Here is a 92150-nt window from a genome sequence, read left to right as displayed (position 1 = left end):
GTGGCTTGCGGTTGTTTTCTTCTGTTCTCTCAACTTAACCCGCAACTTGGATTAAAAGCTGTATATAACCAGGTTGAGATTCGTATTGAAAAGTACTTTTTGGAGGCTGCGTACCTCCCTGAATATCGAATACATTCATGAACTTGGATAGTATCCAATTCTGAGGAAGTTCGCTCACGCTTCTACCTCCCAATCCTCAATCTGCAACCCATCTACACGATCGAATTCTCGCGTATTGTGCGTCACCAATATTAGATTGTTTGCTAGAGCGATCGCCGCAATTTGCAAATCGTAAGCACCGATTGGAGTTCCAGCACTGGCAAGACGCGCCCGAATTTCACCACATATGATCGCCGCCTCATCTCCGAACGGAAGCGAGACAAACCGCCCTAAAAATTCTTGCTGCCGTTCCAGAGTTCGAGATGGGTTATTGCTTCGCATTGCACCGTAGAAAAGCTCGGTTTTGACAACCGAACACACAGCTATCTCTTGAGTGAGGGTAGAAAATAGGCGATCGCGCACCAGAATCGAACGACCATTTAAATACACCACACAAACATTTGTATCTAACAGGTAACGCATTCTCAATCAAACGCCCCAGCCAACTCATCGTCAAGGCTGTCTGAGATTCCTCGATCGTCAAGAATAATGGGATCGTCAGCACAGATACCATAAAACTGTTCTAGCGATCGCCCAGTTGCGGTTGACGATGGAACAGGCTGATAAACCACCATGACTTCCACATCCTGTTCGGTTATCCCAACGGGAATATTGAGATGGAGAATGCCATCTCGTCCAACACGCTGAGACATCTTAACACTCTCCATCGTCGCTGGCTCCGTGCTTACAAACTGATTTCCTCACCCAATTCTTGCAGAATTCCCCGTAATTCTGCCAGTGCTGCTTCTAGTTCACTCATCGCCTCCTGTGCGAGAATTGCAGGCTCAGGTAAGTCACCATTACCATCTTTGCGTTCGTCCTTGAGCCAAGCAATGTCTAGATTATCGCCACGCTCAGCAATCCACTTACGGGAAAATCTTCTGAATCGCCCTTCCTCGCCAGTATCAGTGCGCTGTGCAAGGCCTGCGGAACCGCCCAATGGATCATCTCCAAAGGCAGCTTCAAACTCAGCAAAATGGTCACGCATCAATGATGTGCGCTTACCAAACTGAGGTGTGTTGGCGCGTAAGTCATAAATCCAAACTTCTTTAGTATTGTCCTTGTCTCTCTTGCCACGGGCAAAAAACAGCACGTTTGTCTTAACACCTTGAGCATAGAAAATACCTGTCGGTAAACGCAAAATGGTGTGAAGATTGCATTTATCCATTAAGTCAACACGGATTTGCCTTCCTACATTGCTTTCAAACAGGACATTGTCTGGAAACACTGCGGCAGCGCGACCGCCAACCTCAAGCCCAAGATAGATATGCTGTAAAAAGCAGAATTGTTTATTGCTAGTGGGGAACTTGAAATCTGAGCGGCTAGGTAAGCCTCCACCTTTTTTACTTCCGAAGGGTGGATTTGTGAGAATTAGCGTTGCTTTCGGTAATGCTTCTCCGTCTGGTGAAAGCGTATCGCCATAAAAAATTCCCGCACCTTGGGGATCAAACTCTAATCCATGCAGCATTAAATTCATTAACGCTAAACGGTGTGTATCTTGTACATGCTCCATGCCGTAGAAGGTATTACCGCAGTACTTTCGTTTTTGTTTCTCAGTCCAACTCTCTGGAGCGCTGTGTTCGCGTATGTATCGATTAGCAGAAACCAAAAAACCGCCCGTGCCTGCCGCAGGATCTTGAATGATATCATCCAGTGTAGGATGCATAACATGCACCATGCTATCAATCAGCGATCGTGGTGTAAAGTACTGACCCGCACCCGCTTTCTTTTCATTTGCGTTCTTTTCTAGCAGCCCTTCATACACGTCGCCTAAACCTTCTTTCCGGGCGTTATACCAATCGAGTTTGTCAATTTCCGTCACCAACACAGAAAGCGTGGAGGGCTTTTTGATTAGGGAAACGGCATCGGCGAAAATTTCTTTAACTAATGTGGAGCCGTGGCTACCCAAATAGCTCAGAAGACTTTTGTAGGAATTCAGTCGATCGAGTACCGCGTGCTTCTCCAAATCATCCCAACGATAGCCCACCGGAAGCTGGCTCTCTGTTTGAGTTTCCTTAGCCATCTTTAGGAATAGCAGGTACGTGAGTTCGATGACGTACTGGTGATACGTCACCCCGTCATCCTTGAGAACGTTACAAAGATTCCAAAGTTTAGCAACAGTGTCTTGGGTAGTACTCATAAGCAAAGATTTTACCCTTTGCTCAGCTCAAGCTCTAGTGAAATTGCCCGTTAAAGTGGATAGAGGCAAAAGCAGTACGATCTAACTTCATTCAATCCGTGAGTTTCGTTGGCATTTGCTTCAAGTTATATCAGAAGCTTTAATTTTCAAGGGCATTGGCTGGAGCAAACTTGTTTTCGTGGGTTGTGACGGGGTTCACTAAACCATCTTTGACATGAATAATGCGCTGAGTTTGTTCAGCAACATCTGGTTCGTGCGTCACAATCACGATCGTGATGCCTTGTCGGTTTAGCTCGCTCAGCAAATTCATCACTTCTTGAGAGGTTTGAGTATCGAGCGCTCCTGTCGGTTCGTCTGCCAAAACGAGTGCAGGACGGTTGACCAGCGCCCGAGCGATCGCGACTCGCTGCTGCTGTCCACCCGAAAGCTGATTGGGGCGATTAAGCATCCGGTCTGCCAAGCCAACGCGAGTTAAGGCTTCTTCTGCTCGTTGGCGTCGTTGGGATTTGGAAACACCTGCATAGACCATTGGCAGCATCACATTTTCTAACGCCGTGGAGCGAGCCAGCAAATTAAACTGCTGAAACACAAAGCCAAGGCGCTGATTGCGAATGAATGCCAATTCGTCATCGCTCAGCGTCGTCAAGTTTCTGCCCTCTAGAACATAATGTCCAGAGGTGGGGCGATCGAGACAACCAATGATGTTCATCAACGTCGATTTTCCCGAACCGGACATGCCCATAATGGCGACATATTCGCCTTCTTCAATCGACAAGTCAATGCCTTTGAGGACGGGAACTTCGACTTCACCAAGCCGATATGTTTTCTGAATGTCTTCCATCCAGATCATGGTTGCCATGTTTGTTTCTCCTAATCACTTCTTAAGGCTGCGATCGGGTCGAGGTGAGCCGCATTGCGAGCCGGAATGACCCCTGCTACTAAGCCAATCACAAACGTCAATCCAAAGCCAAGTCCAATTGACCAGAGTGAAATTACAACGGGAAAGGCGAATAGATTTGCAGCGGCAAACGCGATCGCAACTCCCAGTCCAATCCCAATCATGCCTCCCAATGCCGCAATCACAACTGCTTCGGCTAAAAATTGGCTCAGGATTGCCGTGCTAGTCGCGCCGATCGCTTTGCGAATACCAATTTCGCGGGTGCGCTCGACCACTGAAACCAGCATGATATTGGCAATGCCGATGCCACCAACAATTAGGGAAATTGCCGCGATCGCAACAACCATCACGGTCAGCAACTTCGAGGTACTGGTCAACGTTTCGATGATGTCAGCAGAATTCGACAGCCTAAAATCATCCACATCTCCTTTTTCGGGAAAAATGCCGTGACGTACCCGCAAAAGATTTGTGATTTGATACTCGGCAGCGTCTAGCTGATCCTGGCTTTTGGCTTTGACATAAATTCCTCTTACAGCCAGCCCTTTGACGGCATTGTTGCCGACCAGTCGGGCAGACATGTTGGTAAGTGGAATGTAGATTTGTTCATCCGGGTTCTGCGGGCCTTGCGTTCCTTTGGTCTCCATGACGCCAACTACGTCGTAGGTTTGTCCCTGAATTCGGATTTGAGCCCCCTCTGCGCGGTTTTCTGCACCGAGCAGCTCATTCCGCGCCGTTGGACCCAAGACTGCTACAGATGCTGCGGCATCCAATTCGTCTTGGCTGAAAAATCTGCCAGTTTGGGGGTGCGTGTTGCGGACATCGGGGTAATTAATATCGGTTCCAATAATGGTCAGGGAGTCGTTATTCTGGCCATAGACGACTTGGGCCGTTTGCTGCAAGACAGCGGATACTCGGGCAACACCTAAAACCTGTTGCCTGATCGCTTGGGCATCTTCTAACGTCAAGGTGGTCGCCGTTCCACTCCCTTGCCGCACGCCTCCACTTCTAGCTGCACCCGACTGCACTTGCAGAATATCAGTTCCCAGCGATTGTAGCCGTTGCTCGGTTGACTTTTGCGTTCCTTGACCAATGGCAGTGACCGCAATCACAGCGGTGATGCCAATGACAATACCAAGCATCGTGAGCATCGTGCGGAGTTTATTGCTCCACAGTGCCTCGATCGCCATGGTCAGAATTTCAACGACGGATACTGGGGAACGTCCGATTGGATTAGGAACTTGTTTTATGGGCGGTGTGCGATCTCGTCGGGCCGGTTTTGCGCCCCTGAGTGATTTCATCATGACTAAATTTCGCTGGAAACACTAAATCTGAAGACAAACCTAGAACCCACCGCGAGTACCACTCCCACGAGGAAAACCACCACCGGGAGCACCCGCTGCGCCGCCGAGGGGATTGCCCCTGTTGCCAGAATTTTGAGCGCGATTCGTCGGTCTAGATGGCGCACTCACTAGCACTTTTTCATTGCCCTGAAGCCCAGAACGCACCTCGGTTTTGTCATTCACAGTCAGTCCAGTTTGGATCGGAACAAATCGGGGGCGACCATCTGTCCCAAGTACCTGTACTCCAGTACCGTTCTGCTGACGTGCGATCGCGACAGTCGGTACGACCAGCACGTTGCTCAATTCGCCCGCATCAAACCTGGCATCAACATTCATGCTCGGCAACAAGAGCCTTTGGGGATCGTCAAGGCTCACTTTTACCTTGACGCTGGTGACATTAGAAGTCACGGTTGCTGCTGCCCCAACTTGAGCGACCTTTCCTTTAAAGGTTCTGTCGGGATAAGCATCAGCGGTGATTGTGACCGATTGCCCGACCTTAATTTTGCTAATGTCAGTTTCAGCAACGTTTGCCACAACCTGATAAGTGGATGCTAATGACAGAATTGACGAAGACGTTGCAGAGGAAACATCGCTCCCAGATGTGGTGGGTGTGACGAAATCTCCCGGATCGGCGTACTTCGCTGTCACAATGCCACTAAACGGAGCGCGAATCACGGTGTCTTCGATCTGCGACTGAACCGTTTTCAGGTTGCCCTCTTGCTGAATTACCTGAGCGCGGGCAGCCTCAACATCTTCCGGGCGGCTACCCACTTGAAGCAACTTCAGCGCCTGCCGCGCTTTGTCTACCTCTGCCTGATTCGTGTTGCGGGTGGTGCGATATTGGCTGACGGCTTGGGCAGAAATGGCTCCCGACTTGTACAGTTGGTCATAGCGGTTGAGATCTGATTCTGACTGCCGCAAGTTGGCTTCAGCGCTCGCTACCGTTGCCTGGGCTTGAGCAACCTCTTCTGGGCGATTCCCAGTTTCAACTTTCTTCAAGTTTGCTTGGGCCGCCTCCAGCGATCCCTGCGCCCCAAGCAATTGACCTCGCAGGCTTGAGTCGTCCATGTACGCCACAACTTGCCCCGCCTGCACAGCGTCCCCTTCATCCACCAATAGGCTCTTCAGCCGTCCAGAGCTTTTGGGGCTAACGTTGGTCGATTGTTTGGCTTCAATGATGCCATTGGCTGCGATCGTAATCGGAATGGTCTGCCGCCCGACCGGAACCGTCTGGATTCTGCTTCTGGCGGCCTGGTTAGAGGAAGCCACCGTCTGGCGGTACACAAGATATCCACCTCCTGACAGTGAACTCAGAATAAATATTCCAATCAGCCAGTTTCTCAGCTTGGGTTTGAGCCAACCTTTTTCTGTCGGCTTGAATGGAATCGGTTGGGGAGAGTTGAGGGTCATAGGCTCCTTTGCACCTTGACTGTACATAGAATAACGATAGATTTTGCGATCGCTCTTGCTGGTTGAATTACAGTTTTGTAATTTGCACAGTTTTGTAGTTTGCTGTGTAAGGTTGATTTGAACGCTGTTTTCAAGGTTTACAGATAAAATTTATCTTTGTTAGACATCCTGAATTAGTGTGATGGTTCAATCCAATACTGGATCTACCTCTTTAGATAGAGAACAAGTCGCTCTACTGGATTGCTCATGAAGCAGACAAGCCGCAAGCGTTTAGCTTCTACGAGATTGAACGATTGAAGGGCTACTGATACCATCAAAGCGCCAAACTCAAAGCATCAGACAACCGTTGCCGTCCTGAGACCAGATTATGAACAGAAGATATTTTATTGCAGTCGCGATCGCGATCGCAGCTTGCATCATAGCCTTGCGTTTCGTACTATTCCCTACAACAGCGCAATCTAACAAGCTGATCATCTCTGCGGCGGCTAGTTTAAAGGATGCTTTAGAAGACATTAAGCCCCTCTATCAACGCAGTAAAACAACCGCCGATCTAATCTACAACTTTGGAGCGTCAGGCACATTGTTACAACAAATTGAACAGGGTGCGCCCGCCGATGTCTTTCTCTCAGCGGCAAAACGTCAAATGGATACGCTCGATCAAGCTAGCAAACTGGTGGCTGGAACTCGAAAAGACATTGCCCGAAATCGGCTCGTCTTGATCGTGCCCAAGTCCTCTAGGGGAGTGCAAAGCTTCGATCGGTTGACGCAACCTGACATTAAGCGCATTGCGATCGGAGAGCCGCGCAGCGTTCCCGCTGGACAATACGCGGAACAAGTTTTGAGAAAGCTGAAGCTCTACGACACTCTCAAACCTAAATTTGTATTTGGCAACAATGTGCGTCAAGTGTTAGCCGCCGTTCAATCTGGGAATGCAGAGGCAGGGTTTGTCTACTTTACAGATGCCAAGATCTCAGATCAGGTGAAGATTGCTGTCACCGCAGACGAGACAGATCATTCCCCAATTGTGTATCCGGTAGCGGTGCTGAGGAGTAGTAAAAACGTTGAAGCAGCAAAAGAGTTTGTGCAGTACTTGTCGAGTACCGACGCTAAAACCGTGTTAAGCAAGTACGGATTTGTTGTGCCAGCCTCGTGAGTACCAACCTCGTGACGTGATGCCCCCTGATCTTTCTCCTCTATGGATCTCGCTTAAAACTGCCCTGCTTGCCACCGTGATTACCTTCTTCCTGGGTGTTGCAGCGGCATATTGGATGCTGAACTACCGAGGCAAGGGAAAGGCACTAATTGAGAGCATCTTTGTCGCTCCCTTGATTTTGCCGCCCACGGTAGTAGGCTTTATTTTGTTGGTCTTATTTGGCAAAAATGGAGCAATCGGACAGTTTCTAAATTCGATTGACTTTAGCGTTGTATTTACTTGGTATGGTTCTGTTGTAGCGGCGATTGTTGTTTCGTTTCCGTTGATGTATCGTACTGCATTAGGCACATTTGAGCAGATCGATCACAATCTATTAGCCGTTGCTAAAACATTAGGCGCGTCTGATTGGACTATTTTTAGATCTATTCTATTGCCACTCTCAACCTCAGGAATTTTGGCAGGCATCACGCTTGCGTTTGCTCGTGCGTTGGGAGAGTTCGGTGCAACCCTGATGCTGGCAGGGAATATTCCCAAAGAAACGCAAACGATTCCGATGGCGATTTATTTTGCAGTCGAAGCGGGAGCTACGAATGAAGCGTGGTTTTGGGCGATCGCAATCATGGGAATATCACTCTCTAGCATTGCAGCAGTCAATCTTTGGCAAGATAAACGTAAGCTGCCATCTGTCAAACGCGAGCCGTTCTCTCCAGTTCTCAGACCTGTTCTGTCTCCGCTTCTTGATCTTGCAGATTCTCCAAATCGCGGGCTAAGCGTAGAGATTGGTAAACAGCTTAGCGGATTTCGAGTCGAGATTGCGTTTCATGCCGACGCACCGTTAGGCGTATTGGGTGCATCTGGGGCTGGAAAAAGTCTGATGTTGCGCTGCATTGCCGGAATTGAAACGCCAACCTCTGGGCGGATTGTACTCAACGGGCGCGTGCTGTTTGATGCTGATCGCGGCATTAATCTAGCGAGCCGCGATCGCCGTATTGGATTTTTGGTGCAAAACTACGCGCTCTTTCCCCACATGACGGTGGCGCAAAACATTGCATTTGGTTTACCGAAAGGGCTGTCTCGCGCTGATGTGCGGCAGCAGGTTGAGTCGCAGTTAATGGCAGTGCAGCTAGAGGAGATGCGCGATCGCTACCCGGCTCAACTCTCTGGCGGACAGCAGCAACGTGTCGCCCTCGCAAGAGCATTGGCAAGTCAACCGGAAGCGCTGCTGCTTGATGAACCGTTTTCAGCCCTCGATACGCATCTCCGCAGCCAACTGGAACAGCAGTTGATTGCGCGTCTCGCCAGTTATCCCGGTGCGGTGCTGTTTGTCACGCACAATTTAGAAGAAGCGTATCGCGTTTGTCCAAACTTGCTGGTGATGCATGCAGGACGCGCGATCGCGTCCGGGTCTAAGCGGTCGATTTTTGAGCATCCGGCGACAGTAACAGTGGCTCAACTAACGGGATGTAAAAACTTCTCGACGGCAGTTGCAACGGCAGATGATCAAATTCATGCGATCGAGTGGGGCATTGGCTTACAGATTGCCGAACCTCTACCCGAACAGTTTGCTTATGTTGGCATTCGCGCTCATCAAATCCTCTTTCCTCAAGACGCTCAGCAGCCTAATACGTTTCCCTGCTGGGTCGCGGCGACGAGTGAAACGCCGCATCGCATGACGGTTTTTCTAAAGTTCAATGCTCCTCCGACGAGTCCGCAAGACTATCACCTTCAAGCGGAGGTTTTTAAGGAGAAATGGTTCGCGCTGAAAGCGCAACCGTTGCCTTGGCGGGTCTGTCTCGATTCGCTGCGGCTAATGCTGCTGTCAGCAGCATGACTTTAGAACTGTTATCTAAGCACTCTCGATGCATCAAACTGTTTTCTTTACCACTTGAATGATACTCACGATCGCTGGGTGTGTTCTATGTAAAGCAGGAGTCGGAGTCAGGAACATGCGATCGTAACTCAATAACAAGGAGTGGGAACTAAGGAACGAAGGCGGGAACTAAGAAACGAAGGTGAGAACTAAGGAAGATGCGATCGTAACTCAATAACAAAGGGTGGGAACTAAGGAACGTGCGATCGCAACTCAATAACAAGGAGTGGGAACTAAGAAACGTGCGATCGTAACTAAGCGTACAAGCAGGTGTTAAGGCTCTACTAGCCGTGAATTTCTCTGCATCAAAAGATGGATTTGTCCCTGCGCCATGTCTTTGTGTAGCAATCTCTACCGATTTCACAGAGCAGATTGAATAGTCTGTCGAGGAAGAACGCTGTCTTAATCTGATATCGCGATTAGCGCAGTGCGCAACTCCGAAGGAAACGCGGCTCTTAGTTAAAGCAATTTTAAAAACAGCAGTTAACACTATGACAGAGACATCAGAAGTACAAACTGCCAGTGCAGTCGGCTCTCAGATTGATGCGGAAGCCGTTAGCATCAACACCTCTCCATCTGAGAATGCGCCTGCTAAAACGCTAAATAAGTTTGAAAGAATCAAAGCTGAGAAAGATGGTCTAGTCCTAAAGCAAGAGCTAGATTACTTTGCAGAAATTGGTTGGGAAGCGCTAGATGAAGCCGATCGCGACTTTCGCCTGCGCGTTTTAGGCTTGTTCTATCGCAGCGTTACGCCGGGTCGGTTTATGCTGCGAATGCGAACTGCGAATGGTATTCTTCCCAGCAGTCATCTGCGCGTGTTAGCCGAGATCGTGCAGCGCTACGGCGACGATGGCAATGCCGACATTACCACTCGTCAGAACATCCAACTGCGAGGAGTCCGCATTGAAGACGCGGCTGATATCTTCCGCCGATTTGAGCAGGCGGGGATGACCAGTGTGCAAACGGGAGTTGATAACGTACGGAACGTCACAGGATCACCCGTGGCAGGGCTAGAAGCTGATGAGTTGATTGATACTCGTGGGTTAACTCGTGCGGTGCAGGACATGATCACCAACATGGGAGCAGGCAACCCAGCGTTTACAAATCTGCCGCGTAAATTTAACATTGCGATCGCGGGCTGTCGCGATAATTCTGTCCACGCAGAAACCAATGACCTCGCCTTCATTCCCGCCTACAAGGAGGGTGCGATCGGGTTTAATGTCATCGTTGGTGGCATGTTCTCGCCCAAGCGTTACGTAGAAGCCATTCCGCTCGATGCTTGGGTATTGCCAGAATCGGTCGTCCCCGTGTGTGAAGCGGTGCTGTTGCTCTATCGCAATCATGGGTTGAGAGCCAATCGCCAGAAGTCGAGATTGATGTATTTGGTTGATGCCTGGGGTATTGAAAAGTTTCGCTCAGAACTCGAAACTCAGCTAGGTCAAAGCCTACAACCTGCGGCTGAAACAGACGAAATCACCTTTGACAAACGCGATCACATCGGCGTCTATCCGCAAAAGCAACCAGGACTTCACTATGTTGGTCTCCTAATTCCGATCGGTCGCCTCTACGCCCACGAGATGTTTGACCTCGCCCGCATTGCCGACACTTATGGCAGTGGCGAGATTCGCCTGACTGTAGAACAAAACCTGATCATTCCCAACGTTCCCAGCAGTCGATTGCAGGCAATGCTCAACGAACCGCTGCTGCAAGAGCGCTTTTTGACCAATCCCGATAATATGTCGCGCTGGTTAGTGTCTTGCACAGGCAATCAGTTTTGCGGCTTTGCGTTGATCGAGACCAAAAATCGGGCTTTGGCGATGATTAAAGCATTGGAAGCTGAACTGACCGTATCGCGACCAATCCGCATTCACTGGACGGGCTGCCCTAACTCGTGCGGGCAACCGCAAGTCGCAGATATCGGCATGATGGGGACAAAAGGACGCAAGAATGGTCAGGTCGTAGAAGCCGTTGATATTTGGATGGGTGGCAAAGTCGGTAAAGAGGCACATCTCGGTGAGCGAGTCATGCAAGGCATTCCATGCGATGATCTCAAGCCCGTGCTGCACACTTTGCTGGTCGAACAGTTTGGTGCACGGCCCAGACAAACCAGCTACTTTGTGCCGCCTGAACTTGCGGCTCCTTAACTGGCTATACTTCAGTTTTTGATTTTACCTGCTCAGATAGAACAAAAACGAAGGTAGTCATTGCACTCATGACTATCATTTCACCCCCATCTTCTAAAAGTCCCAATTTACCCGAGAATTCGACAGGAGCCATGATATGGATCAAGTCGAGCAAAACTCCGAAGGCTGCGAGTGCGAAAAGCATTGCGATTAGATATTTAGATGCCTTTCTAAATAAGTGATCGCCCAAACGATAAGCAATAGCGATATAACCCAGCAAAAATAGACTAACTGAGGCTGTTACAAGCACCTCTCCAAAATCTTGTCCTCGTAGCCCGAACAGGGGAATAAATCCAAGAGAATTGCTGATGTACAACCCCACTTCTTCATGAAAACTAGTGGAATCATCAATCAGTAAATAAAGAAATAAAAGCATCCAGCTTAGGTAAAGAGGTGAACGTTTCTTCACTACAATCAAACCCAACAAAAGGACGCACCAATACTCCTTCATATACTGAAAAAATTCAGCAAATCCTCTGTCTGTTTCGATCGAGTAGGGATTTGAAGAGGGATCTGGATACAGGTCGCTCCAAACATCCAATAAGAAGAAAATGTGCAAAACAATAAAACAAATATCCGTCAACAGAAGTAGACAAAGTAGTTTACTTACCCAACTGCTTACCCTGATCTTCACTACAATATCTCCTTCGATCTAGCTACTCATATTGTGTAAAGCCTCTAATGACTAGAGAAGGTGGAAACTGCTCTCTACCTAAGTACTTGCCTTAGCCGTCTTTAGATGCACTCTGCTGTTCTTTTAGCTGAAACTTGAAAACATATTCACTGCACCTACCACTCCAAATAAACTTGTAGTTTTTCTATTTGCTGCATTGCAGAGCAATCTCGTTTAACGAACTAAGATTGATGGTAAAGCTCATGTTCAGAACCACAGCATAACCTAGATTTAACCAAAATACTACCTGTACTTAATCAACCTGATCGTTCTTTCAAAACAACTAATAGATTGAATCAGGTGATAGGTTGAACGAGGTAATAGATTGAATCAGGGATCTCAAAGAGATGAGTTTTCTGACGTCAACGGATCGTTGGTTGAAGTGACAACAACTTCTGAGGTTGGAGAACGGCGTCGAAGCAGCCAACTGCCAATGATCAGAACTGCGATCGGCAGTCCAATCGAGACAAAACTCTTGATGCTGCTATTACTCGCGAGTACATACTGTGCGCTGCTTGATAGACCAAACGCTAAACTGGTTAGCCCAAACAATCGCGCTCTCGGAAGTAAAGCGGCAAAGGTGATCAAAATTGAGCTATACCAAGGCATTAGCCAAGGTGTTGCTATTAGCAACAACACTAGCGTGACCCATCCCATTTCCTCTAGTAGCTTCTGGGGTGTGTTATCCCAGTAGCGATCGCTACGCCATAATCGCCACGCATAAAAGCCAATGAAGCCAAGAATGGTGAGCCGAACCAGGCCCAATAAAATAGCTTGCCCCGTTTCGAATGACAGCCATTCTGGAGCTATAAAAATACGAGTTATATCCAACAGAAACCGCGCGATCGCAAGCAGAGACGACTGAAACTGTCCTTCTACTCCTGGATTCAGCAAGCTACGCCACGCGGAAACATTAGGCAGGATCGTAAGGGTTAGCACACCCACGATCGCGATGGAGGCTGAGATCATTCTAAACAACTGTTTCCCCTGTCCGCGACGCAGCACCGCGATCGCCATTAACGGAACCCAAATCAGAGGCAGAGTTTTAGCTAACAGACCCATCCATAGCGCCGTAAATGCTGTCCAATAGCGCCATTTTGCATAACTAATCGCAAAGGCAATGAGGCTGGTTGATACTAACAGATCGACATGCCCTGAACTAACTTGCTCCATTAGTAGTAGAGGATGCAAAAGATATGCGATCGCAACTCGATGTCGCTCCGTATGCGGCAACCATTTCCAAATCAGAAATCCATTCAGAGTGTGCAATGCTAAACAAATGGCTTTATACACATAAACGGCAACAAGCGGATGCACAGCTACAAACGCTGCCGACACGGTAAATATGGCTTGTGAAACGAGTCCATAGGTTGAAGTCTGCCCCCAATCCACGTAAGGAGATAACTCTGTTGAAAACGCAGCGGCTCTCACAACAAATGGGTTGACCCGGTTCAGATTCATCAACCCAGAATGTAGGTAAATATAGATGTCGTTGCCCAAAGGATAGGCAATAAACGCTAGAACTAGAAACGGCGAAGCAGATTTCAATACATCCCTAAAGCGACTTGTAACCGCTGGCGGCGTATCTTGAAAGTGCTTGCCGATCCAAATTAAATAGAGAATAGAGATGAAAACGTAGCTCAGACCAATTCCCAGTTGAATGCGGAGGTCTGGAAACGTAGCAAACTTTTTTCCGCCTACTAGAATATAATAGAACTTATCAATTCCCAAATGCAGAAGCGTTACGCTCAGATAGGTTGATACCAGCAACGCCAGCACAAATAGTAGTCTATTCTTATTCACATATTCGGTTCAGATGAACTTTCTTTAAGATACCATTTGGATCAGTTTCTGCGATCCCGACCACAGAACTTTTGACTAGCTCCAATGGCGTAAAGAATTTTGGTGTAAAGGATCTGTGAAGCACAAACGACTAATGGTGACGGCGAGTATTGGGAGCGTCCTGACGATCGCGCTAATCGTAGGTCTCCACATCCTGCTGCGCAATGCGATCGCGGCTCGATTACCGAGCCAGGTCTGCCTGCCAATGTACGCAGCTGAGATCGTGTGTTATGCCCAACCCGAAACTCTACTGAGTCGTAAACAAAGCGCGATCGCGGTTGATCCGGCGGGCGTACTATTAGCCACCGGAGACGGCAACATTATTCAACGGTGGGATCTCAAAACTCGTCAATTGCTGCCGCCGCTAGTGGGTCACTCTAATTCAATTACAGCGTTAGCCATCAGTCCCGATGGACGAATACTCGCCAGTAGTAGTCTCGATCGCACGATCAAGCTCTGGGATATGCAAACAAGCCGCTTACTCGGAACAATGCCATCAGGTCGGGCGTCGGTGCTAGTCTTTAGTCCCGACGGACGGACGTTAGCCAGTGGAAGCCGGGTTCAGCGTTGGGCAGATGGAGTAGAAGCTTTGCCCGGAGTGCAGTTTTGGGATGTATCGACTCAGCAGTTCCGGTACAGATTAGGAGAACGACCTGCCCGCGCGATCGCTTTTAGTCAAGACGGACAGCTCTTAGCCACCGGAGACACCAAAACAGAGGTATGGCTTGCTAAAGCAGGAGAACTTCTGCACACACTCAATTCAGGAGATGTGACAGGATTATCCTTTGGGCAAGCGGGGCAGACGTTGATTACAGGCAGCAGCAAAATCAAAATTTGGAATCTTGCTACTGGAGAACCCGTGCGGGTAATGGAGACGGGAACATCAGATTTGGTGGTTAGCCCCGATGGTCAGATTCTAGCCACAACGGTTGGCGGTACGGTGCGGTTCTGGCAACTACAAAGCGATCGCTATTTAGGTCTGCTGCGAACCTCGTGGTACAGCAGTTTATTTGTACAATTTGCGCTTGAAGGACACGCGATCGTTGTAGCGAATAGCGAAGGAGTAAAAATCTGGCAAAGCCCTGAAAACTAGGAGGTTACGGAGCAAAATCCGAAGGAGCGCTTCTGAAAAACGATTTAAGTGCCGTTCACATGGCTGATGACATTAGAGATATTCGTTTTAGCGACACCTGATGCCTAATTCTCTAGATAGAGGAGAATTTGTTAATTTCTGCTTTAGAGTGTGAGCGTCTTTTAATCTATCTTCCCCTTTAAGGATAGTTTCGTGATGCGTTATCCAGTCAGTTCCCGTTTGCGATCGTTGGCTTTTCTATCAGCATTTCTGATGGCGTTGACAGGGGTTTCGGTTTCTGCCCAAAGTCCTACACCTACGCCTTCAACCACTCCGACTCCTTTGGACAGCCCCACTCCTTCAACTACCCCCACTCCTTCAGACAGCCCGACTCCTTCTCCGATTCCTTCTGAAAGCCCAGTTCCTTTGCCGTCACCAACGGCGCAGCCTAGCCCTTCTACGCCTGCTGATACTAGCGACAGTTCAGCGTCTGAGCTGCTGAGACAGGCTTCCAGTGCGGGTTCCTTTACCACATTAGCGAGAATTGTCCAAACTGCCGGACTCACGAATGCCTTGCAAAGCCGAGGTGGACGCTACACAATTTTTGCGCCGACCGATGCTGCATTTGCGGCGCTTCCGGCAGGTACACTCGAAAAGCTGCTGCAACCCAGAAATCGACAATTGCTAACTCGCATCCTGGCTTACCATGTTGCTCCTGGCGAATACAGATCTAGTGCGCTCAAGACAGGCGGAGTTAAGACACTTGGCGGCGGCCTTGCGATCGAGGTGACGCCTCAGCGGGTGATTGTTAATAATGGCAGTGTTGTGCAGGCGGACATTCAAGCTTCCAATGGCGTGATTCATGCTGTCAATCGGGTTATGATTTCTCGCGAACTTCGTCAGCAACTTGGTGCGCTGTAGTCGCGGTTAAATGGCAGCGGATTTAGTAGCGATGTAAGCGGCTGATCCGCTGCTGCAATTGTTGATGCGATCGCTTTGCCGAACTCCAAACCATATCTACAGAGTTGCGCTTTGTACTCATTGCGCAGTAGGTTTCGGGCGGTTGTTCTGCTTCAAGATTAGCAAGATTAGATTGATGTCTTAGGATTTTTGATCTAGCCGGATGGCTTGCTCTAACGCCGCTTTTTCTCTCGCTCGTTGGGCGTAGGGTTCGAGTTGGTTGGGTCTCCAACCCGTGAGAATTTGCATCTGGTCTAACGTCATGCCCCGTAGAAATAGTTCTACACACCACGTTTGCTGAGCTTGCGCGATCATTGGGGCCTGTCCGTCTGGGGTAATCACGCCCAAAGTCAACTCTTGCCACCATTGTTGAAGCTCGGCTTCTGTAAAAGGCTGATACTCTGCGTTTAAGAATAGAGCAGATGCATTATCTTTGCGGCTTTTGAGCCATTGAACTAAGGGATTTTTTAGGTATGCCCCATACCGCTTGCCCATGATCCATTGATTGATGGGCACTTGGCGAGGAACACCAGTTGTAATTTGGAGGAATTGCTGAGAGCGATCGCTAAAATAGTGCGATCGCTCTAGCGCTACAAGCTCTGCTAGATTCAAACCAGCACCAAACAGCACATACATTAGGGCATAGTCCTGTAATCCTTGCTTCTTCGTCCGCTGCAACAGAGTGTGAACCACGCTTGCGGGTAAATCAGTTACTAGCGATCGCGATGCGGCGCTCTGGTTAACCTGAATCGGCTTATTGGAGACTGCCCCTTGCAGAAATAGAGTAACGAGACTGTCCAGAAAATCCTCTCGATTTTGCCACAAATCGTGAAATTCGCTCGTGAATTCGATCACGGCGTAGCCGAGCAACATACCATTGAGTAAACTTGCAAGTTTACTTGCCGATAAATGAGTGTCGAGTTGACCGCGATCGATTACCGTCTCAAAATATTCCGCTACATAGCGATTGGCTTGCGAAAACCCCCGTCCTAGCGCCTCACGGTTCTCCGCTGGGTACTGTCCCGCTTCTCCCACGACCGAGCGCACCATTTCAGGAACGCGCTCCAATGCTTGTAAACTAGCGTTGGCGTATTCTTTCAGGGCTTCATCCAGGCTACTGGTTTGGTTCCCCTGTTGGACTAAGGTTTGCCCAATGTGGGTAAACACAGCGGCTTCTTCAATCACTGCCAGCAACAGCCCGTGCTTGTTGCCAAACTGCCGAAACAGAGTGACTTCGTTGACTTCGGCTAATTCTGCAATTTGTCTAGTCGTGGTGTCAGTTACGCCCTGATGAGCGAAAAGTTCTAATGCCGCGTCAATTAGACGGTGTCGAGTCGGGTTTCGCGGAGTTGACATAGAAACGATGCAAGTGCCACTTGCACGAATAAACAAAGGTTGTTAAGCTAGAATTGCAAGCGACACTTGCATCTTCTCATCTACTGTATCTGGATTCTGTAGTGGCGTCCAACAAGAGGTGTGAAGGAGGAGAACTATCAGCACAGTGGATTGATCCTTTGTTTTACGATTGGTTTTATGATCGATTGCGGTGCTGATGAAAGTTGATCCACTCAGTAGATCCATTCAGTAAAGGATGTTCATGACTTCTATTTCTCATCAAACAGTTCCTTCGTGTGAGCCAGCGTTATCGATACGTTGGTTAAATGTGGCGTTCTTTGGCGCATTTCACGCGCTGGCATTGTTAGCTCCGTGGTTTTTTTCCTGGTCGGCGTTGGGCGTCGCGATCGCACTACATTGGCTAACGGGCAGTATTGGAATTTGTTTGGGCTATCACCGCCTGCTTACGCATCGTAGCTTACAAGTTCCAAAATGGCTGGAATACATCATTGTATTTATTGGCGCAATCGCCATGCAGGGCGGACCGATTTTTTGGGTCGCTGGACACCGGATGCACCACTTGCACACAGAAGACATAGACAACGACCCGTACTCGTCAAAGCGCGGATTTTGGTGGAGTCATATGCTTTGGGTACTCTACCCGCGACCGAAGTTTTTTGACTACGATTCTTACAAAAAATTTGCACCCGATTTGGAGCGAGATGGCTTCTATCGGTGGCTCGATCGTTACTTCTTGCTGCTACAGATTCCGTTGGGCGTAGTTCTCTACTTGCTGGGTGGCTGGTCGTTTGTTGTCTACGGTTTAGTCCTACGCGCCGTGTTTCTGTGGCACAGCACCTGGCTGATCAACTCGGCAACCCATATGACGGGCTACCGCACGTTTGACTCAGACGATAATTCTCGAAACCTTTGGTGGGCGGCGCTTTTGACCTACGGTGAAGGCTGGCACAATAATCATCATGCCCATCCCAATGTGGCGAAAGCGGGCTGGAAATGGTGGGAAATCGACGTGACGTGGTGGGCAATTCAGGTTCTGCGATCGTTAGGTTTAGCGAAGCGAGTCGTGTTGCCACCGGATTCGGTTTAGGTTGGATGCGATCGTTGGTAAAGACATCATGTGTATGTTTTCACCAACGATCGCAGGTTTATTCATTATGAATAGTTCATTGGTGCTAATAGCGCATATTTCCTATCACAAACATGATTAGCAAGGAAACGGCTGAGCATTACGTTTGGGGTAATCAATGCGATGGCTGGCATTTAGTGAGCTGCGATCAGTTAAGCGTTATTCACGAGCGAATGCCTCCTGGAACGTCTGAAGTCCGGCATTTTCACCATCACGCTCATCAGTTCTTCTTCGTCCTACGCGGAACTGCAACTCTTGACATTGACGGAAAACGTGAAATTCTACAAGCACAGCAAGGGGCAGAAGTTCCGAGCAATTGTCTGCATCAATTGCTGAATGAGTCTGACCAGGAGTTAGAATTTCTCGTGATTTCCCAACCGCCAAGTCATGGCGATCGCGTCGAGCTTCGCTAAGCGAATCGTTTTGAGCCACGCTAGGCGAATCGTATCACACGGTGAATTCTGCAAATTCGCTATCGGTTTCAACCTGCGGGCCTTTGGTCGCAGGTTTTGTAGTTTGAAAGCTTTGGCTGTTGAGCAATTCGTTCAAGGTGAGATTAGGATTTTGGTGCAGAACGTTTAGCACTGCCATGAAGTCTCGAACTACTTCACCAGGAGTCAGGTAAGTTTCTGCTCCAGCGCGATCTCGTAATACCTTAACAAACGTCTGCAAGTCTGGCGTCGTTACTGTCCAAGTGTACTCATGGTGGTCTCGGTGGAGCGCAGCAAGACGTCTCAGCAGTTCGATCACATCCTCATCTTGCAATGGTTCTAAACGAATCACAGGCGCAATAGCATCCGCTACGCCAGCTTGGGTTGTAAATCGGCTTTGTGCGGTGCGGCGTTGCCATGCCGGATCGCTGTAAAGTCCTCGCCGGGGATCTTCCAGAAACTGAGGCGTCCCTCCGATCAAGGTTCCTAAATACTTTACTTTGCCTTGCATCGCGTCATTAAACATCGCGAGCAATTTATCGTAATTATTCTGGCGAGAAACGGTCGTCGAAATTTTAAACAGGTGAATCACTTCATCCAGAATAATCAGCAGCCCTTTGTAGTCGAGATCGGCGACAAATCTTGCGAATAATTTAATGTAGTCGTACCAAGTGTCATCATCGATAATTGCTCGTACGCCTAACGCCGCTTTCGCTTCTGTCTTTGTCGAAAACTCGCCTCGCAGCCAGCGCAACGCCGCTTCTTTCTTGTCGTCGTTACCCGTCCGATACCCTGACCAATAGGCAATGATTACCGTCGCAAAGTCAAAGCCATTGACGAGATCTGAAACATCTTGAGTGACTTCACGAATGCGATCCTCAACGTGCTGATCAAAGCCCTCATCGTTGGGCTTTTTGCCTGTGTCCTGCGCGACTTGGGTTTGAATGGCAGCAATCCAGCGCTCCAGAATTGTGGCTAACGCGCCGCCATCGGGTCGGCTTTTAGTTGCAAGATGATGCATGAGTTCACGGTAAGTGGCTACTCCTGCACCATTGCTCCCAGAAAGGCGACGCTCTGACGTAATATCGGCATCGGCGACGACAAAGCCTTGCTCCATCGCTGCACTCCGAATCAGTTGTAGAGTAAAGCTTTTTCCTGCGCCGTAGCGTCCTACCACAAATCGAAACGAGGCTCCGCCTGCTGCTACATGCTCCAAATCTTGCAGGATCGTGGCGAGTTCCTGCTCTCGACCCACGGCAAGATGTTCTAGTCCCGATCGCGGAACAACGCCTGCACCGAGGGCGTTGATTAAAGCTGTAGAGATGCGTTTGGGAAGTTTAGGCATAGTGCAATGAGGCGTCAATAATAGGAGCGATTTTGGTTCCGATCTGGTTCCAAATAGACGTTAGGGTAGCACTGTTCGATGAGGTTTGATCAACGAGGGTGAGGAATTCTCAATTTGCCCTCTAAATCGTCTATTCAATAAATAGTTTATTTTTTATGGCTTTTATTCCTTCTCATGAAGCATTGCCAAAAGCATGATTCACTCGATTAACATGATTCACCTGACTACATTGAATTGCATATTGAATTGCATTAAGCATCACTATCAATTCATATAATTAAAAGTAAGATCAGCAGGACCGTATGAGTATATAAGTAAAGAATGCTTCAATGATTCTCAACGCTTACTTAGGTGTTACTTCTCTACGGTCCTAAATATCAGGATTCTTTGAAAAATAGCTTGATTTTGCTACGTAACACTTATTACTTCGGTAGAATGACCTAGAGCATTTAAAAAGCTTTATGAAGCCTCGGTGAAATTGCTTGTATAAACTTACAATTCCTCCGGAAATTTCGCCAGTATGTTCGTAATACTGAATGCCTTCTTGAAAACTAGGTCACTGTGCTTGGGAGAATGTAGCTTCATGATTCAGCGATTTGCCAGTACGTTAGCGCCCTTAAGCCGCTTTGCTCATCTGAGAACGGTTCTTTTTGAGCCTGTGCTAGGGGTGATGACTACCGCGATCGTACTGACTGCATCTGGCGCTCAGGCTTCAGTGCTATATCAACTTGACGATGGACAAAGCGAATCAGGTGTGGGCATCTCAGACACGAACTGTACGTTAAACAATGGTGCTCCAATTTCAGATTTCATCTGGCTGAATCAATTCGATGTGATTGATAGCGCTAACCTAATTGATTCGGTGTCGATCGCTTGGGGAACGCCTGCCGCAACCGATCCCTGCACAAAGCAAAAGTTGCCCCAAAGCGGCTTAACTGAAGGATTGATGGCTAAGGTGCTGATCTATGAAGAAAATGGGGATGGCAAGCTCAACCTTCTGACACAGCAAGACGCTCAGATTAGCGCTCCAGGAACGGATTCTTTTTTCGATATTAAATTCGACACTCCAGCCCAAATTCAGGGCAAGAAGTTTTATGTCGGAGCGCTGTTGCCAGGGCAACTCCAAGGACAGTTTCCGGCAGCGCTAGATAAACTCGATCGCGATAACCAACCCAATTCCAAAAATCAGTCTTACATTGCGTTTAATCCGTTCTTTCCGCAACGTACTGACTACAACTACAGTGTGCTCACACCCACGCTCTACAGCGATGGAAACTTTTTGATCCGGGCATCGGGACAAGTCGTAGAGCGAGAGCAGGTTCCAGAGCCGTCTGCCGCGATCGCGCTTCTAACGGTCGGGGCAGGAGCGCTGCTATTGAAGAAGCGCTTGTAACTTCCGTGTAACTGACGTTAGGACTTTCGTAGACTTTCTAGCAAATAGTGAATCGTCTCTACATATTCTGGAGCAACGATCGGAGTGTTAGCACTGGGATCGATGACCAAATCTCCAACCGTATCCATTGCTCGCTCGTTGATCGAGTCGATCAGTAGCTCTGGCATCGTCAGGTGATCTTCCGAAATTTGCTTGAGGGCAGGGCTAGGGTTGGAGTGCTCTGCGATCGCAATCAAGGCTTTAAATTCAGGATCGGGGAGTTGATTGAAAAAATTCATCCAATCCATTGTTGGCAAACCGGCTTCAGGAATTTGGCTAGTTTGAGGTTCGGGTGAATCGGCGGCTATCACTTTTTCTGAAGTACTTAGTTCTCCTTTGAGCGCGGCTAACTCTTGATCGAGCATGTCTTTCTGGTCGCGCCGTTCTAAAATCTGGGTTTCGAGTTGACCCAATTCGCCGTGCAGCGACGAAATTTGCACTTGCAGTTGCTCAATCGCGCCTTGAAGCGATCGCGAACTATTTTCAACCTGTTGCCGCTTTGGTTCGGCAGAGGCTAAAAACTGGTTCAGCTCGGTGCGGTAGCGCTCTAGATCGATCACTCTCGGTTGCAGGGAGACGAGTTCTACTTCTAGCTGCTGCTTTTGAGCGGTCAAGGCCGCGATTTCTTTGGCAAGGCTGTCTTTGCGGTTGGCATGTTCGAGCAGTTGGGCTTGGAGTTGGTTTAGTTCTGCTTGGTTTGTTTTGAGGGCAAGCTCGGCGCGTTGTTTGGCAGAAAGCGTGGCAGAGAGAGAATGATTCAACTCTGCTTCTTTTTGTTCAAGTTCTTTGATTCTGACTTGCAGCCCATACATTTGATTCGCCGTGGGCGACGGTTCGGATGTGCCAAGATTCCAACTGAGTTCTTCTTTTTGCTTCCACAGGTTAGAGCTTTGGATCTGCAAATTGCGTAGCTGCGTTTGCATCGAGTTGAGGCTATTAGCAATTTGATCGCGTTCTGATGTCATGATCACCAGCGCTTCGTAAGCCTCTGCGCGTCTGCGTTGGAGTGCCCGAATGTGAGATTTTAATTCCTCGCCGCGTTGACTTAAAGCATTGCGGTAACGTCCTTCTGTGGCGGCAGCACCGATTAAACTAGCAACAACGGTGATGCCTCCCGTGAGCAAGGCTTTGTTAAAGTCTCTCGCCGTGAGCAGACCGATGAAGAAGCTAATGATGAAGGCAGTTAGGCTGAGAAGCAAGCGGCTTTTGAACATTTTTTGAACATGGCGCGTTAGAAGATTAAATAGGCTCTGCTAAATCTCAAGAGGATTGCAAAGCTTTGAATTCATCCTAATTAATTTGTACTGGAATTTTCGCTGTTGCGAATCATCATTGTATCCAACGATCGCAAAATTCCGACCGCGATCGCAACGCTGCCCATCAACACTAACCAGTATCCATTGGCAATAGTGCGGGTTTGATCGAGTGCCCAACCGCCGAGGGGAGGCCCGATCAGATAACCTGCTGCCCAGCACTGAGAGTTGATGCCGAGGTAAACGCCGCGTAAGGATTCGGGAGCTAACTCAACGACGAGAGACGATGCAGAGGGCGTGTAAGTAACGATCGCACAGGCTAATACACTAAGCGAGATCGCGGCCCACACTAAATTTCCTTGGGTTGAAACTCCGGTGAGCCAAATCAGCAGAAATCCAGCACTCCAAAAGGTGGCGGATATGATAAGCACTTGCGATCGTCGCCAGCGGTTGAGGATACGAGCAATGGGAAGCTGCACTAAAACCGACAGCGCTAGATGCCACGTAAACAAAGCGCTAATGGTTGAGGGTTCAAATCCTCGATCAGTGCCGTTAACCCGAACGAAGTTACTAAAGTAGAGCGGCAACGCGCTATCGATCTGCACAATGTATGTCGTAAACATCGTATTGGCAATCGCATAAATCAACAGCCTGCGATCGCTCAGCGCAATTTTCCAACCACTCAGTTGAGATTCTTTGCTAAAGGTGCGATTCGTTTCTGCGATCGCAAAATAGATGACGCCTAGAAACACAATAAATGAAATGCCATCGATCACAAACAGTAATCGATAGAGTCCGGTAGAGCTGATTAGTGCTCCACCGAGGACAACGCCAATGCCTAACCCCAACGAATCGCATAAACGAGTAATTGAGTAAGCTTCATTGCGCTGATCGGGTGTTGTCAGGTCTGCAACAACCGCTTCGGTCGCGGGCCAATAGATTCCGGTTCCAAGTCCAACTAAAAGATTACCGAGAACAAAAGTGGGAAAATTGTAAGCCGCCGCGAGTGAGAATGATGCGATCGCAGAAATCGCTGCTGACAGTAGTAACGTGCGTCTGCGCCCCCAAAATTTTGAGTCGGCAAAGCTGCCGCCGAGTGCCCGTCCAACCATGCCAGAGATGGAAGCGCTGCCAATGCCGAGACCAACAGCGGTTGCCGAGAGACCGACTTGGTTGACAAAGAAAATTGGCGCATAGAAGAGCGTGAATCCTGTACCGATTTGAGAGAGGAGCCGACCAAACGCAAGCAGCCAAACCTGACGCTGTAGACGCGGGAGAAATGACACAGTGATAAAGAAAGCAAAACGTTACGCCTGAAAGAATACCAGTCTTGCCGCTCGGTAGACTTCTGCACTTGGGCGGTTTGTGGTGGTTGAATTTGCGCGATCGTTTCTCTGTAGCGCTTGCAATCAAATGATGAGGCGCAGGAATTACAGCAAGTCATGGAGGTTTAGTTTGAAGCCTCCTTGTTCGGACGGCAATTCAGAACTGTCCAGGTTCAGAGCTTGACCTTCCGAGTTCAGAACTTGAAACTCCGAGATCAGAGCTTGACCTTTCGAGTTCAAAACCTGGAACTTCGAGATCAGAAGCCGGAACTCCGAGTTCAAAACCTGGAACTCCGAGTTCAAAACCTGGAACTCCGAGTTCAAAACCTGGAACTTCGAGATCAGAACCTGGAACTCCGCGATCAGAACCTGGAACTCCGCGATCAGAACTCGAAACTCCGAGGTCACAACCCCATCCTTAAAGAAAATGCCGAGGCTTAGAGTGTTCTAAGCCTCGGCAATGACTCTATAACAACGTGACTAGCTCAATTAGCGCTGTTGCTGTTGCATGAACTCGCGCACCTCTTTACCCGGCACATAGCCGTAACCGTAAGTAGAGCGATCGCTGTCATCCATAATTCTTGGCGTCAGCATTACAATCACTTCTTGACGCTGCTTGTTGCGATTCGTGCTTCTAAATAGAGAACCTAGAATCGGGATATCACCAAGAATCGGAACCTTGCTGACCGTTGCGCGATCGGTTTCCTGAATGATTCCAGACAGAATCAGTGTCTGACCGTCCCGGACTCGAATCGCCCCAGATTGCACACTTCGACCATTGATTAATGTGATTTGACCTTGAGGAGTTTGGACAGTCGATCCCGGTGAGGAAACCACTGGATTAACACGCATGGTAACGAAGCCGTTATCATCAATTCGATCAATTTGCATATTGAGAATTAATCCTGCTTCCTTGATGATTGGTTCATCGATAGTTGCACTTTGCGTACCGTTGACCTGAGCGCTTCTCTTGAATCCTGCAAAAACTTCACTCGTTAAACGCACACTTGATGATTCGCCATCTTGAACCACAACTGTTGGATCTGATAGCACCTTTGCATTACCGCTAATAACTTGAGCCTGTAAGCGAGACAAGAATTTCGAAGGGAACTGAAACAAAGAAGGTAAGCCGTAAGTAACTGTGCCTGGTGCAGTAACAATTCCTGTTGTGCCATCGATCGTGGGTGGACTAATTGCAGTTGGACCAGGTGCAAAGGGATTGCCATTCGTACCAAAGGGAGCACGTGCCCCAGTTCCAGGATTACCAAAAGGAGAATTGCTGTTCTCTTGAACAAAGGGACTTAAGGTTGTACCAGACGGGAACAAGTTTCCAGTAACGGGGGCAGAAGTCAATCCATTACGAACTTCTGCATTGGTTGGCGGTCTGACAGAGCCAAAATTAAATACTGCTGCTCCTTGGTCTACGCTAAAGAAGTTGTTACCAACGCCAAACGAGAAACTAGTATTAAAGTCCTCCGTTTTCAGTAGATTAATATCTACAATCTTGACGTTAACTGACACCTGACGTTTACGGGCATCAAGCTGAGTCAGAAGGTTTGTAGCAATTTCTACTTTCTTGGGCGCTCCAGTTAGGGTGATTGAATTGAGACGGTCGTTAGTCGAAACCGACAGTCCTCTTAACACCAATGCACCCGTTCCCTCAGTTGGTCTCAGTGCCAAAATCGTTGGCGTCCGCGTCTCAATCGTTCTTGCTGCCGCTCCCTCTCCAACCGTCTGAATCTGAATTTGTTCAAATGGACGTTGAGTTTCAGCGCCTTGAGTCGTCAAAAACGCCGCTGCATCAGTTGTATTTACCTGATTGAGACGAATGGTTCGAGAAACCAAATTCCGCGCTTCATCCGGGAGGCGAGTTCCTACAAAAACAGTTCGTCCGACTCGGTTTGCTTCGAGTGCTGCACACTGTCCGCCTCCGCCTGCGGCTCCGCCCTGTGCACTTACAGGAACGCAAGTAATCCGCAGCACATAGTTAAAGACATCCTGAACGGCTTCATTCTCAATATCAAGTGAAATGGTTGGACCGCCAGATTTTGCTGCTGCTCCGTTCGCTCCTGGTGCGGCTCCACTCGACCCTTCACTGTATGCCAAGTTTAAGCCTGCTGCTTTTGCTAGCAATGCTAACACCTCTCTTACCGGAGCATCGCGCAGGACAAGGCGAGGAATTCTTTCATTCGTTCCAAGGTCGATCGCGGATGGAGACGCATCGATGTTTGCAACCGATTGATCGCCCACGGGAGGCGCGATCGCACGTGGCAACAAGGGAGGAACGGGTGCAGTCGGCACAAACGGTGCGCCACTCGGCTGAACTTGAGCAGTCGGCACAAACGGCGTAACTGGCGTACCTGACGGCGGACGAGGCGTAATTTGCATCATCACTGCGCCCGGAGCTTTAGCCGGAGCGGCTTGAGCCACAGTCGGAGTCACTTGAGCGACGCTGCCGTTTCCAGCCGTTGCCACACCGCCCGTACTCGCCACACTCAGAATCACGCCTTGGGCATTGCGGCTTGCCACCTGACCTGTTGGTGTTCCTGCCTTACCCACCACCACGACTTGAATTCCATTACCCCCGATCGCGTTCACCGAAACCGAAGCAATTCCCGGTGCAGGATTGGCTTGCTGAAACGGTTGAGCAATTTGAGTATTAAAAACGTAAGCCGTCCACGTATTGCCCCGATTGACATTAAACACTTGCGGCGCTTTGTTGCCACCTTGCGTTTCTAGCACAACATCCACCCCTGATCCCGTCGGATTCAGCCGGACATTGCTCACTTGGGTCGGGGCAGCCGATGCGGGCTGACTGGCAAATAGTGCGATCGTAGCGGCGGTCATTACGCCGATAGCTCGAAGCTCTTTCACGGGTTCACTCCTCTAGGGATAGGGATTTGGGGGATAAAAAGGAAGAAAGACATTGCGCTTACTTCCGGTCTGGAATTACTCGCTGTCAGGTTACTTTGCGGCTCCGGGTGAAGGAGTGGGCACTGCTGCGATCGCCTTGCGATCGACATCCGTTAAGGGCAACAACGCCTGCATCTGGAACGAGGTCGTAATCTTTGTATCCGGCTGACAGTTTGTGAGATAGCGAATTCGCCCATCCGGTTCAAATTCCACTAGCTGCGTTCCTGTCTTGGCTCCGTCGCCCACCTTCACATCTAGATTTCTGACCAGCAGCAACGGTTGCAGCCGCTCGATCGTTCTAAAAATTGATTGGGTTTGGTTGAAATTGCCCTGAAACTCCACATTGATCGATTGCCGCTTTAGCTTGTTGTCAACCGCTGCGCCTAACGAGCCGTCATTCACAATTTCGGCTCCCTTTTCGCTGGGCTTAAACTTGTTTAGCTGCGCTTGGGCAACCAACGCCCCAAACTTTTGCGTAAACTGATCTGCGCCATCGCTACTGGCAAACGCCTCCCGCACATAGATTGGACAAGCGTTGAGCTTTGATTGTTTTGCAGCGAGCAATCCAACGTTATTTTTTTCAATTTGTTGGTTTAGATCAAGCAACAGCGTATCCATCGATTTTTCATTAGCAAACAAGGCATAAACCTGTTCGCGCTGTTGTTTCGATTTCTCTAATCTAACTTTCGCCGCTTTGATCTGCTGACGAATTGCATCTTGTTGTTTAACTTGTTCACTCTTCTCTTTCACTTTGGCATCGAGTGCTTGGTAGGTCTCCCACGTTGGGCTAACCAAGTACACCATCATGGCCCCACACGCAATCACTCCGCCTAAACCAAACAAGACGCCCTGTACTACCGGAGTCATTGTTAGCCCAAATACTGTTGGGTAGTTGGGTGTCTCAAACTCTGAGTCTTGAATAAAATCCCCATTCGTCATGGTTTCTTCGCTCCCTTGTCTTGGCTCGTTGCCTTCATATCTGCTGCGCTCTTCGCAGGCTGAGTCGAAGCCGTTTGAATCACGCCCCGATCCTGCAACGCTTCGATCCGAGTGACTAGCCCGACCGCGCCTTTGCGATCGAGTTCTCGAATCAAGTCAGACGCCGGAACTTCGCTCACCGCCGTCACGATCGAAAACTGAACCTGCTTTGGCAGCTTGATTGCCCCTCCACTACGCTTAAACGGGACATTCGGCATGTCAGGCGTTTGCAGTGTCCGATCTTCTCCCAAATGAGCATCCACAATCTTGGTGATCTCAGGTTTCAGAAAGTTAGACTGTTGCAGCGTCAGCAGAAAATCGTTGACATCGTTAAAGGAATTAGCAAAGCCCTCAATTTGTACGGTGTTCGACACTTTGGCACTTCCAGCCGGGGCGCTCGCCTGATCTTTAGCCTCCAGTTGTTTGATCGCGAGAAGTTGTACATTAGCCGGCAAGCGATCGCGGATGTCTTGTGCCATCGCTGACCACGGCTTAATTTGGTTAAACACCGTTGCGAGCGCCTGCGCTTCGTCCGTCGCTTGCTTGGCTTGTGCCTCAATCGTCGCTAAGTTTTTCTTCTCTATTTCTAGGTTGCCTAACTGGCTGTCCAAAGCTGCCTGCTGTTGCTCTAAGTCTCCAGTCCTCCAAGCCAGAACACCATAAATGGCTCCAGCAAACACCGGAAAGGCAATCAGAGCCGCTAACCCGATGTACATCGGGCGCTTGTCAGCGCTAGAAATTACAAGCTTTGGAGACCGACCTAACCGACGGCTATTCGGTTTGAGTTCGGGTCGATCGTTGAGAAAATTGACATCTAAACTATACATTTCACCATGCCTCCCGCAGTCCTAATCCCAACACCACGCCCAATCCAGGCCTAGCGGCCTCAGAAATTTCTGCCGCTTCGAGCGACAGTGCCGCTACTGGATCGATCTGGCTACAGGGCAAACTCAAGCGCTGGGTAAAGAATTCGTCAAGTTGCCCGATCGCGGCTCCTGGTCCTGCCAGTAGAAGCTGTGCGACTTCCAAGTTGTCGCCCTGGTTGAGATAGAAATCAATCGAGCGGCGCAGCTCGTCCGCCAGTTCTCCCAAAACCCTCATCATTGCGGCGGCTCCGGGACTCGTGCCCCCGCCTCCGCCTCCGCCACGGGGTGCACCGACAGTCTCCATCGTATTGAGGGGAACCGTCATGCCTTGCAGCAAATCTGCGTTGCGGGACGGCGGCAAATTCATCGCCCGCGACAGTGCCCCTTGAATTTGAAACGTCCCAATCGGCACTGTCCGCGAAAATTGCGGTACACCATCTACTGCGATCGAGATCTCTGTACTCTCAAATTCGATATCGACTAATGCCACCGCTTCTTGCGGCGCAAACTGTCGCAATTGTTCTCGAATGGTGCGAATTAGCGAGAAACTACTAATTTCTAAAACATCAACTTCCAATCCAGCCTGTTGGAAGGTTGCGAGATAGCTGTCAGTAATTTCTTTACGAGTAGCAACTAACAAGACTTGAACTTTTTCGATGCCGTCTTCATCAATAAACAATCCAAGTTTTTGATAATCGACATCGGCTTCTTCGCGAGGAAACGGTAGATAAAGTCCGGCTTCTTGATTCAGCACCATTTCGCGCAGTTCTCGATCGTCGAGTTCTGCCGGAACTGGAATAATTCGAGTGACAGTATCCCGCCCTCCTGGAATAGCAGTCGCTGCCCGCTTTACCTTAATTTTGTTTTCTGCTAAGGCAGTTTGGATCAGTTCAGCCATTGCAGATGGATCAACGATTTCACCCTCCTTAAATACTCCTTCTGGAACCGGAACCGTAATGTAGTTTGCTAGCTTGAACCCTTGTCCATGCTTGCGTAACTGCACGATATTGATGCGATCGGGGGCGAGTTCTATACCAACCCCCTTGGACTTTCTTGAAACCAGATTCTTTAGACCGTTAACCACAGCTTTGTTAGCCCACTAAAAGATAGTTTGATGACCAGGTTTAGCATCAAAAATAGTGGCAATGGTGCCGATGCTAACGCACAGTACTCAATTTAATTCACGTTCAGATGTTTGATCATTAAAGCTCAAACATTTAAGTGTTAACACAGAGGAAACTATTGATTCTCAATAATTCTTCTGAGGTTCAACGAGTTTAGCCTACCCAAAATTTATGAAAGATACACAAATCAATTTAATAAATGAAGTCTTATTTTTTAGCTCTAAAAATTGAATTTACAACAGAACAAGTCTTCGATTTGAACTGAATTAGTTCGATCGAAGACTGCCTTGAGATTTCTTTATTTAGAGTCTTATTTCTAATTTATTTTTGAGGTTTATGCTGTAGATGGATTGGTACGGGTAAAGCTGCTCCAGTAGAGTTTGGACAACTTATCAAATGCATCGTATACGCAATATTCATAAATGAGCGATCGTTTTTATCTGCGTCCGAATTAATACTTAAACTGTAGGCACGAATTGTAGGCGTAATAGTACTGAGGCGCTTTTTTGATGCAATTTCCAGTGCTATTACGGAAAAGCGTTGCTGAATGATCTGAGTTCTAGCGAATTGCAAATTTGCAAGATTTGTTTCAAAGTGAACAGGCGCGTTTCTTTGGGTCGGCTACTACTTATGCATGATTGGATTGTCATTGGTGCAGGAATTACAGGTGCAGCACTTGCTTATGAACTAGCCAAGCAAAATTCCGTCCTCTTACTTGACCAAGCCGCGCAGCCGCACTCGGCGACTCGCTTTAGCTACGGCGGGATTGCTTACTGGTCAGGCACAACAGAGTTAACGAACCAACTGTGCGCCGAAGGCATCGAAATTCATCGATCGCTCTCTGCTGAACTCGACGCCGATACTCAGTTTCGAGAAGTGGATTTGCTGCTCACGATTTCGGCGCAACATGATCCAGCAGAAATCGCGAAAAACTATACATATTTCGCGATTCCGCCCACGCTTCTGACGGTGCAAGAAGCGTGTCAGCTAGAGCCTTTATTAAATGCCGACGCGATCGCAGGTGTGCTAACAGTCAAACATGGACACATTGAAACCGAGCGCACGACTCAAGCATACATTCAAGCCTTTGAGAGGCTGGGCGGAGAGTTGAAAATTGCTCAAGTGGTACACCTGCAAAAAGACAGCGTAGGAACCATTACAGGAGCGGTCACGCCCACTCAAACGTTCTCCGCAAAAAACGTTGCCCTTTGCACTGGAGGGGTGACTCGGCACTTCCTCAAAGACGCTGGAATTGCTGTCAAGCAATACTTTACCCACGCGGAACTTATCGAAACTCCGCCTGTTGATTTACGTTTAAGTACGCTTGTGATGCCTGCCGCCGCCGAGCGCTTTGCCTTAGAAGCCGATGCGACTCGTTCAGAGGTGGAAGCGCTGTGGGATGCGCCCGACAACGAGCCTGCGCCCGCCATTCTAGATGCTGGAGCCGTTCAATTGTTGGATGGCAGAATTCGCATTGGTCAAATTAGTCGCACCCTTACCAGCGAGAACGCAGTAATTAATGCGGCTCAAAGTGAGGCAGCACTGCGGCACAACATTGGCCATGTTTTACCGAAGCTAGAAGACATTCCAGGGAAATGGCATCACTGTCTGATTGCGTTTAGTCGCGATCGCTTACCGCTGATCGGCACGGTGCCGGGACACGAAGGGCTTCATCTCTTCTCAGGCTTTAGCAATCCCCTAGCGATCGTACCTCCATTAGCGAAGCGATTCGCCGTTCACGTCACGAGTGAACGCGATCCACTCCTCGATTCCCTATCTCCCGCCAGATTTACCTAAAAGTCCTCCACACTCCCCTTGTCCATACTTCTTGCCATTCCGCTTATCTCTCCTGCGTTTGCGGCAACGCAGGCGTGCCTACCTCGCCTTCGCCTCCAAGGTTTCTAACCGACTCTTGAGGTCTTGATTCTCTTTCTTCATCTGATCAAGTTCTTCTCGCAATTGCTTCACAGCTTTATCAGACCCTGCATTTTTCTGAACCGTTTGAATCGACTCTTCGGCAATGCGACGCACGCGACCATCAGGCGTTTGGTCTGCCAGCGATTGCAGCACTCTGACAGCTTTGATTGTTTCCATTTGTCCCAACGCGATCGCGACCGCGACCTGAGTCAAGAAAAACGTTTCTCGCGATAGGACGTTTAGCCGCTCTAAAATGCGCTCAACGTTGACGTTGGTTTGCCCAGTGGAGATTGCGCCCAAGGAGCGAATCGAGGCTAAGCGCAACGGTTGTGGTACTCCGGGCTGTGTGTATTCCAAAATTAGGTTGAGAGCGGCTTCAGAGGTTTTGAGTTGACTGAGGGCCGCGATCGCGCCCGATCGCACCACTTCATTCCAGCCTTGACGCTCTTTCAAAACGCAGTTAATCACCTGCAATACATCCGCTTCTCGTGTATCACTACCCGTTGCCGCCACTCGCCCTAAACTCCGCAACGCCGCCGCTTCTACGTAGTAACTCGCGTCACCTTGCTCTACTAGAGACTTAAGCGCCGTGTAGCTGTCATCGGCAGAAATTTGTCCCAAGCTCTCCACAGTTGCCCGTCGAACTTTAGCATGAGGATCGCGCAATCCAGCCAGTACGCCTTCGACGGCTTGATCGAGTTTGATGGTGGCAAGACTGCGTATCGCATAGGCGCGAATGCCCCAAAATCGTGCAGTCTGGGCGGTATGGGATAACACATTCACCGCTTCTAATCCGCCTTTCTTAGCGATCGCGGCGGCGGCCTGCATCTGAGAGATCGGATCAGGATCAGCCTGCAGTTGTGCTTTTAGTTCTGGAAATGGATACTCTAATTCAACCGTTTTGAGATAATGATTTCCTACATCAAAGCTGACAAAATCAGGTTTCTTTTCTAATGGAAAATAGAAACTTTGCTCTTTCTCATGAATTCTGACATTAAACGTTTTTAATGTTGGCTCAGCATTTTCCTGAATGTAACCTACGGCAATTGGAATTTTGAGATCAAAAAGTTCTGCTTGCGTTTGCGTCACTGTAATTTTTGCAAGACTACTTTCTGCATCCCAAGCATAAGCAATTTTATAATCAGGATGTCCACCGCGATAGACATACTGATCGAACAGAAACATCAAATTACGTCCTGTTGTTTTCTCGATCGCACGTAGCAGATCGACTGTTTCAACAGTGCGGTGAGCATTGTCATTTAAGAAGGTTGCGATCGCTTTATAAAATAGTTCGTCGCCAAGCTGCCGACGAATCATGTGATAAACACACGATCCCTTTTCGTAGATATGGCGATCGTAGAGTTCGATCGCTTCGCGATACACGTGCGTCACTAGTGATCGCCGATAGCGCGACGAGTCTTCATCTAAATATTCCTGCGCTTGACCGAGCAAATAATAAGCCGCATCGTTCGCTCCGTACTCTTTTTCGACCCACATCACTTCGGCGTAAGATGCCATGCCTTCTTTGACCCAAGCATGCGACCAATGTTTGATGACGACCAAATCGCCGAACCATTGATGCGCCAGTTCGTGAGCGACGAGCATTTCGGTATTGAGGTTATCGATCGCCGCGCGTTCGTCTAGCAAACAGCGATCGGTAAGCAGCGTGGTAGACGTATTCTCCATGCCGCCAAAGATAAAGTCATCGACACAGACCTGAGCATATTTTGGAAACGGATAGGGATAACCATATTTCTGGCTAAAAAACTGGATCATCTGTGGCGTTTTGCTCATGCTCAGCCGCGCTTGTTGTTCCCGTCCTCGCTCAACATAATAGGTCACAGGTTTACCGTTCCACTCATCCTGCAATGCGGCAAAGTCACCCACTGCCAGCGTAATTAGATAGGAAGGATGTACTTCATTTTGCCGCCAGTGATAGAGCTTGAAATCGCCGTCTGCCTGCGTTTCAATCAGTTCACCATTCGAGATTGCTAGGTACTGCTTGGGCACACGGACACGAATTTCGGAGGTTGCTAGTTGTCCAGGATAGTCAAAGCACGGAAACCAAAACCGCGAGTCTTCGTCCTCTCCTTGCGTCCAAACTTGAACGGGTTTGTTGGGGTAATGTTCTTCGGGTGCAATGAAGTACATGCCGCGTTGGGGGTGGTCAGCCCGGTATGCGATCGCAAGCTCGAAGCTCACGCCTGCTTGAGTCGGTTGTTGCAGACACACTTGCACCTGTTCGCCATCATAGTCAAACGGTTGATCGGTGTTGCCAATTTTGACGGATTCAATGTTTAGATTGACCGCATCGAGAGTTAAGCGATCGATGCGATCGCGTATCGGCTTCAGTCGGGTTGTACACGTGCCTGCAAAGGACTGATTCGGAATGTCGAGCCTCAAGTCTAGAAAAATATGCTCAACCTGACCCGGACGATCGGGATTGTAGTGAGGACGCGCTCCTGGTAGTTCAAACTGCTTGTGACCATTTTCCGAATCAAACCCGTTAGAGTGCAACATCGCTTTCAACTGACCCTTTGTGACACTAGACTGGAACTACTTAACGCAAACTCATTCCGATTATGAACAATAACAGAGAATTTGCCTACCGAGCTTAATTATTTTATCTAGCCAAAATTAGAGTTTAAAGGCTTTAATCTTGCACGCGTTCAAAGAGTTATGTAGCAGCAAATTAAGGTTAGGAGAAAAGGCGAGCGTGAGGGCGAAGGAACCTTGCTAAAGATAAATTACCTCGCTTAATCAAATCTCATCCTTTAAGCAACATCAGTGCCGTTCCTGGGATAGAGATTCCGTTGAAAGGCAACCGTTACGGTAATTGATGGAAGTAGTTGATGGAGATCGCCTCAATTGTCACTCTATATCTTTACTGCTAAGTAGAGCGAGAGGAGTTTAAGGTGGCGCTAGGACAATCGGATTGCCCTTGTCAAAGACGGGATTAATCGGTTTCTAGGACACGGCATCGAAGCTGTCGGCAGATCCATAACACGATCAAAGCAGCGATCGCTGTCATGATTTGACAATTTCTAGGTAAGTATTGGGCTAGGGTGAAGATGAATAACGTGAAACCAGCAATTATTGTTCATGGTGGAGCAAAAGAAATTTCAGAAGACAAAGTAGTGGCGAATCACGCAGGATGTCGAGCAGCGGCAGAAGCGGGTTGGCACGTGCTTCAGAGTAGCGGTAGTGCGGCAGAAGCGGTTGAGGCAGCCATTCGTGTTCTCGAATCTGACCAAACGTTTAATGCGAGCTTGGGTTCAACTCTCAACAGTGAGGGCGGAGTGGAACTGGATGCCGCGATCATGGAGGGTGCAACCTTAGGCTGGGGAGCGGTGGGAGCCGTGCAGGGAGTCCGCCATCCCATCAGTGCCGCTCACAAAGTTATGGCAGACAAACCCCGATTGCTGGTGGCACGAGGCGCAGAACGCTTTGCCCTCGAACATGGGCTGGAAATGTGTGCCAGAAAAGCCCTAATTAGCGAAGAACAGTATCAAGAGTGGAAAGAGGAAGCTGAAGTTGTAGACCGTCCCAATACGGTTGGCTGTGTGGCACTGGATGCAAATGGCAATCTCGTTGCTGGCACCTCAACGGGCGGGGTAACTGGGCAGTCTCAAGGTCGGATCGGGGACACGGCATTGGTAGGCTGCGGTTTGTATGCAGACAATCGGTTGGGGGCTTGCTCGACCACAGGAGATGGCGAGTCGATTATTCCAGTCGTGCTAGCAAAGACGGCAATTGATGCGTTAGCTGATGGCAGTCATCCCGATAAAGCCGCCCAACATGCGATTGACACCTTAATGAAGCGGGTGGAAGGAGAAGCGGGTTGTATTGTGCTCGATCGGCAAGGACGAATTGGCTGGGCATATAATTCGCAGGATATGGCGGTTGCCTATATGACAGCAGATTTGTCAGAACCCACTGTCTTTACTCGCAAGGATAGAGATCTTGTTCATGCAGGCAAAGCCAAACAATAAGACCAAGCGCAATTCCTCTCTTCAAGAATCAGGGTAGCCAAAAATAATAGTTCAGCACTTTAAAGAACCTGCGTGAAAATCTTGTACTGCTTTACCGCAATTGATAAAACAGTCAAATGACCGGAGGTGGAAAGCAATGTCTCAAAAGACGATTTCTCAATCAATTGATGCAATACGGAAGTTTGCTCATCCGTTAACGGGAGCAGCGAAAGACTACGATCCGTTGATGCAGTTGATAGACAATGCTCAGTTTGTACTGATTGGGGAAGCATCTCACGGGACTCATGAGTTTTATCAGCAACGAGCGGAAATCACAAAACGGTTGATTCAGGAAAAAGGGTTTACGGCAGTCGCGGTAGAAGCTGATTTTCCTGATGCCGATCGCATCGATCGCTTTGTGCGAGGCATTAGCAAAGATGCTACCGCTGCTGATGCGTTAGCAGATTTCCAGGATTTTCCCCTGTGGATGTGGCGGAATACGGATGTGTTGAACTTCATCACTTGGTTGCGCCAGTATAACGATACTCTGCTCAACTATGGCGCAAAAGTAGGATTCTACGGGTTAGATCTCTACAGCATGTATGCCTCAATGCAAGCCGTATTGAAGTACTTAGAACAGGTTGATCCAGAAGCGGCAGCGCAAGCACGTCATCGTTATTCCTGCTTTGAACACGCTGGAGAAGACTCAAAAAGCTATGGGTATGCCACAACCTTTGGACTTAGCAATTCTTGCGAAGATGAAGCGGTTAATCAATTAATGGAACTGCAACGACGCATGGGAGAGTACGCCCAACGGGATAGCAGCGTGGCAGAAGATGATTTTTTTGACGCTGAACAAAATGCTCGTTTGGTGAAGAATGCAGAAGCGTATTATCGAGCTATGTTTCAGGGGCGGGGGTCATCCTGGAATGTACGTGATGCTCACATGGCGGAGACATTAGACCATCTTGTTGCTCACTTTAAACGACAGGGCAAACAACCCAAGATTGTTGTCTGGGCACATAATTCTCACTTGGGCGACGCACGGGCAACCCAAATGGGCAAAGCAGGTGAATGGAATGTAGGACAACTTGTTCGAGAACGCTACGGACAAAAGGCTGTGCTGGTTGGTTTTACCACGTACAGTGGGACGGTAACGGCTGCATCCCATTGGGGTGATCCAGCAGAGATTAAGCAGGTTCGTCCGGCTTTACCAGAAAGCTATGAAGCTGTATTTCATCAGGTTGGGCTGCCGCAATTTTGGTTAAATCTACGTGAGGAAAACTCAGCCACAACAGGACTGCAAAAATCACGATTAGAACGAGCGATCGGGGTTATTTATTCACCCCGAACTGAGCGCAGTAGTCATTACTTTCAGGCTAAAATCCTGGCTCAATTTGATGCGGTGATTCATATTGACAATACCCAGGCAGTAGAGCCGCTCGATCGCCCTGATGAACCCGAAGCAACAGAAATACCAGAAACGTTTCCAACAGGTCTATAGCTGTTCTGTAGCTAGCAATTACCAGCACAATTCGGCTTTCAAAATTGAGCGCTTCAGACGGTAAATCCATCTTCTGATTAGTATTGTCTGCCGTCTCCTAATGTTAGCCTCGAACTAAGAGGAGAGTGCGATGGCTCCGTTTCCACCCACACGACGACAGTTTGTTCAAGCGGTTGGAGGAGCAAGTGTCCTAGCTCTCTTGGGCTGTAACCCACGTGAACAAACACGTGAACAAACACGTGAACAAGCAATGGTGACACTCTACACATTTGGCGACTCGATTTTGGATTGCGGACGATACAACGAGTTTGGTGTTCATCCGGGGCAACTCCTCGTTCAGAACGACGATCGCTTGTTTCCCCAATTTCAGGGTCAGGATCTTGAATCCCGTGGATCTGCTCGCCTCGAACATCGTGCCCGTGATGGGGCGACCGTCGATGGGTTGCCCTCTCAAACACAGGGATTGAGAGTTAAAGAAAGGGCGATTGCATTAATCACAGTTGGTGGCAATGATCTGCTACGTGGACTAATTCAGGACAAAGACGCAGGGATTAAGACCTTTGCCAATGCTCTCAATACATTTGTGCAACAGTTGCCAATCCGCCCCGTTCTGCTGGGGAATGTGTACGATCCGACGTTGGGCGATGACAACCGCAACTTCTTAGGGGTTGACCCAGCGATCGCTCGCAAAAATCTTCAGCGCATGAACACTACGATTCAAGAAGTTGCCGATCGCTATGGTCAACTCGTCGACCTCCATGCTCACTTTCTAACGGGCGATTCATCTTGGTTCACAGCTACGATCGAGCCGAGCTTGAAGGGTGCATCAGAAGTACGACGGGCCTTTCTCCCCCATGTTCTTAACAAAGTCTAATAGACATCTTCAGGAATAAGGGGTAGTGCGGAAGGTTAAAGAAAAACAGACCAAAACGGGAAAGTAAATCTTTCTCCTGATCTTGCCTAATTCCCCTCTATCCTTTTCAAACTAGGATTACCCTTGCCTACTGCCCTGTTGTCGGTTCTTCAACCGGGCGAATGATTGTGGCATCTGGAGTAACTTGGGGTCTGAAAATAGCTTGTAGCGCTTCTTCTAACGTGGGTGCCATTACAATCCGATTCTCATAGGCAACAATGACACGCACTAGCGTTGGCAAGCTATTTTGAGCCGCCTCCAGATAAAGCGGTTCTACATACAGCAGGGACTGTTCGATCGGAATAATCAGCAAATTACCTTGAACTGCTCGTGACCCCTGACGATTCCAGAGAGAAATTTGCTGAGAAATCACTGGATCTTGATTGATTCGGGCCTCAATTTGTTCGGGACCATAGACCAACCGTTCTTTGGGAAACGTGTACAGCAACAACTTGCCATAGTTTTCACCATCCGATCGAGCAGCTAACCAGGCGATCAAATTTGTCCGTTGCCGAGGAGTGTAGGGCAGTAACAGAATAAACTCTTCAAACGGCACAGTGGGCAAACTGGTAATCAGGTAATACGGCTCGACAGGGCGAGACTCATCACCATACACCTCATTCGGAATCTGCCACTGGTCTTCCCGGTTATAAAACACCTGTGGGTCAGTCATGTGATAAGTCATTAACCGCTCTGATTGCAGTTTGAAAAAGTCTACGGGATAGCGGAGGTGGCTTCGTAGACTGGCAGGCATAGTATTGAGCGGTTTGAACAGGCTGGGAAAGATTTTTGACCAAGTAGTAATAATCGGATCACTGGGATCAGCTACATAAAAGTCAACAGAACCGTGATAAGCGTCAATCACAACTTTGACTGAATTGCGGATGTAATTGATGCCTTCACCGCCTAAATCGGAGTAGGGATAGCGATCGCTTGTCGTATAGGCATCGACAATCCAGTAAAGGTAATTCTGCTCCTGCTCCCCTGTTTTTTGCACACCTGTTGTTTGCGCATTGGCTGTTACTAGATAGGGGTCGCTGTCGTAGCGCAGAAACGGCGCGATCGCTTGAATGCGATGTTTGATATTGCGGCGAAACAGCACCTTCGTTTCTGGCAAAAAATCGCGAGTGACAAATAAACGCCAGTCGCGCAGGTAAACGGCAAACATGCTCCGTCGCCACCAGGAGCCGATGTTGATGCCGCCTTGCCCATCGTAAACGTTGTAAGCGTTGTCGCGCCCGCTGGGATAATCCAACTCCTGCGTCCGGGTTTGAGTCATGACATAGGTGTTGGCAATCTCGCCATAGTAGATTCGGGGCTGCCCGATCGGAATGCTGGCACGAATGGCAGGACTAGATGTTGTCAGCGCTCCGGCTTCACCACCCGTAATATCTTTAACAAAATACTCTGGCAGCCCACCTGCACCGATTGTATTGACCGGACTAAGCGTGAAACCGTACCCATGCGTGTAGATCAAATGACGGTTGATCCAGGTCTGAGCTTCTTGGGGAACCGCACTATAATCGAGTTCTCGTGCCGTAATCAAAACTTGTCGTTGTTCAGTGCGAGCAGGCGGGGTTGGTGCGGGACGCTTGGAGGGAGTTACAGGCGGGCGAGCAGGCACATCGGTTTGGAGGGTGTAGCGATCGATGTCCGCATCGGGAAAGCGGTAGTAGGGACGAATTTGCTGCAATTGACGATTCGTTTGCAGCAGAGGGCGCTGATCCCACAGGCGAATGTTGCGGATGGCCAAGTCATTGGCTTTCAAATCGGTTTCTGTAAGTTGTCCCTGGGGATTGAAGTTGGTGGCATCAATGGTTTCCAATCCAAATGCCTGCCGAGTGAATGCGATCGTGCGTTGGATAAAGGGACGCTCCTGCGCCAGCTCATTTGGCTGCACAACGATATACTGAATGGCTTCGGGAACGACGATTCCGGCGACAACTAGGAGGCCAAACAGCCCTAGTCCCAGGTTGACCCAATGCCGATGGGGTGACTTGGACTGCCAAAAGACGGTGCGCCACAAAAGATAGAGTGCGATCGCCAGTGACAGAAGGCTCAAGCCAGTGTAGAAAGGAAGCTGCGCGGTCACATCGGTATAGCTAGCACCAAATGTTACCCCACGCAGCGAATACAGCAATTCGTAGCGGCTCAACCCGTAACTCAACGCAATGGAAGCCATTAGCCCGCTGCCAACTCCACAGAGATGCCGTTTCTGGGCGGGTGAAAAGCCTGGAAAACTGCCTTGACTGAGGCTACTTCCCGACAGCAAATAGGTCAGTGCAATCTCAATAAAAGCGTAGGAAAACAGCCCAAGCAGCCATAAATCCAGCAATTCCCAGAGCGGTAAAGTAAAGATGTAGAAGCTGATATCTCGCCCAAACAAGGGATCAGCATTATTGAACGAGGTGGGATGTAACCATTGCAGGACGACGGCCCATTGTTTGGATAGCAACCAGCCAAACAAGATGCTGAGCGCGATCGCGATTGTCTTGAGCAAAACTCGGGAATAAACCAACAGAGCGATCGCGATGCCCAACACTCCGCCTAACCACGCAATCTGCCCCGTCAACTGGGTTCCAACCTGCCAAAGGTTCTTGAGGTTGAAGCGAGAAACAAATGTTCCAGAAAGGGTCGGCCCTGACTGCCAGTAGCCAAAGGCAAGCTGACCATAATAAATTAGCAAACAACCCGCGAGCAAACTTAGCCCTAGCGTTAGGAAGAGCAGTAACGGTAGCCTCAACGCAGGAGTTGATCGGGGCAGTGAGGCAGAACGCTGAAGCTTGACTTGATATGGTGATCCAAAAACGGACTGTCTATTGTTAATTTCCTTGTCCTGGTTCACCTCGTCAGGAACATGAGAATATTTCAATCGTTGAGCTAACGCCAGATTCCCTAACAAATAACCTGCCGTACACCCTGACACAATTCCCACTAGAATCAGTCGAACCTGAAATTTGAGCAGGAATACAGAGAGGTAATGAACTTCCTGAAACCAAATAATTTCCGCTCCGAGACGCGACGCTACATCAAGGAGTAGCCCCACTCCCAAGAGAACTGTAATGAGTTGAAATAGCCGTTTCTGGATCACAGAAGTCTACCCGTCGATTGAGTGGAATGAGTTTAACGAAGAGAGAGATCAAAGAAGCCCTTGTTTCATATTGTTGATCCTGTAATCATCTACGCTTGCCTAAAGATAAACCAGCATGAGTATTTACAATGATTTAGCAACACTAAAATCATTGTGACGCACTTGTAGTAATGCACGAAATACTAAATTGCTCCAATGTGATTCTCTGAAGAGGCACAAATAGGGCAGGCAGCCAGCTACAGACGGAAATCCCACGGTACACAGGGCATTCAAATCAACGGGTCGAGTACGGTCTTTCCAATCAATGACGCGATCGCGAAAAAATCCAAAGAGCATCATGCTATCCCGTCTCGATTAATCTTCACAACGTTTGAGCGCAGTCGCGATCGCAGAGAAAAAGCTTGGGAACCTGTTGCGTAAGGCAAAATTACCAACTGAAAACAATTTTGAGCCTTGTATCGTGATCGCCTCCTAAAGCTATACGGTGCAGAAGGATTCGCGAAGCAAGCTGTTTTTTGAGGGTTAGCGTTCACGATCGCTCTATTCTCAAGGTGCGATCGTGAATGATCAATAAAACTGAACATCAATTTATTTAGATTTGAGAAGTTCTCAAAATCGCGGTTTTTATCGCTTGACACAAGAAACTAAAGCAATATACTAATTTAAATTGAAATATAAAAACCGTTCACAGGTAAAATCTATGCCCGTCCGAGTTGGCATTAATGTTGGCTTTTGTTACATGGCGAATTCGGGAGGACGGTTAGCGGAAACGGTGATATCTGGATTGGTGTATCGGTTTTATGGCTTGGTGGCTGCTTGTAGCTTTTGACCGTTTTGGTCTTAGCGACGGTAATTACTCGCAAGCGGCCTGATCCTCCACCGAGTAAAGAGATTGCTTGGACAGAAGGCGGTGATTGGAGTTTCTGCCTGATTAACGTTTAACGAACAACTGATATATTTAACGGTCTACCTCATGAGCCTAAAACCTTCCAACTTAAATTCATCATCCGCACCAGCGACCGGAACGCTCAGCTTTTTTGAGCAATACCTTACTCTATGGGTCTTTCTATGTATTGGCGTGGGAATTGTATTAGGACGATCGTTTCCAAGGGTTGCGACGGCTTTAGATGCGATGAGCTTCTATCAAGTGTCGATTCCCATTGCCATTTGTCTGTTTTTCATGATGTATCCCATCATGGTCAAAATTGACTTCTCACAAGCTAAGCAAGCCGTTCGAGCTCCGAAGCCTGTGATTTTGACGCTGGTGGTGAACTGGTTGATCAAGCCGTTTACGATGCTGGTATTTGCTCAAGCATTTCTCGGTAGTGTGTTTCGTCCACTGATTACTGGAACTGAGATCATTCGCGGCAGCGAAGTGGCACTATTCAACTCCTACATTGCGGGAACAATTTTGCTAGGGATTGCCCCTTGTACTGCAATGGTGTTGATGTGGGGTTATCTGTCATATGGCAATCAGGGACATACGTTGGTGATGGTCGCGGTCAACTCCCTCGCCATGTTGTTGCTGTACGCGCCATTAGGACGGTGGTTGCTTGCTGCTAATGATTTGACTGTTCCTTGGGAAACGATCGCGCTATCTGTCGTGATTTATGTGGGCTTTCCGTTGATTGCTGGAATGTATTCGCGATACTGGATTTTGCGACATAAAGGACGAGATTGGTTTGAGCAAAAATTCCTCAAATATCTTAATCCTGTCGCAATTTCTGCATTACTCATTACATTGGTTTTACTGTTTGCGTTTAAGGGAGAATTAATCGTCAATAATCCATTGCACATCTTATTGATTGCAGTGCCATTGTTCATTCAAACCAATTTCATTTTCTTAATCTCATACGTTGCCGCATTGAAGTTGGGGCTATCGTATGAAGATGCTGCTCCTGCTGCTTTGATCGGGGCCAGCAATCATTTTGAAGTCGCGATCGCTACCGCTGTAGTGTTATTTGGCTTAAACTCTGGAGCCGCACTCGCGACGGTCGTAGGCGTACTGATCGAAGTTCCAGTTATGCTAATGCTAGTCGAAGTCTGTAAACGCACGGCAGCTTGGTTTCCGCGTGATCCCGAAAAAGCAACCCTACGCGATCCGCGCTGTTTGAGGGTTCACCGTTAGCCTTGATGACTTCTCCTACGATTAACACTGTGATGGAGGTTTGAGTGAATGGAGCAGCAAATTGTTCAGCCCATTGAGAAGAACTTATGGTGGGTTGTTCCTGCTAAGCTTGCAGGCGTTCGTAAGCCAACTAAGGAAGAACTCACCAATCTACAAACAGCCGGAATTGGTGCGATCGTTTCCGTTCTAGATGACCCATCCAATCTAGCTTTATATGACGAAGCGAATATTCCTCATTTGTGGCTTCCTACTCCAGGAGGCACTGCACCAAGTCGAGAACAGGTTCAGAACTTACAAGGCTTTGTTGACCAGCAAAATCAGCTTGGCAACGCCGTTGCCATTCACTGCACCAATGGACGGCGACGAACAGCAACGATGCTCGCTGCCTATCTGATTAGTTCTGGTTCATCCTACGACGAAGCTATGCAGATGATTCAGAGCGCGAATTCTGATGTTGATCTGCGAGAAGCTCAAACAACATTCTTGCAAGTGTTAGCAGAACAATAAACTATGTCTCATTTAGAGCAAATAATGAGCAACGTTATACCGTTCACTTATAAGCAACCGCTATGAGTTCTGTCGAGCGGTCTAAATCACTAATTCTTAGAACCTATTTCTAGAACGTTGCCCGAAATTAAACTGATCGAGATCGGGATATTCGTTGTGCCAACTTAAAACCGATTATTGGTGAAAGCATCGACTTTCAAAAAAATGGTTTTGTTTGAAAAATGATTTGGCAAGCGATCCAAAGCACAGTGGCTATTAGAATTACTCATTAGATTATTCTTCGCGACATGTCCGAGTCGGTAGAATCGGGCTAAAGCGACGGTACTCTGCAAGATACTGCTCTAACACAACCATCTGAGACAAGTTCAATCGGTAATAGATCCAACGACCTTCTTGGCGAGTTTGCACAAGTTGAGCTTCTTTGAGAGTTTTGAGGTGAAAAGAGAGTTTAGATTGGGTCGCACCGATTGCTTCGCAGAGGTCGCATACGCAAAGCTCGCGATCGCGCAATAGCTCAATGACTTGAATCCGTAATGGATCTGAGAGGGCGTGAAACCCAGAGATAATCAAAGTTGATGGAAGAGAAGTCGTTTCCGGCACAATTTTCTCGTAATAACTTTTATTGAATTAACATTTCATTGTAAAGGTAACTTAGGCGGATGGCATAGGTTGTCGAACTATATGTCGAACTATCTATTGACACAGTGTTGACAAAAATTTCACTGCCGAACGTACACTCAGACGCCCTCTAGTAAACGTTTGGGCAAGCTGTAGCAGTTTCTAGTCTGCCATGTGGTGACGAATCGGATCGCGGCTTCTAGGGCATACTTAAAGAGCACAGTGTTAGTCAGAGTGTTGGTCAGAGTATGTTCGTTTTGATAGAACTTTATTTTGATGGAACTTTAGTTTGTGCAAATGTTCTTGAACTTTGCAACTCTGTTTGAGGCATGAAGGGATCGCTCCTTTAGAGTTCGGCAGAGCCAATCGCAGCTTCGAGAATCACGACTATGAACCAGCCGTCCGCCTCTGACTCAATCGACCCGTCCGCGTCAATTGCATCGACAGAATCGACCATCGAAAATGTGCTTCAAAAGCTTCCTCCTGAAGCAAAGCAGTGGGCGGAGAGTTTGCCTTGGAACGAGCGACGCTATGTTTTATCGCTGTGTCATTTGCTGTGTGCAGCGACGCCCGATGTGCAAGCCGAATTTCTAGATGAATATACGGCGAATGGGTTAATTGCAAGACTCGTCAATAACCGTGAGATCAAACAAAAAGTTAGAGATAATTTGAAGCGGTTTCGGATTTCAACAGAATTAACCGAAGCGTTTGTCAGAGGTTACATCCGACAGTTTTACATTCATTCGGCTCAGGATGCGCGGCGGCAACCCGATCTGTTTCTCGAATCGGCACTGCGAATTGTGGCAAGTACCGAGGAACGCAACAATATTTTTAACTACATTTTGGGATTTGAACTGATCAAAATGATGTTTGGAATGAGTTGGCTACAACACGAACGTCTCTACCGACTTCAACGCAATCAGGAAGACTTCGTTGAGATGTACATCAAGCCGATTCAACATACGCATCGCCTCAATCAGATCATCACACCTAGAGACGAAAAGCTATTCTTTGCGCGGCGCGACTATTTTGTACAAAAGCCAGACATTTCTGACAAAAAATTGGTTGAGCTTGCGATCGCAACCTTTACAACTGCTGCTACAACAAGCTTTGGCTTCTCAGTCATCCGCCATCCCAAAGCGCTCTCGTTTAACTACGACTTCATTTATGAACTCGATCAAGACGCTATTTTCTCTTAATCTTTTCTATTAATCTTTCAAAAAGCAGTTCTAAAAGACTTAGGGCTAACCCACTCAAATGAAATTCGAGCGAGTTAGCCCCAAGAGGATTAAGTTGTCCAACAATTGACTATCCAACAATTGAGTTGTTCAACAATTATCCCAACAGATAGGCTGATCGCATTGCCCAAATAATCAACACGGCAATACTTCCCAAAATCATAACGGCAGAAGCCGTAACAACAACTGGGCTATCTGCTCCATCAAACTTCATGATTCCACGGTTTAGGTCTGACATGATGGTTTGCAACTCCTCAAGCAGTGATAACGGTAGGTGACTGGTTTTAAGGTAGCCAACAATTCGCGTTGACTAACTCATTCTGAAGCATTATTTTAGCTTTTGCCTTCTATTAGCGGCAGTAATTGATCAAAATTTGTCAAAACTTTTTGTACTGAAATGCTCTACACCAGACAAGATAGGAAAGCACAAGTGCAAACGTTGACTGAATGAAATGGTTTTTACTGATTAGCGCGGCGCTGATTGCCGTCTTGATTTTGGTCGAGATGGGGCTGCGATCGCGCTTTGGGTTTGGCAATCCGTTGCTTTATGTACCGGATGCTGAGATCGGATATCTGCTTGCACCTAATCAAACCGTGCGTCGCTTTGGTAACCGAATCTCGATCAATCAATACTCCATGCGGAGTGCCGAACTTCGCGATCGCCCCTCCAACCTCACGCGAGTGCTGATGATTGGGGACTCGATTGTGAATGGCGGCTGGTGGACAGATCAGCCCGACATTTTATCTGAACTGGTGGCAAGACCTTGGAACGGCAAGCTGGAGGTATTGAATGCATCCGCAAATTCTTGGGGTCCGCGTAACGAGTTAGCGTATCTAAGGCGATTTGGGGTGTTTGAGACGCAAGCGATCGTACTGGTGATCAACACCGATGATCTGTTTGCTACGACTCCATCGCCTTTAGGGGTTGGGCGCGATCGCAACTATCCCGATCGCAGGCCGCTCCTCGCCCTGACTGAAGTTTTCACTCGGTACGTTCTGCCCGCTCCACCACTGCCTTTGGAGTTGCAGAAACTTCAGGCGGAGGGAGGCGATCGCGTTAGGGCTAACTTGGAGGCGATCGAGCAAATTTATGCGATCGCAACTCAAGCTAATGCTCAATTTTTGCTGCTGATGACGCCTCTGCTTAGAGAAATTGGTCAACCCGGTTCCCGCGATTATGAAATAACGGCTCGCAAGCGTCTTCTAGAATTTACTCAAGCACATCGCATAGCTTATATCGACGTTCTGCCGATTTTTAACCAAGCGCCTACCCCTAAAGATCTCTATCAAGATCATATCCATCTCAGTGCTCGCGGCAATGCGCTTTTAAGTACTGAGATTAATCAATGGCTGAAAAAGCAGTTGAAAGAATAAACGGTCGCCAAGAGCTCAAGGATCGTTTATCTTTTTCTCTGCGTCTATTTATTGGGAATCCTGAAACTCGTTAGTGAATTATTCATGTACTAGCGTTTCGGAGCTAAAACAGTATGGCTTTAACTGGAATTGATGTCTCGGCTTATCAGGAAAACGTAGATTGGGCAACCGTTGCCAGTCAAGGAATTTATTATGCCTTTGCGAAAGCAACCGAAGGGGCAACAAGTAATGATCCCTTGTTTGCTCGAAACTGGAATAGCATTCGCTCTGTGGGCATCGTTCGAGGCGCGTACCATTTTTTCCGCCCCGGACGCGATCCTGCTGTGCAAGCGGCCAACTTCATGCAAACCGTTGGCAAAATTGAGCCGTTTGATTTACCGCCTGTGTTGGACTTAGAAATTACGGACGGTTTAGATACGAGAACCATCATCGATCGCGCCCTCAAATGGATGTCCATCATTGAGGACAAAACGGGGCGCAAACCTTTGCTCTACACGTTTCCCAGCTTTTGGGAAGATAAGCTTGGCAATCCCGCTAGCTTTGCAGAATATCCTCTATGGGTCGCAAATTTTGGAACCCGAACGCCCTTTGTGCCCAGAACCTGGAAAACCTGGACGTTTCACCAGTATTCTGAAACAGGTGTTCTTCGCGGCATTGTGGGTAACGTTGACCTGAACCAGTTTGCTGGTACTCTAGACAACCTGCAAGCCTTGCTCAAGGGTCGGATTCCGCTCCGTCAAACCTATGCTGGAAATGTAGTGAAAGATTTGCAGCAGCTGCTCAAGGGAAAAGGGTTTGATGTCGGGACGATAGATGGTGATTTTGGCTCTAAAACGAAAACTGCTGTAATCGCCTTTCAAAAGTCTAAAAATTTAGTGGCAGATGGCATTGTTGGAGCGGCCACGTGGGCAGCACTAGAGGGCGCAACTCCCGCTCCAACGCCCACTCCAACGCCGACCCCGACTCCAACGCCCACTCCTGCTCCAGTTCCTGCGCTGTCGCCGCTGACACTAGTTAATGTTTGCAAGTACTATCAATCCCTGCCTAGCCAAGATCAAGCGCTCAACTGGCTACAAGGTCAAATTCCCAAAGAAACCTTGGAGGAATTTACGCGACGGTGGAGACAGTGAATCGACTATTCAGGCTGAGCAGAGACATTTCGTTAGCAACGAATAGGCAGCAGATATAGCGGATGAGCTTTCTGCTGCCTATATATCTGCTGCCTACATAAATTATTAGCTTTCGTTGTCGTGCAAAACTTAGCAGCCGATATCGCACTCCAATTCAACCACTAACCCAGAGTTTGGCAGGGCGATCGGTTGGTTGAAATACACCATTGTTGTGGTTGCATTTTCCTCGAAGCCAATCCGCTTGTAAAACTCTTGCTGATTGGTCGTCATCAGATAGACGCGCTCTACCCGACAGACATGAGGATGGCTCAGCACGGTTTGTACAAGTTTGCGTCCGAGTCCTGCACCCTGATAGTCTGGATGAACCACAACGTCCCAAATTGTGGCGCGATAAATGCCGTCTGACGTAGCTCTAGCAAAGCCGATCAGTTGATCATGATCCCAAGCTGAAATGACGGGATTACTGTTTGCGATCGCGAGTGCTAAATCTTCTCGCTTGCGATCGCGTGCCCAAAACGCCGCAACCTGAAATAATGCTTGAAGTTGATCGATATGAAGTTCTGAGCCGCGATTCGCGTTAGGCTCAATGCAGGCATTCTGCAATCTTGTAGAATCGCGAAACTGAATATGACGACAATCCATGCTCAACGCATCCTGTTCTGACAACTAAACCAAGGCAACTAAGCGATTACCTTTCCTTGGTTTTACCCAACTTTAAGCGAAGAATCGGTATCAAAATTCTCACTTTAGATCTAAATAATTTCTTTATATCGTTGATCGAAGCAAATAGTGGAAAGTTAGCCGATTCCTATGAAGTTGTGCTCTGCGCTAATCGCCCTCCTGCTAGCGAAACTTCCTGCTTATTTTCTTGGTCAAACCTTTTCGGTGCTTTGCTCAAAACCCTCTCATCTGTCTTTTCTCAATCGTCTTTGTAGGTGTCCATGCCCATGTCAAACTCTGCTAACGGTTCGCTACAGTCTCGCCGCCTGAGGCTCCGCAAACGTCCTATGATTTTGATCGGCTTGCTCTTGGCATGGAGTTTGGCATTAGGTCTAGGGTTTGCAACCGTCATTGCTCCGTCACCGTCTGTCGCGGCTGACCCTGTTGCAGCAAGCGCAACGCCCAGCTCAGTTGGAACCGTAGACATCATTCCTCAGCGTTATCAGCTTGGACAACAGCTTTACCTAGAAAACTGTGCGACCTGTCATATCGGAGTTCCGCCTGCGCTTTTGCCAACCCAAACCTGGCGAGAATTGCTGCGCGATCCTCAGCATTACGGAGCCGAGCTTCAGCCCTTGGTTGACCCACCTCGTTACCTGGTTTGGAATTACTTACAGTTCGCCTCTCGGCTAGTGGCGGCAGATGAAAAAGTGCCTTACCGAGTTGCCGACTCAAAATATTTCAAAGTCTTGCACCCAAAAGTAGAGCTACCCCAAAAAGCGACGCTTGCAACCTGTATCACTTGTCATCCAGGCACAAATCAGTTCAATTTTAGAAGCCTAACTCCAAATTGGGAGAACGCGCCATGAACTTTAGAATCGAAACAGAGCAAGAAACAGACGGTAGATGGATTGCTGAAGTCTCTGGCATTCCTGGCGCTCTAGCTTATGGTGAGAGCCGAGAGCGAGCGATTGCAAACGTTCAGGCACTTGCCTTGAGAGTTCTAGCCGATCGCATTGAGCAAAGCGAAGCTTCGCCTGAGCCTGTCATCATCTCTTTTCTTGCCGCATGAATCAATGGTCATCAGCTAAGGGGCGAAAAGTCTTGTCAGCGCTTTTACGAATCGGTTGGAGCATTGATCGACAGACGGGTTCACATATCGTTTTAGTGCGTGAAGGCTATGATAATTTTGTCTTTGCCTTTCGACCTAATGATGAAATTGGTCCCCGTATGCTGGCTCGAATCAGCAAATCAACTGGGCTAACGCCAAACGATTTATAAATCAATTTAACTCCTCTTGCCAAGTCCACATTTTATGCAGCGATCGCGCCGACCAGTTTGTATTCTCGCTGCTCCATTTCGGTAATACGTACCATCTCGTCGCCGCTTCGATCGGATGGGCTTAAGCCAAAATGATAAGATTGGTATACCTTAGATGAGTTCTAAGGGTCGGATATCATTAGCCTGTGGCACGTTACTAATAGCCGCAGCCGAAGATTCGATTCCCTACCCTGATTCAAACCCGCTAACTTCCTCTCATGCTTAAAACTCTGCTGGGCGACCCCAATGCTCGTAAAGTCAAGAAATATCAGCCATTAGTGGCTGAGATTAATCTTTTAGAAGAAGAGATTAAACCGCTCTCGGATGACGAATTGGCGGCAAAAACCGCAGAATTTAAGCAACGGCTGACAAAAGCAAAAAACGAGAACGAAGAGAAGCAAATTCTCGAAGATATCTTGCCAGAAGCTTTTGCGGTAGTGCGAGAGGCAGGGATTCGGGTGTTAGGCATGCGGCACTTTGATGTGCAGCTAATCGGCGGTATGGTGCTGCACGATGGTCAGATTGCAGAGATGAAAACTGGGGAAGGAAAAACGCTGGTTTCGACGCTGCCTGCCTACCTCAATGCGCTCTTGGGTCGCGGGGTTCACGTTGTCACCGTAAACGATTATCTTGCCCGTCGTGACGCCGAATGGATGGGACAGATTCACCGCTTTTTGGGGTTGAGCGTGGGGCTGATTCAGCAAAATATGAGTCCTCCCGAACGCAAGCGTAACTACGCCTGTGACATCACCTACGCCACCAACAGCGAACTGGGATTTGATTATCTGCGCGACAACATGGCAACCTCAATGGAGGAAGTGGTGCAGCGATCGTTCCAATATTGCGTCATCGACGAAGTAGACTCGGTGCTAATCGATGAAGCCCGGACACCGCTTATCATCTCAGGTCAGGTGGAGCGTCCGACCGAGAAATATATGCAGGCCGCCGCGATCGCGCGTGCCCTCAACAAAGAAGACCACTACGAAGTCGATGAGAAACAGCGCAACATTCTTGTCACTGACGAAGGCTTTATCCAAGCTGAGCAACTGCTTGGCGTCACCGATCTCTTCGATCCACAAGATCCGTGGGCGCACTACATTTTCAATGCGATCAAAGCGAAAGAACTCTTTATCAAAGACGTGAACTATATCGTTCGCGGTGACGAAGTCGTGATCGTCGATGAATTTACGGGTCGAGTTATGCCCGGACGCCGTTGGAGCGATGGACTCCATCAGGCGATCGAAGCCAAAGAAAATGTCGATATTCAAAACGAAACCCAAACGCTCGCCACAATTACCTATCAAAATTTCTTCTTGCTCTATCCCAAACTGGCGGGAATGACGGGAACCGCCAAGACTGAAGAAGCGGAATTCGAGAAAATTTACAAGCTGGAAGTGACGATCGTTCCCACTAACCGGAAGACGCAGCGTAAAGACATTTCCGACCAAGTCTACAAAACCGAAGAAGCAAAGTGGAACGCGATCGCGCTAGAGTGCGCCGAGATGCACCAAGTCGGTCGCCCCGTTCTGGTTGGAACCACCAGCGTTGAAAAATCAGAACTCCTGTCAGGACTACTCGCGGCGCAAGACGTCCCTCACAACCTGCTCAATGCGAAGCCAGAAAACGTCGAGCGAGAATCTGAAATCGTCGCTCAAGCCGGGCGGAAAGGTAAAGTGACGATCGCAACCAACATGGCAGGGCGCGGAACGGACATCATCTTGGGCGGTAACTCCGACTACATGGCACGGCTCAAGATTCGGGAATACTTCATGCCCCGCATCGTACAGCCCGAGGATGAAGATGAATTTTCGGCAGGTCAGGGCTTTGCCGATCCGCGTACAGGCGGACAAGGCTTTGCCACCACGAAAAAGGTCAAAACCTGGAAAGTCACTTCGGATATCTATCCAACAGCGCTGTCACGAGAGACGGAACAAGCCCTCAAAGATGCGGTGATGCTGGCGGTGCAGCAGTACGGAGAGCGCAGCCTACCGGAACTCGAAGCCGAAGACAAGATCGCAACGGCGGCAGAAAAAGCGCCGACGATCGATCCGGCCATTCAGCGATTGCGCGAAGTGTATCGGATGATTCGCAAGGAGTACGATGCCTTCACCGATACGGAACACGCAGAAGTCGTCAATTTAGGTGGCTTGCATGTGATTGGAACGGAGCGTCATGAGTCTCGCCGAATCGATAACCAATTGCGCGGACGGGCAGGACGGCAAGGGGATCCGGGTTCGACTCGATTCTTCCTCAGTTTGCAGGATAATTTGCTGCGAATCTTTGGCGGCGATCGCGTGGCAGGCTTGATGAATGCCTTCCGCGTCGAAGAAGATATGCCAATCGAGTCGGGGATGCTGACGCGATCGCTTGAAGGCGCTCAAAAGAAAGTCGAAACCTACTACTACGACATCCGTAAGCAGGTGTTTGAGTATGACGAAGTGATGAACAATCAGCGTCGTGCCATCTATGCTGAGCGTCGTCGTGTGCTTGAAGGCCAAGACCTCAAAGAACAGGTGGTGAAGTATGGCGAACTAACGATGGACGACATCGTGACCGCCTATGTCAATCCTGAGCTGCCGCCCGAAGAGTGGGAACTCGATAAGCTCGTTAGCAAAGTCCAAGAGTTTGTCTACCTGCTAAGCGATTTGGAAGCCGATCAAATGGCAGATATGAGCGTTGGCGAAATTAGAACCTTTTTACACGAACAAGCCCGGATTGCCTATGACCTGAAAGAAGCTGAAGTCGATGCGCTTCAACCTGGCTTGATGCGTCAGGCAGAGCGTTTCTTCATTCTCAACCGCATTGACACGCTCTGGCGCGAACATCTCCAATCCATGGATGGGCTGCGTGAGTCGGTCGGTTTGCGCGGATATGGACAAAAAGATCCGCTGATCGAGTACAAGAGCGAAGGCTATGAACTGTTCCTCGAAATGATGATTAACATTCGTCGAGATGTGGTCTACTCGCTGTTTCAGTTTCAACCGCAACCGCAACCGCAATTAGAGGTCGAGGTGCTTTAAGTCCGTCGGTTTCAAACCCTTCTTCAGAGATTGAAGAAGGGTTTTTTAGAACTCAATGCAAAATCATCCCTACAACCTGTTGATCTGAAAGGCATGGTCTTGCCTCTACGATCGCAGATCCTTTAGTTCTTGGTCTGCCACCGCTCTCAGTTTGCTGTGAAAGTCTGAGGTGTCAGGCGTGGGCGTGAATTGGTGGATTGGTAAGTGACTCTCGTCTACAACCTCTGCCTCATCCAACAAAAATTCTTCTGTACTAGAGGCGCTAACGCCATTTTCTGTAGAACTATCTGGCTCGAAACTGACTTGAGATCTAGAAGGCGCAGTTGGTACATGACGTTCTGAGATCGACGCATCATGCAACTCTGACGAAACCGCACGATGCCGCGCGTCTTCCATCAGCAATTTTGTTCCCGCTTCTGAAGAAGCATTCAGGTGAGAAGTTGCTTGATTGATCAGCGCTTCCATCCCTTCTTGCACTTGAGCTAGCGATCGTAACGGTAATGCTTCAGCGGGAGCTAACGGACGGTCTTGCTCTAGGGCAGGAGCGGGTAACTCCAATTCGACTTCTTCTATTGGATCATCATAAAGCGGCTCATCGTGCTGTTGCTCTGCCAAAGCAGACCAGGCGAGCGGCCTGAATGGCTCAACTTCGGGAGGTAGGCTAGGCGCAGGCAGTGCAGGCAGCGTTGCTTCTTCTGGAAACGGGGCAACGGGAGTCACCGCTTTGCGAGGCGACTGAGCCAAATTGCGGGGAAATTTGTGACAAACGAGCCGTTCAAACTCATAGCTAAAGTGATAGCAAGGCTGCTTGCGCCGTTGCCATAGTTTCAAAATCTGCTCGACCGAAACGGCTTTGTAGCGTCCTTGGTACAACGCTTCGATCACCGCCCATCGAATCCAGCCTGCCGAATAGTCCTTGAGCCATTGATCCAGCAGTTGCGGTGCTGTCCGACTGCCCAAATCAAAACTGTAATAGGTCAGGAGATCGATCGCATGGGCGGTTGCAGTCTTATCTTCAAATGTTCCTTTTGCCGGGTTTGTCATAAGCGTTTTTGAAAAGGCAAAAGGTCGAAGGAGAACAGTAGCGTTCTTCTTTTTCCCTTTACTTAATTTTAATTAAGTCAGTACTCCTAGAATAAGCAATCTTGAAGCGCGCGATCGCAGCGTTTCTTGATTTCCTATCTAAAGTCTGATTGGGGTCTTATTCTGGTAATTGTTGCACACCTCCCTGCACAGGTCTCACGCCGCTTCCTTGAAACGGCTCGGTACCGCCACCTGTCCAGTTAAAGTCGCTAATTTGCAAATTGACCGAACCGAGTTGCAAAACCGGGTTATAGCGCAAACCAACACTGTAAGTGCGGCGACTGTATTCCAAAATGTAGTCGGTGCTAATTTCTCGCCCGCTTTGAACGTTATAACTGGTCTGAAATCCAATCCGAAGCGGGCCGTAGAGTTGTTGAGTGATTCCGGCAGAGAGAATGCGATCGTCGGCAATGCGATCAAATAAGAAAGGCGATGACCCATCACGGAAGGCTTGGGTATAGGAGATGTTAAATGCGGTGTAATCTAAAAAGTTTCGAGAGAAATGGCCAAATTGACCAAGTAAACTAACGGTCGCATTTACGCTATTTTGCACATCACCATTGCTGTATGCGGAGGTCACACCTGTCACGCCCGTTCCCAAAGCAAGGTAGGGCACAATGGGTACAGGCGAGTAGCGCAGCCCTTCGGTTGCGGTGGCGGGTAAGCCTTTTCCTTGCCACAGTAGAAAGCCTCGGCTGAGCGCGGCACTAGCTTGAAACCGGCTCAAGCTGACTCGATTGTTGCGGCGGTCGGCAGAGAGTAACTCCGGGCGATCGGTGTCTGCATTAACAAACTGATAGCCGACTTGGTAACTCGCATTAATGCCTGTGTTGCCAATCGCGATCGTTGGGGAGTAGAACAATGCGCCGATGCTGCTTTGGACATCTTGAAACCCGAGCGAATTGTTGAATAAGCGATTGCGATAACTCGCTTCTAAACTGAGCGTGTGGGTTCCAATCAGTTGCTGTGCCCGCAGACTGCCCCGTAGATTATCTTCAATTTTGCCAAAGTCAAAGCTGGTTAAGACTACATCGCCTCGAATTGCCGTCCGCGACGAGAGCGGAGCGGTCAACCGCGTTCTCAAGCCAAACAAATCGGCGAGTCCATTGCCGCCTTGAATGGCGCGTTGCACAAAAAACTGAGGCGTAACCGTAAATTGAATCGGGCCAGGCGGAAACACCTCGACACTGCGCTCAACGAATACGCCGCCGCGATCGTCGCCATCTATTCCAAGGTTAATTCCGGTGGCTTGACGCTGATTGCGATCTAAGATAACTCGATTTCGCAGCAGCGGTAGGGAGAAGCGTTGATCGAACACGAGGCGGGCGCGTGAGGCTCGCAGTTCATCCCGCAGCGGAGAAAGCCGGGTTAGTGTTGCCAGATCGGTGCGAAGCTCAAGTTCGGGCGGCGAGAAGGGATCGTTAGTAATGCGGACATTTCGCGCTTGCCATCCTTCCGGGTAAAACTCAATTTGCTCGGCTTCAAACCGCAGTCGGCTGACGGTTCCGTTGCTTTCAGGAATGGTTGCGACCCCTCCTGAGGTACGTCTTCTTGACCCTAGCGCAATGCCGACCGATCCTTGGCGACTGACTCCCTGAGGAGGTTGGTTGACCGTCAAGCGATCGCCGACTGACCCCGGCGGAATGGAGCCTGCGGTAATGTCAGTGGGCAGGTTGGGGTTAAAGTCTGTCTGGGTCGAAGGTAAATAGATTTCACCACTGGCTTGCTCGACCGTGCCTTCTTCTTGAATCAAGTTGTAGCGGAAGCGTTGTCCTCGCAGCACTTGGTCGCCGCGCGTTAAGGTGACGTTTCCCTCGGCAACGGTGAGCCGATTGACGAGATTGGCTTGCAGTCGATCAGCAGTCAATAGCGCTCCTCGAAATCTAAGCGAAACCCTTCCTTCGGCAGTAAAGATTTGGCGTCGTTCGTCGTAGTCTTGTCGGTCGGCTCTTAGCTCCAAATATCCCTGGTTGTTAAGTTGCTGCGTTGGGACGTTGGGTGCAGGCGTAGTTGGAGCCGGACTCGGTACAGGAGCAGGCGTAGGCGTGATCGGACTTGGGGTTGTCGGCGCAGGAGTAGACGGGGTTGAAGGAGGTAGGGGTGTTGTCGGTTGAGGAACTTGAGACGGCGGTAAAGGCGTAGAAGGAGACGGCACAGATTGGGCGCTTCTCTGTTCGCTTGGTTCAAGCCCAACGGCATTTAGAGATGTGACTGGCGGGGTTAACGCTTTCGCTCTCCGCAGCACTTTTGCGCTTTTCCACTGAGAGAGCGACAGGGGAGATGATTCTGGCGGTGTCGGTTGAGCAAGCCTTTCCTCTAAAGCTGTGCTTTGCGCCAATCGCACAATGTCTGATGAGTGGGGTAGAGAGGCAATTGGCTTAGAGGGACGCTCAGAAGTTCGGACGATCGCAGGAGGCTCAGGAGGCGGAACCGGGTAGGGCATAGAGTAATTTGTAAGTCGTAAGTCGTAAATGTATTAGCTATGACGGTGCAGTGAGAAACCGAATAAGTTGTAATCCGTAATTGGTAATTTGTCTATAGGAGCGGCGGGGTTAAAAATTTAGAGTTAAAAATTTAGAGACTATCCATGTCAACTGAAGTTCCAACTGTCATTTATCATTCACCAAAGCGTGTGGACTGAAGCTTAGCTTTACTTGCAAACTAAACGTTCAGAGCAAATTAAACGTTCAAGCTCTGAATGATCACTCCATAAAAAGAGGGCAGATAAACTGCCCCCAAAACCTCGCACACGAGGATGAATTACTCTAAGTCTCGGCGGTTAGGATTCCGCGAGGGGTCATTCGATAGGAAGCCGAAAACAAATAGACCCACAAAAAATGCCACAGTGATGTAAACAATGACCTTGAGCGTGATCATAACTGAATAACTCCAGGGGTTATGAAAGGCGTTGATAAATTCCGTCTGAACGGCAAGCGTGTTTCTATCTTACAGGAGTGCTGTACCGTTTTTAAGCGCCTACGACTCTCGCGCTGTTAACCAATTCCAAACGGCAATGAGTTTTGCTTCAACCCAAGAAACGAGATGATCTAGCCAACTCATCACTCTCTGCACGGGGGATTTGACGTAGCCTGCCGCGATCGCGTCTGTCTCGATCCAATCTGGTGTATGAGTAGCCGAATGGGACGTGTAAGTGGCTAAGCTCTCTTCAACCTCAGAGGGAGTCGGATTGATGGATGCGGGCGCAGTGATTTCGACGTGACTAGGCTGACGATCGCGGATGGTGAGATTACCCTTTTCAATCGGGTCATCTACCTTCAACTCGATGGGTTGATGCACGACAACTGACGTTCGAGCGTTGAAGTAGCGCTGCAACCATTGCTTAAACGAGCGACCGAGCAAAATTTTAGAGCGGGGGGCAAGGCGGGGTTGAGTCCGAGAAGTCACTTCTGGGCGTAAACCGTCTTGAGCGATTAGCGCAGAGCGCAACTTCAAAGAAACCGGATCTGCTAAAGTTCCAGCGATCGCAATTTCTGGAGCCGAGGTTGGGTAAGCAGGTGGACGACCAAACAAATCTGACCACGATAACCAGTTAGACTTTGCGGTGAGTTGAGGATCAGAGGCTTCTGTTGTGCCACCAAGATCTTCTGTTGTGCTACCAAGATAGGGATAGGACGGGGCAAAGCGTCGATCTTGTCCGCCGAAGAAGTAGTGAATGGCTGCCCAAACCAAGGCTTCTAGGTCTGTCCATCTCGGAAGTTGACCGAACGCGGTCTTTAAGTCTCCGGCGCTAGGAAGTTTTGGCGGAGTCACGTTCCAACTAATGTCTGACCCGCTGATATTTGGAACAAACCAATCTAGCCCAGTTGGAGATTGAATGACGGTTCCATCGGAGCCGTACGTTGTGGCTAAGGCGGATTCTTGAAATAGGTTAGTGGCGATCGCAATAGGTCCAGTCTGCACCCATGCCATGAGTTGCCGGAAGATGCGGACGGGAGGCAAGATCGTCGGGCGATCGTCGGGAAGCGGTAGCGGTGAGGACGCGCCCAAGGATTGCTGCTTGCACCAATGGCGGTAGAGGGCAAGCTCGAAAATAATGCGCTGCTGAATCTGGTGCTGTTGGTCGGGCGTGAGCGTGTCGAGAATAACGTTGCCGTTTAGGATCAGCACGAGGTTTCGCGTATCGAGCAGGGATGCGATCGCTTGAATCGGCAAGCGCGGCTTAACGATCGCGGTTTCAGAGGCTTGAGCCGCGATCGACGTTGAAGACGCTGAGGTGATCGGGGCGGGGGAAACGTCTGCTAGAGCATCGGAGAGGTTGACCGAAGCTGGTGATAAGAAGCGGCGAACGACGGTGACGGGCAGTAAAAGGAAGTCCAGAATTCTGCGGGGTTGCTCGACCGTAACTTGAGGTTCATGGAGTTCAGGCTGGACGGCTTGCGCAACTGCCGATAACACTCGCTGAATCGATGTGTCACTTTCAAGACGCTCTGGCGGTGCTGAATGAGGAGAGCCTTGATCAACCTTCAGGCTGAAAGTCGCTCGTTGTGCGGTCTGCTTCAGTTGGCGTCCGACTAGTCGTGTCGTTTGGTAAACGGCATACACCGGATAGAGTAAAATCTGAGCGCTCCAGAGCGTGGTGAGTTTTGCTTGTCTCAGCAACACACTCGTTTTGTCCGCAATCTTCTGTCGTTGACGAGACAGAAAACTGAGGAGATGACTTTGATAGCGACCGTTAGAAGCCATAGACTTAGGGAGCGGTGAAGTCGTCACTGTAGCGCTCCCCTATCATATTCGACTTTATGCTGGACTCTGCGAATCAATCTATTATTTCTGGTGTCATCCATCACTTGCGTCAACTGACTCAACGAGACGTGCAGAGCGATTGGCAGATCTGCACTCGCGATTGTGACATTACAGCGTTACCGGCTCAATCCTTCGAGACGGGCGAACTGAATGAGAAGGGCTATCTCGTCTGGGAGAAAGGGCGCAAGGTGCGCTGGTTTTACCAAGAATTTCGGTTGCCGGAAGATGTGCAGGGCTATCCGGTAGATGGGCTAACGCTGCGACTCGCGCTGACGTGGTGGGCAGAGGTTGCCCAAGTTTTTGTCAATGATGAAAAAGTTCAGGAAGGCGATTTGTTTGATCACTCCTGCCGAGTGGTGTTAAGTCAGCAGGTGGTTCCGGGGGAAGTCGTCCGCGTCGGAATTCGGCTTGTGAGTCCGGGGCACGATATCGGCGGACTGATGAAGTCGCGGCTAATGTACGAATCGGACTATGACGATATTGATCCGGGCTTCGTTGCTGATGAACTGGCGGTGTTGCAAAGTTATTTAGAAACGTTTGCGCCAGAGGAGTTGGCAACCGTTGAAGCGCAAGTCGGGCAGTTTGATTGGTTAGACGTAAGCGATCGCTCCAAATTACACGGCGCGTTGCAAAAATTGCGCGATCGCCTCCACTCTTTCAGTCCGCGACTCAAACAGCACACCGTCTTTATGGTGGGTCACGCGCATCTAGATATGGCTTGGCTCTGGGATGTAGAGGAAACCTGGAAAGCCGCCGAACGCACGTTCAATTCGGTGTTGAACTTGCAAAATGACTTTCCAGACCTCACATTCTGTCACTCGACGCCTGCTCTGTACCAATGGATTGAGCAAAACCGTCCAGAGCTATTCGCGCAGATTAAAGAGCGGGTGGAGGATGGACGCTGGGAAGTGATCGGCGGGCTGTGGGTTGAGCCAGAGATGAACCTGATCAGCGGCGAAGCGATCGCGCGTCACATCCTCTATGGTCAGCGCTACTACCAAGAAAAGTTTGGCGACATTAACCGAATCGCGTGGTTGCCTGACACATTTGGATTTAACTGGCAGCTACCCCAACTCCTGAAGCAGGGAGGAATGGATTACTTCGTTACCCAAAAATTCCGCTGGAACGATACCAACAAATACCCCTACGAAATGTTCCAGTGGCAAGCTCCAGATGGAAGCACGGTGTTTAGTCTGATGTCTTCTCCGATTGGTGAGGGCATCGACCCGATCGCACTGTCTACCTATGCCTGGGAATGGTTTACCCGAACTGGCTCAACCGATTGTCTTTGGCTTCCAGGCGTGGGAGATCATGGAGGAGGCCCAACTCGTGACATGCTGACGATCGCAAAACGATGGGAGAAGTCTCCGTTTTTCCCGACGTTGAAATTTATAACCGCGTTGAAGTATTTGGAATCGTTGGAGAACCGAAGTGCTGAATCGCTGAACTCAAAAGGTGGGTTGTCCCACCTCGAACATTCATCAACCCACCTCGAACATTCGGTGATGAATGATCAACATTCAAGCGCGATGCTTTTAGATTCAACGACGAATGATCAACCTTCAACCGCGAAGCTCGAACATTCAACGACGAAGCTCAAACATTCAGCCGCGAAGCTCGAAGGTTCAACGACGAAGCCCGGAGCTTCAACGACGAATGATCAACATTCAGCCGCGAAGCTCGAAGGTTCAACGACGAAGCTCAAACATTCAGCCGCGAAGCTCGAAGGTTCAACGACGAAGCTCGGAGGTTCAACGACGAATGATCAACCTTCAAGCGAGATGGATCAGGAACTGAACCCGATTCCACTTTGGAACGACGAGCTTTATTTAGAATTCCATCGTGGCTGTTACACCACCCACGGCGATCAAAAACGCTTCAATCGGGACTGTGAAGCCTTGCTATATCAGGCAGAACTGTTCGCATCCTTGGCCACCCTCTCAACCCAAGCCCCTTATCCAAAAGACGCTCTAGAAGCCGCTTGGAAAAAGGTTCTCTTTAACCAATTCCATGACATTCTGCCTGGTTCATCTATCACTCAAGTCTTCGTCGATGCCAATCGAGAGTGGGAAGACGCAAAGCGCATCTGCTCAGACATTCGCGAAACCGCACTCGGCGCGATCGCGGCTCAAATTGCCTTTCCTCCACCCCCTCATCCCGACGCACAAGCGATCGTCGTGTTTAATCCGCTCGGCTGGGCACGATCCGAAATCATCGAACTGTTTGTGCCACAGACAGAGACCGTGAAGCATTGGGGAGTCTATGACCTGCATGGACACGAGATTCACGACCAGAATTATTACGCCTATCGTCACAACTCCAAACTCGACGGGCATTCCATCGCCTTCTTAGCAGACCAAATCCCAGCGATCGGCTATCGCTGCTTTTGGCTTTGCCCAACCGAAGCCGAGCCAAAAAAACTCACCGTCCAGCAACCCGAATACATTTTAGAAAATGAGTTTCTGCGCGTCAGCGTCGATCCAAACACAGGCGATCTGGCGAGTATATTTGACAAGCAACATCAGCGCGAAATCCTCAGCCATCCTGGAAACCAACTCCAAGCCTTTCGCGACGAAGGGCAATATTGGGATGCTTGGAATATCGATCCAGACTACGCCCAACATCCTCTCCCTCCTGCAAAACTTCTAGACATTAGCCGCGATCGCGATGATCTGGGGAGCCATCACATTCATCCCGACGGAAAACTATTTGAATCGCGAATTCGAGTCACTCGACAAATCGGACAATCTATTTTTAATCAGGTCTACCGTCTTAAACACAATTCGCCTGCTCTAGAAATCACCACGACTGTAGATTGGCAAGAACGCCATGTCGTTGTGAAAGCCGCGTTTCCGTTAACAGTCAGTGCCGACCAAGCTACTTACGAGATTGCTTGCGGTGCGATTACCCGCAAGGGGAACTGCGAAGCAAATGAGCGCACCACAACACCAAAAACCGCACAAGAAAAAGCCCAATGGGAAGTCTCGGCATTAGGCTGGGCAGATTTAAGCGACAAAAACTACGGCGTGAGTTTGCTGAGCGACTGCAAACACGGCTACGACTGCCAACCCAATCAAATTCGGCTCACCTTACTTCGAGGGTCTGAATTTCCCGATCCAGAAGCAGACCTTGGTTATCACCAATTTACCTACGCGATCTATCCTCACGCTGGCGACTGGCAATCGGCGCAAACGGTGCGAAAAAGCCATGAACTAAAACAACCACTACACGCTGTACGACTCGATCCTAATCCTGAAGGCACGCTTCCGCCCGTTGCCTCGCTCCTCGATCTGCAATCCGAAAATCTAATGCTGACCGCTCTCAAGCAATCCGAAGACAATCCTAATGTCTGGATTCTCCGCTGTTACGAGTGTCACGGCAAACCTACCGATCTCAAGCTCAAAAGCGACCTTGGCCTTACAATTGGCTCTGCCAAGCCCCTGATCACGCACTCCGTCGATCTCCTCGAACGCCCCAATCCACGATCCGCTACATCCGCGACTCAATCCGCAGACACCCAAATCCAGCCTTGGCAAATCCGTACCTTCGCCCTAAACATGTCACCCTAAACCCACACTGACAAAGAACCGACAAAAAAAGGGTGCGCCGAAACACACCCACACTCTTAGTCCTCATGATCCTCAAACGGATCATCTAACGCCTGAGACGGCGGACCAAACGCTGTATAGACCGCATACCCCGTGATACCAATCACCACCGCGCAGATCGAAATGTTAAGAGCTATTGCAGGTTCCATAACGCGATTCAATTTATGAGAAGGATTCCTCTATACTATTACAAAGAATTTACAAATTCTGTCGAGACTATCGTTTTAAGGTGAGCCAATGGCACAACGCACTCGGTTGGGAGATGTTCTAAAACCCCTTAATTCCGAATACGGAAAAGTCGTTCCGGGCTGGGGAACTACGCCTCTAATGGGCGTTTTCATGGCATTGTTTCTCGTCTTTTTGCTGATTATTCTGCAAATCTACAACTCCTCGCTGATCTTGAACGACTTCAGCGTTGACTGGAGAAGCTTAGGCGGCTAAGGTTGTCATCACTGCTTGAATTTGCTAGTGCATGTTGAAATCCCAGCTAGTCTGGGATTTTTTTGTGAGGAATATCAGTTGGTGTCACGCTGCGAAGGGGGTCGAGAAACCCTTAGATCGCTCATTTGATGTTGGACGGAGGATCGCCTTGCGAATCGCCCAAAGATCGCGCGTCGAGTTGACCGGATGAAATGGCGATTATCCTTTCAGGAACAGCGAAGCGATCGCGCGAAGCGCTAAAATCTCGATACTCTCTCCCCTGCTGCTCCATGCCTCAGTACATTCTGAAACGGCTTCTCGGTCTTGTTCCGGTTTTATTTGGCATTACACTGGCCGTTTTTCTACTACTGCGCTTAATTCCTGGCGATCCCGCAATCGTGCTTGCTGGAGAACGAGCGACACCAGACCAAGTTGAAGCGCTACGCAACCAGTTAGGACTGAATCAGCCTCTGGTGTTTCAGTATTTCGCGTTTTTAGGGAATCTGCTGCGGCTGAATCTCGGCAATAGTTTGATCAGCGGAATTCCGATTTTAGAAGAGATTCGATCGCGGTGGACAGCCACCTTTGAGCTGGCGATCGCAGCTATGATTGTTGCTGTTCTGTTAGGCATTCCATTAGGCGTTTTAGCCGCTGTCAACAAAAATCGCTGGCTCGATCAACTCACGATGGGCAGCTCGCTGGTCGGAGTGTCGCTACCCGTGTATTGGTTGGGACTGCTACTGATCTATCTATTCTCGATCACGTTGCAATGGTTGCCTCCAAGCGGACGCATTGGAGTTGAAAGCGGATTAAGCTTTCAGCCAATAACTGGATTCTATGTTTTAGATGCCTTGCTCAGATTCAACCTGCCCGTCTTGGCAGATGTCCTCGCGCATCTGATCTTGCCTGCCTTGACCTTAGGCACTATCCCGCTCGCGATCGTAGCTCGCATTACCCGCAGCACAATGCTAGATGTGCTAGGTCAAGACTACATCCGCACCGCAAAAGCAAAAGGCTTGCCCGATCGATTAGTCGTGTTTCGTCATGCACTCAAGAATGCCTTGCTCCCGATCAACACCACGATTGGACTCCAGTTCGGAACGCTTCTGGGTGGCGCAATTCTGACCGAAACAATTTTTTCTTGGTCAGGCATCGGGTCTTGGATTTACGAAGGAATTTTGGCGCGAGATTATCCCGTTGTGCAGGGCGGAGTTGTGTTTGTCGCGATCGTCTTTGTGTTCATCAATTTGTTGGTCGATCTCTCGTATGCGTTGGTTGATCCACGGGTTCAGTTCCGTTAATCCCTGCTTACATATAATTCTTGCTTGATCGAGCGGATGAAGGGATAACGTGAATCGTTCATCTGCTACATCCGCTATGAATCCGTTGTCAATCAAGAATAGAACACAATAAATGAGACGCAATAAATGAGACGCAATAATTTGAGTGAACGCTAGTCAGCAATGAGACGCAATAATTTGAGTGAACGCTAGTCAGCGTCAATCAGATAACAGCCCCGAAGCAACGCGGCACTCTCAGGAATCAGAACGTCTTGCAACTTATAGACCTCCTGTAAAATCGCTAATTCGCGACCATACTCCTGCTGAACCGTGGAAAGCATAGAGTTCTCATTCGCCGCCGATTTCAGTAGATGCAGCGCCATGTTAATGCTAGAGAGCGGATTGCGTAACTCTTGATAAAAATGATTGAGCAAACCATCGCGCGTGCCAGAAGTTTGTGTCGCTTCCGGCGCTTGACTCAATTCTGAGCGATCGCGCTGATTTGTAACAGCAGGTTTACCCAATTGACTGTAGCGTTGAAGCAAGGCTTGGTGCTTCGCGAGGCGTCCAGAAATTGCTCCCAACAGTTCAACGGCGGTACAAGGTTTCGTCAGGTAGTCATCTGCCCCCAACTCCATGCCTTGGCGAATGTCAACCTTTGTCGTTCTAGCACTGAGAAAAATAAAGGGAATACTGGCGGTATCAGACGATTGCCGAAGATTGGTGAGCACACCATAGCCATCTAACTCAGGCATCTGAATATCACACAAAATCAAATCAGGATGGTACTCATGCGCGAGGTTGACCCCAGCAGTGCCGTTCTCACCTCCAATGCTATGAAAGCCTTCTGCCTCTAACAGATCGAGAATTGACTCCCGGACAGCTTGCTCATCTTCAATGACGAGGATTGTTTTCATGCGCTGTGTCTAACGGTAGCGTTACAGTAAATAGTGTTCCCTGACCTTCGGCGCTTTCAACAGAAATTGTGCCCAAGTGTAGATCAACGCACTGTTTTACAATTGACAACCCCAAACCAGTGCCTGGAATGGTCTTGGCATTGCTCGCTCGGTAGAAGGACTGAAAAAGATTGGCATGGTCAGCTTGAGGAATACCAATGCCCTGATCTTGAATGCGGAACGTGACCGATTTAGGATCGCGGCTGAGCGTAAAGTCGATCGGCTCGCCTGGGGTCGAGTATTTAATCGCATTCGACAGTAAATTGACCAAAATGTGGCGCAAGAGACGCTCGTCTAGACAGGGCAAGTCTGAAGGCGGTTGAGATGGCAAATCATCGAGGTGGCTCAATTGAATCGGGCAAACCTGTTCAGCAGGCTGAATCTCATCTACGATGTCTTGGCAGAATTGGAGGACATCGAGTTCGTGAGGAGAATAGCTCAACTTGCCCGCTTCGGTCTCTGCCAGCGTTAGAACATCGGTGAGAAGTTGGTTCATCCGCTTGACCGACAGTTGAATTCGCTCTAAATAAACATCTCGTTTTTCGGGTGTCAGTTGAGCGCTGTATCGTTGAATTAATTCGGTAGAAAACAGAATGGCGTTGAGCGGATTGCGAAACTCATGGGAAACGACCGAGACAAAGCGGGATTTCAGTTCATTCAGTTCTTTTTCTCGCTTCAGCGCCGCCTGAATCGCGGCTTCTGCTTGATGGCGAGATAGGGCAATTTCGATTGTTGTAATCAGTTCTCGATCTTCAAACGGTTTGAGAATATAGCCAAATGGCTCTGATATTTTGGCGCGGCGAAGCGTGTTCTCGTCGGCGTGGGCAGTGAGATACACGACAGGAACCTGAAATTCGGCGCGAATTTGTTCGGCGGTCTCGACCCCATCGCGATCGCCGCGAATCCGAATATCCATCAGCACGATGTCTGGGTTCAGCGTGGCTACCGCCTCTAGCGCTTCGGTGGCAGATGTTGCGATCGCAGCAACTTGGTAGCCTGCGGTTTGTAAGCTAATTTGAATATCTAGCGCAATAATACTTTCGTCTTCGACGATGAGAACAGTTGAAAATGGCATGATCACCCTTTAGGTTTCGACTCCGCAAACGCGATCGTAAAGCGGGTTCCTTGGCTCTGATCAAGGTAGATAACACCGTGTATCTGCTTGGTTAAGTTGCAAACTAACTGCAAACCAAGAGACTTTGTTTTGCGAAAATCTACATAGTCAGGAAAGCCAACTCCAGTATCTTCAACGACTAAAATGTACTGATTTTCAGGCTCGGCGCGTAAGTGAATTATGATTTTACCAGGTTGTGATTCTGAGAAAGCATACTTCAATGAATTGGAAACCAACTCGTTGATAATCAGCCCGCAGGGAATAGCAGTATCAATGCTAAGACGGACTTCGTCTATTTGAAGATCGAGTTCAACCACCCGCGAATTCATGGAGTAAGACCGGAGCAAGTCAGTGACTAAATTACGAATATACTCGGCAAAGTCGGTCTTGGCTAAATCTTCAGACTGGTATAATTTTTCATGAATCAGCGCCATCGCCCGCACTCGATTTTGACTGACCTTAAAGACCTCCAGCGTTTGCTCATCGTTAATGTAACCCGCTTGCAGTTTTAGCAGACTTGAGATCACCTGCAAATTGTTTTTAACGCGATGATGAATTTCCTTCAGCATCACTTCTTTTTCATCCAGTGAGGCGCGAATTTGATCTTCTGCCCACTTGCGATCGCTGATGTCTACGACTGACCCAATGATCTCCACTGGGTTGTTGTTGCGATCGCGAAACAGTTTCATCCCGTCGCGTAACCAGCGGTAGGAGCCGTCTTGATGCAGAAAGCGGTATTCACAGGTTAATTCACCCGTCTCTAGGAGCCGAGGCAGCGTGTTGACTACCTGGGGCAAATCGTCGGGATGAATGTGATCTACCCAGAAATGTGAATCTTTGAGATATTGCCAAATCTCGTATCCAAGCTGTTGAGTAACATTTTCACTCACAAACGTACAAGGCCGATTGGGAGTAGGCTGACAGGTGTAGATCACCGATGGATTAGATGACAGCAGATATTTCAGCCGTGACTGGGCGGCCATGAGCGTTCGTTCTGACCACTTGCGATCGTTGATATCGCGCTGCAACGCGACAAAGTGAGTTACGTTGTCCTCAGTATCAATAATCGGCACGATCGTTAAATCTACCCAAAACTCTGTTTTATCTTTGCGATAGTTAATCAGTTCGACTTGCACTGATTTTCGTTGCGATAAGAGCGTCCGAATCCGAGCTAACTGGGCGCGGTTGGTTTTGGGTCCTTGTAAAATTCGTGGGGTTTCACCGAGGATTTCTTCCGACTCAAACCCTGTGATATGGGTGAACGCGGCATTCACATACGTGATGATCGGATTGTCCAAGTCCGCCTGAGTAATAACCACCGCATCGCTGCCGTTAACCACGACCGACTCAAACAGCCGCAAGCGATCTTCTGCTCGTTGGCGCTCTTGCTGTGCCTGCGCCTCTTGCAAAACGATCGACAAATAATCTGCCAGCTCAGTCAAGGTTGCAATTTCATGAGTACTCCACTGGCGGGGCTGAGGCGCACTCAAGCTAAGTAGCCCAGTTTGAGTGCCTGAATGCTGGAGCGGAACGGTCAGCAGAGACCGCGTTTTTCGGGCGACCATGCGATCGCAGATCGCCTGCAACAGTGGCTCTTCTTGCACATTTTCAATACTGATTGACTGCCGATGCTCCAGCAGCTTGAGATAGTCAGACACCCCCAAATATTCGTCGATTTGGCCCTTGAGCGAGGGCATTGTTTCAGGTTGAGCCGAGTGAAGCACCTCGACGCGATCGCGCTCAATTACGCTATACAGCACCCGCACATCGCTGAAATGGAGTGCGATTTCTTCCACCGTTGCTTCGATCAATTGCATTACCGAGAGTCCGGCGGTGGCTCCTGTGGAAATGCTGTTCATCAATCGTAGGCAAACTTGGCTTTCTCGTAAGCTTTGCTCGATCTGCTTGCGTTGGGTAATTTCTTGCTGGAGTTGCTGGTTGATTGCCTGCAATTCTGAAGTGCGTTCTTCGACACGGCATTCTAATTCGGCTTTAGCGCGGCGCAAGGCTTCTTCTGCCTGAAGCTGAGCCGTGATATCCGTTGCCACACCGACTAATTCCAGGAGTTCGCCCTGCTCGTTGTAAAGGGGCGTCAGGCGATTGTCGAAGAACATGCCCTTTACTTCTAATGTGGAATTAAAGGCTTCTTCAGTCTCTAGGACTTGTTGGAGGTCAGCCAGAACCTCTGGGTAGTCGCGATAAAGCTCAAAGGCAGTCTGCCCAACTGCCTGACGTGGCTGTAATCCAATCGCTTCTAGTCCTTTCCCCTCAACCAAGGTGAATGTACCGTCTCGATTGAGCGCATACAAAATGGTGGGTGTATTGGTGACAACCGTTCTTAGCAGCGCTTCACTCTCTGCCAGCGCCGCTTCTGCTCGTTTTTGCTCGGTTACATCTCGGCAGCTAATTACTCTGCCAATCACGCTATCTCCCAGCATCAGGGGCTTAGAGTAGCGCTCAATGACGCGATCGTCCTTCAATTCAAGAATAATGTAGCTTTCTAAATCGGGACGTTCGGACTCTGTTTGAAGCTGTTCTAGAAACAGATCGGGCTGTCTGAGTTGCGCGATCGTATAGTCTAGAATCTGCTGATAATTCTTAAAAGAAAGCGCCGTTTCTGGCAACTGCCATTGTTGAATGAATCGGCGATTGAGATTTAAAATATTGTTGAATACATCGAGGCTGAGAATGCCATCTGCTGTCGATTCGAGGGTCGTCTGTAGCAGACAAAGCGAGTACTCTAGCGTGGTTTGAGTGTGTTTGCGCTCGGTGATATCGGTCGTCATGACCAAGATGCCCGTGTACTGTCCTTGAGTATCCAGAATTGGGCTGGCAGACACGATCGCCCACAAGTCTTGTCTAGACGGGTGGAGAAGCTTCAAATCCTGCTGTTCTTGAATGCCATAGCGGACGCGATCGAGACTTTTTTGGGCGAGTGCTTTGCTCCCCACATCCACAAAATCTAGAAACGGTTGCCCAATCAACGCTTCAACCGATTGACCCAACATTTGGGCTAATCGATCATTGGCAAACTGGGTTTTTCCCATCGCATCTAGCACCCAGATTCCTTCTGTTGCCGTTTCCATTAAGCGACGGTAGCGAGCTTCGCTTTCTTGCAGCGCCGCTTCTGCTCTTGCACAAGCTAGAAGGGGAAGCGGGTTGGGGGAGTCAACATCAGCAGACAACTGAGCCAGCCGTTCTTGCTGCACCTGAGCCTGCAGCCTCAGAGAGTTGCATTCTGCGGCAATCGTGGCTTCAAGGTCAATCTCGGCTTCAAGGTTCTCGGTTTGAGAAGGCGGATTGTGAGGGCTAATTGCCTCGGAAGGCCGTTGGTTTTGCGAGTTCTTCCGAGCCTGTTGTGTGGTAGATGAGTCCATTGGTTGCATGGCGGTTCCTTAGGAATGACCCTTGCGCGAATCGCGGGCAGCTTGCAGTTTGAATGGGATTGAGGAAATGTCGAGGTCTTCCCCGATAATGAAAATATCTCTGCGATCGTGCCATAGAAATTCCCAAATTTCTCTAGGTAAAATTATCGTAGAGTGAGCTTTGCGTAAGGCTCAAGGTTCGATAATTTGCGTAATTTTACGAATGGAAGCAGTTGCTCAACAGTTAGAACAGTTGGTCAGTCCCGCAGCATTGCTGGCGTGGAATGACGTAGAGGCGTCTCGGCAGCAGGCAATTCTACGATCGCTCCGTCCGGGGGCTGCGCCAGACTATGTAGTTTCTCCGAACACCGAAGCAGAATTGGCATCGGTAATGAGGTTTGCTCACCAACATCAGTGGCGCGTGTTGCCAATGGGCAGTGGCAGTAAGCTGCATTGGGGTGGATTGGTGTCAGGCATAACCTTGGTGATTAGCACCGAGCGGCTCAATCGGCTCGTTGATCATGCGATCGGAGATCTCACCGTCACCGCAGAGGCAGGGCTGACCTTCGCCAAATTGCAACAAATTCTCGGTGAAGCCGGACAGTTTCTCGCAATCGATCCCACCGTTTCTTCGGCACACGCTACATTAGGCGGCATTGTCGCCACTGGGGATGCCGGCTCGCTGCGTCATCGCTACCACAGTGTACGAGACATGCTGTTGGGCGTTACCTTTGTCCGCCATGATGGGCAGATCGTGAAAGCTGGCGGACGGGTTGTTAAAAACGTCGCAGGCTATGACCTGATGAAATTGCTGACGGGTTCTTACGGAACGTTAGGCATCATTACGCAAGTGACATTTCGGGTCTACCCGATTCCGCCTGCCTCTCAAACGGTTGTCTTGAAAGATACAACGGGTACAAAGCGCCGCCCAGACGCAATTGCGCAAGCCTTGCAAGCCTTACTTGGTTCTGCCCTGAGTCCATCTGTCTTGGATTTGAGGTTAGAGCAAGGACTTCGTTTAGTGGTTCAGTTTCAGAGCATCTCTGAAAGTGTGAAATTGCAGGTGATGCGGCTAGGTGAAATAGCATCTGCGTTAGACTTATCTGTAGAAAGTTATGCTAACGATGCAGAAGCGGATCTGTGGCAGACATCGAGAGGTTTAATGAGTGAAGCATCGCAGAGCCATGCAATTCTATGCAAAATTGGAGTAAAGCCTTCTAACGCTGTGGAAGCGCTTTGTGAGATAGAACGTTTAATGCCAACTGCAATGGCTGTAATTCATGCTGGAAGTGGCTTAGGTCAATTTGTAGTAGAGGGAGTGCGCTCTGTTCAGATTCAAGAGGTACGATCGCGGCTCCAAGCGTTGGGCGGGTATCTGTCCGTTTTGCAAGCGCCAACACAGCTTAAACAAACCATTGATGTCTGGGGTTACACGGGCAATGCTCTAGAGTTGATGACGCAAGTTAAAAATCAATTTGATTCAGAACACCGATTAAGCCCTCACCGTTTTGTAGGCAATATTTAAGATTTAAAATGCAACCCTCCAACGATTCAGCCACTTCTAAACCGCTGACAGCCCTCTTGGCTGAAGGAACAGGTTTTGATGCTCACCATCCTCCCGATCCGTCGGTGATCGATTCTTGCGTTCACTGTGGATTTTGTCTCTCAACCTGTCCGAGCTACCGGGTCATTGGCAAAGAAATGGATTCGCCACGGGGACGGATCTATTTGATGGATAGCATCAACGAAGGAGAAAGCTCGCTCTCCAACGCGACCGTGCCGCATTTTGATTCCTGTTTAGGCTGTTTGGCCTGTGTCACCACTTGTCCGTCTGGTGTGCAATATGATCAGTTAATCGCCGCTACTCGTCCGCAGATCGAGCGGAATTATGAGCGATCGCTGAGCGAAAAAGCATTACGACAGCTCATTTTCTCGGTTTTTCCCTACCCAAATCGAATGAGATCGCTGCTGCGTCCGTTGGGACTGTACCAAAAAACAGGATTGCAGAAGTTAGTGCGATCGCTCGGATTTCTGAAACGAATTTCTGCTCAACTCGCCGCCATGGAAGGAATGCTACCGGAAATTCCACCGCAAGCGTTTAAGGACACAATCCCGGCATTGATTCCGGCTCAGGGAGAGAAACGCTATCGTGTCGGTATGATTCTCGGTTGCGTACAACGGTTGTTCAATCCAGAGGTGAATGATGCAACTGTGAGAGTGTTAACGGCAAATGGCTGTGAAGTGGTTGTGCCACAAACACAAGGCTGTTGTGGGGCGCTGTCTCATCACCAAGGACAAGCAGAACAGGCAAAGATGTTTGCCCGCCAGATGATTGATAGCTTTGCTGACCTGAATGTAGATGCTGTTTTAATCAATGCTTCAGGTTGCGGGCACACGTTGAAAGAGTATGGTCATATTTTGGAGGATGATCGCGAGTACTGCACGCGAGCCAAGGAATTTGTGAGCAAGGTTAAAGATGTGCAGGAATTTCTCGCTGAGGTTGGACTAACAGCGCAGCGATCGCCACTTCAAGATGAGCCGCTAACCGTGGTGTATCAAGATGCCTGCCACATGCTGCACGGGCAGAAAATTAGTGTGCAACCGCGCCAATTGCTGCGACAAATTCCGGGAGTGAAACTGCGAGAGCCAATCGATGCAGCGATTTGTTGTGGGAGCGCTGGGGTCTACAACATTCTTCAACCTGAGGTGGCAGAAGAGTTAGGACGACAAAAGGTTGACAATCTTACGAATACTGGAGCAGACATAATTGCGTCCGCCAATATTGGCTGCTATGTACAGATTTCAAAACATCTGAAGTTACAGAGTAAAACTGTTCCGGTGCTCCATCCGATGCAGTTGCTAGATTATTCAATTCGAGGCGTGAAGCTACCGATGGGGCAAACGCCTGAAAAAAGTGGCGTAGGCTAAGAGCAGTCCCGCGATCACATGAATCTAGTTCGAGCGCAGGTAGAGAACGAACATGACTAGGTGAGAGATTAATTCTATGACCAGCGATTCTTTAGAACGCCAACCCGCTCGGTTGCCAAAATTACCCAAGCAAGCGATCTTAGCTAAAACCTTTCACTGGATTAATGTTGTTAGCGTATTTATTATGCTGACCAGTGGATTACAAATCTACAACGCTAATCCTGTTTTTGGTGGACGACAAGGGATGCATATTTTTCCGTTGTTCACCTTGGGAGGTTGGCTGGCAGGCGGACGCGACTGGCACTTTGCTGCGATGACGCTGTTCGCGCTCAACCTGCTTTGGTATGGAGTTTACATCCTAGTGACTCGGCGTTGGAGACATCGGTTTGTGGGGGGCAATGATGTAAAAGCGTTGCAAGTGGGACGCAGCGAAAAACGCAAAGCTTACGCGTGGCATCGCATTATTTACACCGCGATCGTACCCATCCTTCTCCTTGCAATCTTCACTGGAATTGGCATGTATAAACCCGCGCAGTTTTACTGGATCGTCGATGCGTTCGGCAGCTGGGAAGCCTTGCGAATTGTGCATTTTATCACCGTTCCGGCCGTCATCGGGTTTGCGATCGCGCACTCCCTCCTCGCCCTCAAAGTTGGCGGCACACAGCTTCTAGAATCGATGTTCTGGTAACTCTATGTTCCAATAACACAGTTCTGGCAAAGTAAATCTTCATCCCTCATCCCTCATCCCTCATCCCTCATCCCTCATCCCTCATCCATGCTCCGTCGCCAATTTCTTCACCTCACCGGACTTTCCAGCACAGGGCTTCTTCTGTCGGGCTGCGGCGCAAGCTATCTTGCCGATGTCGCCGGAACGTTAACCGAGCCATTTAATCAGAAGATTGAAGAGCTGCTGCTCAAGCCACAGACGCCTGTTCCAGAACTGCCGATCAGCCAAATTGAGCCAGAACAGCTGCTGATCAATACGTTTGGATTTACGCCCGAAATCGATCCAGCGAAATACCGGCTCACGATTGATGGCGACGTGAATCATCCAATGCAGCTTAGCTTGAATGAAATTTACAAACTACCGTTTCGCTCGATGGTGATTCGGCATGTGTGTGTCGAAGGTTGGGCAGCGATCGTCCAGTGGGGCGGCGTTCCGCTCCGAGAATTAATTCAACTAGCGCAGCCCAAAGATGGCGCAAAGTATGTTTATTTTCAATCTGCCGATCGCTATTACGAAAGTTGGGACATGGCATCGTGTTTGCATCCACAAACGCTCATGGCATACCAAAAAAACGGCGAGCCATTGCCGATTGACAATGGCGCACCTTTAAGACTCGCTGCACCGATTAAATTGGGTTACAAACAAAGCAAATGGGTCACTCGAATCACGGTGAGAAGCCAACTGCTAAGGAATCAGGGATATTGGGAAGATCAAGGCTATGAGTGGTTTGCTGGATTGTAACGGGATGAATAGCGTTAACTAGAACAATCATTCCAGCGTTAATGAATGCTGCTGAGAGCCGATTCAATCCTGCAACACACAATTTAATTCACTCTTTAACCAGGTTTGAAACCGTTGATTCAAAAGTTCTTGTCGCAATTCGGGCGTTAGTTCTGCGGATAAAATCTTTTCTACCCTGATTAAATGGTAGCCTTGCTCGATTTCGACAGGTTCTAAAACCTGCCCGATTTGCTGATCGAAAACGCTGGCTGCAATTTTAGGATTCAGCATCCAACGGTAAACCTGTGTATAGCCGCAGCATAGGTGTTGCTTATCCCGACCATAGCGGGAGGCAGCTTCGTAAAAACTGATTTCAGAATTTTTGATTTGGTAGAACACGTCTTGTGCTAATTGTTCATCAGAAAACATAATTTGGTAGAGCACCACCCGATCGAACTGGAACCGATTCTTGGCAAAATACTGTTCGACTTCTTGATCAAACAAGGTCTTGGTTAACTTTTGAACGAGCAAGCGATCGCAGATACCCGACTCCCAGTCATCGGGCGTCATTTGCTGGTCAGCAAGCCAAGCTAAGGTATCTGCCGACTGCTGTAGCCGATAGCGCTGTCGAAATTGGTCTGCCTCATACTGAATCTCTTGCAAAGAGACGCAGATTCCGCGATCGCGGGCCACTTTTTGGACAATCCGCTGATACACAATCTGTTGACAAACCTCTTTGTACTGAACGTTTTTTCTCAAAAATTTAACGATCTCGTCAGGCGCAGGAGAAGCTGCAATGCGATCATCCATTGGTAAAAGTCTGAACTGCTTAACAACAATGCACCGTCTAATGGGTGGGCTGAGGAAGACCGTAATCCTGATGAATTTCCAAATTTCCGACTCCTTGAAAGAATTGGAGATTTGGCACTCTGCTTAAGTAGATAGATCTAACAGCGCATTCGTTTTGCATCAGGAATTTTTTGGAGTAAACGCCGATAAAAGTTAGCGCATCGCTGCTCTACTAGCGGATTCTACGTGTTCTAATGTTGCAAATCGCACAAGACACAATGGGGTTTTAGCGACTGGGTTTCTAGCGACTCAACCGATCCTTAAAAAAAGTCTGAGTAGCGCTTTACTGAATAAATTGTTGAACCGAGAAGTGGGCAAGCAGCGTTAGAATTTAATCCATTGGCGATTCGAGATCAGAACGCCTGATCTCCTCTAGAATCAACTCATGGAAATTCTCTCGGTCAGCCTCAAAAACTTCAAGTCTCACAGCGATCGCCACTTTCCGTTTCAGCCCGGAACCAACGCTATCTGCGGCGAAAACGGGGCGGGCAAAACGAGCATTCTCGAAGCGATCGCATGGGTCTTATTTGACTACAAAGGCGATTACAAGATTGAAGATCTGATCCGCAATGGGGCCAATAGTGCCCAAGCACGTGTCAGCTTTGTGTCGAGCCGAGATCAGCGAACCTATGAGGTGCAGCGCTGCACGCGATCGGGCTATACATTATTTGATCCGCAATTGGGCGAGAAACTCGGCTACAGTCGCATCAAAGAAGAAGTGTTGCCGTGGCTGAGAGAGAATTTGGGCGTTCCGGCAGGAACGGATTTAGCAAAACTGTTCTCCAATACAGTCGGCGTTCCGCAGGGTACATTTACCGCCGATTTTCTACAAACCGCCGAAAAGCGTAAACCCATTTTCGATGCAATTCTGAAAGTTGAAGAATATCGCCAAGTCAATCAGCAAATGCTATCTCTAGAGAAATATGCAAAAGCTGAGACAGAACGATTAGACCGGGAAATTACACAGTACGATGAATTGCTGCAAGAATGGGAGCCGCTCACCCAGCAACGCACAGAAGTCACCGATGAAATTACACAAATTGAAATCGATCTCACCCACTGGCAACAACGATTAGAAGAACTTCAGAAAGAGCAAGACGATTACAGCAAAGTTGCTGCTCAAGTCCAGACGCTAACCTCACAACTCGAAAACCTTAGCACTCGCATTCAGGCCGATCGCCTCAACTCCGAACGGCTTCAAGCTGATTTTGTAACCGCAGAAAAAGCCGTTGAAATTTGTACGGCTCGTCGAGAGCATTATCAAACTGTTTTGCAAGCAGAAGCAACGCTAAAAGAACTAGAGCAGCATCGCTCTACTCAACAAGACCTCCTGCAAAAACGGCAAGACTTGACCGAAACCCTCGGTGGGTATCGAACTCAACTCGCCACCTTACAGCAACAAATCGAGCGGCGATCACAGGTTGAGGCTGAACTCAAGCGACTGGAGCCACTGATCCAACAACAGACCGAACTTGAAACGCAACAACAAACCGTGAACCAGCAGTTACAGAATTGTCAAAGCTGGCGGCAAACCATAACGCGAGATCAGAAGCGGCTTGTTCAGCTTGAACAACGTCAGAAACAGTTAAGTAACGAAATCGAGCGGCTAGAAGCGCTGGGCGCGATCGTTCATCAAATTCCTCATCTTGAACAGCAGCTTCAACGCTATGGACAACAGCTTAGTCGCATTGAGGCAGCGACTCAATTTGAATCAGATTTACGCCAAATCGTCACGCAAGCCCAAACGCGAGAGACAATTCACAGCAATCAAATTCAAGCCGCTACTGCAACGTTAAAAGAACTCCAGCAAGCCACACCGCTTTGGTCAACTCAGATCGAGGACGTGCTTACGGCGTTGGGTAACGGCTCTAAATCTCAGGGTCAACTCATGCGCGACTTACAAGGCATTTTGGATGATTTGTCTGAACAACTGCTAGCTGACCGATTGAGACAATCGATCGCAGAAACCCAAACCCATTTAGAAACTGCCCGGCATCAGCAGGCGCAATACCTCACACTCGACGCTAAGTTTGATGATGAAGAAAAGCTTGCCGCCGAAGTGGATGAGGTGCGATCGCAGCTGACCCAAGCTCAAGCGCACCTTGCCTCAGAACCCGGACTGAAGCAGCAGTTAGCCCATCTTGTGGGACAGCTTCAAACATTGGATAATCCTCGTGGACGCACCCAGATTTTGCACCGAGACCTGAAGCAGCAGATAACTTTAGAATCTGAGCAGCAACATCTTGAGCGAGCCGTTGCAGAAGTTGGGAGTACGATCGCAGATCTCAATGGTCAATTAGAAGGCTTTGCCGACCTCGCGGCTCAAATTCGTTATCAGCAGGAATTACGCGAACAGTATCGCGAGGATTATCAGGTTTATTTAGAACACCAGCAATCTGCAAATAGCTACAAAGGTCGTAAAAAACAGCTTGAAGAGGCAACCGATCAGTTACAAGTTCTGGATCAACAACTGGTCGAGCTTACTAATCAAAAAGCAACGCTAGCAGAAACTTATGACCCCGAAAAAGTGGCAGAAGTACAGCGAATTTATCAAGAGGCACAAAAACAACAGATTACACTAGGAGCGATGCTGCCTGAAAAGCGAAAACGCCTAGAAGAATACGAAGTCCGACTCTCAAAACTTCAGCTTATTCAAGAAAAACGGACTCAGGCGCAAGCTGAGCAAAAACGCAAACAAAAAACAGAGCGATTCATTAAGTTTGCTCGTAAAGCCTACAAAGAAGCTGGACCTAGAATCACAGAACGCTACGTTCAGAGCATTTCGCGGGAAGCTGATAAACTATTTCGGGAATTAATGAATCGTCCCAATGTTGCCCTAGACTGGACGCGCGATTATGAAATTGTGATTCAAGAAGGCGCTCATCCGCGTCGATTCATTAACCTTTCGGGCGGAGAGCAAATGTGTGCCGCATTAGCGGTTCGACTGGCGTTGCTGAAAGTATTAGCCGATATTAACATCGCCTTTTTTGACGAGCCGACCACTAATATGGACAAGCCCCGCCGCGAAAGTTTGGCAGAAGCGATCGCTAACATCAAAACCTTTCGTCAACTGTTTGTCATTAGCCACGACGACACGTTTGAGAAGGTGACAGAGAATGTCATTCTGGTTCAACGAGAAGCATAGTTGAGGCAGCCCAATCTACTCAATCTACTGCATCGAGAGCAGCGCCACCGGGCACTCAGCGTTATTTAAGATGGTGTCCACTCGATGACCAAAGAACACCCGTCCTGTCATGATCCGAATGTTAGTGCCTAGCACAATCAGATCGACCTCTTCGGCTTGCGCATACTCCAGCACCGTTCGCTCTGGACTCTTGCCTTCAAGGATTTTAAACATCACTTTCGCACCTAACAACTCTCCAATTTGTGCCTGGTTCTTCACGACCTGATAGGCAATATCGCGGGCTGGCTCAAGAGGCTGGTCATACAAAGCATAGTCAGATTGGGAGGGAGTGACCACATGAATTAAGCTCACCAATGCTCCGGTTTGGGCCGCGATCGTACTGGCAAGTTCGATCGCATTCCTGCTGTACTCTGAGCCAGCCGTTGGGACTAAAATATGACGAATCGTCTGCAATTGAATTTGGTAAATCTCGCCCTGCGCGGCTGTCAGATGCGACTTGACCACCAGCGTTGCACAAGGCGCTTCTTGTACCACCTGATCGACCAGCATATTAAAAACGATTCCCCTCCGTTGCTTCTGCTCAGATGCCCCCATCACGATCAAGTCATAGCCTTTGCGAGCCTCATTTAGAATGACCTCTGCCTTAGTGCGCCCTGATTCTACTTTGCTTTGCAAGATGCTGTTCTCTGGCAGATTCATCGCCGACAGAACGGCGTTCAAGGCGATCTCGGACTGATTATCTCTCGCGATCGCAGCTTTTCTCTCTTCTCTGCGTTGAGGCGGCTTCCTATCCAATGCGTAGAGAGCTGTTACTTCAATCTCGTTCTGCTGCCCCAAGTAGCTGACAAGTTGTGCAGCGAGCTGAACATTTGCTCCTCCGCTTGTTGGCATCAAAATGCGGCGAATCTGTTTAATGAAACTTTGGCTCTCATGTTCTTCACGCTGGAGACGCTGCGCTTCTTCTTCGCCAATGACAACATTCGAGAGTGTCCACCGTAATAATGGCGGAGCCATCAACGACGTGACGATCGCGACCATCACAATGATCGAGTACATCGATTGGTTCAGCACCCCTAGCGACAGCCCGATTGTGGCAACAATAATCTCCATGGCCCCACGAGCATTCATCCCGGAGCCTATTGCCAGCCCCTCCCAGTGGGACAACCCGCCTACCCGAGAGCCAATATAGGCTCCAACGAATTTACCGACGCAAGCAACAGCTAATACAACTAGCCCAATGATGAAGGTTTGAGGAACCAAAAGTTGGACTAGATTCACCTTCAAACCAGCAGACGCAAAGAAAATCGGAGCTAGAAATCCGGCAGTAACTACCTCTAAAATATGTCCCGCTTCTCGGCTAAAGCGCCGCGACTGCCCGGCCAGAATGCCCAACACAAATGCCCCTAGCGCGGCTTCGATCCCTAGACTATGAGTCAAGGCCGCCATGCCGAGAGCCAAAATTAGCACAATCGATAAACTGGCAGTGGCTCCTCCAATCGTGTTATCCACCCATCGAAGTAGCCGATCTACGACGGTACGCCCCAGCGTAAAGGCAACTCCCAAAAAGATGACGGCTCCACTGATCGACCCGACTACTGCTCGTAAATCAAATGTGCCACTCGTCGCCAACCCAGACACAACCGAGAGCAAGATCCAGCCCAGAGTGTCATCTGTCATTCCTGCTGCCAGCGTAACTTGTCCGATATCTCGCCGGATTAATTGCAAGTCCATCAATACTTTGGCAATCACGGGGACGGCGGAGATACTCATTGCTGTTGCGATGAATAAGCTAAACACAAATCGCTGGGATGGATTAGCTAAAAAGTCATCTGGCAACACCCAACCTAGGCTTAAGCCCGTTATGAAAGGCACAATAATGCCGCCTAACGAAATGACCAGCGCTGTGCGCCCTTTCCGCACAATCAGATTGAGATCTGTTTCTAACCCCGTGACGATCAGTAGAAATAGAACGCCCAACCAGGAAATGGCACTCAGCAGATCCGACTGTGTTTGACTTTTGGGAAAGACCGCTGCCTGAACCGCAGGCAAAACGAGTCCAAAGATGGACGGGCCGAGTAATACGCCTGCCAACAACTCCCCAACAACGGGCGGTAAGCTGACTCGGCGCATGAGTTCGCCAAGCCCTCGTGACGCGAGCAGCAGCAAGGACAGTTGCAACAGCAGCAACAGAAGTTCGTGATGACCTAACGGTTTAATAATGTTTGAAGCACTCGTTTCTGCTAAAAGAACGGGTGCTAGTAGTTGAAGCGAATTAATCATGCACGCGCCGTGATTGGGTTGAGGATTGAGCTTAAAAGATTATTACCGGAAAAACTGGAAATTTCTAACTCGCTACAGATATTAATGTTACTCTTCAAGTCCTATCTGGCTCATACAACCAAGGGCTTACGCAGTGGCAGCGGATTTGGTAACAGGTGTATTCAGAATGAAATGTTGCTCTCTGAAATGAGAACGTTTTGGTCTTGGAGTGGAGCGATCGCTCTCACAACTGCAATTGATTTGCGCCAATCAGCAACATTGTCTTTGAATGTCCATCGAGTGAAACATAAGAAACTACTCAGCAGACTAGTTTAGCCAATCAATTGTCTGCTTGATAGGACATCCTGCTCTTGCACATCTCTTCCTTCAGTTAATCGACGGACATACCGCCTTATCCGCAGAATGTTGCAAGAACATACGGCAAAGGGGTGAAAGCAGTAGAATGAAATTACACATTTTGGAGAATTGTGATGATAATAGTGGAGTTTCAGGCAAAAGTTGAGAATGGAGAAATCGTAATTCCTGATGAACATAAGCAAGAAATCGTAGGAGCAAACACCGTCAAGATTACTGTAGTGAAGCAATCGACAAAGCAAATTTCACGACCTGACTTTATGGATGAATTAGCAAAAAATCCGATCAAGATCGATCAATTTCTTACAAGAAACGAAAGTCATGATCGAAATATATGAGTAATCAACTATGTTTTTTAGACTCAAACATATGGTTGTATTATCTTCTCGAAAACCAATCATCAACGATTCAAGAAAGCAAAAGAAAGCGCAACATTGCACAAAGTTTGACCAATTCAGAAAATCTTATTGTTAGCACACAGGTTATTAACGAAGTTTGCGTCAACGCTTTAAAGAAAGCAAATTTTACTGAGGCACAAATTAAGCTGCTCATTCAAACCTTTGAGAATCGCTGTACGGTTATTGCTCCAAGGATTGAAATTCTCAACAAAGCTTCTGATTTACGATCGCAGCATTACTTTTCTTTTTGGGATAGCTTGATTGTTGCCAGTGCTTTGTTCGCTAACGCCGAGATTCTGTACTCAGAAGATATGCAAGACAATTTGATCTTGGAACAGCGACTGATGATTGTTAATCCTTTCAAGTGAAACCTCGCAGTCACAAACTGCCGCAGGAACATTTTCTACAGCAGAGTTGTAGAATGAGCGCTAAAGATAGTCATGCTGTTATGAATCGAATTGAGGTTGCGATCGCGATTCTTTACCAAAACGATCAGTTCCTGATGCAGTTGCGGGAAAATATTCCAACGATTGTTTATCCCGGATTTTGGGGTTTATTCGGCGGGCACATTGAACCGGGGGAAACGCCGGAAGTAGCAGTTGAGCGAGAATTGCTCGAAGAAATTGGCTACCAAATTCCTAGCATTGCAAAATTTGGCGTGTATCAAGACGAGAAAGTAGTGCGTCATGTGTTTCAAGCTCCGCTAACCGTCGAGGTGAGCGAACTAGTGCTGATGGAAGGATGGGATCTCGGATTGCTCAGCGTTGATGATATTGTCAGGGGCGATCGCTATTCTAAGAATGCCGATCAGACTCGACCGCTTGGCGCGACGCATCAACAAATTTTGCTAACCTTCATCGAGTCAAGTCACACTAAAATGAAGTAGTGCCTATCCGGTTAACGTATGGATTTGGTGCGGTTGCAGAAAGCGCTCTCAGTTGAGGCAGAACGTGGGTTTAATGACCTGGAGGGGAATCAGTACCGCTTCAGTGAGTTTTTGTGTCTAACGTTGGGACAGCCTTCGGAAACAGTGAAGGGGCGCGATCGCACTAAATGCCAAGAAATTGCCGACCAATTTGCCAGCTATCCTGACCTGACGTTTTCCCAGCGACAGCATTTGGTGGCAGAAACGCGGCGGTTCTTACACCAAATCAAGAAAACGATAGAATCTGAATCCACTCGGTCGGACGAGCCTCCCGCGAAATATAGCGTTGATGGCACTCCATCTGCACCCCTCAGTGCGGTTGCCTCAAAAACGCCAAGTACCACCCCAGTCGTTTCCGCCTCCGCTGCCCCGGTCGCTCTCGATCAGGCAATTACTTATTTATCGGGAATTGGCCCGAAGAGCGCTGAAAGATTGGCAAAACTGGGCCTATTCTGTGTTCGGGATGTGCTGTATTACTATCCGCGAGATTATATCGATTACGCCCGTCAAGTGAAAATTTGCGATCTGGAAGCGGGCGAAACTGTGACGATCGTTGGCACGATTAAAAGCTGCAATTGTTTCACCAGTCCGCGCAACACAAAGCTGACGATTTTGGAACTGACGATTCGTGATTCTAGCGCTCAGATGAAACTGAGCCGCTTCTACATGGGAAGCCGATTCGCCAGTCGGGGTTGGCAAGAGCAACAAAAGCGGCTCTATCCGACCGGAGCCGCGATCGCAGCGTCTGGATTGGTGAAAGAAAGCAAATTCGGGATCACGCTCGACAATCCTGACATTGAGGTATTGGGTGACTCGGCGGATGCGATCGAGTCGTTAACGGTGGGTCGCGTTGTACCAATCTATCCCCTGACCGAAGGCGTTACCGCTGAGCTAGTCCGACGAGCAGTGCTAGCCTCCCTGCCTGCGGTCGTGCATTTGCAGGAAGCCTTGCCGAAAGGATTGCTGAAAGAATACGGCATGATTGGGGTACAAGATGCGATCGCGAGCATTCATTTTCCTCAAAACGGCGATGCCCTCGATGCCGCTCGTCGCCGCCTGGTTTTCGATGAGTTTTTCTATCTCCAGTTGGGGATGCTGAAGCGGCGTCAAACTCAACAGCAGACCCAAGCGAGCGCCGCGCTTGCTCCGACCGGGCGCTTGGTTGACGAATTCTACAATGTCTTACCTTTCAAACTCACGAATGCTCAAGTTAGGGTGACGAATGATATCCTCAATGACATTCAAAAAACCGTTCCGATGAATCGACTGGTGCAAGGCGATGTCGGTTCAGGTAAAACAGTCGTCGCTGTGATCTCGATTTTGGCAGCAATTCAATCGGGCTTTCAGGCCGCCTTCATGGCTCCGACTGAAGTGTTAGCGGAACAGCATTATCGAAAACTGGTCACTTGGTTTAATCAATTGCATTTGCCTGTTGAGTTATTAACCGGATCGACAAAAGCGGCTAAGCGTCGAGAGATTCATGCTCAACTTGAAACGGGAGAATTGCCGCTGCTCGTGGGCACTCATGCGCTGATTCAAGACACGGTGAACTTCGAGCGGTTGGGCTTAGTTGTGATTGATGAACAACATCGATTTGGCGTTCAGCAGCGTGCTAGACTCCAGCAAAAAGGTGAACATCCTCACGTTCTCACCATGACCGCAACTCCGATTCCTCGAACGTTGGCGTTAACGTTGCACGGCGATTTAGATGTGAGTCAAATTGATGAGTTGCCGCCCGGACGAAAACCGATTCAAACGACGGCTTTAACAGGGCGCGATCGCCAGCAGGCGTATGAACTGATGCGCCGTGAAATTGCTCAAGGACGGCAGGTTTACATTGTGTTGCCGTTGGTTGAAGAGTCTGAGAAATTAGATCTCAAGTCTGCGATCGACGAACATCAGAACCTCCAAGAAGTCTTTCCTGACTTTACAATTGGCTTGCTGCATGGTCGTCTCAGTTCTGCTGAAAAAGACGAAGCGATCACCGCGTTTCGAGATGGCAAAACGCAAATTTTAGTCTCAACTACCGTTGTCGAAGTTGGTGTTGACGTACCGAACGCAACGGTGATGATGATTGAGCATGCCGAGCGGTTTGGATTGTCTCAACTCCATCAGCTTCGGGGTCGAGTCGGTCGAGGCGGGTCACAGTCGTTCTGTCTACTCATGAGCAGTTCTAAAAGCGAGACCTCGCGCCAACGATTGAAAGTGTTAGAACAATCGCAAGACGGCTTCTTTATTTCGGAGATGGATATGCGCTTCCGAGGTCCTGGTGAAGTGTTGGGTACTCGCCAGTCGGGGTTGCCGGATTTTGCGTTAGCCAGTTTAGTTGAAGATCAAGACGTGCTGGAACTGGCGCGAGGGGCAGCAGAAAAAGCGATGGAGAAAGATCCCACCCTCGATCGCTGGGCAGCGATGAAAGCCGAATTGGAGTATCGCTATCAGCGGCTCATGGGTGGCGCAATTTTGACCTAGCGATTAGGACAAGGAGGAACGCTCGTTGTTCGAGAATGCTCTAAGGCTTGCCAATCAAAGCGCACCGTTTCTAGAAAAATTGACCGCGATTATTTTAACAGACAATAATTTTCAGAGAAGAAATATGGAAGCTGTCTGTTCAAAATTCTTGTGAGAGATATTTGCAGAAATAGTGTCAGGCTAAGTGCCCCAAACGGGGATCTTAGGCAGAAAGTTTCAGGCTATTAAGTAATAGTTAGGCAGACGAGGCAAAAGTACTAACGGCATATTCTGTCAAAATTCTAGATTGAGGCATAAAAATCGTGTTTACACCTTAGTAAAATACACAGTCCACAAATTTATACGCTATATATAGAATTATTAGCGTCTCAAGACTATATATAGTAGTATGCCAGTTGAAGCCAAGTTATACCGTGTTCTGATCGCCAGCCCAGGCGATGTAGCTGAGGAGCGAGCCATAGTCAGAGAGGAAGTTGCTCGTTGGAATTCGATGCATAGCGAGTCTATGAAAATAGTCTTGCTCCCCATTGGATGGGAAACAGATGCTACACCGGATCTGAGAGAACGTGGACAAGCTGTTATTAATCGGCAACTTGTAGATAATTGTGATCTCTTGATTGGTGTTTTCTGGACTCGTATTGGTACTCCAACTCCTGAAGCTGAATCAGGGACTGTAGAAGAAATTGAGAGAGCTGCGGCTGAAGGGAAGAGATGTATTGTTTACTTTTCTGATCAACCTGTTTCGTTATCGAGTGTTGATCAAAAGCAGTATGAACAGCTTAAGCAGTATAAAAAAGAACTTAATCAGAGGGGGCTAACTTGTTTATATAGGAATACTCCAGAATTCAAAGAAAAGGTTTTTCGCCATATCACAACAGTCATTCAAGAGGTCGCAAGAGAGGATGTAGAGAGAAGGGCAGCAGAGAAGGAAGCAAGAGTTACTGAGCAGGCAATTGGATTGGATATTCAACCAGGTCAACGACCCACTACCTTTAGCATTGCGTTGATAACTTTAGCTGATGCTCAGACTACTGTTAAGCAGCTACTCGATTCTCGGTTTGGTGTACAGGATTTGGAAGATGTAAAGGAAAGAGAAATAGCTGAAATTCAAAGCGCTCTCAATTCTCCTGATTTGTCTACTCTGTTCAATCAACAACCAACTACTGAGAATATCTCGGCAATTGCTCAGGTCATTGAGACCATTTCCACTCCTTCTATATTTGCTATTTCATCCATTGGCAAGTATGGAGACAATACTTCAATTGATTGGGCGGAAATTGTTGGTGATTGGGTTGAGCAATTAAGTACAAGGAAGCTTGAAAATGGTTATCAGTGGGTAAGTTATATCAAGACATATCCTGGATTACTCACATTTTACTCGATTGGGATTTCTGCATTGCGCTCAGGCAAAATCAATTTTCTAAAAGAGGTGATTGAGCGACAAGTTTATTCGCGAGAATATGATAGAGAATTGCAATTAGTAGAGGCAGTGGATCCAAGATATGTTTTTTATCACAATATACAAAAGCTCATAGAACCTGGGTTTGATAGAAGATACACCCCTGTTAGTGACCACCTTGCTCCGCTCCTTAAAAACAAACTATATCCGAATGAAGTAGAAGCAAGATATTTAGATTGGTTTGACCTTTTTGAGTTTTTGGTTTCTCTCAAATCTGTTCAACTAAATAGAGAACATCCCTACTGTGGCTCATTCACTTGGCGTACAGAGACTAATAGGTTTATTGTCAAAGCTGTTCAAGAAGCAGTTTTAGAGCAAGGCAGGCTAGGAAGAGTTATATCAAGCCTTTTTAATGGAACCCAAGAACTTGAGGCAGTTGCCCAGAGATATGATGAGATTGCCAGCCAAATACGTTGGGACTTTGGTCGCGGTGGTGCTCCTGCATATATTAGCAAGATAGTTCAACTTGCAAAGACTGGGCAGAAGGTAATAAGTTATCGGGAGCTGCTTAATCGTTTCAATCAACCAACCTAGCTCTCTAAATACAAAGCAATGAAAAACAGCATCTACCTTAATCTTTTTAAGAAAGTTGGACTTAAGCGACTAGGCAGTTCATTCATTAATAATTTTGGTTTATTATGGCTACTAACTGAACCAGGCGCGCTTTTCTTTCCAGAGAAATTGAGTTTTGGGTGGGCAGGATATCTATGGCTTGCTACCTTAGCATTAGGTATTGCTTTTATTCAACGATTTCCACGTATCTCAGTTTGTAGAGCTTTATCTTCTCCTGATTCAGAAATTGAGATTAAAATAGGCAATCTTTTTAACCAGCCAGGGCATTTAGTTATCGGATTCAATGATGTGTTCGATACGGAATTAGGGGAAATTATTAAACCTTCTAGTATTCAAGGACAATTTCTTCAAAGAATTTATGGCAGTGATCGTTCAAGAATTGATGCAGATACTGAAAATGCTCTCCAAACCTATAACCATTTACGTACTAAGGAACCCAATAAAAGTTTAGGTAAAACTTGGCGCTACCCTATCGGAACTACCATTACTCTGGGTTCCCATGACAAACGTTATTTCCTGACTGCTTATGGATATATGAGCAATGACATGACTGTTCAATCCAACGTAGACTTTGTTTGGCAATCGCTCAGTAAGCTTTGGCAAGAAATTCGCTTGAAAGGGCATAGTATTGATGTTTCTATCCCAATTATTGGAGCAGACTTGGCTCGTACAGGTCTTCCCCGGATGGCGTTAGTAAAATTAATTATTACTTCGTTCATTGTTGCTTCAAAAGAAAAATTCATTACCAGAAAGCTCACGGTAATGATTTATCCTAACGATGTAGAATCTATTGATTTCTATGAACTTGAAGAGTTTTTAACATCAGCGTGTTTCTAGTTCATCCTGTTGTGAACTTGCCTAACATGCCACGGCAGCGGACGAAAGCCGTTGATGCTGAGTTCAAGGATATCTTCCGCCGCTGCGTTTCTCCGTTATGGCAACTGACGTTAATAAAAATTCCAACTGAGATACACCGACTTTCTCACCCTCATAGGCATTTTCCCCGAAACTTTTCAATATCATCATAGCGATCGCGCTACCTTTGCATGATCGAGCAATACCAAATCAGCACCAGCAATTGCTCAGTAACAATGAAGAATTGATTGATATGACAGTTTAGGTCAAACATGGCAGTCAAATTCGCAAGCAGTCAATTAAGTTTTTGCAGAAGGTAAACCCTGAAGGCGTTGCTAAATTCAAAGTCAACTCAGTCAACTTATCTCCTTAAAGAACAAGTTCCCAAGCTGTAATGAGCCTGGGAACTAGAACTATTTTCGATAAGAGGCGAAAGGGACAAGATACTTAGAAATCTCTTCCTCGTACCTTGTACCTACTCCTTTCGCTAAACTGCCGCAAAAAATTCTTTCGACTTCACCGGGTCAGGATTCATCGTCTGAGCACCAGGCTGCCAGCCTGCGGGGCAGACTTCATCCGGGTGAGATTGAACGTGCTGAATTGCTTGCAGAGTGCGAAGCGTTTCATCTACACTGCGACCAAACGAAAGATTGTTGACCGTCGAGTGTTGAATCACGCCATCTTTGTCAATGATGAATAAGCCACGCAAAGCGACTCCAGCATCCGGATCAAGCACATTGTAGGCAGTGCTGATCTCTTTCTTGATATCTGAAACAAGCGGGTAGGCAATATCACCAATACCACCTGCTTTACGATCGGTCTGAATCCAGGCGAGGTGAGAAAATTCGCTATCGACCGAGGCACCCAACACTTCTGTATTGAGAGACTTGAATTCGTCGTAGCGATCGCTAAAGGCAATGATCTCAGTCGGACAAACAAACGTAAAATCCAACGGGTAGAAGAATAGAACCGTGTATTTGCCGCGATAGTCAGACAACTTGATTGTTTTAAATTCTTGGTCAACCACAGCGGTTGCAGTAAAGTCAGGGGCAGCCTGACCGACGCGCAAACATCCTTCTTGAGCCATGAAAAACGTTCTCCTTAACAATGCATCTACGGTTGCGTAGGCACAGCAGACAAACATGCCACTATGCACATCTCAGCTTATCGCCGTAATTCGATATTTAACGAACTGTTACGACTATATCATAGTCATAACGATTTTGACATAAAAATTAGGGATAGGGGATGAAGAAACTATGAGAATAGAGACTGAGAGCCAAAAACACGGTATAGCTAGTGAACAGAACGGTTTTGGCATCTACCTTTGTCTTCTCTACCCGACCCTAATTCGTCTACCGACCTTACATCTTCTCTAAACACTCGCGAGTGGCTCCTCACCAATGGGCTCGGCAGTTTTGCCAGTGGAACCCTCTGTGATGCCCGAACGCGCAGTGCCCAAGGCTGGTTAGTCGCTGCCCTCGACCCGCCCAATCGTTGCACCCTGCTGCTATCTCACTTAGATGCCAGCTTAGAAATTGCTGGATCTGTCTATCCACTCGGAACAAATGTGTGGCGCGATGGGAACGTTTCGCCTAAAGGATACCAGTTTCTAAACTCCTTTACGCTTGCTCCCACTCCAATCTGGCAGTGGCAAACAAACGCTTGGTCGCTGAGCCGCCAGCTCCTCATGCCCTACGGCCTAACCGATAACGGTTCATCCGTGCCCCAGCTAGATCACCGTCTCCTGATTCGATACAGCTACAGCGGCAACTCTGTTGCAATCCTCCGATTGCGGCTTGTAATCGGCGATCGCGGCTTAAACCAGTTACACCAAGCGGCTTCAAAGATGCAGGTGTTGCAGATTGTGAGAGATCAAGAGGTGCGGCTACAAGCTCAACCAGGTGGATATGCCGGAACGCCTTGGTCAGTGCGTTGGAGTCGGGGACACTATTGCACTGACGGAACATGGTACTGGAATTTTGACTACTCTAAAGCAGCACCCGATTGGCTCCATCAATCTTCAAGAAAGGGTGGGATTTCTGAAGATCTCTACAGTCCGGGATATCTGACGGTGCAGCTACAGCCAGGAGAAACGGTAACGCTAGAAGCCAGAGTCGGTTGGGCTGAAGCAGGCGCGCCCCGCTTAGATTCTGACGTGTTTGATCAGACACTTCAAATGGAGCAAGCCCGGTTGCAGGAACAATTTTCACTGTCAAGTCTGGGAGAGGGGGCTTCTTTTCACCAAAAGCTGCTGCAAGCGAGCGATCGCTTCTTAGCCTTTCGGGCCGTCGCTGCGAGTCCTACGCTGCTTGAGGCTTATCCAAGCGGACACGGCTCCTGCGGCGTTGCGCCTTGCGCGAATCGCGGACGCTACATGCTGATCGCCCTTCCTGGTATGGCGCTCACCCCTCGCCGTTTTTCTCTTGCCCGCAGTATTCTCACAATGTTGAGTAACTATTGCTATCAAGGCTTGATTCCGAACGGATTTGCAGAAATTGACGGTAAACCAATTTATAGCAGTATTGATACATCGCTTTGGTGGATTGAAACTCTGGGGTTATACCTCGAAGCGAGTCAGGATTGGGATTTTTTGGTGCAGCAGTACCCAGTGGTGAATCAGATCTATAAGTCCTTTACAGTTGGAACGCTGCACAACATCCGTGTAGATGCCTCGGATGGGTTGTTGACGTGGAGCAATTACTCTCAGGGGGAACTACGAACCTACACGGCTGCGCTGACCTGGATGGATGCAGTGATTGATCATCAGCCTGTTACCCCACGATGCGGTAAACCCATTGAGGTTAATTCATTGTGGTATTCGTCGTTATGTTGGGCGAGGGAGTGGGCAGAGCGGTTGAGCCAGCAAGAGCAAGATAATCTTGCCTTAGCCAACCAAGCCCGTCGCTATGGTCAGCAAGCCGAGCAGGTTAAAGAGTCGCTTCAACGATTTTGGAATGCAGACTGTGGCTATCTATTTGATGGCATTGAGCCAGACGATCGCTGCGATCCAGCAATTCGCCCCAATGCGGTGTTGGCGCTTTCGCTGCGGCATTGTGCCTTTTCGCCGCAGTACTCGCGGCGAGTGTTGCAGGTTGCTCGCGATCGCTTGCTCACTCCTTATGGGCTGCGATCGCTTGATCCCACTCATCCAGACTACATCGGATGTTACGATGGCACGCCGAAGTCTGCCCATCAAGGAGTCGTTTGGAGTTGGCTTCTAGGCTCTTTCTTTCGAGCGTGGTCTCGCTTCTGCTTGGATCTACCGTTGGGGTTTGATTTGCAGCCGTTAATTGCTCATTTTGAGAATGAAGGCTGTCTCAATGCTATTTCAGAAGCGTTTGATGGTGAGGCTCCCCATACTCCACGAGGATCGGTGGCGATGGGCGTCAGCGTTGCTGAGTTGCTGCGGAGTGGGTGGATCTATTGAAGCGGGAGATCAACACTGAAATCAGGTGAAGGCATAGAATAAAGGCAGCATAGATGCGATCGCTTCAAAATATCTGCTTCAGCAGATCGAGGGTCACTCTGGAAATATAAATGATGCAAACTCTCACTTTGATTGGTCAGATTGACGCCAACGGGCATCTTCGGCTCAATGTACCAACGCAATTACCACTCGGTGAGGTTGAATTAGTTTTGGTGATCAATCCCGCTTCATCCACACCTACTGCATCTCATAAGTATGACTTTTCGGATCTAGCAGGGACATTGCAATGGCGGGGAGATGCGATCGCCATCCAACGGGTATTAAGAGATGAGTGGTAATCGTTACCTGCTTGATACAAATGTGACTATTGCTTTGCTTCGACGCATCAACAGGTACTTCAAGAGCTTCAAACGAAGACTGAATATCGTTGGGAATAAACTGATCCAGAAGGTTAAATCATGCTCACGCTCAATATTCAACTTCCTGAAGACAAGCTGGTTGAATTCTGCCAACGCTGGAAGATCAGTGAGTTTGGCCTGTTTGGTTCTGTTCTGCGAGACGATTTCTGTCCCGACAGTGATATTGACATCCTTGTCACCTTTGCCCCAGATGCAAAACGGGGACTAATGGCATTAGCAAAAATGAAATACGAGTTGGAAGATCTGCTGGGGCGCGAAGTCGACCTAGTTAGCAAACATGCGATTGAGACGAGCCATAACTGGATTCGTCGCAAAGAGATTTTGGAGACGGCTCAGGTAATCTATGTTACGAGATAGCGCCTCGTTACTGGATATTGCCAAGGCTGCCCAACTGATCCTGCAATTTTCTCAAGGCTTAGAGAAGACAGAACTGGCGGCAAATCTAGAGAAGCAGTCTGCCATCCTCTATCAAATTGTTGTGATTGGAGAAGCTGTTAAGCGGCTATCTGCTGACTTCCGTAATCAGCATCCCGCAGTTCCTTGGCGGGAAATTGCCGGAATGCGAGACATCCTGACTCATCAATACGATCGTGTCGAGGTCGATGAAATTTGGGGCGTAATTCAGGACGATATCCCTCAGCTACTGTCTATGATCGAGCCTCTGCTACCTGCTCAGGAACGCTGAATCTCTCATCATTGAACGAGAAGCATTCGCCTCTGAGCATGTAAAAAATCCAAGTTGCGGGTTAAGTTGAGAGAACAGAAGAAAACAACCGCAAGCCACGC

The 92150-nt window shown here is 48.6% G+C and carries 75 protein-coding genes; 41 read left to right on the top strand and 34 right to left on the bottom strand.

Annotated elements, in window-relative coordinates:
* Positions 1-174: 174 nt before the first annotated feature.
* From vapC to AC5JLB_RS15975, 6 genes are all read right to left on the bottom strand, one after another.
* Positions 175-582, bottom strand: a complete 408-nt coding sequence (gene vapC / locus AC5JLB_RS16000; RefSeq protein WP_495874825.1) for a type II toxin-antitoxin system tRNA(fMet)-specific endonuclease VapC — start codon at positions 580-582, stop codon at positions 175-177.
* A gap of 2 nt (positions 583-584) precedes the next feature.
* Positions 585-812 carry a hypothetical protein gene (locus AC5JLB_RS15995; protein WP_495874824.1) on the bottom strand — a complete coding sequence of 76 codons (228 nt, stop codon included), beginning with the start codon at positions 810-812 and terminating at the stop codon, positions 585-587.
* A 32-nt stretch (positions 813-844) separates the two neighbouring features.
* Entirely contained in the window at positions 845-2299 is a 1455-nt protein-coding gene (locus AC5JLB_RS15990; protein ID WP_495874823.1) for a class I SAM-dependent DNA methyltransferase, read from the bottom strand.
* Positions 2300-2438: 139 nt separating this feature from the next.
* Complete coding sequence (locus AC5JLB_RS15985) at positions 2439-3158, bottom strand: ABC transporter ATP-binding protein (RefSeq protein ID WP_495874822.1); 720 nt, start codon at positions 3156-3158, stop codon at positions 2439-2441.
* A gap of 11 nt (positions 3159-3169) precedes the next feature.
* A complete protein-coding gene (locus AC5JLB_RS15980) occupies positions 3170-4498 on the bottom strand; it encodes an ABC transporter permease (protein ID WP_495874821.1) in 1329 nt (442 codons plus the stop codon).
* A gap of 39 nt (positions 4499-4537) precedes the next feature.
* Entirely contained in the window at positions 4538-5947 is a 1410-nt protein-coding gene (locus AC5JLB_RS15975) for an efflux RND transporter periplasmic adaptor subunit (RefSeq protein WP_495874820.1), read from the bottom strand.
* Positions 5948-6314: 367 nt separating this feature from the next.
* Here AC5JLB_RS15975 and modA point away from each other — a divergent pair, with 367 nt between their 5' ends.
* The 3 genes from modA (at position 6315) to AC5JLB_RS15960 (ending at position 11114) form a co-directional block, all read left to right on the top strand.
* Positions 6315-7100 carry a molybdate ABC transporter substrate-binding protein gene (gene modA / locus AC5JLB_RS15970; protein ID WP_495874819.1) on the top strand — a complete coding sequence of 262 codons (786 nt, stop codon included), beginning with the start codon at positions 6315-6317 and terminating at the stop codon, positions 7098-7100.
* Between the two features lie 19 nt (positions 7101-7119).
* Positions 7120-8931, top strand: a complete 1812-nt coding sequence (gene modB / locus AC5JLB_RS15965; RefSeq protein WP_495874818.1) for a molybdate ABC transporter permease subunit — start codon at positions 7120-7122, stop codon at positions 8929-8931.
* A gap of 530 nt (positions 8932-9461) precedes the next feature.
* Positions 9462-11114: a ferredoxin--nitrite reductase gene (locus AC5JLB_RS15960; RefSeq protein ID WP_495874817.1), complete on the top strand. Its 1653-nt coding sequence runs from the start codon at positions 9462-9464 to the stop codon at positions 11112-11114.
* A gap of 4 nt (positions 11115-11118) precedes the next feature.
* Here the strand turns inward: AC5JLB_RS15960 and AC5JLB_RS15955 are convergent, their stop codons facing one another.
* Together AC5JLB_RS15955 and AC5JLB_RS15950 are read right to left on the bottom strand one after the other, a co-directional pair.
* Complete coding sequence (locus AC5JLB_RS15955) at positions 11119-11787, bottom strand: DUF8692 domain-containing protein (RefSeq protein ID WP_495874816.1); 669 nt, start codon at positions 11785-11787, stop codon at positions 11119-11121.
* A gap of 378 nt (positions 11788-12165) precedes the next feature.
* Positions 12166-13629: a hypothetical protein gene (locus AC5JLB_RS15950; protein WP_495874815.1), complete on the bottom strand. Its 1464-nt coding sequence runs from the start codon at positions 13627-13629 to the stop codon at positions 12166-12168.
* Positions 13630-13744: 115 nt separating this feature from the next.
* Between AC5JLB_RS15950 and AC5JLB_RS15945 the strand changes: the two genes are divergently transcribed.
* Positions 13745-14761 carry a WD40 repeat domain-containing protein gene (locus AC5JLB_RS15945; protein WP_495874814.1) on the top strand — a complete coding sequence of 339 codons (1017 nt, stop codon included), beginning with the start codon at positions 13745-13747 and terminating at the stop codon, positions 14759-14761.
* A gap of 200 nt (positions 14762-14961) precedes the next feature.
* Here AC5JLB_RS15945 and AC5JLB_RS15940 read toward each other — a convergent pair whose 3' ends face one another.
* Complete coding sequence (locus tag AC5JLB_RS15940) at positions 14962-15306, bottom strand: hypothetical protein (protein ID WP_495874813.1); 345 nt, start codon at positions 15304-15306, stop codon at positions 14962-14964.
* Between the two features lie 7 nt (positions 15307-15313).
* On the opposite strand from AC5JLB_RS15940, the gene AC5JLB_RS15935 reads away from it, so the two are divergent.
* Positions 15314-15661 (top strand): fasciclin domain-containing protein, encoded by a 348-nt coding sequence (locus AC5JLB_RS15935; RefSeq protein ID WP_495874812.1) that lies wholly within the window; start codon positions 15314-15316, stop codon positions 15659-15661.
* 180 nt (positions 15662-15841) lie between these two features.
* Here AC5JLB_RS15935 and AC5JLB_RS15930 read toward each other — a convergent pair whose 3' ends face one another.
* Positions 15842-17056: a TetR family transcriptional regulator gene (locus AC5JLB_RS15930; RefSeq protein WP_495874811.1), complete on the bottom strand. Its 1215-nt coding sequence runs from the start codon at positions 17054-17056 to the stop codon at positions 15842-15844.
* A gap of 241 nt (positions 17057-17297) precedes the next feature.
* Here AC5JLB_RS15930 and AC5JLB_RS15925 point away from each other — a divergent pair, with 241 nt between their 5' ends.
* Positions 17298-18143, top strand: a complete 846-nt coding sequence (locus AC5JLB_RS15925; RefSeq protein WP_495874810.1) for an acyl-CoA desaturase — start codon at positions 17298-17300, stop codon at positions 18141-18143.
* A gap of 113 nt (positions 18144-18256) precedes the next feature.
* A complete protein-coding gene (locus tag AC5JLB_RS15920; RefSeq protein WP_495874809.1) occupies positions 18257-18595 on the top strand; it encodes a cupin domain-containing protein in 339 nt (112 codons plus the stop codon).
* A 34-nt stretch (positions 18596-18629) separates the two neighbouring features.
* Here the strand turns inward: AC5JLB_RS15920 and AC5JLB_RS15915 are convergent, their stop codons facing one another.
* Positions 18630-19958 carry an ATP-binding protein gene (locus AC5JLB_RS15915; protein WP_495874808.1) on the bottom strand — a complete coding sequence of 443 codons (1329 nt, stop codon included), beginning with the start codon at positions 19956-19958 and terminating at the stop codon, positions 18630-18632.
* A 583-nt stretch (positions 19959-20541) separates the two neighbouring features.
* Between AC5JLB_RS15915 and AC5JLB_RS15910 the strand changes: the two genes are divergently transcribed.
* The gene (locus AC5JLB_RS15910) at positions 20542-21351 is read left to right on the top strand and encodes a PEP-CTERM sorting domain-containing protein (RefSeq protein WP_495874807.1); all 810 of its coding nucleotides are present in this window, start codon (positions 20542-20544) and stop codon (positions 21349-21351) included.
* Positions 21352-21368: 17 nt separating this feature from the next.
* Here AC5JLB_RS15910 and AC5JLB_RS15905 read toward each other — a convergent pair whose 3' ends face one another.
* Entirely contained in the window at positions 21369-22604 is a 1236-nt protein-coding gene (locus AC5JLB_RS15905) for a tellurite resistance TerB C-terminal domain-containing protein (protein ID WP_495874806.1), read from the bottom strand.
* An 80-nt stretch (positions 22605-22684) separates the two neighbouring features.
* Complete coding sequence (locus tag AC5JLB_RS15900; RefSeq protein WP_495874805.1) at positions 22685-23929, bottom strand: MFS transporter; 1245 nt, start codon at positions 23927-23929, stop codon at positions 22685-22687.
* A 240-nt stretch (positions 23930-24169) separates the two neighbouring features.
* On the opposite strand from AC5JLB_RS15900, the gene AC5JLB_RS15895 reads away from it, so the two are divergent.
* Positions 24170-24409 (top strand): hypothetical protein, encoded by a 240-nt coding sequence (locus AC5JLB_RS15895; RefSeq protein WP_495874804.1) that lies wholly within the window; start codon positions 24170-24172, stop codon positions 24407-24409.
* A 48-nt stretch (positions 24410-24457) separates the two neighbouring features.
* Here AC5JLB_RS15895 and AC5JLB_RS15890 read toward each other — a convergent pair whose 3' ends face one another.
* The 4 genes from AC5JLB_RS15890 to pilM form a co-directional block, all read right to left on the bottom strand.
* Complete coding sequence (locus AC5JLB_RS15890; protein ID WP_495874803.1) at positions 24458-26842, bottom strand: secretin GspD/PilQ domain-containing protein; 2385 nt, start codon at positions 26840-26842, stop codon at positions 24458-24460.
* 90 nt (positions 26843-26932) lie between these two features.
* The gene (locus AC5JLB_RS15885; protein ID WP_495874802.1) at positions 26933-27820 is read right to left on the bottom strand and encodes a hypothetical protein; all 888 of its coding nucleotides are present in this window, start codon (positions 27818-27820) and stop codon (positions 26933-26935) included.
* The gene (locus AC5JLB_RS15880) at positions 27817-28686 is read right to left on the bottom strand and encodes a PilN domain-containing protein (protein WP_495874801.1); all 870 of its coding nucleotides are present in this window, start codon (positions 28684-28686) and stop codon (positions 27817-27819) included. The genes AC5JLB_RS15885 and AC5JLB_RS15880 overlap by 4 nt, the downstream gene beginning before the upstream one ends.
* Before the next feature lies 1 nt (position 28687).
* Complete coding sequence (gene pilM, locus AC5JLB_RS15875) at positions 28688-29809, bottom strand: type IV pilus assembly protein PilM (RefSeq protein WP_495874800.1); 1122 nt, start codon at positions 29807-29809, stop codon at positions 28688-28690.
* 670 nt (positions 29810-30479) lie between these two features.
* Here pilM and AC5JLB_RS15870 point away from each other — a divergent pair.
* On the top strand, positions 30480-31646 hold the full coding sequence (locus AC5JLB_RS15870) for an NAD(P)/FAD-dependent oxidoreductase (protein WP_495874799.1): 1167 nt from the start codon (positions 30480-30482) through the stop codon (positions 31644-31646).
* Positions 31647-31724: 78 nt separating this feature from the next.
* Here the strand turns inward: AC5JLB_RS15870 and AC5JLB_RS15865 are convergent, their stop codons facing one another.
* Positions 31725-34286, bottom strand: coding sequence for a M1 family aminopeptidase (locus AC5JLB_RS15865; RefSeq protein ID WP_495874798.1), 2562 nt, complete (start codon positions 34284-34286; stop codon positions 31725-31727).
* Positions 34287-34837: 551 nt separating this feature from the next.
* On the opposite strand from AC5JLB_RS15865, the gene AC5JLB_RS15860 reads away from it, so the two are divergent.
* The 3 genes from AC5JLB_RS15860 (at position 34838) to AC5JLB_RS15850 (ending at position 38115) form a co-directional block, all read left to right on the top strand.
* Positions 34838-35758: an isoaspartyl peptidase/L-asparaginase family protein gene (locus AC5JLB_RS15860; protein WP_495874797.1), complete on the top strand. Its 921-nt coding sequence runs from the start codon at positions 34838-34840 to the stop codon at positions 35756-35758.
* 136 nt (positions 35759-35894) lie between these two features.
* Entirely contained in the window at positions 35895-37241 is a 1347-nt protein-coding gene (locus AC5JLB_RS15855; protein ID WP_495874796.1) for an erythromycin esterase family protein, read from the top strand.
* A gap of 130 nt (positions 37242-37371) precedes the next feature.
* Entirely contained in the window at positions 37372-38115 is a 744-nt protein-coding gene (locus tag AC5JLB_RS15850) for an SGNH/GDSL hydrolase family protein (protein WP_495874795.1), read from the top strand.
* 127 nt (positions 38116-38242) lie between these two features.
* Here the strand turns inward: AC5JLB_RS15850 and AC5JLB_RS15845 are convergent, their stop codons facing one another.
* On the bottom strand, positions 38243-41245 hold the full coding sequence (locus AC5JLB_RS15845; RefSeq protein WP_495874794.1) for a UPF0182 family protein: 3003 nt from the start codon (positions 41243-41245) through the stop codon (positions 38243-38245).
* Between the two features lie 700 nt (positions 41246-41945).
* On the opposite strand from AC5JLB_RS15845, the gene AC5JLB_RS15840 reads away from it, so the two are divergent.
* From AC5JLB_RS15840 to AC5JLB_RS15830, 3 genes are all read left to right on the top strand, one after another.
* Entirely contained in the window at positions 41946-42074 is a 129-nt protein-coding gene (locus tag AC5JLB_RS15840; RefSeq protein WP_495874793.1) for a hypothetical protein, read from the top strand.
* 144 nt (positions 42075-42218) lie between these two features.
* The gene (gene arsB / locus AC5JLB_RS15835) at positions 42219-43373 is read left to right on the top strand and encodes an ACR3 family arsenite efflux transporter (RefSeq protein WP_495874792.1); all 1155 of its coding nucleotides are present in this window, start codon (positions 42219-42221) and stop codon (positions 43371-43373) included.
* A gap of 48 nt (positions 43374-43421) precedes the next feature.
* Positions 43422-43880, top strand: a complete 459-nt coding sequence (locus AC5JLB_RS15830; protein WP_495874791.1) for a phosphatase domain-containing putative toxin — start codon at positions 43422-43424, stop codon at positions 43878-43880.
* Between the two features lie 273 nt (positions 43881-44153).
* On the opposite strand, the gene AC5JLB_RS15825 is transcribed toward AC5JLB_RS15830, so the two are convergent.
* Positions 44154-44480, bottom strand: coding sequence for an ArsR/SmtB family transcription factor (locus tag AC5JLB_RS15825; RefSeq protein ID WP_495874790.1), 327 nt, complete (start codon positions 44478-44480; stop codon positions 44154-44156).
* Positions 44481-44887: 407 nt separating this feature from the next.
* On the opposite strand from AC5JLB_RS15825, the gene AC5JLB_RS15820 reads away from it, so the two are divergent.
* Entirely contained in the window at positions 44888-45697 is an 810-nt protein-coding gene (locus tag AC5JLB_RS15820) for a cobyrinic acid a,c-diamide synthase (RefSeq protein WP_495874789.1), read from the top strand.
* A gap of 136 nt (positions 45698-45833) precedes the next feature.
* Here AC5JLB_RS15820 and AC5JLB_RS15815 read toward each other — a convergent pair whose 3' ends face one another.
* Positions 45834-45974, bottom strand: a complete 141-nt coding sequence (locus AC5JLB_RS15815) for a hypothetical protein (protein WP_495874788.1) — start codon at positions 45972-45974, stop codon at positions 45834-45836.
* A gap of 209 nt (positions 45975-46183) precedes the next feature.
* Here AC5JLB_RS15815 and AC5JLB_RS15810 point away from each other — a divergent pair, with 209 nt between their 5' ends.
* Positions 46184-47110, top strand: a complete 927-nt coding sequence (locus tag AC5JLB_RS15810; RefSeq protein ID WP_495874787.1) for an SGNH/GDSL hydrolase family protein — start codon at positions 46184-46186, stop codon at positions 47108-47110.
* Between the two features lie 113 nt (positions 47111-47223).
* Positions 47224-48240: a GH25 family lysozyme gene (locus AC5JLB_RS15805; protein WP_495874786.1), complete on the top strand. Its 1017-nt coding sequence runs from the start codon at positions 47224-47226 to the stop codon at positions 48238-48240.
* 129 nt (positions 48241-48369) lie between these two features.
* On the opposite strand, the gene AC5JLB_RS15800 is transcribed toward AC5JLB_RS15805, so the two are convergent.
* Entirely contained in the window at positions 48370-48882 is a 513-nt protein-coding gene (locus AC5JLB_RS15800) for a GNAT family N-acetyltransferase (protein WP_495874785.1), read from the bottom strand.
* Positions 48883-49187: 305 nt separating this feature from the next.
* On the opposite strand from AC5JLB_RS15800, the gene AC5JLB_RS15795 reads away from it, so the two are divergent.
* The 4 genes from AC5JLB_RS15795 to secA all read left to right on the top strand — a co-directional run bounded on the left by AC5JLB_RS15795 (position 49188) and on the right by secA (position 53240).
* Positions 49188-49769, top strand: a complete 582-nt coding sequence (locus AC5JLB_RS15795) for a diheme cytochrome C (RefSeq protein ID WP_495874784.1) — start codon at positions 49188-49190, stop codon at positions 49767-49769.
* Entirely contained in the window at positions 49766-49972 is a 207-nt protein-coding gene (locus AC5JLB_RS15790) for a type II toxin-antitoxin system HicB family antitoxin (protein ID WP_495874783.1), read from the top strand. Before AC5JLB_RS15795 ends, AC5JLB_RS15790 begins: the two co-directional genes overlap by 4 nt.
* Positions 49969-50181, top strand: coding sequence for a type II toxin-antitoxin system HicA family toxin (locus tag AC5JLB_RS15785; RefSeq protein WP_495874782.1), 213 nt, complete (start codon positions 49969-49971; stop codon positions 50179-50181). Before AC5JLB_RS15790 ends, AC5JLB_RS15785 begins: the two co-directional genes overlap by 4 nt.
* Positions 50182-50438: 257 nt before the next feature.
* Positions 50439-53240: a preprotein translocase subunit SecA gene (gene secA / locus AC5JLB_RS15780; protein WP_495874781.1), complete on the top strand. Its 2802-nt coding sequence runs from the start codon at positions 50439-50441 to the stop codon at positions 53238-53240.
* Between the two features lie 105 nt (positions 53241-53345).
* Here secA and AC5JLB_RS15775 read toward each other — a convergent pair whose 3' ends face one another.
* From AC5JLB_RS15775 to AC5JLB_RS15760, 4 genes are all read right to left on the bottom strand, one after another.
* Positions 53346-54284, bottom strand: coding sequence for a hypothetical protein (locus AC5JLB_RS15775; protein WP_495874780.1), 939 nt, complete (start codon positions 54282-54284; stop codon positions 53346-53348).
* Between the two features lie 157 nt (positions 54285-54441).
* On the bottom strand, positions 54442-56766 hold the full coding sequence (locus AC5JLB_RS15770; RefSeq protein WP_495874779.1) for a DUF3769 domain-containing protein: 2325 nt from the start codon (positions 56764-56766) through the stop codon (positions 54442-54444).
* Positions 56767-57083: 317 nt separating this feature from the next.
* Complete coding sequence (locus AC5JLB_RS15765) at positions 57084-57200, bottom strand: photosystem II reaction center protein I (protein ID WP_495874778.1); 117 nt, start codon at positions 57198-57200, stop codon at positions 57084-57086.
* A gap of 99 nt (positions 57201-57299) precedes the next feature.
* Positions 57300-59027, bottom strand: a complete 1728-nt coding sequence (locus tag AC5JLB_RS15760; RefSeq protein ID WP_495874777.1) for a hypothetical protein — start codon at positions 59025-59027, stop codon at positions 57300-57302.
* Positions 59028-59083: 56 nt separating this feature from the next.
* Here AC5JLB_RS15760 and AC5JLB_RS15755 point away from each other — a divergent pair, with 56 nt between their 5' ends.
* Positions 59084-62656 carry an alpha-mannosidase gene (locus AC5JLB_RS15755; RefSeq protein WP_495874776.1) on the top strand — a complete coding sequence of 1191 codons (3573 nt, stop codon included), beginning with the start codon at positions 59084-59086 and terminating at the stop codon, positions 62654-62656.
* Between the two features lie 56 nt (positions 62657-62712).
* Here the strand turns inward: AC5JLB_RS15755 and psbN are convergent, their stop codons facing one another.
* Positions 62713-62844 (bottom strand): photosystem II reaction center protein PsbN, encoded by a 132-nt coding sequence (gene psbN / locus AC5JLB_RS15750; protein WP_495693131.1) that lies wholly within the window; start codon positions 62842-62844, stop codon positions 62713-62715.
* 88 nt (positions 62845-62932) lie between these two features.
* Between psbN and psbH the strand changes: the two genes are divergently transcribed.
* Complete coding sequence (gene psbH / locus AC5JLB_RS15745; protein ID WP_162424756.1) at positions 62933-63136, top strand: photosystem II reaction center phosphoprotein PsbH; 204 nt, start codon at positions 62933-62935, stop codon at positions 63134-63136.
* 121 nt (positions 63137-63257) lie between these two features.
* Here psbH and AC5JLB_RS15740 read toward each other — a convergent pair whose 3' ends face one another.
* Entirely contained in the window at positions 63258-63407 is a 150-nt protein-coding gene (locus tag AC5JLB_RS15740) for a hypothetical protein (RefSeq protein WP_495874775.1), read from the bottom strand.
* On the opposite strand from AC5JLB_RS15740, the gene AC5JLB_RS15735 reads away from it, so the two are divergent.
* Entirely contained in the window at positions 63406-64416 is a 1011-nt protein-coding gene (locus AC5JLB_RS15735; protein ID WP_495874774.1) for an ABC transporter permease, read from the top strand. The two genes, AC5JLB_RS15740 and AC5JLB_RS15735, sit on opposite strands and share 2 nt — an antisense overlap.
* A gap of 188 nt (positions 64417-64604) precedes the next feature.
* On the opposite strand, the gene AC5JLB_RS15730 is transcribed toward AC5JLB_RS15735, so the two are convergent.
* The 3 genes from AC5JLB_RS15730 to AC5JLB_RS15720 are packed head-to-tail and all read right to left on the bottom strand — an operon-like array spanning position 64605 to position 69851.
* Positions 64605-65312 carry a response regulator transcription factor gene (locus AC5JLB_RS15730; protein WP_495874773.1) on the bottom strand — a complete coding sequence of 236 codons (708 nt, stop codon included), beginning with the start codon at positions 65310-65312 and terminating at the stop codon, positions 64605-64607.
* On the bottom strand, positions 65290-66426 hold the full coding sequence (locus AC5JLB_RS15725) for a hybrid sensor histidine kinase/response regulator (RefSeq protein ID WP_495874772.1): 1137 nt from the start codon (positions 66424-66426) through the stop codon (positions 65290-65292). The genes AC5JLB_RS15730 and AC5JLB_RS15725 overlap by 23 nt, the downstream gene beginning before the upstream one ends.
* 2 nt (positions 66427-66428) lie before the next feature.
* Positions 66429-69851, bottom strand: coding sequence for a PAS domain S-box protein (locus tag AC5JLB_RS15720; protein ID WP_495874771.1), 3423 nt, complete (start codon positions 69849-69851; stop codon positions 66429-66431).
* Between the two features lie 202 nt (positions 69852-70053).
* Between AC5JLB_RS15720 and AC5JLB_RS15715 the strand changes: the two genes are divergently transcribed.
* The 4 genes from AC5JLB_RS15715 (at position 70054) to AC5JLB_RS15700 (ending at position 74226) form a co-directional block, all read left to right on the top strand.
* On the top strand, positions 70054-71355 hold the full coding sequence (locus AC5JLB_RS15715) for an FAD-binding oxidoreductase (RefSeq protein WP_495874770.1): 1302 nt from the start codon (positions 70054-70056) through the stop codon (positions 71353-71355).
* An 8-nt stretch (positions 71356-71363) separates the two neighbouring features.
* The gene (locus tag AC5JLB_RS15710) at positions 71364-72758 is read left to right on the top strand and encodes a (Fe-S)-binding protein (RefSeq protein ID WP_495874769.1); all 1395 of its coding nucleotides are present in this window, start codon (positions 71364-71366) and stop codon (positions 72756-72758) included.
* 76 nt (positions 72759-72834) lie between these two features.
* Positions 72835-73446, top strand: coding sequence for a cytochrome b/b6 domain-containing protein (locus tag AC5JLB_RS15705; RefSeq protein WP_495874768.1), 612 nt, complete (start codon positions 72835-72837; stop codon positions 73444-73446).
* An 87-nt stretch (positions 73447-73533) separates the two neighbouring features.
* The gene (locus tag AC5JLB_RS15700) at positions 73534-74226 is read left to right on the top strand and encodes a molybdopterin-dependent oxidoreductase (protein WP_495874767.1); all 693 of its coding nucleotides are present in this window, start codon (positions 73534-73536) and stop codon (positions 74224-74226) included.
* A 63-nt stretch (positions 74227-74289) separates the two neighbouring features.
* On the opposite strand, the gene AC5JLB_RS15695 is transcribed toward AC5JLB_RS15700, so the two are convergent.
* A complete protein-coding gene (locus AC5JLB_RS15695) occupies positions 74290-75015 on the bottom strand; it encodes a peptidylprolyl isomerase (protein ID WP_495874766.1) in 726 nt (241 codons plus the stop codon).
* Positions 75016-75439: 424 nt separating this feature from the next.
* Here AC5JLB_RS15695 and AC5JLB_RS15690 point away from each other — a divergent pair, with 424 nt between their 5' ends.
* Entirely contained in the window at positions 75440-78199 is a 2760-nt protein-coding gene (locus AC5JLB_RS15690; protein WP_495874765.1) for an AAA family ATPase, read from the top strand.
* A gap of 24 nt (positions 78200-78223) precedes the next feature.
* Here AC5JLB_RS15690 and AC5JLB_RS15685 read toward each other — a convergent pair whose 3' ends face one another.
* Positions 78224-80479, bottom strand: a complete 2256-nt coding sequence (locus tag AC5JLB_RS15685; RefSeq protein WP_495874764.1) for a cation:proton antiporter domain-containing protein — start codon at positions 80477-80479, stop codon at positions 78224-78226.
* Between the two features lie 470 nt (positions 80480-80949).
* On the opposite strand from AC5JLB_RS15685, the gene AC5JLB_RS15680 reads away from it, so the two are divergent.
* From AC5JLB_RS15680 to AC5JLB_RS15655, 6 genes are all read left to right on the top strand, one after another.
* The gene (locus AC5JLB_RS15680) at positions 80950-81171 is read left to right on the top strand and encodes a hypothetical protein (RefSeq protein WP_495874763.1); all 222 of its coding nucleotides are present in this window, start codon (positions 80950-80952) and stop codon (positions 81169-81171) included.
* Entirely contained in the window at positions 81168-81599 is a 432-nt protein-coding gene (locus tag AC5JLB_RS15675) for a PIN domain-containing protein (RefSeq protein WP_495874762.1), read from the top strand. The genes AC5JLB_RS15680 and AC5JLB_RS15675 overlap by 4 nt, the downstream gene beginning before the upstream one ends.
* Before the next feature lie 53 nt (positions 81600-81652).
* On the top strand, positions 81653-82117 hold the full coding sequence (locus AC5JLB_RS15670) for an NUDIX hydrolase (protein WP_495874761.1): 465 nt from the start codon (positions 81653-81655) through the stop codon (positions 82115-82117).
* A gap of 18 nt (positions 82118-82135) precedes the next feature.
* Complete coding sequence (gene recG / locus AC5JLB_RS15665) at positions 82136-84628, top strand: ATP-dependent DNA helicase RecG (protein WP_495874760.1); 2493 nt, start codon at positions 82136-82138, stop codon at positions 84626-84628.
* Between the two features lie 388 nt (positions 84629-85016).
* Entirely contained in the window at positions 85017-86621 is a 1605-nt protein-coding gene (locus AC5JLB_RS15660) for a DUF4062 domain-containing protein (RefSeq protein WP_495874759.1), read from the top strand.
* A gap of 18 nt (positions 86622-86639) precedes the next feature.
* Positions 86640-87497 carry a macro domain-containing protein gene (locus AC5JLB_RS15655; RefSeq protein ID WP_495874758.1) on the top strand — a complete coding sequence of 286 codons (858 nt, stop codon included), beginning with the start codon at positions 86640-86642 and terminating at the stop codon, positions 87495-87497.
* 505 nt (positions 87498-88002) lie between these two features.
* Here AC5JLB_RS15655 and AC5JLB_RS15650 read toward each other — a convergent pair.
* The gene (locus AC5JLB_RS15650) at positions 88003-88602 is read right to left on the bottom strand and encodes a peroxiredoxin (protein ID WP_495874757.1); all 600 of its coding nucleotides are present in this window, start codon (positions 88600-88602) and stop codon (positions 88003-88005) included.
* Positions 88603-88842: 240 nt separating this feature from the next.
* Here AC5JLB_RS15650 and AC5JLB_RS15645 point away from each other — a divergent pair, with 240 nt between their 5' ends.
* From AC5JLB_RS15645 to AC5JLB_RS15630, 4 genes are all read left to right on the top strand, one after another.
* Positions 88843-90945, top strand: a complete 2103-nt coding sequence (locus tag AC5JLB_RS15645) for an amylo-alpha-1,6-glucosidase (RefSeq protein WP_495874756.1) — start codon at positions 88843-88845, stop codon at positions 90943-90945.
* A gap of 110 nt (positions 90946-91055) precedes the next feature.
* A complete protein-coding gene (locus AC5JLB_RS15640) occupies positions 91056-91283 on the top strand; it encodes a hypothetical protein (protein WP_495874755.1) in 228 nt (75 codons plus the stop codon).
* A gap of 120 nt (positions 91284-91403) precedes the next feature.
* A complete protein-coding gene (locus AC5JLB_RS15635; protein ID WP_495874754.1) occupies positions 91404-91721 on the top strand; it encodes a nucleotidyltransferase family protein in 318 nt (105 codons plus the stop codon).
* A complete protein-coding gene (locus tag AC5JLB_RS15630; protein WP_495874753.1) occupies positions 91708-92049 on the top strand; it encodes a HepT-like ribonuclease domain-containing protein in 342 nt (113 codons plus the stop codon). The genes AC5JLB_RS15635 and AC5JLB_RS15630 overlap by 14 nt, the downstream gene beginning before the upstream one ends.
* The last annotated feature ends 101 nt before the right edge of the window (positions 92050-92150 follow it).

Source organism: Myxacorys chilensis (genome assembly GCF_059505265.1).
Note: the sequence above shows the minus strand (reverse complement) of the source record. Positions and strands in the feature narration are given on the sequence as shown.

Coding starts and splice junctions, on each gene's coding strand:
- AC5JLB_RS15795 (WP_495874784.1), top strand. CDS start 49,188: ATGTCAAACTCTGCTAACGGTTCGCTACAGTCTCGCCGCCTGAGGCTC.
- AC5JLB_RS15790 (WP_495874783.1), top strand. CDS start 49,766: ATGAACTTTAGAATCGAAACAGAGCAAGAAACAGACGGTAGATGGATT.
- AC5JLB_RS15885 (WP_495874802.1), bottom strand. CDS start 27,820: ATGACGAATGGGGATTTTATTCAAGACTCAGAGTTTGAGACACCCAAC.
- AC5JLB_RS15905 (WP_495874806.1), bottom strand. CDS start 22,604: ATGTTCAAAAGCCGCTTGCTTCTCAGCCTAACTGCCTTCATCATTAGC.
- AC5JLB_RS15700 (WP_495874767.1), top strand. CDS start 73,534: ATGCTCCGTCGCCAATTTCTTCACCTCACCGGACTTTCCAGCACAGGG.
- AC5JLB_RS15925 (WP_495874810.1), top strand. CDS start 17,298: ATGACTTCTATTTCTCATCAAACAGTTCCTTCGTGTGAGCCAGCGTTA.
- AC5JLB_RS15650 (WP_495874757.1), bottom strand. CDS start 88,602: ATGGCTCAAGAAGGATGTTTGCGCGTCGGTCAGGCTGCCCCTGACTTT.
- AC5JLB_RS15680 (WP_495874763.1), top strand. CDS start 80,950: ATGATAATAGTGGAGTTTCAGGCAAAAGTTGAGAATGGAGAAATCGTA.
- AC5JLB_RS15725 (WP_495874772.1), bottom strand. CDS start 66,426: ATGCCATTTTCAACTGTTCTCATCGTCGAAGACGAAAGTATTATTGCG.
- AC5JLB_RS15775 (WP_495874780.1), bottom strand. CDS start 54,284: ATGACAAACCCGGCAAAAGGAACATTTGAAGATAAGACTGCAACCGCC.
- AC5JLB_RS15640 (WP_495874755.1), top strand. CDS start 91,056: ATGATGCAAACTCTCACTTTGATTGGTCAGATTGACGCCAACGGGCAT.
- recG (WP_495874760.1), top strand. CDS start 82,136: ATGGATTTGGTGCGGTTGCAGAAAGCGCTCTCAGTTGAGGCAGAACGT.
- AC5JLB_RS15695 (WP_495874766.1), bottom strand. CDS start 75,015: ATGGATGATCGCATTGCAGCTTCTCCTGCGCCTGACGAGATCGTTAAA.
- modA (WP_495874819.1), top strand. CDS start 6,315: ATGAACAGAAGATATTTTATTGCAGTCGCGATCGCGATCGCAGCTTGC.
- AC5JLB_RS15785 (WP_495874782.1), top strand. CDS start 49,969: ATGAATCAATGGTCATCAGCTAAGGGGCGAAAAGTCTTGTCAGCGCTT.
- AC5JLB_RS15710 (WP_495874769.1), top strand. CDS start 71,364: ATGCAACCCTCCAACGATTCAGCCACTTCTAAACCGCTGACAGCCCTC.
- AC5JLB_RS15815 (WP_495874788.1), bottom strand. CDS start 45,974: ATGTCAGACCTAAACCGTGGAATCATGAAGTTTGATGGAGCAGATAGC.
- AC5JLB_RS15670 (WP_495874761.1), top strand. CDS start 81,653: ATGAGCGCTAAAGATAGTCATGCTGTTATGAATCGAATTGAGGTTGCG.
- AC5JLB_RS15910 (WP_495874807.1), top strand. CDS start 20,542: ATGATTCAGCGATTTGCCAGTACGTTAGCGCCCTTAAGCCGCTTTGCT.
- AC5JLB_RS15660 (WP_495874759.1), top strand. CDS start 85,017: ATGCCAGTTGAAGCCAAGTTATACCGTGTTCTGATCGCCAGCCCAGGC.
- AC5JLB_RS15975 (WP_495874820.1), bottom strand. CDS start 5,947: ATGACCCTCAACTCTCCCCAACCGATTCCATTCAAGCCGACAGAAAAA.
- AC5JLB_RS15715 (WP_495874770.1), top strand. CDS start 70,054: ATGGAAGCAGTTGCTCAACAGTTAGAACAGTTGGTCAGTCCCGCAGCA.
- AC5JLB_RS15960 (WP_495874817.1), top strand. CDS start 9,462: ATGACAGAGACATCAGAAGTACAAACTGCCAGTGCAGTCGGCTCTCAG.
- AC5JLB_RS15705 (WP_495874768.1), top strand. CDS start 72,835: ATGACCAGCGATTCTTTAGAACGCCAACCCGCTCGGTTGCCAAAATTA.
- AC5JLB_RS15635 (WP_495874754.1), top strand. CDS start 91,404: ATGCTCACGCTCAATATTCAACTTCCTGAAGACAAGCTGGTTGAATTC.
- AC5JLB_RS15765 (WP_495874778.1), bottom strand. CDS start 57,200: ATGATCACGCTCAAGGTCATTGTTTACATCACTGTGGCATTTTTTGTG.
- AC5JLB_RS15995 (WP_495874824.1), bottom strand. CDS start 812: ATGTCTCAGCGTGTTGGACGAGATGGCATTCTCCATCTCAATATTCCC.
- AC5JLB_RS15755 (WP_495874776.1), top strand. CDS start 59,084: ATGCTGGACTCTGCGAATCAATCTATTATTTCTGGTGTCATCCATCAC.
- AC5JLB_RS15855 (WP_495874796.1), top strand. CDS start 35,895: ATGTCTCAAAAGACGATTTCTCAATCAATTGATGCAATACGGAAGTTT.
- AC5JLB_RS15630 (WP_495874753.1), top strand. CDS start 91,708: ATGTTACGAGATAGCGCCTCGTTACTGGATATTGCCAAGGCTGCCCAA.
- AC5JLB_RS15850 (WP_495874795.1), top strand. CDS start 37,372: ATGGCTCCGTTTCCACCCACACGACGACAGTTTGTTCAAGCGGTTGGA.
- arsB (WP_495874792.1), top strand. CDS start 42,219: ATGAGCCTAAAACCTTCCAACTTAAATTCATCATCCGCACCAGCGACC.
- AC5JLB_RS15920 (WP_495874809.1), top strand. CDS start 18,257: ATGATTAGCAAGGAAACGGCTGAGCATTACGTTTGGGGTAATCAATGC.
- AC5JLB_RS15840 (WP_495874793.1), top strand. CDS start 41,946: ATGCCCGTCCGAGTTGGCATTAATGTTGGCTTTTGTTACATGGCGAAT.
- AC5JLB_RS15805 (WP_495874786.1), top strand. CDS start 47,224: ATGGCTTTAACTGGAATTGATGTCTCGGCTTATCAGGAAAACGTAGAT.
- AC5JLB_RS15685 (WP_495874764.1), bottom strand. CDS start 80,479: ATGATTAATTCGCTTCAACTACTAGCACCCGTTCTTTTAGCAGAAACG.
- psbH (WP_162424756.1), top strand. CDS start 62,933: ATGGCACAACGCACTCGGTTGGGAGATGTTCTAAAACCCCTTAATTCC.
- AC5JLB_RS15740 (WP_495874775.1), bottom strand. CDS start 63,407: ATGGAGCAGCAGGGGAGAGAGTATCGAGATTTTAGCGCTTCGCGCGAT.
- AC5JLB_RS15860 (WP_495874797.1), top strand. CDS start 34,838: ATGAATAACGTGAAACCAGCAATTATTGTTCATGGTGGAGCAAAAGAA.
- AC5JLB_RS15880 (WP_495874801.1), bottom strand. CDS start 28,686: ATGTATAGTTTAGATGTCAATTTTCTCAACGATCGACCCGAACTCAAA.
- AC5JLB_RS15800 (WP_495874785.1), bottom strand. CDS start 48,882: ATGGATTGTCGTCATATTCAGTTTCGCGATTCTACAAGATTGCAGAAT.
- AC5JLB_RS15820 (WP_495874789.1), top strand. CDS start 44,888: ATGAACCAGCCGTCCGCCTCTGACTCAATCGACCCGTCCGCGTCAATT.
- AC5JLB_RS15675 (WP_495874762.1), top strand. CDS start 81,168: ATGAGTAATCAACTATGTTTTTTAGACTCAAACATATGGTTGTATTAT.
- AC5JLB_RS15760 (WP_495874777.1), bottom strand. CDS start 59,027: ATGGCTTCTAACGGTCGCTATCAAAGTCATCTCCTCAGTTTTCTGTCT.
- AC5JLB_RS15990 (WP_495874823.1), bottom strand. CDS start 2,299: ATGAGTACTACCCAAGACACTGTTGCTAAACTTTGGAATCTTTGTAAC.
- AC5JLB_RS15770 (WP_495874779.1), bottom strand. CDS start 56,766: ATGCCCTACCCGGTTCCGCCTCCTGAGCCTCCTGCGATCGTCCGAACT.
- AC5JLB_RS15865 (WP_495874798.1), bottom strand. CDS start 34,286: ATGTTGCACTCTAACGGGTTTGATTCGGAAAATGGTCACAAGCAGTTT.
- AC5JLB_RS15655 (WP_495874758.1), top strand. CDS start 86,640: ATGAAAAACAGCATCTACCTTAATCTTTTTAAGAAAGTTGGACTTAAG.
- psbN (WP_495693131.1), bottom strand. CDS start 62,844: ATGGAACCTGCAATAGCTCTTAACATTTCGATCTGCGCGGTGGTGATT.
- AC5JLB_RS15720 (WP_495874771.1), bottom strand. CDS start 69,851: ATGCAACCAATGGACTCATCTACCACACAACAGGCTCGGAAGAACTCG.
- secA (WP_495874781.1), top strand. CDS start 50,439: ATGCTTAAAACTCTGCTGGGCGACCCCAATGCTCGTAAAGTCAAGAAA.
- AC5JLB_RS15985 (WP_495874822.1), bottom strand. CDS start 3,158: ATGGCAACCATGATCTGGATGGAAGACATTCAGAAAACATATCGGCTT.
- AC5JLB_RS15735 (WP_495874774.1), top strand. CDS start 63,406: ATGCCTCAGTACATTCTGAAACGGCTTCTCGGTCTTGTTCCGGTTTTA.
- modB (WP_495874818.1), top strand. CDS start 7,120: ATGCCCCCTGATCTTTCTCCTCTATGGATCTCGCTTAAAACTGCCCTG.
- AC5JLB_RS15870 (WP_495874799.1), top strand. CDS start 30,480: ATGCATGATTGGATTGTCATTGGTGCAGGAATTACAGGTGCAGCACTT.
- AC5JLB_RS15915 (WP_495874808.1), bottom strand. CDS start 19,958: ATGCCTAAACTTCCCAAACGCATCTCTACAGCTTTAATCAACGCCCTC.
- AC5JLB_RS15810 (WP_495874787.1), top strand. CDS start 46,184: ATGAAATGGTTTTTACTGATTAGCGCGGCGCTGATTGCCGTCTTGATT.
- vapC (WP_495874825.1), bottom strand. CDS start 582: ATGCGTTACCTGTTAGATACAAATGTTTGTGTGGTGTATTTAAATGGT.
- AC5JLB_RS15930 (WP_495874811.1), bottom strand. CDS start 17,056: ATGTCAACTCCGCGAAACCCGACTCGACACCGTCTAATTGACGCGGCA.
- AC5JLB_RS15830 (WP_495874791.1), top strand. CDS start 43,422: ATGGAGCAGCAAATTGTTCAGCCCATTGAGAAGAACTTATGGTGGGTT.
- AC5JLB_RS15730 (WP_495874773.1), bottom strand. CDS start 65,312: ATGAAAACAATCCTCGTCATTGAAGATGAGCAAGCTGTCCGGGAGTCA.
- AC5JLB_RS15980 (WP_495874821.1), bottom strand. CDS start 4,498: ATGATGAAATCACTCAGGGGCGCAAAACCGGCCCGACGAGATCGCACA.
- AC5JLB_RS15690 (WP_495874765.1), top strand. CDS start 75,440: ATGGAAATTCTCTCGGTCAGCCTCAAAAACTTCAAGTCTCACAGCGAT.